This is a genomic window from Chitinophaga varians, assembly GCF_012641275.1.
Lineage (GTDB): Bacteria > Bacteroidota > Bacteroidia > Chitinophagales > Chitinophagaceae > Chitinophaga > Chitinophaga varians_A.
The window spans coordinates 1,843,680-1,959,022 of sequence record NZ_JABAIA010000002.1 but is presented as its reverse complement, the minus strand read 5'-3'; the positions used below and the strand labels follow the sequence as shown (position 1 = coordinate 1,959,022).

Genomic DNA, 115,343 nt, shown 5'->3' with positions numbered 1-115,343 from the left:
CAGCAGGTTTTCATAAGCTTGTTCAAAGGGAGTGTTCATCTGCCGGAAGTTCCACATCAGTACGCCACAGGCATTTTCTTTTGCGATACGCCGGAACTCTTCGCCGGCGGCTTCCTGATTGAACCAGTGAAAAGCCTGCCCGGCAACGATCAGGTCTGCTGAGCGAGAAGGCAGGGTGGTACGTTCTGCCGTTCCCGTTATACTCCGGAAGTTAGGATACCGCTGCAGCAGTTTTTCAGCAGCCTCCCGCATTTCCTTATTAGGCTCCACGGCATAAACGACATTGCCGTTGTCCAGAAAAGGTTCTGCAGAAATACCGGTACCGGAGCCTATATCGACTACTACTGACTGTTGTGTAAGCCCTGCTTCGGCAGCCAGGTATGGTATGATTGCTACCGGGTAATGCGGCCGGTATTTTACATAGTTGTCCACCCTGTTGCTGAAGCGTTCTGTACTTTTCATGGTAAAACTATGTTATTCACCCAGACCTTTGGGTTTCTTTTCTTCATTGCCGTGCGCTTCCAGCTCTGCCAGTTTCTTTTTACCGTAAGCCAGTTTGGTGATGAGCACATACAATACCGGAACGGTGAACACACCGAGGATGGTGGCGGCCAGCATCCCGCCAATAACGGTGAAGCCTATATTAACACGGGAAGCGGCGCCTGCGCCTTTCGCCAGACACAGCGGCACCACGCCAAGGATAAAAGCAAAGGATGTCATCAGGATAGGCCTGAAACGCAGCTTCACGGCTTCCAGCGTGGCATCCAGCAATGGCATCCCCCTGTCTACACGCTCTTTGCAGAACTCCACGATCAGGATGGCGTTTTTAGCGGCCAGACCGATCAACGTGATCAGACCAATCTGGGAATATACGCTGTTGGCCTGTTTGGTGAGCGCCAGCGCGGCGATGGAACCAAACAACGCCACCGGTACGGCCAGCAGTACGGAGAATGGCACTGACCAGCTCTCGTACAAGGCGGTGAGCAGCAGGAACACAAACAGGATAGACAACATGAATATCAACACACTGCTGTTACCGGCTTTGATTTCCTGCAACGACACGTTGGTCCACTCGTAACCGAAATTTTCCGGCAACACCTTGGCAGCCACTTCCTGTAAGGCTTTGATGGCGTCACCGCTACTGTAGCCTACTTTACTGTCCCCGTCTATTTCCACGGAGCGGTAGAGGTTAAAGTGGTTGATTACCGGAGCGCCTGCGCCTTTTTTGGAGGTGATGAGCGCGCTGAGCGGCACCATCTGCCCCAGGTTATTACGGACGTAATAAGTAGCGAGATTATCAATGCTGGTGCGATATAGCGAGTCTGCCTGCATCACCACGCGGAAACTGCGACTGAAACGCGTGAAGTCGTTGACATAAAGTCCGCCGAGGAAAGTCTGCAAGGCATTGAACACGTCGCTGACGGCCACGCCCAATTGTTTACACTTGTCCCTGTCCACTTCCACATTGAACTGCGGCGTATTGGCGCTGAAGAAAGCGTAGGCCCGCGCAATTTCCGGCCGCTGGTTGGCGGCCATGAGGAACTGTCCCATTACCTGGGTGAACTGCTTAATATCCGGATTGCTTTTCTGTTCCAGCACAAACGAGAAACCGCCCGAAGTACCCATACCACGCAGTGTGGGCGCCGGAATAGCAATGATAGTGGCGCCTATGATACGGGAAGCGGCTCCCTGTATGCGGCCCAATACCTTACCGATATCGTCTCCATGCGCATAGCGCTCGTCCCATGGTTTGAGGCTCACGAAGAAGGTGCCGGAGTTGGGTTTCACCGCATTGGCCACAAAGTTCATCCCGGTGATGCCGAAGAAGTGGTTAACGGCGCTGTCGGCGCTGAGGATATTTCCGATTTCATCCACCACTTCTTTCGTTCGTTCGGTGGAAGAAGCTTCCGGCAGTTCCAATGCGATAAAGAGGGCCCCCATGTCTTCCTGGGGTACAAAGGTGGTGGGCGTCTTCTTAAAAAGATAAAAAGCGGCGACAAACAACACGGCCAGCAAAATGAGCACTACCGGCGTAAAACGGATGGAACGCATCACCATGTTGCCATAACGGTTGGTAACACGGGTAAACCATTCGTTGAACTTATAAAAGAACTTATTGAGCCCATGGGATTTTTTAGTGAGATGTGCCGGCCGCAGCAAAATGGCTGTGAGCGCCGGCGTGAGCGTCAACGCCAGGAAAGCCGAGAGCAACACAGAGAACGCGATAGTGAGCGCAAACTGCTGGTACAAGCGTCCGCTTACCCCCGGAATAAATGCCACCGGCACAAACACCGCTGCGAGGATCAGCGCGATAGCGATTACCGGCGCCTGCACCTCAGACATGGCCTTGAAAGTAGCTTCCCGTGGCGACATCAGGTCGGCATCTATATGGTGCTGGACCGCCTCCACCACCACGATGGCGTCGTCCACCACGATACCGATGGCCAGTACGAAACCGAAGAGGGTAAGGGTGTTGATGGAAAACCCAAGTAGCTGGAAGAAAATAAAGGTACCGATCAGTGAGATGGGAATTACCAATATCGGGATGATGGTGGCACGCCAGTTTTGCAGGAACACAAACACCACGATCACCACCAGTGCGAGCGCTTCGAGGAAGGTGTGGATCACCTCATTGATGGATATTTTTACGAATGAAGTCGTTTCAAAAGGAATGAGCCAGTTCACGTCTTCCGGAAAAGACTTGCTTAGTTCTTCCATTTTAGCGATCACGCGGTCGTTCACATTGAGCGCGTTGGCGCCGGGCGCCAGGTAGATGGCCAGACCGCTACCGGTTTTACCGTCCGCTTTGGCGTCGATGGCGTAACTGAAAGAGCCGAGGTTGATGCGGGCCACGTCACGCAGCCGAACGAGGCCGCCGTTCGGGTTTTTCGCTACCACTACGTTGCCAAATTCTTCTGAAGTGGCCAGGCGGCCTTTTACGCTTACCGTATATTCAAAAGCCTGTGTGCGTGACATAGGCGGCGCCCCGATACTACCAGCGGGCACCTGCTGGTTCTGTTCGGTGATGGCCCGGGCAACATCGGCAGCGGTCAGGTTGAGCGCCGCCATCTTGTCGGGGTTGAGCCATATACGCATACTATAGTCCTGCGAGAACACGTTCACGTCGCCGACCCCTTCGATACGGGCCAGTTCCGGTTTGAGATAGATATTGATGTAGTTGTCGAGGAATTCACGGGTATGTTTGCCTTTGGGTGAGTTAAGCCCGATCACCATCAACATGTCATTGGAACGTTTTTTAACGGTCACCCCTACACGCCTTACTTCGTCCGGCGTACTGGGGAGTGCGAGGCTTACCCTGTTTTGTACGTCGAGCGTAGCGATATCGGGATCGGTGCCGAGGTTGAACGTTACGGTGATGCTCATGGAGCCGTCGTTGGCGCTTACGGACTGTATGTACATGGCGCCGGGCGTACCGTTCACCTGGTTTTCGATGGGCGTGGTCACCGTTTCTTCCACTGTGGTGGAGTTGGCGCCCACATATACAGCCCGCACGTCTGTCACGGGTGGCGCAATATCGGGCAACTGGGCAATAGGCAGGTTAAACATACAGATCAACCCTACAATCACCAGGATGATGGATATAACTATCGTAGTATTCTTGCGCTCTATAAAAGTTTTTGAAATCATACTGTGATGGCGATTTTAGGAATTAATGTTTACCTGCCGGCGGTGCTGCCGGTGTGCCCGGACCGGCCACATTCACCGTATCTCCGGGCCTTACTTTCTGAAGGCCTTCCACGATGATCCTGTCGCCCGCCTTGAGGCCGCTTTCCACGATCAGCATGGTGTCGGCGACGGGGCCGGGCGTGATATGCACCGGCTGTACGACGTTGTCTTTCGTGAGCGTCATCACGGAAGTTTCGGAGAGGGTCTCTACAATTGCTTTAGCAGGAATGGCCACCTGTGTGGCGGGGGTGGCGTACTGCATGACCACTACGCCGCTCATGCCCGACTTCAGCTGGTTGTCTTTATTTTCAAATACCAGGCGCACCCGGATAGTACCGGTCTGCGGGTCCACGATATTATTGATGGCTTGTATTTTTCCCTGTTCCCCGTAGGTTTCGCCGTTGGTGAATTTCAGGAAGAATTTTTCATCGCCCTGTCCTTTCTGGATGCGCAGGAACTGCGGGATGCTGGCCTGTGGCACGTCGAAGTCGGCGAAGATGGGATGTTCATTGACGAGGGTGTTGATCAGTGTCTGGCCGGCGTTGACGATATCGCCAACTTTGATCTGTACGATACCGATGCTGCCGCTGACAGGGGCACGGATAACAGCGTGGTTGACGTCCGTGCCGGCGCGGGCCACCGCTGCCTTGGCGGCCGCCAGGTTAGCTTTGGAAGTCATCACGGCGGTGTACGCCTGGTCTACTGTCTGCCGGGAGATAGCGTCATGCTCCAGCAGGGTCTTATACCGCTCATAATCCTTTTCTTTCTGGGCGAGGTCAGCTTCGGCCTGTTGCTGGGTGGCAGCCACCTGGCCGTAAGCGGCCACATAACGGCTTTTATCGATCTCGTATAGTGGCTGTCCTTTTTTCACCATACTTCCGTCTTTTACTTTGATACCGGAGAGATAGCCGGTCACGTCCGAGCGGATAGCCACTTCATCATGCGCCGTCAGCGTGGCCGGGAATTGTGAGTGCACGGTATAGGAAGCCGGCACTACTTCCTGCGCTACAACGGTTGCCTTCATCATGCCCATCATGGCCGCCTGTTGCTGTTGTTTTTTTCCACCGCCACAGGCAGTGCCCAGCAGTGCAACCACGATTATGATCCAATTTGATTTCAGGTGCATATGGAGAAAAAATTAATAATTGTTGTATGAGTTGCTGTATTATTTAATTCTGCCTGTGGCCTTGTCCAGGTCTGTTTTGCTGATCAGGGTATTGAGCATGGCATTGACGTAGTCTGTCCGGGCCTGTGTAAGCTGACTTTCCGCAGAGATCACGTCCAGGCTGGTGGCCACGCCCTGTTCAAACTTCAGCACGATGCGGTCGTATATGCCCTGCGTTAGGGCCATATTCGTCTTCTGTGTAACGAACGTGGCTTTATTGCTTTCGTAGGCAGTATTAGCGCTCTTTACCTCCAGCTTGATCTGTTGTGACAGGAAGTCGAGATCATTTTGTGATTTTTTCAGGGTGATCCGTTCTTCCTGGATCTGATGGAGCCTTTCCGTGCCGGTAAAAATGGACCATGATAAATTGAGCCCCAGCGCAGAAGCCCCGAAACCTTCTTTATACAGGTCGCCGAAACGGGTGGAGAACCAGTTGACCCCATAATTGACGAAAAAATTCAGTTTAGGCAGATAGGCCATCTTCTTGCTTTTCAGGCTCAGTTCATTCAGGGCTATCTGGGTGTTCTGAATGCTGTATTCGATACGGTCTTCCACTTTATAGTTGAGCGTATCGGCAGAAAAGGACTCCACATTGAGGTCCTGTACGGTTTCCCGGAGTTCGAGGTTGCTTTCCTGCGGCATGCCCATCTGGAACTTCAATAACTGCATCGTATATACGAGTTCCCGGATCTGGTTTTCTATCTGGGTGACGCCGTTATTATAGGACACCTGTATCCGGTCCACATCTACCCTTTCGGACACGCCGGCATCGTAGCGGGCTTTGGTGTCGGTGAGGGTTTTACGCAGCTGGTCGAGGTTGGATTTCGACAGGCGGATATTTTCCTGGTTGGTGAGCACCGCGTAGTAGGCCTTGATGATGGCCACTTTGGTATCTATTTCCGTACGTGTCAGCGTTTTGGTGGCCAGTCCGCGATACACGCGGGAAGCTTTCAGTCCGAGGAAATAATCGCTTTGAAAGACGGTCTGGTTCACCTGGCCGGTGGCATTGGAACTGAAGCGGGTGCCAAACTGCACGGGGATCTTCCTGTCATAGTTGCCGCTGGCGATATCGGGTATCAGAGAGGTGGCCAGTTTCAGATTGTCGGTGAAGTTAGCATTGATGTCCGCATGGGGAAACAGCTTTGCGGTGGCTTCCTTTACCTGTTCCTTCGAAAAATCCACGTCCAGGTTGGCATTGACCATATCATGATGATGCGCGGTCCCGTATTGTATGCAGTCGGCCAGGTTAAAGGCGTAGTTCCCCCTGGTTGTATCCATCTGCCCGTAAGTGGTATTTATTCCTGACAACAAAAAAGTAGAAATCAATATAAGGGTACAACGCATACTTATAACATTGAAAGTATATGATGATTGATAGATACCTAACAAACGAAAAAAGAAAAGGTTGTAAAGCAGCGATCGGCGGTTGACAGGGCCGCAACGCAAAAAAAGAATCTGACCGGAGGCGGTCGCACAGGAAATGCTGCTCCCCGAATATACGAAACTGTTAGATTAAAAAACCGTGGCAGGATGCTTTATTCAGCTTTTCGTATATTGCCGAAAAGCCATACGTTTTTATTATGTCTATGTCAGTTATAAAGGAAGCAAAACCTGCACACCGTGAGTTTGAGCTGGACCGGACGGTGTTGTTCAGCGATGCTGTGTTTGCCATTGCCATTACGCTGTTAATCATCGAAATCAAATTACCGGCCATGCCGGCGCACCTGCCTGCGGGCGGTTACCGGGAAGTATTGAATCCCTTTCTGATGGAGTTTTTCACCTTCGCGATGAGTTTTCTGTTCATCGGGACTTTCTGGAAATGGCACCTGCACCTGTGCCGTTTTTTACAGCATTATGACGATGGGCTGATCCACCGCAATCTTTTTTTCCTGTTTTTTATTGTCACCTTTCCTTTTTCCACGGGCGCCATGATGCATATGGGAAACCATTTCATGCTACCGTTATATATTTATCTGTTTAACCTGGCCGGCTGTCTGGCGGGGCTGTTCTGGATAAGCTATTACATTTTCCAGCGTAAGCCGGGATTGGCGGTGGCAGGCCTTCACACCGAAAAAGAATTGCTGTACCAGCGGCTGAAATACAGTTTTCTGACGATGGCCTTCGGGTTTACAGCCCTTGCACTTGCCTATTTTATTTATCCGGACAATACAACCATCCAAAATCTCAGTTTTTGCCTGATCCCGCTGTTGATCTTTTTCAACCATTTCCGGCTGAAGATCAAAAAGCGTAATACCCTTCGCCTGGTACATGTAGGCGATAAACCCAGTTAACCATGATTGAAGTAGATAAAAGAGACGGTCAGTTTTTGCACCGGGTCATCCGGCAGTGGCAGCAGGAAGGGCGTCTCAGCGACGCGCAGGCGGAAGACCTGCAGAAAAGCTACAGTGTACGCACCAATGACTGGCAGACAATCACGCTGTATATTTTTATTGCCGCCATTTCCTGTGCCCTGATGGCATTTGGATCGCTGGTGCTGGACGAGAAGTGGATCGAGGTGTTGCGGAAGAAATTTTCGCTGACCGACGGGGTGATCGCTTTTTTGTTTGCCGGGCTGACCGTGTTCCTTTGTTACCAGGGATGGCGCCGCAACAAACACCAGCCTGCCTTCTCTTTTAACCGTGAATTATTCTGGCTGTTACCGATTCTGAGTACAGGCGTTACCGTAGTGTACCTTGGCAAAAGCATGGACTACCTGGGCGGCAATTATGGCATTTTCTGGCTGCTGGCCACGGTGGTGTACGCGGCTGTAGCGCTGACGCTGCATTCGCGGCTGTTGTGGATTGCCACGCTGCTGTGCCTGATACCCGCCTATGTGAAGCTGACTTATTATGTTACCGGTGATGCGCCTTATTTCCTGGGGATGAACCTCCCCTGCCGTATGGCCTTGCTGGGCGCCGTAATGACAGGCGCCGGCTGGCTGATGAAACGCACCGCCATATTCCTGCCGGCAAAAGAAATCACCTGGGGCGGCGGCTGGCTGCTGTTCCTGCTTTCCGGCTGGCTCATCTCCATTTTCGGCAATTGCGGCACCTGGCAGGAATGGCAGGCACTGCGACAGGTACATCTGTTATGGTGGGTGGCAGTGTTCAGTGCGCAGTGTATCCTTACCCTCTTATTGGGCATCCGCTTCAAAGATGATCTGTTGCGCGACCTCGGCGTTGTCTTTCTTTTGCTCGACCTGTACACCCGTTATTTCGAATATCTCTGGGACCGCACCAATAAGGGCCTGTTTTTCTCCATCCTGGCTGTTTCCTTCTGGTGGCTGGGCAAGCGGCTGGAGAAATATATGAACAAGCGTAAGGGAACCCCGGGCTAAAGCCCGGGGCTATGGCTGAATATTTTTCTCTCAACTGTTGACATACTCTTTCATCATCGCGCTATAGCGTCCGGTATCGTGCAGGCTCCATTCGAAGTTGCCTGTAATCCAGGAACGCAGTACCGCCACGTAGCGCAGCAGTTCGTAATCTTTCTCACTGCCGCTGAGTGGCAGCAACTTTTCCAGCACCACAAATATGGCCACTTCCTCGTTGTGCATGCGGGCCGCTTCATCTACCGCCTCCTGCAGGGAGCATTGGCGTTCATGCTGTAGTACCAGTACCAGGTTATGTACGTCGCCGGCCTTATGTTCTTTCGGGAAAGAAAAGAGGTCGTTGGCCCAGCATACGATGTTATTGCAGGCTTGCACCATGCGTTTGAGCAGGGCATGCTGCAGCATATCTGCAGGCAAATATATTTTCTCAATGATATCTATCGCTTCCACGTCGGCGAGAAGTGCGCCGGTGTAGGGGCGCATCCGTACATAGTCGGCCACGGTGGGGACTATACGATTTTCGCGGTTCTGTGCTTCCCAGAGGCAGGAGTTGAAATAATCTTCCATGCTGCGGATAAAGCGCTGCTGCCATTCCGGTGAACTGATGGCCTTCATCCGTTCCCAGATGCTGATGAGCGCGGACGGCAGCGGCGCGTTGTTGGCCGGTGTGCGGGGATCGGGATGACGGAAGATGTCCATGAAACCGGTCATGACACTGCGCAGAAAGCCTGATTTTTTACCGGCTTCCGCCTCATCACACTGATCATCAAGGATAAACAACCAGGTGTTAAAATCTGCGATGATACAGAGCTCGTGCAGCCCTGCGTCCGGGAAAGCACGGGCCGCCAGCCAGGCAAAACGGGCTTTGGCGAAGCGGGCCTTCGCTTTGTCGGTAGACAATAAACCATGATGATGCACCCAGTCTTCTACATGTTGCTGGGCGGCTGCCACATGGGAATTCAAACGGGAAGGAAACGGATACTGGACCCGGGGAAACTGGATCGTTGTCATGTGTCTGAGGATTTAGCAGTTAACTATTAAGGGTTATGAAATGGCATAGGCGAATCAGGGAAAACGGCGGCAGGCAGGCATATCAATAGCCCACCATACCTGTTGGCACAGTAAAAAGTTGGCTAATTTCGGTTAACAGCAAATGAGATGTAACGATAAAGTACAGGGTGATCACATACCAGTCGTGGTGACGGATACATTTAAATGTTTCAGCACCCTGGGCAATGCGAGATGGAACCAGCTGGTGAAGCGGTCTGGTTCCTGCTCCATCAACGCCAGGACCTGAGTGGCAGACATATACCTGTAATCATTTACTTCCGTGCTGTCGGGGTGAATCGCACCATTGTAAGTACCTATAAGCACATGATCAAATTCATGCTCTATAAGGCCGTTGGCAAAAGCTGTTCTGTAAGTAAAAGCAAAAATTTCCTCCAGCGGGCAGTCAAAACCCATTTCTTCCATCAGCCTGCGGTGAGCGGCATCCGATGTAGATTCGCCGGGAAACTGATGGCTACAGCAGGCGTTGGTCCACTGACCGGGAGAATGGTATTTGCCCAGTGCCCGTTGTTGTAACAAAATATCTCCGGCATCATTTAAAATAAATACGGAAAACGCACGGTGCAACAGGCCCCTGCGATGCGCCTCCATTTTTTCCATGGTACCTATAGCTTCATCGGATTCAGTCACTAGTATTACTTCAGGTTGATTCATAGTGTAGCAAAGATAATTTAATAAGCTGTTAGCTGTCTGAAATGATCGCGAATTACTAAAAATGAGCCCTGTTCTCTATAATGGTTACTTCAAATAAATATACAATAATAACGGGAAAAGTGAAAAAAAATTACACTTCAACAGGCGCAAAGCGGCGACACGTCAGCAGTGCGCCCGGCAGGCGGCAGACACGGAATGGAAAAGGAAAACGGCATGGAAAAGAAGGTCCGGTGACCACCTTTTCGTCCGGCACCTTTAAGTGCCGGATTACCGTATCTTTGCAGCAAAAAAGAAATGGCAGAAGACTTACAGATCATTCAGGGAGATAAAACCGCACAATATCAATCGCTCATTCCGCAGATAAAGGGACTGCTGGACGGAGAGCCTGATCTGGTGGCCAATCTGGCCAATGTGGCGGCAGCATTGAAAGAACAATTCGGCTGGTTCTGGGTAGGATTTTACCTGGTGAAAGGGGAAGAACTGGTACTGGGGCCTTTTCAGGGGCCGGTAGCCTGCACCCGTATCCGTAAAGGACGCGGTGTTTGCGGCACCAGCTGGGCACAGGCAGCCACACTTATTGTACCGGATGTGGAAGCCTTCCCGGGGCATATTGCATGCAGCAGTCTTTCCAGGTCTGAAATTGTAGTTCCCCTGATGAAAGCAGGTGAAGTGGCAGGTGTGCTGGATGTGGATAGCGACAGGCTTTCCTCTTTTGATGAAACAGACCGGCAATTCCTGGAAGAAATTGTGGCATTGATTATGATATAGTTCTGTGATTTTTTTTGCCATATTCTTTAGAGGAAACCTATTATGTTTTTATTCCGCAATAAAACCAGGGAAAGCGAACAGCTGGCACAGCTGCTGTCATTCATGGAAACGGATATCCATTCACATCTGTTGCCCGGTATTGACGATGGTGTACCCGACACCGATACTTCCGTGCATTTTATAGAGCAGCTCCATAACATGGGCATCAAAAAAATAATTACCACTCCACATGTGATGATGGACCGGTACCCCAACTCCGTACAAACGATGGCAGGCCCTTACCGAGAGGTATCTGCCGCACTGGCGGCGAAGGGAATATCGATTCCGTTTCATCACGCCGCGGAGTATTTTATGGATGAACAGTTCGAAGAGCTGATGCAGCGGCCTTTATTGACACTGACGGGTAAACTTGTGCTGGTGGAAATATCGTTCATGTCTGCACCGCCGCAGATGCACCGTTGGATCTTCGAGCTGGAAGCACAAGGCTACCTGCCGCTGCTGGCGCATCCGGAGCGTTATAACTATTGCCACGGCGATTTCGAGAGCTATCACCGGTTCAAACAATGGGGCTGTCTTTTTCAGGTCAACCTGCTTTCCCTTGCAGGGTACTACGGCAAACATATTCAACAGGCGGCAGAAAAACTGATGGAGCTTGACATGATCGACTATATAGGCACGGACCTGCATCATGAAAGGCATCTTCATGCCATTACACAGATCAGCAGGAACAAAAAGCTGCGGGCCATGCTGGATAAATATCCGTTTAAGAACCGTACCCTATAGGCGCAGGCGTTATCTTATCAATACCAGTGGCCCAGTTTGTTTCCGCGCCTGCTTTTTACTGTCGGTGTAGACAAGTACCCACACATAAGTCCCGTTGGGCTCCTGTGCTCCGTTCCAGCCGGCTTCGGGGTTAGTGCTGTCAAATACAACAGCTCCCCACCGGTTATAAACGGTCATCCTGAATGCAGATACGTCATCGTTCACTCTGGCACGGAACAGGTCATTGACACCGTCGCCATTAGGGCTAAAAGCGGTAGGGACATATACCGCACAGGTGCGGTCATTTCTTGGCACCTCCGTATTTCCGTTGGTATGGCATCCATTCTTATCCTTTATTTCGAAATAATAACGACCGGCATCCAGCTGGCTCCATTGATTATTATCCTGCCAGCTGCCAGGCTGCAGGCTGAATGAATAAGGAACAACGCCTCCCGATACTTCCAGGGTGATACGCCCATCTCTCGTGTCACTGCAGCTCAGCGCCTTTACATTTACCGCTGTTACCAACAATGGTTCAGGTTCCCTTAATTGTACCGGCGATAATTTATCCTCACAGCCATGGTCATCTTTTACGATGACGGTGTAGCTTCCGGGACGCAGTTCTTTAAATGTCCCGACATAGGCGGGGTGCTGGGAACCATTGAAATAATAGCGATAAGGCGGGACACCGCCGGTGGTATTTAAGGTGATCTCGTTTTGATTGTCCCCGTTGCAGGGAGATGGCCGGATGACCAGTTCATTTTTCAGGTCAGTTTCTTCGATCATGACCTGCGCTTTGGTGCTGGTTCCATTAGGAGCCGTAACAGTGACCTCATAACGGCCGGCAGCAAGGCCTTCAATATGGCTGCTGGTTTGCCCGCCAGGCTCCCATTTGTAGGAACACTTCCCCACGGAACTGCTCAGCAGCTTTAGGGTAGCCTCCCCCGTAGCAGCGCCTTTACAGGTGCGGACAGTGGAAATAACCACCTGCGGCACCTCCCGGATGAAGGCAGACAGATTGTCTATCAATACAACAGAGCCATAGGCACTTTTATCGCAGGGAATACCGGCATCGGCCCAGAACGAAATGTATTTGTAATCCTTTGACGGATTAAACACAGCCGTATATCGTTTCCAGTCGGTATGAGAAAACGGGCCCGAACGCCAGAGCAATTCCGCAGAATCACCCGGAGCATCCCCAGCGTAAATGGCCATGTTTCCATAACAGGCCCGGTATGCATAAAGGGCGGTAAATGCCAGGTCCATGGAAACCGTATAGCTGCGGCCTCCTTTGAGGGATAGTTCCTGTGCAATAGCTTCAGGCCACAATGACCCGCTGTGTAAGCCGATGTAGGTGTTTCCGTCAGATGCTGGTACAGTAATGTCAAAAATTCCCGGCTGAATATCAGGTGTATTCATGGCAACAATCCAGGACGCAGGAACCTTTCCCTGTCCAGGTACCCCTTCCAGTGAAGGATTTTTCAGGGTGATATCCTGAGCCTGCCCTGTTTTGCCCCATAGGAAGAGTAAAACAATTAACAAGGTTTTCCGGGAGAGATACCGGCGAATTGATAAACTGCTGCAAAAGGCATCCCTATAAACATTCCAGCTATGACAACATAGCAATTTTTTCATAAGATAATAGTAACCACGTCACTTAAAAACGTCCTGTTTTCGTAAGTTGTTTTGTTAGTTAAAAACCAAACAAACATATATTTATTACAAATAAATAAAACATTTGAATACCAAACAGATAAAAATGTTATTCTTATAAACTTAACATTGCAGGTTTCGTTGAAGCAGCGTATTCAGGTAAGGGAATGATAAAAATAAACCTCTGCCTTTTAAGTCAAGGCAGAGGAAACACAATTGAATTTAGTCCTGTATGCTCATTTTACTTTCACTGGAGATCGTTTTCTTCATCAGCATAAATTTCTCTGCATCCGGTTTGTCCCGGCCATCTCTGTCGGTTTTCAAAACAGAAACTTTGGTGAATTTCACAGTAGGTGCGTAACCGTTGGGTTTATAGCTTCGAAAAGCCCTCTCCTGGTTATTCTTCCACACCGGGTCAATGATCTCTATAGTGCCCTGTATAGGCGGCACATCGTAATGCGGTTTTAATCCACCCATCGCAAAGGCAACGGCGGAGCCGTCGTCCTGGTGATTGCGGATCGTTACATTAACATCTTTCGGACTGGAACCGATGAGCCTGAACAATGATATATTGATACCATGTTTTGCATTATTTAACGTCACCGGGCTATCCATCATTACATTATTGACAACATCGGTATTATTGTTTGGCTCAATATCAATACCGCACATCGGCGCCTGGCCATAGGTGTTGGCTATAACCGGCTTTATCAGCTTCAGGCCGTCCACCGAAGAAATGGACATCCCGTTACGCCTGTTGAAATTGAGCCACGCATTGTAAATGTTGACACCTGAACTGGTAACGCCTTTAAGGCCGCCAACATAAATACCATCACCCCAGCAATTGGACACCTGCGGAGCATAGACATTTACATTTTTTGAAGCCCGGATGGCAATACCCATTCCCCATTGTCCGGTACTTCCCTGATGGCCTTTACGGTCGCCTTCGAGCACAGGACAGTATATGTTTACATTTTGCACATTATGCACCCTTAACATTTCATAGGTGTCTTTTGAAGTAGGCTGCAACAACAGCCTTGAACCGGGCTTAAAAATGATATTGGCCCCGCTCCCGACAGTCAGCCCCTTGTCGTTGATCAACACTGGGAAATCAGGGAATACCACCGTTTTATGCTGGTCCATTCCCGTTTGCAGATAGCTGGTATAATCTACGGTGCCATCCTTTACATATCCCGCCGGCAACACGCCGGTGAGATCAAATGCACCGGAGGACAAAGCTGCGGCTTTGCTTCTGAAAGCAGCCGCATCCTGTTTATTCGCATATTTGGCTGCTATGCCCTCGTTGTATTTAAAAGGCGGAAACTGCGCACTGGACGAGAGACAGCCTAAACCAGATAACAGCATCAATGCTGCCAGTGTAAAACTTCGCCGTTTCGTACGGAGAAGGGCGGTATTAATTTTCAGTCCCATAACTTTTTAATATTTATAACAATACTTTCCAATTGCTGTATTGTAAGATTAGAGCCGCTGGGTAAACAAAGACCGTCATCAAAAAGTTTTTCCGAAACGCCATTCACATAAGCCGGAGCACCGGAGAAGACAGGTTGTATATGCATGGGCTTCCAAAGCGGCCTTGATTCAATATTCTCTTTTTCCAGCGCCTGCCTGATCGTTTCCCGGCTTATCCCGCCGGTTGCTTCTTTGTTGACCAGGACCGTCGTGAGCCACCGGTTGCTGAAACTGCCTTCCGGTTCCTGCAGAAAAGTAATTCCCGGCAAACCTGCCAGTTCTTTTACATAATAGTCGAAATTCCTGCGGCGTTGCTCCACACGGTCATTCAACACGAGCATCTGTCCCCGTCCTATACCCGCACAAATGTTACTCATCCGGTAGTTGTAGCCAATGTGCGTATGTTCATAATGCGGTGCGTTGTCCCTCGCCTGTGTAGCCAGGAACCTGGCCTTTTTTATCTGGTCCCCGTTCCTGCCGATCAACGCCCCTCCACCACTGGTAGTAATTATCTTATTACCGTTGAAACTAAGGATACCTGTTTCTCCCAGTGTGCCGCAGGCTTTTCCCTGATAAAGAGATCCCAGCGCTTCCGCCGCATCTTCTATAACGGGAATTTCATATTTGGCAGCTATAGCCAGTATTTCAGTCATTTTCGCGGGCATACCATACAGATGCACCGGTATAATGGCTTTTGGCTTCTTCCCTTTGGCCATGCGGTCTTTAATGGCTTCTTCCAGTAACACCGGGTCCATGTTCCAGGTTTCTTTTTCGCTGTCTACAAAAACCGGGGTAGCGCCCTGATATGCGATCGGGTTAGCAGATGCAGAAAATGTCATGCTCTGGCATAATACTTCATCCCCTTGTTTTACATCCAACAAAATTAGCGCCAGATGAAGCGCTGCCGTACCTGCAGACAATGCCGCCACAAACGGAGAACCGGTATATTTTGCCAAATCTTCTTCAAATCCGTCAACATTAGGCCCCAGGGGAGCGATCCAGTTACTCTGAAAGGCATCTTTCACATATTCTAATTCCTGTCCGCCCATATGCGGGGATGACAACCATATCTTTTCGTTCATATTCTTTGGTTTTTCAATAATTCAATGGTCTTTTGCCGGTTATTCAGCAGTACGAAGATGCCGATCGCCTGTTCCGGTAAACCGTTCCGCGGTAACGTGCCCATTCTGGCTGATACCTTCCGATTTAAATACTTTTGCGACGGTCATCCACATGATTTTTATATCCAATAGCAGAGAGAGGCGGTCTGCATACCATACGTCATATTCAAATTTCTTTTCCCAACTGATCGCATTCCGGCCATTCACCTGGGCCCATCCGGTAATGCCCGGTTTAACCTCATGCCTTCTCAGCTGTTCCTTATTATACAGGCTCAGGTAATCCACCAGCAATGGTCTTGGTCCTACCAGGCTCATATCTCCTTTAATAACATTCAGCAGTTGCGGGATCTCGTCGAGCGAAGTCCTTCTTATGAGTCCGCCGATTTTTGTCATCCTTTGTTCATCCGGCAGCAGGGTCCCATCCGCTGCTTTTTTATCATTCATCGTCTTAAACTTGATCAACCGGAAAATGCGGCCATTCAGTCCGGGGCGGAGCTGGGTAAAAAAGGGCGTTCCTCCGTTTGAAATCCAGAGTATAAGCATTACCGTAAAAAAAACGGGCAACAGTATGATAAAGGCTGACAAGGCCAGCAAAAAATCGATCAGTGGCTTAAACAGTTTACGATACAACATCATTTAATATTTTCAGGTAGTGAGCCGCGGCAATATCCAGTGAATAGGACTTCTTCGCCAGCGACACCGCGTTTTCCCGCTGCTGTTCCAGCAACCGGTCATCGTTGATATAAGTACAAAAACGTTGCGCTTCCCCGGCGATATCCTTTATATCGTAGTTCAATACAAAGCCGACATTCTCCTGTTCTATCACAGCAGCCTGCCAGCCGCGATGATTGATCACCACCGGGCGGCCGGCAGCAAGGCAGTCAAAAAATTTATTCGCCGAATTGGCCCACAACTGGGGGACCGGTATCACAAAAGACGAAGCCACCGTACATTCGTAGTACAACTGTGACAGCTGTGATTTGGGCACCGGGTCGAAAAAATAGATATTTTCATTCAACACCCCTTTCTCACTGGCATATTGCATCAATTTTTCCTTCTCCATCCCGTCCCCGAAAATGATGAACTTAATGGAGGGGTCTATCTTATAGCTATGAATGGCCAGGTCCGTCATGTATTTCAGTCCATTCACCATCCCCAGAGTACCGGCGTACAGCACCACTTTACGCGGGGTATATCCCAGCAGTCCCGCCAGCATTCCTTCTGACCGGGTATATCGTGAAAAACGTTCTGTTTCTGAAATATTGGTAATGACAGACAATTTTTTGTCCGCGATGTTTACGCGTTGTTGTACCGAGGCCTTCATATCATCAGACAAAGCGACAATATGTGCAGACTTGCGGTAGATATATTTTTCAAATCCTTCCAGGAAGCGTATCACCATTTTATTTTTGATGATCCCCATCGCTACCGGCACCTCCGGCCATACATCCCTTACTTCGAAAATAAAAGGCCTCCGTTTAAAGATACGGGCCGTAATGGCAGGAACCGCCACGGTAATGGGGGTAGATGTGGCAAGCACTACATCTGCCTTGACTTTGAATGTGCGCAGGGAAGCAAATACAAGAAATTTCAAAAAGGCGGATATCCGTTTTGAAAAGCTCATTTTATTACTGTATTCCACATGCAGCACATGCAGTTCTATCCCTTCATGCTCCACTACGGTCCAGCCTTTCGGGAATTCGCGCATGCTTTTCAGAAAAGAACTGCTGGTAATGACCACTACCTTATGGCCTGCCTGCGTAAAACGCTTTGACAGGTCATATGAGCGGGTACCGCCGGCAGCGGCAGGTAACGTAAAATATTGATGTATATACAGAATCCTCATTGTAATTTCTTTATAAGCACTGCCGGCGCACCTGCATACAGGCCCCGTATTTCCGTAAATGGTTTATTAAGCACAGAACCTGCTCCCAATACAGACATGGGAGGCAGTACGCCGCCGCCCACCACTGAACAGTTACCGGCAATCCAGGAGCCGCTGCCTATTTTTGCGGCCCGGGGCGCTGATTTGCCAAACCGGTACGCCCCATCCTGGAAAGTATGGTTAGCAGACGAAATAATACAGTTGGGGCCTACCAGTACCTTGTCTCCAATTTCGATGTCCAGTCCAATCAGCACACAGTTATGCGCTATATACACATCGTTTCCCACTGCAAGGCCAGACAAAGAATTCAGGATAGCCGTTGAGGTTACCTGAAAATTACGGCCGCAACGTTTCATCATGAGGGAATACAAAAAACCTCTGAAACGCATAAACACGGGTATGTTGGGCAACAATAAAGTGACTGTACGCACCAGCCAGGCATATAATATAGACAGCTTAACTTTCATAGGAAAAAATGTTTTTGATAAAATGCTGGATAGTAAATCCTCTTACTTTTTCCTGCGCCCTGTTCCTGACAGCATTTGCTTCTTCAGGGTTTTCCACCAGATAACAGATCTTCCTGAAAAAGCCCTGGTCATCGTTGAATCCGGCATAGGTGATGTCCACCCCGTCTTTAAACACGGACGGCAATGAGCCTACCGGTGTACTAAGCACATTAATTCCATTGGCCATTGCTTCCAGCACGACCCTGGGAGAGCCTTCAGACAAACTGGCGAAACAGAAAATATGATGGGTACGGAAAAGCGTGTTAAGCGTGTCCCGGTTATCCACGTGGCCCAGGAAGGTTATTTTACCGTTCATTCCTGCTGCTGCCGCCATTGCCTTCAATTCTTTTTCAAACTCACCCGAGCCTGCTATGGTAAGGGTGGCGTCGGGATAACGGCGCAGCACTTGTTCAAATGCACGGATAACCACTTCTACGCCTTTTGCCTTGCGCAGATATCCCACATACAGCAACTTCAGGCCTTCAGCGGGGATCCGTCTGGCTTCATCTACATAAAAATCTTTATTATTCAGCGTTGTTGAAATAACGGCCTTTGCATTGATCCGCCATTTACTCAGCTTCTGTTGCAGATGATAACCGTTGGTAAATACCTTTGCGCCTTTACAGGCCCACATATAGGCCATATGCTCGGGCAGGAAGAAAGATATCAGCGTGAGTTTTTTAAGTAACCTGAAGTTGGGATTCACCCAGGCAGCATCAATCGGGTCTCCGACAAAATGCACGATCCGTTTTTTGTGCTTCAGGTAGCGTTTGCTCAGCCACCCCAACGGGGTGGGGTAACGCAGGTACACCACATCGTAGCCTGTAAGTTCCCTGTAAGCCTTTTTGTAAGCGCCGTAGTGTTTTACGGCCGACTTATAGCTATCGGAGTAGGGCAGCTCGTGAATGGTCACGTTGGTGAAATCGGCAATAGAGACCAGCCCCGAATCTGTTCCGTCAGCATACTGTTTTACCGGCGAAAGCAGACCCACCTGATCATAGTACTGTACAATCTCCTTCAGGTATACCCAATGCGTATACGGAAGGAAATATTCATTTCCCTTTTTTGATACCACCCAAGCTTGTAATAAAATGTTCGCCATAAAGAGTTGATAGAATAGTTAATTAATTCAATTGTGCTTCAAGTGGCATCAGTTTGGTTTTACCTGTATTTCCGGCAGTTTCGGCGGCGGTCTCATTTGCTCTGATTAACTTTTCGCAGATCAGCATAAACAATAAATATAGCTGCATGCATATAGTATTCTGAAAGTCTTCGATACTCATTCCCACAAACAACATGAATATCAATGCCAGCGGAAAATAATGTCCAAAAATATCTGACAGGATTTCTTGTTTATGCCGGATCAGTTTACTGCTGTATTTGATGGACCTTATCACTATCACGAAAAACATACACACACCCCATATGCCATTATAGATAACCGCACCGAGGTAGGTGTTGTGCGCGGTAGCATGATAGATGTATTTGGACATAACAGCTCCTATCCCATTGAAGAGGAGCACCGGATCAAATTTTTCCATGAACATGCTCCATACTTCCGAGCGTTTGTCCAGCCCGCTGTCTGCCGTAGCGCCTGTGGCGCCGGTAAACCTGGCTGTTACCAGTTCCCGCACGGGGTTGTCTGTTACCATCAGCAACAGTCCCACCACCAGCGCACCTACCAGTATGCCTTTGTTTTCAGACCGGAAAAGAATGATAGCGCCAGTCAGTGCAAAGGCCAGCATGGGGCCGCGGCTTTGGGTATATGCCAATCCGAGCAGTATAATGATGAAAACCGGGACCAGGAACTTTTTGCTTTGGAAAGCATAGTATTTCATCGCCAGCAGGTGCAGTGACAGCACCGACAGAAAAAGGCAGATAGCCGAAGTGGCCATTGTGCCAACGGAACCTCTGGCCCTCCTCGCCAACTCCATGGCGCCTTCCATATTGTCCAGCATTTCACCCGCAGAGAGGTCCTGATTAGGAATCAGGAACAGGCCAAACGCGCGGGGCGCCACTACGGTGCCAGCTCCCAGCAACGCGGCAGCAGCACCGGCTATCAGCAACCATTTGATAAACAACTTTACATCCGCAAAGCTGTTTAATAAAGAAGCCGCAATAGCAACAGTCATCGGCACATAGGCCGCTTTCAGCAGGAATTTCACCACTTCCTGAACAGCACCCCATCCACCATACAGCATCCCGTTGATATTTCCGAGCAGATGCAGCAGCCACCACACCAATGCCAGCCGGAAAGTGCTTAAACCCCATACCCTGACACCGGCAGGCTTCTTATAGACACATACTACAAACGTAAAGAACACGAATATGTCATCGAACCGTATATTCAACGGCAATGTTCCGTACAACAATGAATTAGGGTAAAGCCATATTGCAAACCACATAAAGATGAACCCTGTCATTGGATTCAATGCAGTTCTGTACATCATGAACAAAAAAAACAATATCACTACAATAGCCATCCCAATATATAGTTGATGTTAATATTTAAACCAGGCGTTCATATAGCTGTTCCATTTTTCTGCTGGTACCTTTTATGTCAAAATTTTCAGCAATATGCTGCCGGGCAGCTGTTGCTATATTTTTCCTTTTGGGTTCATCCGCCAACAGCTCCATGATAGCAGAAGCCAACGCGTCAGCATCTTTCGGTTCAGTTAACAGGCCATTTTTCCCATGCTCAATGATTTCCGGGAAAGAACCCAGCTTAGTAGCCACCACGGCCACTCCTGCTGCCATACATTCGGCAGCGGCCAGGCCAAAGCCTTCTCCCAGAAAATTCATATACGGAATAGTTGGCGTGCAGATGATTTTACAGTCCCGGAGGTACTTATAAGGATCGGCAACATACCCCAGGAACAGGATTTCCTGTTCCCTGTTCATTTCTTTTACTTCCTTTCTCAGTTGCGCTTCAAAGCCTACTTTTATTTTTTGCGTAGCAGACTCTCGGCCGATGATCACAAAGCGGACATCCGGATATTGCCGCAGCACAATATCAGCTGCTTTAATAAAATAAGTATGTCCCTTGAACGGAGACACCGTTCCGAGTATGCCCACCAGCGTAGTATTTTCGTCTACACCTGCTAATTTCATTAAGTGGCCATTGACAACAGAACTGGAAATTTTCGTTGTGTCCACCCCGTTATAGACCAGCTCGGATTTTTTCCTGGCCACTTCCGGCAGACTGTTATGTACAAAGTGGGTAATGGAGGCGATCTTATCGCAGAAGAACCGGGCGCCAAAGGCGGTCATGTTAGCCCGCATTCCTGTTGGCCTGCCTGCACCATGCCAGTGCCACAGGCAGGGAACACCTGTCATGCGGCTGGCTATTCCCGCCAGTATATGCAGCGGGAAATAATTCACGTCCATAATATCGATACGGTACTTTTTCATGGCACGGGCCAGCAGGCGGGTCCCTTTAACGGCGGTGAGCAGTTTGGAGGTATTCATTTTCAGCCGCTGCATCCGGGTTTTACCACTGCCTACATTTACCAGGCGTTTATCAGTTAATATGGCCGTTTCGTCGAAGATATGTTTCAGCGCCTCATGACTGGGGCCATTTCCCAGGTAAATACCGATAGCCGTAAACCTGCTCCTGTCGATATTCGTCAACAGCAAACGTACGTATTCCACTACGCCGCCGCCTTCTCCTCCATCGAAAAAGAAACCTAATCTAATCTTTCCCTGACCATTAGTTTTACTCATACCTGTTAGTATTTGTTTTTCCAACAGAAAAACATCATTTAAGTTTTAAGGATTTCATCATGGTTTTTACATCGGAGGGCCTTATCACCACACATTTGGCGAAGTTGAGCCCATAGTGCCTGTTGCATACGACCAGGTTGGCAACAGCGGAAAAAATATTCCCACACAGCACTCCCAGGGCAGCTCCTTCTATGCCCAGCCTTCCTACTGTGAGCCAGGTTACCCCGGCCACTATGGTAAAAGTGATTGCCAGGATATACATAGTTATAATTGCTTTGCCATCGCCAGCCAGCAGGTTATTGCAGATACTAGTGATGGTGATAAACACCAGTGAAGGCGCAAGAATGCGTAATGCAACATTAGCGCCATAAAATGCAGGACCATATAACAAATGGATGATCTGCCGGCTAAAAATGAACACTATCGCGGAAATGGTGAAACTGATCGAAGAGCTGACCCTCATGGCAAACTGAGCCTGGTTAGCCAGTAATTCACCTTTCAGACCAGCCCATTTTGCATACAGCAAGGGGCCTACCGTAGAGGGTATGATGGTGATCATACCACTGATGGCCACCGCTCTTGTATATAACCCCACCTGGTTGAAATTTTCCAGCTGGGAATAACGTAGTAACATGACCGTGACATTGGCCGTGAGCACGTACAGGAAGCTGGACGCGGACAGTTTAATACTGTACTTCAGCAGAGCTCCCAGCGTTTTCCAGTCAAACGGCGCACGCAGATTGATGTGTTCGCGGAGAAAATAAAAAAGCGCACAACATGCCGCAGCGTTGCCTACTCCCAGCGCCGTGATCGCAAATCCGGGGCTTTTCTGATGGATACAAAGCATCAGCACCCCGCTCAGCAAGATGATGATACGGGGCAGCATATCTACCAGCACCATCCTTTTGGAAGCCAGTTGAGCTACCAGTACCGGCCTTAGCGTCGTAATATTTACAAGGGCGGCAGATCCCATCGCAAAAAGTAGTGCTACTATAAAAGAGATCTTCCCGAAGTAAGCGGGATTAAAAAAAATGGCCGCAGTGAACCCTACTATCAACAGTAAGCCAAACAGCAGGGACACCTTTGTTGTGTTGGATACAATATGGCTTGGCGCGTATTTAAGATTATTCAGAAAATAAATGCTGGCATTACCCATCCCCAGAGAAAGAAAGGTAACTACCACCATTTGGGAAGAGCGAAATAGTTCATACTGCCCCATACCACCGGGGCCCAAAGCCCTGGAGTATATTACTCCGCCCAGCATGTTCAGGAGGATGCCTGCCATCTGGCCGCCGGTAACAAATATACTTTTCCGTAAAAAACTCATAAACTATTTAGCATATTTCTTATAAATCTGAACGATCTTTTTAGCCCAGGTTTCGGAAGAATAATCTCCTTCTACTTTCTCCGTAGCGTTTTTTATCAGCTGGCTACGCAGCCCGTCGTCTTTGAGAAGCAGGTCCATCGCATTGGCCAGGTCTTGTGCATTGGCAGGCTTCACCAGCAGGCCGGTATCATTGTGTGCAATCAGCTCCGCCAGTCCGCCAATACCCGATGCCACCGGCACAGTGCCCGCAGCCATGGCTTCTGTTACAGCCAGCGAAGTGGCCTCGATAACACCACTTGCCGGTACAGAAGGTACTATCACGCCCTGTGCTTTAGCAAACAGCGGTAATAACCTGTTTCTCGGTACCGGTCCCAGAAAAACCACGCGGGAACCAATATTGAGGCTGCCTACCAGGTCTTCCAGCTCCTTTCTTAAAGGCCCCTGCCCTGCTATGGCAAGCTGGCAATGCGGATCTTTCACCTGTGCCAGTGCTTCAATAGCATAACGCACCCCTGTTTTTTCCACCAGGCGCCGGGGAACCAGGAAATAGGGCTGCTTCACCGGCAGGTCTATCTGTGCTTCCGCCAATCTCCTCACCTCGCCTACATGCACACAGTTGAACATCACATCAATTTTGGCAGGTGATACGCCGTAGTCTTTTTTCAGGATATCTGCCTGGCCGCTGTCTACCGCAATAAAGTGCTGCGCTTTTTTAAACGCGAGCGCTTCGCAGTCCATGATCAATTGTTTATATGCCGGCAGTTTATCTGCCCCGCCCATCTGTGCTTCGTACAGCGCCGGGCCATGAACAGTCTGAATAACGGGCAGGCCGTTGAGGTTCCTGCATTGCAGCACAGCATAGGATGCATATACATCATGCGTATGAATAACATCGGGCCTGAACCGGTCAATCTCCTGTTCTGCCAGCTGGCGGAGACGAAGAAGCGCCGCCCGGAAGTTTCCGCTCACAAACTTATTCTGATTACCGAGCGTCAGCAGCATACGGATGCCTTTTTTCCATTTGGGCGGCTGTATCATGCCGCCCTGAATCATTCTGACTTCATGCCCGTTTGATCTCAGTTCCTGTATCAGGATTTCGACATGGGTACTTAGTCCGCCAGAATGAGGTATCCGCTGTTGTGTCGTTATTAACACCTTCATGATTTCCTATTTTGTTATTTTTCTTAAAACGAATCTGAAAGGCCTTTGCAACTGCACGCCGAAACCTTTCATCAACAGTTTCCCGATCCATCCCAGAGCGGCCAGTTTATCCTTCCGGGAGTAGTTTGCTTTATTATCCAGCACTTCCTTCACCACCGTAAAATTGTTACGGGAAAGCTGTTGCTGTATATCAAATGCGCCGGCCCATGTTCTACCAGTGTCTTTTACTTTCAGCTCTTCCAGTATTTTATCAGCAAATTCCACAGAAAGTGCGTCCATGGGAATCATTCTGTCTTCGAGGGACAGTCTGCGCATAAACTCAGTAACTTTATGATCGTAGGGCACTGCATAAAAACCGGTACCTATCGCTGCGGCAAAAACACATCCGTGCAAACGCATGGAGAACAGGAAGTCTGCATTCTTCACTTCCTGCATGGCGTCTTTCAGGTCGGCAGGAAGGTGTATGCTGATTTTTCCCTGATGCCGGGGTTCAAATTTCAGGATCAGCTGTTCATAAAATTTCTTGTCCTGGGAAGATTCATATCCCAGCATCCTGATGTGCACGCCGCTTTCAATCAGCCTGCTGCATATAGCTACCAGCCCGTCTTCATCAAGATCAGGCCATTTTCTGAACGCCAGCGCCACCACGGGAGCCTGAGCCGGCACCTGCCGGGCAGACACGTGCTGCTTCACATCCAGTGAGGGCACCACATCTGCCGTTACAGTTATTTTATCGGCCTGTACGCCGCATTCGATCAGTACTTTTTTACTTTTTTCGTCTCTTACCTGGACCTTTGCCATCCTGTTACAGGTAAAGCAGATCAGTTCCTTCAACCACCTGTTTTTAACAGGACCTACACCGATTCCCACAGTGATGATGTTACGGTTGTACAGTATCCCGATACAGGCGGGAATGAGGAAAGCCGGAATGGTTGTCCAGCTGTGTACATCCTGTAGTATTCCCCCGCCTCCGATCACGATCAGGTCACTTTTTTTTACGCTGCGGATATGGCTTGACATCCGTAGCCAAAAATCCTGCGACGGGTAAAACCCTTTTACAGCTTTCGCTGCTGTAATACCTGTAAAGTTTCTGGTATAGGCCGGGCTACGTGTGACGATGCTGAATTTTGCACCCGGTAATTGTTCTTTTACGCCTTCGTAAACTGCCAGGGAAACAGCTTCATCCCCTACGTTTCCGGCGCCGAAAAAGCCAGTCAGCAGTATGTTATCCGTGCTTTGTTTCATTGTTATCTAAGTTCGTTTCAGGTCCTGTGGAAGATTCAACAGGATCACCCCTCTGTTTCGAAATATTTTATTTGCCCCCGTTGTTTCAGGTGCATATAAACTTGCTGCTGTTGTTTTAATTGTTGATATGTTTCCTCATCCCTCATCTTAATCACCTTAGCCGGGTTTCCGCCAACGACTGCCATGGGCGGGACATCCCTTGTAACGACCGCGCCGCCGCCCACGATAGCGCCTTCCCCAATTGTTACGCCGGGCACAATCATCACACTGCCTCCTATCCATACGTTTTCCTTAATATGGACAGGTTTCAGAATAGTGGCGCCATCATAGGGTATCGCCGTCGCACCTTCATAACGGTGATTAGCGGTATAAATGCTGACATTAGGACCTATTATTACGCCGGAACCTATATACAGGCCGCCCTGACTGGACAGGAGGGCGCCGGGACCTATGTATATGTGATCACCGAAATGCACCCTTTCCGGGAAAGTAGCTTTGATCCCCTGCGCAATGACCACATTCACCCCCGGTTTAAATGAAGAGAGCGGAGTATCATTGGCCCAGCTATAGATCTTTTTTATAAGGGTTTTCAGTTTTCTGCTTAGGATACTCACTGTTATGAAAATTATATGAATTGTTCAATGACCGCCTCTTTATTCAGCATCCTGACTATACGCTGACATGCCTTGCCATCGCCATAAGGATTTACGGCCTGCGCCATCTGGCTGTAAGCATCTTTGTTGTCCAGCAGCATGCTCACTTCATGATATATTTTGTCTTCATCCACCCCTACCAGTTTTACGGTGCCGGCTGTTACCGCTTCCGGTCTTTCGGTGGTATTACGCATCACCAGTACAGGTTTGCCAAGACCGGGCGCTTCTTCCTGTACGCCGCCACTATCAGTCAGAATAAGGGTGCTTTTGTTCATCAGGTAAACAAAGGGAAGATAGTCGAGCGGTGCAATGATATGCACGTTGGGCAATGCCGCCTCTCCCAGGATTTCATTCACTGGTTTACGGACATTGGGATTAAGATGCACCGGGTAAACAAAATCCACTTCCGGATATTTTTCCGCCAGTTTTTTGATGGCCTGGCAGATGCTTCTGAAGCCGTCGCCGAAGTTTTCGCGGCGATGCCCGGTGATGAGCACCAGCCTTCTTCCGTTGCTGTCATTGCCGTTCCAGGCAGACAATAAAGACGGGGCAAGGCCATGCTGCACCAGTACATCTTCTATACCTGTCTGTACTTCCTGGTCATTTTTGACCCTTTCCAGCACGAGGTGTAAAGCATCCAGTACGGTATTGCCGGTAACAAATACCTGTTCGCTGCTGATGTTTTCATCCAGCAGGTTTTGGCGGGAAATTTTCGTCGGTGCGAAATGATAGGTGGCAATACGTCCGGTGATGCTACGGTTCATTTCTTCCGGCCATGGACTGTACATATTATGCGTTCTCAGGCCGGCCTCCACATGGGCAACCGGGACCTGTTTATAAAATGCGGCCAGGGCGGCTGCCGTAGAAGTAGTAGTGTCCCCGTGTACCAGTACGATGTCTGGCTTAGCATTATCCAGTACGTCCCGCATGCCGGAGAGTACGCCCACCGTTACATCGAAGAGGTCCTGTCCCTGTTTCATGATCTTGAGATCATAATCAGGTTGTACATTAAAGATATTCAGTACCTGGTCAAGCATTTCACGATGCTGACCGGTTACGCACACTTTCACTTCAAAGATCTCCGGATATTTTTCCAGCTCTTTAATCAACGGGCACATTTTGATAGCCTCCGGGCGTGTACCAAATACCAATAGTACTTTATTCATTTCTGTTTTCATGATAATAGCTTTAGTCAGATACTGTTACGTTCCAGCCAGCTGTAGGTAAGCTGCAATCCTGCAGCAACGCTTACTTCCGGATCATAGTTGATGAGCTGCCGTGCTTTGGAGATATCAGCGAGGCTGTGTTTCACATCTCCTTTTCTTTCCATGCCGTAGTCGGGTGCAATGTTGATTTTTGCACACTCGCTCACCATCTGCCATAACTGGTTGAGGGTAGTCCTTTCACCAAAGGCGATATTGATGATCTCAGCGGTATGGATGTTTTCAGCCAGTAATGCTTTTATGTTTGCCTGCACCGCATTTTCAACAAAAGTGAAGTCCCTGCTGGTTTCGCCGTCACCATTGATTACCGGCGCCTTTTTCTGCAAAGCGGCATCGATAAACAGCGGAATAACGGCTGCATAGGCGCCTTTAGGGTTCTGCCGGGGGCCAAATACATTAAAGTACCTCAGTCCTACCGGATGAAAATCATATACCCTGGAAAATACGGATGCATACAGTTCATTGACATATTTGGTCACGGCATATGGCGAAAGCGGATTTCCAATGAGGTCTTCCACTTTGGGCAGGCCCGGATGGTCGCCATAAGTGCTGGAGCTGGCTGCATATACCATGCGTTTCACTTTGGCATCGCGGGCGGCCACCAGCACGTTCAGGAATCCGGAAATATTTACTTCGTTGGTTGTAACAGGATCATTGATAGAGCGCGGCACAGATCCCAGTGCTGCCTGATGGGTCACATAATCCATGCCTTCCAGTGCCCTGCGGCATACGTCGGCATCGCGGATATCCCCCTCCAGCAACTCAAAGGCCGGGTTATCGAGAAATGGTTTTATGTTCTCACGGGAACCTGTGGAGAAATTGTCCAGTACACGCACTTTTGCAGCTCCATATTTAAGCAGGTATTCAACTATATTGGAACCAATAAATCCTGCGCCCCCGGTTACAAGAAAGGAGGACGCAGAAAGATCATGCGTATGGAATGGTTTTTCGTACATATTCGGCAGATATAGTATTTCCTTTGTTTAAGGTATCGGGATTAGAGCCTTGCGTCTACCAGTTCTTTCGGCAAAATGCCTTTAACATCATAGATCACCGCATTGTCTTTACACATGGATTTAATGTTCAGCGCACTGAACTCATTGTGTGCCACAGCCAGTAATACTGCGTCAAATTTATCTTCTGTGCTGACAGACTTCACGCAATCCCAGTTGTACTCATGTTTCACATCTGCAGGATCAGCCCAAGGATCATAAATAGAAATATTAACATCGTACCCTTTCAGTGTATTGAGGATATCCACCACTTTGGTATTACGTACGTCCGGGCAGTTTTCCTTAAATGTAACACCAAGTACGAGGATATTGGAGCCTTTTACCCGCACTTCTTTTTTGATCATCAGCCTCACCAGTTCGTGCGCCACATAGGCACCGATACCGTCATTTACACGGCGACCTGCCAGGATGATTTCGGGATGATAACCCGCCTCCTGGGCTTTTTGTGCCAGGTAATAGGGGTCAACACCAATACAGTGTCCTCCCACCAATCCTGGTCTGAACTTCAGGAAGTTCCACTTCGTACCGGCAGCAGCCAATACATCTGCAGTATCGATTTCGAGCAGGTTAAATATTTTTGCGAGTTCATTTACGAAGGCAATATTGATATCACGCTGTGCATTCTCAATTACTTTCGCCGCTTCTGCTACCTTAATAGAGGTGGCTTTAAAGGTACCGGCAACAATGATTGACTTATACAGCTGATCGATTTTTTCCGCCACTTCAGGAGTAGAACCGGAAGTTACTTTCAGTATTTTAGTAACGGTGTGTTCTTTATCGCCCGGGTTAATACGTTCGGGAGAGTAGCCTGCAAAAAAATCCGTATTAAACCGCAATCCGGATATTTTCTCCAGCACCGGCACACATTCATCTTCCGTCACACCAGGATATACGGTGGATTCATAAATCACAGTATCTCCTTTCTTCAGTACTTTACCAACTGTTTCACTGGCTTTGTATAGTGGCGTAAGGTCCGGACGATTGTGTTTATCCACCGGTGTAGGTACGGTAACAATAAAGTAGTTTGCTGATTTAATGGCATCCAGTTCATTGGTACAAAACAGTCCTGTAGCGGCTTCCGGATCAGCGGTAATTACTTTTTTCAGATCTTCTTCCGCTACTTCCAGGGTATGGTCTGACCCGCTCATTAATTCCGCGATCCTGGCTTTATTGATATCAAAGCCGAAAGTTTTATATTTTTTCGCAAATTCCACTGCTAAAGGCAATCCCACGTAACCTAATCCAATGATTGCAATCCTAGTTTCCTGATTCATAGTTTGACTATTATTTTCCAGATTTTTCCAGATTTTTTTCAGATAAAAATATTATGATTTTCCGATCAACTTTTTAAAGCGTCCGGCCACGCCTCTACGTTGCGTTTCACTGTAGCCGTAGCCGTAACCATAACCGTAGCCGTAACCATAGCTGCGGCCAGCCTTCACATCGTTTACGATCAGGTTTATTCTGGGCATTTTTCGCTGTGCTGCCAGATCGCCCGGAATTTGCAGCTGTTGTTTAAAGGTAATGCCCTGACGGACAAGGTAAAGTGTGGCATCTGCAAAACGCGCTAACAGTTGTGCGTCCGTCACCAACCCTACCGGCGCAGTATCTACTACGATATAGTCAAATTTTGCCCTGAGTTTGGTAAACAATATTTCTGTTTGTTCCAGCAATAAGAGCTCTGCAGGATTGGGCGGTATCGGCCCGGAGGAAATAATACTGCAATTTTCGTGTATGCCGGAAGGTTTGATAACTTCCTCCAGCATACTTTTGCCGATGGCGTAGGTGCTAAACCCTGTCATGTTGTCTATACCCAGTTTATCGGAGAGCTTTGGCTTGCGAAGGTCCATTTCCAGCAGTACCACCTTTTTGCCTGAAAGCGCCAGCACAGCTGCCAGGTTTGCGGCCACGAAGGACTTCCCTTCACCGCTCATGCTGGACGTCAGCAGGATCACCTTTTGCTGTGGCCCCGACAGTATGAACTGCAGGTTAGTACGCAGCGCCCTGAACTGTTCTGCAACAGGGGTCACATTATCCCTTTTGGCCACCACCAGTTCTTTATTCTGTGTATGTCCGATTTCACCAATGATGGGCACTTTGGTGCCGCCAGTGATGTCTTTTTTATTGGTTACCCTGATATTCAGGAGTTCTTTTACATAAAGGCCCAGTGAAGGTAATGCCAGTCCTGCCACCATGGCCAGCAGGTATATTAACAGGCGTTTGGGTTTAAAAGGAAGGGCGTCGCTTTTTGCCGGATCGATGATTCTTGCTACTGCCAGATTAGACGATTTCGACAGCGCAGATTCCTCCCTCTTTTTCAACAGGAACAGATAGAGCTCCTGTTTAATAGCCTGTTGCCGCGAAAAATCCAGGAAGAGACGTTCCTTGGCGGGTACCTGTGCTATCTTTTTGTTCAGGCTTCCGGAGCTGCGTTGCAGTTCGTCGATACTAATCTGGATACCATTCTTTAATGAGCCGAGACTGGTGTTCAGGTCTCCGCGTAGCCCCTGCAATTGCTGATCAATGTTTTTAATCAGCGGGTTATTTTCCGTGGTGGACAGCAATTGCCTTTCCCTTTCCAGCTGTAATGTGTTATAACGCTCTACCAGCCCGAGGAAGGAAGGGTCCTGTACAACAAGGGAGGAAGGTACCACGCGTTTGTTGTTGGCTTCGTCCTGCATGTACTTTTGCATAGACTCAACAATGTTTAACCTTACCTGCTGGTCCAGCAACTGTTTGGAAAAATCCCCGGTACTGGAAACCAATAATTTTGCCTGTTCTTCCAGGTCGGCCACCTGATTTGACTGTTTAAACTGTTGTATGTCTTTTTCAACACCGGAAAGCTCTTTGGTCACGATCACCAGCCGGTTATCGATAAAGGCGATGGTGCTGTCCGCGATCCTGTTTTTATCTTCCACGCTGGCCTTCATATACGCTTCAATCAGTTTGTTAAGCACCGCTTCGCCTCTTTCAGGTATACCATCCGTGATGGTGAGGTCTACCGTGCTTACCTGCTTGTTGGGGACAGCCATGGTCACCAGCGACCGGTATTTTCCCACGGCCTGGTCCACAGAAACCACTTTCACATAATATTCCGGATGGACGAACGCGTACAATGGGTTCCGTTGTATGAACACGACACCTTCAGGCAAATGCAGCGTATCGTTCCAGGTCCCCTCTCTGGTAAGACCGGTACGGCTCAGCGAAAATTTCTTTTCATTGATCGGATGGATGGTATAATTCATCGCAGCCAGGCTATCACTCAGGCTGAGCCACTTAAATGAAAAAGGCATGTTACGGTATTGCTCTGTTTTCTTCACGCGGCCATCAGCGACATAGCTCACATTCAGCTGGAGGTCTTTCACTACGCTTTCCATAATAGAACGCGAGCTAAGTATTTCCACTTCATTATCCACGCTGCTTTTGGTATTGAACAATTCCAGCTGACTGAGGATCTCTTCACCGGGCAGGTTCCCGCCTTTTTTATCATCCTGCACCAGTATTTTGGCACTGATCTTATAGCTCGGCGTTGCGTAACGGAGATACAGCCAGGCGGCGGCGCCTGTCAGGATGAGGCTCAACAGGAAAATATACCAGTATGATCCCAATATATCCAGTATTTTTCTTAAGTCAAGTACATTATCCGGCTGCGGTGCAACAGGAGTGTTACCGTTTAAAGAAAATGGATTATTTGAATTGTTATTCTCGTACATGTAAGTGCTTTAAAAAATTAAAACTTGACCCTCGTTAGTATTACCACCAGCAACGTGATCGCAGATGTGATAATAGTAATGTTCTTCAATCGCGATGCGTCCGTTGCTACAACCTTCGACTTATTCGGTTCAACATATACCACGTCTCCCTGTTGTAAATAATAATAGGGAGATGTAAACAGGTTTGTATTGTTCAGGTTAAATCTGACAAATTCTTTTTTACCATCTTTATCCCTGATCAGTAATACGTTTTCGCGTTTTCCATAAATAGTAAGATCACCCGCCATGCCGATAGCATCCAATAAGGTTACTTTTTCATTGGGCATCACATAGGTTGATGGCCTTGTTACTTCACCAAGCACTGTAATTTTAAAGTTAACGAATCTTACATTAACAACAGGGTCTTTGTAAAACTGGGCGGCCTTTTCGGCTACCGCTGCTCTTACTTCTTCTGTTGATTTACCTTTCACCTGCATCTTGCCAATCAATGGCAACATGATATTGCCATCCTTGTCAACCAGATACCCGCTGATATTAGAGCCCCCTCCGGGAACGGTTCCTGCGGAAGGCCATGATGGGGCGTTCTGTTGATTTAACAAGGCGGTGGTGCCCGGGTCCAGGGTTTGAATATTCACTTGCAGAATATCATCCACCTGGATGAGCGGCGTTTTATACAACGCCTGTTCCACTTCCTTTGATCCCAGCGAATCCGGGATATCCCTGAAATAGGTCACATTTTTAGGCGCCGAACATGAGAACAGGAAAAGGCAAATTATTCCTGCTAAATGATAATACGTGACCCTGCACCTTTTGACAATGGTGTTTAAACGGGAGCCGAACTCCCTGTTGATAAGACTCATATCTAATTGACAGTTTTGCAAATAGGAAGCCGCAGCTGGGCAAATTTTATGCCCATCAGTAACAAAAGCTGCGCTTTCGCCTATTACATTTTAATTTTATCTTTATCCAGTTCTTCGTACGCAGAATTCTTACTGATAAACTCTGGTACCAGCTTTTTCATCAAAGCAACCGTAGGTGTTAAATAGTGCTTTTCGGCAGATGCGATCAACTGCGTCACCTTTTCGTCTACTTCCGTAAAACTATAGCTCCGCACCTTTGCAATCAGTATTTTTTCATGATAGGTGGGCAATGTATTTTCGGCATTATTCAATAACTCTTCATATAGTTTTTCTCCTGGTCTCAAACCGGAGTATACGATCTGAATATCCTTTCCCGGTTCCTTTCCGGCCATCCGGATCATCTTCCTGGCCAGATCAGCAACTTTCATCGGTTTACCCATATCAAATACAAAGATCTCCCCGCCCTGTCCCATGGCGCCTGCTTCCAGTACGAGCTGGCAGGCTTCCGGGATGGTCATAAAATACCGGGTAATTTCAGGATGGGTAACTGTGAGCGGGCCACCGTTTTCCAGTTGTTTTTTAAAGCGGGGTATCACCGAACCGTTAGACCCAAGCACATTCCCGAAGCGGGTAGTGATAAAGCGGGTAGGCGGCAAGCCAAATACCGGACCTGTTTTTTTAAACTGTTCGTTTATCCTGTTGTTGTAAGATTGTGTGAAGATTTCTGCGATGCGTTTGGAAGCGCCCATCACATTGGTAGGGTTCACCGCTTTGTCTGTAGATACCATTACAAATTTTTCCACGCCGAAATCCACCGATAATTCCGCCATGACCTTAGTGCCCAATACATTATTCATTACTGCGATAGAAGGGTTTTTCTCCATCATGGGCACATGCTTGTAAGCCGCGGCATGATACACGATAGCGGGCGCGTATATTTCAAACAGCTGCTGCATACGGGACCGGTCGCATACATTCCCGATAAATGGAATGATGGGAATGTTGGTTCCCATTTCCGCCATTTCCAGTTCCAGTTCATGCAACGGTGATTCCGCTTTATCGCAGAGCACAATAACTGCCGGCTGATAACGGATCACCTGACGGACGATTTCACTGCCAATAGAGCCGGCAGCACCGGTTACCAGGATACTCTTATCACGGATCTCTGCTTCCAGTTTTTCATTTTTGATATCGATGACAGATCTTTCCAGCAGATCTTCAATATGGATGTCTTTCAACTGTATACCTTTATTTTGTGTACCGTCTATCCATTGATTCACGGAGATGATCTTCTGTACTCTTATATTCAATGTGATACATTCTTCTACCAGTTCATTGAGATGTTGTGCGTCCAGGTGATCATCCGGTATCAGCAGCAGGGACACTTTCCCTTCTCTCAACATTTTAAATAATTGCCCTTTACGCGAGGCATATACCGGCAATCCTTCGATGGATTTACCTGCATGCGCATTGGTATCGGCCAGGAAGGCCACAATACGTATATCCGCTTCCGGGTTGTCGTTGATAGCCTTACGCAACATAATACTGGTGAGACCTGTATGATAGATGGCAGCCCTGGTTCTGTTGACAGCCCGAAAGTTCTTATAATACTTAAATACCCATTTCACCATCAGGCGATAGGATAACAGCAGGAAAGAAGATATAAAAAAACCGATCAGGATTACTGACAATGGGAACAGATTAACTTCCGCATCCAGCACATGACTATAGTTGATGGTCACAAAAATGGCGCTGGCAATAACATTCATGCAGGCGATGTTCCCAATATCCGCCATACTGGTATGCCGTACGATGCCACGATACGTTCGTAACAGTAAAGACAACATCAGGGTCACACCTAATACAATAAAGGAGATTTCTTCAAGCGGATACGGAGTGAGGGCCTCCATATCAAAATTGAGCCTGAGCAGAAAGGCAAGATTGATGGCGATAACGGAACACCCAAGGTCAAGCAGCAGAATAAGCCACGACGGGGTAATCCATGATGATTTGTTCACCATAGGTTTCAATAATAGATACGGTTAAGAAATATATGCTCGTCCAATCAGGTAAGTAGCGCGAGGGTGGTTTTCATAGAAGCGCTTTACTCTCCGGTCAGATAGCGTAAGGTTTGGTTCGCATTTTTCGGTTTTTCAAGTTATGCAAAGTAAACACTAAATTTTGATATCTTACTATTATGAAAAAGTAAACTATTAAAATTTTTTTACTGTGCGTAAATGATAGCTTCCACCAATCCAATATTGATCTGATACTGACAAGAAGATAAAGGCAAGTATGAACCCGCCGGCTGCAAGGAAGTACGTCTCCTGTGTTCGCATACAGGTAATCCGGACGACTAACTTTACAGGCTATATTAAAATGCTACTTCAACAGTACTTGTTGATATCGGGACAGGACAAGCGTAAAAGCTTCACACATGATTGATTGTGCAGTAGACAGTCATTCTCGTTTCTAATACCTTCATGCGCTGGCACACAAAATAATTGATACATGGTCTTTCAATTTTTCCGGTTAACTAAGTTCGTTCGCTATATGGTTAAAGTAATATTCGCTATATGGTTAAATAGAACTACTAAAGTTGTTTGTGATGGCCAGTGGAAACAAACACCATACCAACTTTATAAAAAAAGATGATTTTTGGCGGTCGGATCATCTTTTCATTTATAAAAGTAAGTGATTTTTTGAATAAATATACAGTTAAAATGAATTTAACCTAAAACAAACACGACCAGGCTTTTTGCACCATGGGCGCCTAATACGAGGGATTGCTCTATGTCAGCGGTTTTGGATGGGCCTGCAATAAATACACCGAAACCGGTTTGAGGCGCACCGATTTTTTCATACGCATCATGCATGGTTGCCAATATGCGTTCCCGTGGTAATATGATAGCAAGATGCTGGCAGATAAAAGGTAAAACCCTTACGGCTATATCATTTTCCGTTAGCCAGATGGCGCCGTTTTCAGCCACGCCCCATTGTCCGGTCACCACGGCCATGTCTACGTTTTCCAGCTGGTGCGGGTCTTCGTGTGCCCATCCCCGTTTATCATCAGCAAACACTACCCTTTCAAGATGCGGGTAATGTTGCGTCAGCAACGCAGGCACCTGCGCCGTATCAGCAATCTCAAACAGGCTGCCACCAAGGCTTTCCAGCACTTTGCGATAGGCCTCCAGGGTGGCAGGCATCTCTCCTGCCAGGCCCTGTAATGATGGCAACGCAGTTGCTTCCGGTTGATTTTTTTTCACGGCGGCCAGTATCTGTTCCCTGCTACTCATATCAATATATTATTTACGGCTGTTTATTTTTTTGTTGATGACTGTTGTGCATACCATTCAGAGAATGACTGTGCAGGCGGCGCGGGCATCTCCCGTTGTTTATACCACGGGTTAAAACGGTTGTTGACCATCCCCGGGAAAGCACGTAACACCCAACGGCCCATCTTACCTGCTTTTTTGTAGTTCCCGGGTTTGGAAAGTACGGCATTCATCATTTTCATACCGGCGGTTTTTGCAGCGCTGGTATGACCTTCCTTCACCAGCACCTGTCTCCATTTATATAACTGCTGATGGATATCTATTTTCACCGGGCATACGTTGGAGCATGAGCCGCAGAGCGTAGACGCGAAAGGCAGATCGGCATAATCCTTCATATCAAGGTTGGGCGCCAGGATACTGCCAATAGGCCCGGCCACGGCGGTATGATAACTGTGGCCGCCGCTGCGGCGGTACACCGGGCAGGTGTTCATACAGGCGCCACAACGGATACATTTCAGGGAGTTGCGGAAGTCTTCCCTGCCCAGTTGCCGTGAACGGCCGTTGTCCACAATTACGATATGCAATTCCTTACCAGGGGCCGGTTTTCTGAAGTGGCTGGAATAGGTGGTGATAGGTTGACCGGTAGCGCTGCGTGCCAGCAGCCGCAGGAACACGCCCAGGTGTTTCCGCTCGGGGATGATTTTTTCAATGCCCATGCAGGCAATATGCACATCGGCGAGGTGAGCGCCCATATCTGCATTGCCTTCATTGGTACATACCACCATCTCACCGGTTTCCGCCACCGCGAAATTAACGCCGGTGATGGCGGCTTTGGATTGCAGGAATTCTTTGCGCAGATGCAGCCTTGCCGCCGCCGTCAGAAACTGCGGGTCAGCATTGCCGGCCGGTGTGCCCAGGTGCTCATGGAACAGCTCTCCTATCTCTTCTTTCTTTTTATGGATACAGGGCAACACGATATGGCTGGGCGGTTCTTTCGCCAGCTGTACGATCCGTTCACCGAGGTCGGTATCAATCACGTCGATGCCATGGGCTTCCAGGTGTGGGTTCAGGTGACATTCTTCCGTTAACATGGACTTGCTCTTCACCATTCGTTTTACGCCATGCCTTTGCAGGATTTCCGTCACAATGCGGTTATGTTCCGCAGCGTCAGCGGCCCAGTGGACAATGGCGCCATTCTGTAGCGCCTGCTGCTCAAACTGTGTCAGATAGTCATGCAGGTTACCCAGCACGTTTAATTTTATCTGTGAAGCGGTTTCCCGCAGTAGTTCCCATTCAGGAATGCTCCATGCCTGGCGGTCACGTTTGGCACGTACCCACCAGAGGGTTTCATCGTGCCAGTTCACCCTGGGCTCATTTTCGTTGAACTTGTCCGCCAGCGTGGCGTGATCAGTGGTTGGCCTGTTCATGGATCTGTTGATTAAGGATTTCAGCAATATGCATCACTTTCACCTGCTGGTGCTGGCGGCGGAGGATACCTTCCAGGTGCATCAGGCAACTGACATCCGTACCAGTGATGATTTCCACGCCGTGTTTAACGTGATCGGCTACACGGTCTTTGCCCATTTTCACGGAAACGGCCTCTTCTGTTACACAGAAGGTGCCGCCAAACCCGCAGCACTCGTCTTTGCGGTCGAGGTCTACCAGCTCAAGGCCTGCCACCATCCGAAGCAGTTGCTCCGGTTTGGAGAAAGGCGCCGCCACCAGCTCGCTCATCTGCGCCAGCCCGAGGCCGCGCTGACCGTGGCAGCTCTGGTGCAGCCCTACTTTATACGGAAAGCGTGCAGGCAATGCCGTTACCTTTAATATATCGGTGAGAAAGGCCGTGAGTTCATATATACGTTCCCGTATGCCGGCGGCTGCCGGTTCATGGGCGGGGTCGTGCAGGTGTTCTTTGATATGCAGCACACAGCTGCCGGAAGGGCCCACAATATAATCGTAAGCCGCAAAATTACGGACAAAGAGGCTGTTGCACTGATGTGTCAGATGCTCATAGCCGGAGTTGGCCATCGGCTGGCCACAACAGGTTTGTCCCTGCGGGTATTCCACCTCACATCCCAGTTTCTGTAACAGCTGCAGTGTGGCAATGCCTACCTGCGGGTAGAACTGGTCGATATAACACGGTATAAATAATCCTACTTTCACAGTGGTAGCGATTTTAATGGTCATTCCTAACGTGCAAATTTAGCGGCAGCCACCGTAGTAATCCTACCTCTTTTTTACCGGTTACTGGCTTATTTTTCACTGATACAAAATAATAAGGCCGGGCAGCTTTAGCAACCCGGCCTGTTATGGATGGAACGTATGCGTTTTATGGTTGTACTTTGATGGTGACTTTCAGCCGTTGTCCTTCGGAACGGGACACTTTGATGACCCCTATTTTGCCTGCGGCATTTTTGAACAACACTACGCCATCGTAGGTGGTAGAGAAAAAATTGTCGTCCTCCTTTACCGGCAGGTTATTCAATGCAGAGCCGTGCGACAGGGTATCGAATTTCAACGGATCAAAAACCTGTACGGACGGAGCGTTCATGATTTCTGTAAGGGTGGCGTTATCAAATGTAAGGCTGTGAGACGCCGTGGCCGTAGGACTGCTAAAGAACAGCCTTCCCGGGTCTACGCCGGCAAACACCAGGTCTATGTTTTTACCGTCTTTAGGCAGATTGCCCCGGTAGTACATCTTGCCGTCTTTTGTGGAGAAAGCGATGCCCACGGTAGTACTGGTGCCACTGATATCAAACTCCAGGTCTTTGTATATCGTCAGGGAATCTTTGGGCGTTACCGCTGGTTGTTCCGGTTTTGGTGCGTTGTCATCGTTGCTATTCTTGTCTTTTTTGGAACAGGCGGTCAGCATGGCGGTAAGAATAACCGCGCCTAAAATGAGTTTTTTCATAGGGATGATGGTTTTAAGCTGGCATTTTCAGGTTTTCACTGTATGTGATCGGTCATAAAAAAAACGGCTATATGCATAGCCGTTACAAATATAAAAATAATTAAATGATAAATATCGATAATTTATCTATTTAACTGGAAGACCTCTGCCAGCAGTTCGTATGACCGGAGCCTGTCGGCATGGTCCTGCGTAATAGTGGCGATCACCAGTTCGTCCACCTCATAGTCGGCTGCCAGCTGTTCCAGGCGGGCCTTTACCTGTGGCGGGGTACCGAAAACACGCCGGCCGCTGTTGGCGCGTATGCGTGCCAGTTCTTCTGCGGTGTATTCAATGTCTTTGATTTCTTCGTAGGTAGGAAACACATCGTACCTCCCTTTTTCAAAGCTGAGCAGGCGATAGTCCATCACCGCTGCCAGTTCAGCCGCTTTTTCTTCCGTATCGGTACAGAAGACAAAAATGCCTACGCTGGCCTGTGGGGCGGCGAGATGTTCCGAAGGTCGGAACTGTTTGCGGTAATTGGCCACCGCCTGCGGGCCGCCTACCGGATAGATAAAATGGGCAAAAGAGAGCGCCATCCCGAAATGGGCCGCCAGCAGGCCGCTTTCGCCGCTGGAGGTGAGCATCCACAGGTCAGGCGAGGACGGTATGACCGGAATGGCCTTTACTTTTTCCTGCATACTGCCGGGGGTGACTTTATCGGTAAGCCATGCCTGCAGGTCTACCACCTGCTGCACAAACTCTTTAGGGTCAAAGGTATTGGAGGGATTGAGGATATGCGCCGTGATACGGTCGCCACCCGGCGCGCGGCCGATGCCCAGGTCTATACGGCCGGGATACAGCGCTTCGAGCAACCGGAAATTTTCTGCCACTTTAAGGGTACTGTGATTAGGCAGCATCACCCCGCCGGAGCCGATTCGGATACGTTCCGTTTCAGCGGCCAGCCGGGCTATCAGGATCTCCGGAGAGGCGCCTGCCAGGCTGTTGGTGTTATGATGCTCTGATAACCAATAACGGGTATAACCCAGTTTGTCTGCCAGCCGTGCCAGCTCAACGCTTTCCTGCAAGGCTTCCATGGCATTGCTGCCTTTTCTGATCGGAGATTGGTCTAATACGCTTAGTTTCATCGTCTGTCGGTTTAATCTTTCATAATCTCGTCTTCCTGCTGTTTTTTAAGATACCATTGTACTGCCCGTATTTCTGCGAAGGTCACGGCAGGGCCTACACGTTCTTTGATAGGACCGGCTGCTGTAGCGCCCAGTTCGCGGATATGGGACATGATCAGTTTCACCGTCGGCTCAGACACGAAGCGGAACAGGTCCAGCTCTCCGGCTTCCACGCACTGGGCCAGATGGCTTTCTACCGTACTTACCGCCAGTTGCCGCGCTACGGCTATGTCGGGGATATTCTTACCGCCTAAATACAATTCCAATGTACCCCTGCGGCTACTACCCTTTTCTACTTTGCCTTTGGCTTCCGGTTTGCCGCCTTTTTTACCGGCCACACCTTCCGCTTCCGCATTTCTTAGTTTCGTATAGTCTTTCAGCCCTTTGGTAAAATCCAGGTCGGCATAAGACACTTCCCATACCTGCTGCAGCTTCTGCCAGCAATCCGCTTCCAGCGACATGAGCTGTAACAGGTATTTTTTTGATTTTTGTTTTTTGACCGCTGCAATATGTTCCTGCAATGGCACTATCAGATCTTCGTATATGCTTTTGGTGAAGTAACCGACAGCCTTGGTGACACGCTCTTCCAGCTGGTCGGTTTCACCGGTTTGCACCGTCGTGTCCAGCAGCTGATGGAGCTGTACCACAAAGCGGTTGGCCACTTCCTGTTGTTGTTCCGTTTTGGCCGTCAGCTGACGGCTTACCTGCAACGCCGCATCGATGTCCGGCACTTTTTTGTCCTGTATCCATACCGCATGGCTGCGGATATTGGCCTGCATCCGGTACCAGTCGAATAACTGCAGCAGCGAGGTGGCCTGAAACTTTTTCCGTTCCATTTCCAGCAACACCACCAGCTCGTTGGCCTCCACTTCTTTTTCTGCAAACGCTATCACCTGGCGGTCCGTTTTGATGGCGCCATAATTAATACGGGAATGCAGCACCAGTCCTTCCAGTGAGGTACAGCGGCTCAGCGCCACATATACCTGTCCGGGAGCAAAAGCGTACCCCGCATCGATAATAGCCCTTTCAAAGGTCAGCCCCTGGCTCTTATGGATAGTGATGGCCCACGCCAGCCTGATAGGAAACTGTGTGAAACTGCCGATCTCCTCTTCGTCGATACTATTTTCTTCCTGGTTATAGTGGTAACGGATATTGCGCCATGTCTCCTTGCCGAGTTTCAGCTCTTCATGCGAGCCGGCCAGCAGCAAGGTGATCTCTTCGTCATCGATATCTGTCACCGTGGCCAGTTTACCGTTGTAATAACGACGGGGCTGCGCCAGATCGTTTTTCAGGAACATCACCTGCGCGCCGATTTTCAGTTGCAGCACCAGTTCCGTAGGCAGGGCCTTATCACTGAAATCCCCCTCTATCTTGCCTTCAAAGCGGAAGATCTTTCCCGGCATTTCGGCCAGCCGGCGGGCGTTGATATCATCCGCCTTACGGTTATGGGTAGACAGCACAATATATTCACCGTCTTCCCCCTTGAAATAAGGATCATAACGGTCATTGAGCAACATCAGGTCATCTTCCTCCACTTCACTGTTACGGATACGGTTGAGCACATCGATGAACAGCTGTTCGTTCTGCCGGTATATCTTTTTTAATTCGATATACAACGGAGGCGCCTGTTCGATCACCCGAGCATCAAAGAAAAAAGAGCTGTTGTAATACTCTGAAAGCAGCTGCCATTCAGAATCCGGCACTACCGGCGGCAACTGGTACAGATCACCGATGAATAGCACCTGTACACCACCAAAAGGCAACAGCGGTTTATTCCGGAAATGCCGCAGGATGGTGTCGATGGCATCGAGCATATCACAACGTACCATACTCACCTCATCAATAATGAGCAGTTCCAGTTCCTGTAACAGCACCTTTTTATCGTTAGTAAAACGGATGTTACGGAACAGGCTGTGTTTATCCGTGCTGCTGATTCCATCCATGCCAAAACCGCGCTTGCTGCCCGGCACAAAAGGTCCGAAGGGCAACTGAAAAAAGGAATGCATCGTCACCCCGCCGGCATTGATGGCTGCCACGCCGGTAGGTGCTACCACCACCGTATTTTTCTTCGTATGTTCTTTGATATATTTCAGGAACGTAGTCTTCCCCGTTCCGGCTTTACCGGTCAGGAACACATGGCGGTTTGTCTGGTTAATGAAATCTGCCGCCAGGTGGAAGATGATATTTGTACTATCAGGTTGGGGCATGATATTTAAATTGAAACCGCAAATATAATTTATTTTAAGCAATCCCAGGGCTGAAGCCCTGGGCTACGTTTAGCGCCAGGGTCCATAATGTGGTGTAAGCTGTAAATGGGCTGATTAGTCTTTAAGTATGAACGGCCAGGAGGCATGATGTTCATCGGGCTATAAAAAGGAGTAGTGATCAGAGCGTAATAATTCATGAATGGAGATAAGCTCCACTACAAAACGGGCTTCAGGATATGAGAGGATTATCAAGTCGATAGCGCACTTGTGCATTAAAGAAACCTGGACCTCAATTTAACCCAGGGATTCAGCCCTGGGCAAAAAAAAACTGCCCCGGCTCATCGCCGGGGCAGTCCTCAACAAAACTATTATTCAATAAGTTATGCCAATCTTACGTTAACAGCATTCGGGCCTTTTCTGCCTTCTTCCACGTCGAATACTACGCGGTCATTTTCGCCGATGCTTTCTTTGATACCAGAAACGTGAACAAAAATTTCTTGTCCTGTTCCTTCGATTTTAATGAATCCAAAACCTTTAGCTTCATTAAAAAATTTAACTACACCTGTTTGCATTTTTTATTAATATTTAATTGTGAACGTGTTCTCGCCATTTTTTTAACAGGCGGCTACCTGGGGGCAACTAGAAGAAAAAATGTAAGAAAAAAGCTGAATGTACCCGGAGATCACCAACAAAATGAAATACAATATTCTTAAGAAGCGGGACGAAGATAACTGTTTAGGCTTTACCATCCAAACTTTTTTGTATAACACAGAAAGCAATTTTATTTATATATTTTTGATACCTATATGAAAAACACGGACGCATGGCGTATTAAGGCTATCTTAACCGGCTCTGCCGGTAATCTCGTGGAATGGTACGACTGGTACATTTACACTACTTTTTCGCTCTATTTTGCGCCTGTATTCTTCCCGAAAGGCAGCTATACGGCGCAGCTGCTCAATACCGCCGCCATTTTCGCGGTAGGTTTCCTGATGCGTCCCATTGGCGGCTGGATGTTTGGCCGCATTGCAGACCAGAAAGGACGGAAAACCGCCATGACGCTGTCTGTGCTTCTGATGTCGCTGGGTTCTGTGCTGATAGCCTGCACCCCGTCGTACGACAGTATCGGGGCGGCAGCGCCGGCCCTGCTGCTGATAGCCCGGCTGTTACAGGGACTGAGTGTGGGCGGGGAATACGGCACTTCCGCCACTTATCTGAGCGAGATGGCCACTGCCGGGCGTCGTGGCTTTTTCTCCAGCTTCCAGTACGTTACGCTGATAGGTGGCCAGCTGACAGCCCTGGGCGTGCAGATGCTGCTGCAACGCGTGTTTCTCACACCAGAACAGCTGCATAACTGGGGATGGCGCATTCCCTTCGTGATCGGTGCCCTGCTGGCTTTTGTAGCGCTATACCTGCGCACCCATATGCAGGAGTCCGGTTCCTTTGAGCAACATAAGTCTTCCAAAAACAAAGGCTCGGTAAAAACCCTCTTCCGGCAATATCCCCGGGCGGCCTTCACCGTGGTGGGACTCACCATGGGCGGCACCCTGGCTTTTTACACCTATACCACCTACATGCAGAAGTTCCTTGTCAATACGGTCCACCTGACCATTGAAAGGGCCACTACCATTACATTTTTTGTGATGCTCATATATGCTTTTTTACAGCCTCTGTTCGGCTGGCTGTCAGACATCTTTGGCCGCAAGCCGCTGCTGATAGGGTTTGGCGTGCTGGGCACCGTCCTTACGGTGCCTATTCTCACGGCTATCAGTCATACTACCTCCGAATGGGCCGCTTTCTGGCTGATCCTGGGAGCGCTGGTGGTGGTGAGCGGATATACCTCTATTAATGCGGTGGTAAAAGCGGAGATGTTTCCGGCGGAGATACGGGCGCTGGGCGTGGGCTTCCCCTATGCTATTACGGTAGCGCTTTTTGGCGGAACGGCAGAATCTATTGCCCTGTATTTCAAAAAAATCGGCCACGAACCATGGTTTTACTGGTACGTGACCGTTTGTATCTTTATCTCCCTGCTGGTGTATATCATGGCACGTGATACCAAAGACACTTCCTACCTGGACAAGGATTTCACGGAACCATCGGCATAACCGATAATAACGCGGCTGGCATAGTGGAGGAACAGGCCGTTTTCCACTACGCCGGGAATATCATTCAATTGCTGGTGTAATGCCACCGGGTCTTTGATTTTCTCGTAATGACAATCGAGTATATAATTGCCGTTGTCGGTCACGACGGTGCGGCCGTTGCTGGTCCGCAATACCGGTGCGGCATCCAGCGCCAGCAATCTTCTGAAGGTAAGTTCCCAGGCAAACGGGATGATCTCCACTGGCAGTGGAAAGCGGCCCAGGCATTTTACCACTTTGGACTCATCTGTTACCACGATCATTTCTGCTGAAGCAGCTGCCACGATCTTCTCGCGCAACAATGCTGCGCCGCCGCCTTTGATGAGCCGCAGGTGCTCGTCCACCTCATCGGCGCCGTCGATGTCCAGGTCTATCTTCTCCACTTCACTGAAAGGGATGATGGTAATACCCTGCTTCCGGGCCAGCTGTTCGGACTGCTCAGAGGTAGCTACCGCTTTGAGCGGCATCCCTCCTCTCACCATCTCGCCTATACGCATAATGGCATAATAAGCGGTGCTGCCCGTTCCCAGCCCGATGGTCATATTCGGTTTGATGTATTCGGTGGCTTTTTCGCCGGCGGCTTTTTTGGCCAGGTCCTGTTGTTGCATGCAACAAATATAAGGAATCAGAGGGAAGACAATACCTCGTCCAGATGAGCCAGCAAAGCGTCTGTATTCGCCTTGTTGAACGTCATGGGAGGTTTAATCTTCAGTACGTTGTGCAGCGGTCCGTCGGTGCTTAGCAGGAAACCGCGTTGCTTCATTGCTTCCACGATCACGTCTATCTCGGGAACAGCCGGTTCCAGCGTGTTCCGGTCACGCACCAGCTCCGCCCCGATGAAGAACCCATGTCCGCGCACGTCGCCGATGATGGCATGTTTATCTTTCAGCTTACGCAGCCCTTCCATAAAATAGTTGCCGGTAACTCTTGCGTGCTCCTGCAGGCCTTCTTCTTTAATCACGTTCAGCACAGCAAGCCCTGTGGCCATGGACACGGGGTTGCCTCCGAAGGTGTTAAAGTATTCCATGCCGTTGTTGAAAGCATCCGCAATAGCGCGGGTAGTCACTACCGCAGCCAGCGGATGGCCGTTGCCAATGGGTTTGCCCAGTACTACGATATCCGGCGTCACCTCTTGTAATTCAAAGCCCCAGAAGGCGTCGCCCACGCGGCCGAATCCTACCTGTACTTCATCGGCGATACATACGCCGCCGGCTGCTTTCACCGCGGCATATACCGCTTTCAGGTAACCTGGCGGCAGCGGTATTTGTCCGCCTACGCCCAGCAGCGTTTCGCAGATATAAGCGGCTACGCCCCTGCCCTGCTCTTTCAGGCCGGCAATGATATCGGAAACATCTGCTGCATATTTTTCTCCTGCCTGCGGATCGTCCGCACGGTAAGGCCCGCGGTACATATCAGGATTGAGCGCTTTATGCGTATGTTCCGGTTTACCGAATCCACCTTTGCCGTCAAACTTATACGGGCTCAGTTCCATGGCTACCGTGGAAGTGCCGTGGTAGGCATGGTCCAGCACGATCACATCTTTCTGCTTCGTATAATGACGGCTCATACGGATAGCCAGGTCATTGGCTTCGGACCCGGAATTGGTAAAGTAACAAACCTCGAGGGATGGCGGCAGCGTAGCGATCAGCTGATTGGCGTAATCCACCAGGTTATCGTGCAGGTAGCGGGTATTGGTATTGAGCCGCGCCGCCTGCTGCTGCAGGGCTTTCACCACTACCGGGTGGCAGTGCCCTACGTGGCAGGGGTTGTTCACACAGTCGATATAGGTACGGCCTTTATCATCGTAGAGATATTGTAATGCGCCACGGATGATCTTCAGCGGCTCTTTATAGCTGATGCTCAGGTTACGGCCGATGTGCGCCTTACGCTCCGCCAGCAATGGCGCGTAGTCGGCGGTGTCGTTGATCACCGACGCAAAGCCGCAGGCAGTACGGAAAGCCTGTTGCATCGCCAACGGATTGACCGTGATCAGATGGAAGAGCAGTCTCCACGCGCCATTTTCCGTGATGAAATGAAATTCATTGTCGCTGCCTGTTGCTGCTTTTTCTGCGGAGGTAGTCACGCTGATGCATAAACGTACAGCGATCAGGTAATACAACAGGTCTGTTTCTTCCGGCGTAAGCGGATATGCTTCATGGTACCCTTTCACCACGGCCACGGCGGCTTCCAGCGGGTCTGTCGCTTCCAGCATGGCATAGGTGCAGGCGATGGCCACATTGTTGATCAGCTGTGTATATACCATATCGCCGAAATCAATCAGGCCGCTGACCAGGTCATTTTGTACGAGGATATTGTAGTCGTTGGCGTCATTGTGGATATAAGCCTTGCGCAGACGATGTTTCACCGGCTGCACTTCTGTTTCAAACTGCAACAGGAAATAGGCGGCCAGCCGTTTCTTTTCCGGGTCTTTGATGCAATGCAGCAGATCGCGGGCATCGAGCGCGTGCGCCAGGTCCCAGCGGATATCGCGGTGCATGGCCGGATGTGAGAAGTTCTCCAGTGTTTTGTCCATTTTCCCAAGGAGGCTTCCCCAGGACCCGTACAGATCGCGTGTGCCCTTCACCGTTACAACCGGCTGTCCTTCCAGCCAGGTGTATAAACGGATATAGTACAGTTCTTCCGGCGTGGCAATACGGGTAACCGGTTCATCTTTCACATTGCGCACCACCTGTTGAAAGCGGCCTTTGGTATCACCATTGGCCAGATGTTCCAGTATACGCACCTGCGCATCGAGGAAAGCGGGATGCTGGGACTCGCCGGCTATCTTGCATATCCAGGCGTTACCCTGTTCATCTGTCACATAAAAATTGGCTTCATCATAGCCTTCCAGTTCTCTGGCGGTAACGGTAAGACCGTAGTGCTCCTTCAGCAGGTTAACCACCCCGGTGGTAGAAAATGTATAAAACATAGCGTTTGTATTAAAATTTGTCGGCCAGCAGCATCAGCACATGCGCTGCTGTCCAGCTGAAATTCTCCGCATTGAGGCCTTTGCCTGTACGCGGGTGATAGTTCTCGTGCAACGGCTGGTCATCTTTCATGCCGCCGGCGTGTTGCCACAGTTTGTTGACCAGCGTTTGTGCGGCGGCCTGTTGCTTATATTGCTGCAAACCTTTTACACCAAAGTAAAACTGGTCTATCCATACCGGTCCGCGCCAGTACCCGCGTTGCGGGTCAAAAGCTTTTTCGCTGGCGTCCAGCACGGGCAGGGGCACTAAAGTATTAAAAACAGTGGTATCCAGCATGTATTGTGTCATCTTTTTTACGCGGGATGCCGGAGCGATGCCCGCCCACAGTGCTACCCAGGCTTCCGGCCCTTTTACGCGCACCAGCGCTCCGTTCAGACGGCGGTCATAATAATATCCACTGGCAGTATCGAAGAAAAGTTGGTTGATCTGTTGGTTTAAGATGGTAACCTGTTTGCGGAAGGCAGCCGCCGCAGCTGGTTTGCCTAACACGGTCGCCAATTGTGCGAGTACCGTTTTTTCTTTAGACAGATAGACATTGAGATCGACCGACTCCTGGTCGAGCGACCAGGCGCCGGGGCTGTTTTGCAGCATCTTTGCTTTATCGAAGCGCACGGCGTTGTCCATGCCGCTTTCCCAGGCTGCCGCTATGCGGGTGCCGTCCGTAGAGCCAAACTCACAGAGGCCGTTGCGGTCGTGGTCACGCTCCGCGTACCACCAGTGGTGATAACGTTCCAGCGCGGGGAACATCTCACGGAGGAAAGCGGTGTCGCGGGTGGCTGCAAACACTTCCCACACGGCCCAGGCGGCCAGTGGCGGCTTGGTATCGCGGAAGTTGTTCTCTGTGCTGTCTGCATACACGCAATCTGGCACCATACCGTTGACGGTTTGATAATCGAACAGTGAGCGGATATTGTCCTTCGCCAGCGCAGGCGCAAAGTAAGCCAGTCCTACGGCCTGCTTCCAGCTGTCCCACGACCAGAAGCCATAGAAACCCTGGTACGACGCCGAAGGGAATACGCCATCGTGCCGTAAATGCCCGGAAGCACTACGCCAGTTGGTGAGCAGTGTGATCATACTTTTTACGGCCAGCCTGCTGCGGAAGGTGTCTTTTTCGTTGAAAGGCATGCGGCGGAACAGTTGTTGCAGATAGCCGTTCCAGCGTTGTTCATTCTGTTGCAGCACGATGTCAAACTCCCGCTCCGGAACTGTCACCATATTCCCTTCCGGCCAGAAGCCCTGTGTTTGCAGGTCTTCCAGTTGACCGCCCGCCGGTATGGACACATTTCTTGCGGCCGTGTATCCATCGGCGGTAGTCCGTATGTCCCATGGAGCCAGAGCACACCAGTGCAGCCGGAAAACATGTTTAGTACCGGCCACGCCTACACGTATAGCATTACCTTCGCGGGAAAACTGCGCTCTTTTCAGCAGCGCAGCGCCCTGCCATTGCAATCGCAGCTGCAGCGGTTGTGCACCGTTATTACGAATAATGGTTTGTACTACGGCTTCGCGGTTACTGCTAAACACCAGCTGCATCTGTACCTGCACCTGTCCTGAGCGAAAGCCCAGTTTTAACATGCCCGGATAATAATGCGTGGCCGTTGTGTCCTGCTCCAGCGGCAGTTCCCGGCCATCGGCGTACAGGTGAAGCTGTGCGATGGATGCAGACAACCACTCCCCTTTCATGTCCATCAGCAGGGGACCGGTGAAGCCGGTAGCTGTGCCGGGCACCGGCAATGCATAGGCATGCCAGGCGCCGTTATCTGAAAAGAAAGAAGCAGCGATGCGGTTGGTATCTTTAACTGTATAGTGGATGTCCAGCACATCCGCAAAATGGTCCCGTTGTGCGCTGGCCGTTTGTTGCATCAGCAGTAACGCCAGCAGCCATTTGATTTTATTCATATCTCTCTTTCGCCTTTTCTGTTGGTTCTTCGCCAGCCCCTAAAGGCCTTAACGTAAATTGATACTGATAAGGTTTGTACACCAGCGTATAAGGCGCATGAGGCTTTGCCCCCCAGCTGTTATCACCGCCCAGGCCTGCCTGCTGGAAGTCGATGTTCCACCAGATCAGCGGGTCGTTGTTCATAGAGCCGCCATGTACGTTATGTTTACGGTTGAAGTTAAGCCGGTCCATATCGAAGTGCAACACACCCATGTTCAGCAGGGAGTCGGTGCGGGCCATCCATCCGTTGCCGGAAGCGGAACGCAGCGCCATCCAGTGTACATCAGAGCGGTAGCCGCTTTCCTGTGCGCGGGGATAAGGATGGAACAGCGAGTCTGCCGGCAGCGTGTATACGTCTACGTCAGCGGCGTACTTGCGGTCCTGGTAGTTATCAAACGGGCCCCGGCCCAGCCAGGTCACTCTGTCCAGCGCAGGATTGAGCACCATGCGCATGCCCATGCGGGGAAGCTCAGGCATGGTAGTATCACCTGGCTGGAAGTTGACTTTTACGTTCACGTCTCCATTGGCGAAAATCGTATAGTCGACCTCGTAAATGGCGGCCACCAGCGGCAATGCGTGTTTGGCACGTATCTGCACCTGCTGCTTGTCCTGCCGTACAATGCTGGCAGACAACAAGCGGGTACTGTCGCCTGCATGTTGCCATACTGCGCAGCGCATCTGTTGACTGTTACCGATGTCGTTATCAGTGGCGGCACGCCAGAAATGTGGCTTCAATGCTTTTTGCATATAGGCGGTGCCGTTAGCAGCAAACTGCTCCAGCCAGCCGTTTTTAATGGTAGCAGTAAAAGCGGGGTTACCTATCTCCCAGCCACCATCCAATTGTTTTACCTGTAAGGCAGTCCCGATAACCGCCTGTTTTTTTACCGGCGCATACCACGGCAGCTCAAACTGATCGGTGGCCAGCGTGAAGCCGGCAGGCAACATACCGTCCGCTTTTTTCAGCGTGGCTTTCAGGTGCAGGAAATAACGCACCCCTGGCTGTGGCTTTACTACCGGCAGGGCTATACGCAGGGTGTCCTGTTGGTGAGGCAACAATGGCCGGTGCGGCAAATCAGCTGAAGCGAGCACTTTCCCATCTCCCTTCAGTACCCAGGTCAGGTGGATATTTTCGAGCTGGTTAAAGTCATACCGGTTGGTGATCTGCACGAGATCGGCAGACAAACCAACGGTGGCAAACTGCACCGGCTGATATACTTTCTTTACTTCAAATGCCTGCGGATGCGGCGTACGGTCGGCGGCCAGCATACCGTCTGCGCAGAAACTGGTATCGCTGGTAGCGCCCACGGTGCCCATATCAGCGCCGTAAGCCCAGATAGCCCTTCCCAGCGAGTCGCGCTGCAGGAAAGTCTGGTCAGAGAAATCCCAGATAAAACCGCCCTGCAACTGGTCATATTTATTGATCAGGTCCCAGTCATCGCGGAGGTTACCGCCGCTGTTGCCCATCATGTGTGCGTATTCGCACTGGACCAGGGGCCGGTCGCGGTACTCTTTCACATACTCCTGCATCCAGGCGATGGATTTGTACATGGGCGCCACGATATCGGTCCATGGTGTATTACGGGCCGGCTCATATTGTACCGGACGGGTATTATCGCGTTGTTTGGTCCATTTGTAAGTGTTGATGAAATTATCGCCGAATTCACTTTCATTACCGAGAGACCAGGTGATGATGCTGCAATGGTTCTTGTCACGTTCCACCATTCGGCGTGTACGATCGAGGTAGGCGGCCTGCCATTCGGGTTTATCGGAAAGGGTTTTCAACGGGTGCATGCTCATGCCGTCGCACTCGATGTTGGCTTCGTCCACTACATAAAGACCGTACTGGTCGCAGAGCGCGTACCATTCTTCCCGATTGGGATAGTGGCTGGCCCGCACCGCGTTGATGTTGTATTGCTTCATGGTGAGGATGTCTTTCAGCATTCCTTCACGGTTTACCACCTTAGCGGTGTGCATATCATGCTCATGGCGGTTCACGCCTTTGATGGTGATAGGCTGACCGTTGATCATCAACAGGCCTCTTTTAATTTCCACGGTACGGAAACCGATAGCGTGCGTAATGCTTTCCACCGGGCGGCCTTGTTTGTCTTCCAGCGTGATGACCAGCTGGTATAGGTTGGGCTGTTCAGCTGTCCAGGACTTAACGCCTGGCAGCAGCTGTTGCATATGCAACATGCTGTCACGACCTATGGGCAATACTTTGGTAAAAACGGTCGTACCGTTGTCCTGCAGGGTTACGCGGATACGTTTAACCTTGTCCGTTACAGCGGGTATTTTATTAAGTGCCATGTCCAGTTGCAGGGAACCGTCTTTGTAATTGTTGACCAGCAATGGTTTGGCGAAGAAATCATAGATAGATAGAGGGGCACGGGCTACCAGGTACACGCTGCGTTCTATGCCGCTCAGCTTCCACATGTCCTGCCCTTCGAGGTAGGAGCCGTCACTGAAGCGGAACACCTGCAGCGACACGGAATTATTGCCGGGCTGCAACAGCGGCGTCACGTCAAATTCGGCTGGCGTTTTACTGTCTTTGCTGAAGCCGGCGTATTTACCATTTACCCATACGTACACAAATGCGTTGGCAGCACCGATGTGCAAAATGGTCTGTTTGCCTTTCCAGGTGGCGGGCAGCTGGAAACTGCGGCGGTAAGAACCGACGGGATTTTCTTCTTTAGGAACAAACGGCGGATTGGGCGTGAAAGGGTATTCCACGTCCGTAAAAATATAAGGGGCATAACCTTCCGTTTGCCAGTTGGCAGGCACACGGACCGTTTTCCAGTTTGTTACATCATAAGCAGGTTGTTCGAATCCCTGTGGCCGGGCAGCAGGATTGGCTGCGAGGTGGAATTTCCAGATGCCGTCCAGCGAGAGGGTGAAAGGCGAGCTGTCGCCTTTTATGGCGGAAGCGGCGTCCGGGAAAGGAATAAAATGTGCGTGCGGGAACAGCGTGTGCTCGGAAGGTTTCTGCGGGTTTTCCCAATCGTTGGACTGGGCCAGCAAAGTAGCGGGCAAACACATCAAAGCAAGTAATACAGTTTTCATCATGGTACCGTTGTATAAAACCACCGGCGGCTGCGAGGCCGCCAGTGGGATCATTTAACCGTTATGTATTCTAAAAATTACTATTGTGCCAGAGGGTTGTTCAGCGTTTCCTTCAGTGGCAGCGGGTAATAGCTTTTATCCAGCGTGAAGGTCCTGCCGGCTTCCTGCATCTGTTGCGTCAGCAGGCCCCAGCGGCGAAGATCGTAGAAACGGCTGCCTTCCAGGGTGAACTCCATCACGCGCTCATGTACCAGCTGCTTGAACACATCGGCGGTGTTAGTCAGGTTCAGTGGCGGCATAGCAGAACGGGCACGCACATCGTTGATCTCCGCCATCGCTGTAGCGGTAACGCCGATGGCGTTCTGCGCTTCGGCGTACAACAACTTCACATCTGCGTAGCGGATGATCGGGATATTGATAGCGTTGGCGTTTCCCAGTTTATCGAGGCTGGCAGGTATCCATTTACGGAAAGCGATGGTGTTGTTTTCAAACACTTTACCATACGTATAGCCATACACGCGCGGATTGGCGGCATCGTTAAAATAATCGTCGTTAAAAAATACGGTATTGTATACACGATGGTCATACAGGCCGTCGGTGGCCACTTTTCCTTCTTTCAGCATTTCTGTCAGCAGCCGCGGAGCGCCATAGATCTCACCATAACCACCCAGTTCTGAAGCGGCCATCCAGTCGCTGAGATAGGATTTGTAGTAAGCGCCGTTGGACTCGTCCATGGTTTGTTGCAGTTCAAATACTGACTCCGTGGTATTGGCCGTGGTACCGTTGAACATAGACAGGTAGTTGGGCACGAGGCTATATTGTTTGGAGTCGATCACTTTCTTCAGCCACGCAGAGGCCTCTGTGAAGTAGGTGTTAGCGTTGGCTTTGTCTTCACCGGCACGATAGATGAGCGCTTTACCAAGGTAAGCCTGGGCAGCGCCTTTGGTGGCACGGCCCAGTTCCGTAGCAGCTCTTTCGCTTCGCAGTGGCAGGTCTGGTTCTGCGGCTTTCAGGTCAGCGATGATCATGTCCCATACTTCAGGACGGGTAGAGGGGGCTTTCGGCAGATCTGCTTCACCATTAGGTACTTTATCACGGATGATCACTTTCTCGAAGTTGGTGATCAGCTTAAAATAATAATATGCGCGCAGGAAGCGGGCTTCCGCCAGGATCATTTTTTTGCTGGCATCATCGATCTGTTTATCGGTCATCATGCTGACATTCTCCAATACCTGGTTGGTGAAGTTGATGCCGCGGTAGTTGTCCCGCCACAGCAGGTCGATAGCATAGTTGCCGGAGTTATAGCTATAGTTATAGATCTCCATCCACCAGCTGTAGTTGTAGGCGTCGGCACCTGGCTCTACATAATCTTCGCGGTAGTATTCGCGGCAGGAACGAGCCTCCACGAAGTTATCCCAGCCGGCAAAGCTTTCTATCCTGGAATAGGCCGCGGCCAGGCCGGTGAGGGCGCGGTCGCGGGAGGTCCAGAAGTTATCCGATGTAAGCTTGTCGGGCGATGCCTGTTCAAGCAGCTCTTTTTTACAGCCGGTGTTGAATACCATGGCTGCGGATAATAAGGATATATATAACAAAGATTTTTTCATAACCATTTTTTTAGAATTCCAGCTGTGCGCCAGCCATCAATACTTTGTTTTGCGGATACATCAGGCGGTCCAGGCCACTGTTGAGAATGTCTGTACGGCCAATCTCAGGATCTGGTCCGGAGTATTTGGTGAACGTGAGGATATTCTGTGCACTTACGTACAGGCGTAACCGTGTGACTTTTATCTGTTGCAGGAGCTGTGGCGAGAAAGCATAACCGAGGGTTACGTTTTTCAGGCGCAGGTAGCTGCCGCTTTCGAGGAAGCGGGTGGATTCGCGGTTATTGTAGTTGGGGTCGCCCAATACGGCGCGAGGCACGTCAGTGTTGGTATTCTGCGGTGTCCATGCGTTGAGGGTGCTTACGTCGAAGTTACGGCCGGCGTCCATGCCTTGCAGTTCGTATTTATTGCCGTTGTAGATTTTGTTACCGCCTACGCCCTGCCAGAAGAGCTGGAGGTCGAAACCTTTCCAGGCCACGCTCATATTCAGGCCATATTCAATTTTCGGGAAAGAGCTGCCTTTGTAGGTTTTATCGGCGTCGTTGATCACGCCGTCGCCGTTGCTGTCTTTAAAGCGAACGTCGCCCGGTTTGGCATCCGGCTGCAGCAGTTCACCTTTGCTGTTTTTGTAGGCAGCTACTTCTGCGTCTGACTGGAAGAGGCCATCCGCTTCGTACAGGTAGAAGGCGCCCACTTCGGTGCCTACCTGCGTGGTGTTAGGAACGGGACCGGTGCCGTATTTGAGGCCGGTGCCATACAGTTTCTGTCCGTCGTTGGCGAGTGCCAGTACTTTGTTTTTCACCTGGCTAACGGTACCGGTTACACTGTAGCTCCAGTCGCCTTTTTTATCAGCCCAGGTCATTTCCAGTTCCCAACCGCTGTTTTTGAAGCGGCCTACGTTCAGGATAGGGTTGTTCAGACCATTGCTGGGGGCCAGTTCCCTTCTGATCAACACGTCGGAGGTGATGTTATTGAAGTAGTTGAACGCACCGGTAAGTTTGTTTAAAATAGCGAAGTCGAAACCTGCGTTGCGGCTGGTATTGGTTTCCCAGCGCAGGTCTTTGTTACGCAGCTCCCAGGCGGCGCCGCCGGGCCATGCTGTGCTGCCGGAGCCCTGTACGGAGCCACCGCCCCACAGGTTGTTGATTAAGATCAGCTGCTGGTGGTCATAGGCGTTCAGCACTTCTTCATTGCCCAGTTGGCCGTAGCTGGCACGCAGCTTCAGCATATTAAGCCAGGTAAGGCTTTGCATGAATGATTCGCTCTGGATATTCCAGCCCACGGACACGGAAGGGAAAGTACCATAACGGCGGTTGACACCGAACTTGGAAGATCCGTCGCGACGAACAGCCAGCTGCAACAGGTATTTACCATCATAGGCGTAATTGACACGGCCCAGCCAGGAGAGGCGGTCAGTCTGCCAGCGGGTGCCGGTAGCGCTGAAGGTACCGCCTTTGGCGCCGTCCATAGTATTAAACAGCGGATCGAGGAAACCACCCGGTACGATGTCGGAAGAGATCTGACCATCTTTCACGGAATAGATGGTGGTTTTACCGTCAGCAGTAGTGAGTACGTTATTGTAGGTTTTTTCGAGCGCGGTGTAACCGGCCAGCAGGTTCAGGCTGTGTTTACCGAAGCTGCGATCGTAGTACAACAGGTTTTCCATCAGACGCTGACGTTCATTCCCACGGTTGTCCTGCAACTGTGCGAACGGAATCAGCGGATCATTGGCGCTGGCACGGTACGGCGGATGGTAAGCATAGGTGAAATAGTTGCTGTTGGCCAGGCTCAGGTTGGTGACGAACTTCATGCCTCTCAGCAGTTCGAGCGACAGGCGTGCGTTACCATTGAAATATTGTGTTCTGTTGCTGTTATCATTGTAGAAGTTCACCCCTACCGCGTTCTCAAACTTAGGCAGCTGGTTGATCTGCAAAGCATAACCATATTTTTCCTTCTCGTCGTATACTGGTAACAGCGGTGACTGGAAATAGGCGTCTTTTACGCTGTAAGGCACGTCGCGGCGGTCTGTTTCTGCGTATACCAGGTTGGCTTCCACGGTGAGGCGGCCTTTTTTATATTCGTTACGGGAGCGGATGGATTTCTTCTTGAAGTTGGAACCCAGGAAAGTGCCTTTCTCATTGGTGATATTACCACTGAGGCCATAAGTGAAATATTCGCTGCCGCCGGTGAGGTTAAGGCTGTAGTTTTCGCTGTTGCCCTGTTGCAGGATTTCATCCTGCCAGTTGGTATTGGCGGTGATGCCGCTTTTCAGGTAAGCAGGTCTTTTGGTGCTGGGCGGTGCAGCGTCGTACATCATAGTATGTACTTTCAGGTAACCGTCGGCATCGAGCAGGTGTTGTTTACCGGTAGGGTTTACCATGCTGTACCAGGTGTTGAATTCAATTTTCGGCGCGCCTTTTTTGCCTTTTTTGGTGGTGATGAGGATCACGCCGTTGGCAGCCACGGAACCGTAGATAGAGGCCGCGGCGCCGTCTTTCAATACTTCGATGGAAGCAATATCGTTGTTGTTGAGGTAATAGGGATCTGCGGGGCTGCCGTCTACGATAAACAGCGGCTGGTGTGAGCCGAAGGTGCTGATGCCACGCAGGCGGATATCGGCCATAGCGCCGGGGGCGCCGCCGGTGTTGGTAACGGTGAGGCCTGCCACTTTACCTTGCAGGGCGTTGACAGGGTTGTTGCTGGCCACATTGGAAATTTCGCTTCCTTTTACGGAGGTGATGGCGCTGCTTACATTGCGTTTGCTTTGTGTGCCGTAACCTACTACCACCACTTGGTCCAGTACTTTGGTAGAAGCAGCAAGGGTAACGGCCAGCGGACCGTTTCCGTTGACTGTTACCTCTTGTGTTTCATAGCCGATGAAAGATACTTCCAGTACCGCTCCTGGCTGCAGGTCGGTAAACCGGAAGGAGCCTTTCACGTCTGTGAGCATACCACGGGGCGTGCCTTTTACCCGAACGCTGACGCCGGGCAGGGCTTCGCCGGTATTGGACTTCACCACGCCTTCCACCACTTTTTCCTGTGCCGGTTGTGCGGCTGTCAGGGAAGAAGTGGCCGGTGCCGCTTTCACCAGGATGATGTCTTCTGTCATCCTGAACTGCAGCGACGTGGCATGGCCTATTTCCTGGAGTAAACCTTCTACTGTCCTTTCTTTTTTATCGATGGTTACAGGCTTCAATTTTTCCAGATCATCAAGATTGTACGAGAATTTCAGGCGGGTGTTTTTCTCGAGGTACTGAATAACACTGAGTACCTTTGTCTGCCTGAATCCCACGTCAATCTTATCTTTCAAGCCCTCTGCTATTTGCGCCCAACTTAGCAAAAGGGATGATAGGAGCATGGCACAGCATGCCCTCAGAAGGGATGTCTTCTTCATAACGCATTTTGGTTGTTTAGATGTACCTGTGTGGACTATTTACTGATTGGTTGCACAAATAAAGTGTCGTTTTTTGTCACAGACTGCAGTCCGTTGACAAAGCAAACTGCTGCCAGCACTTCATTCAGCGGTTTGTTGTTGAATACGCCGTTAAAGCGGATAGGTTTATTTTTACGTGTGATTACTTTTACATTGATACCATACCAATATCCCAGCGTGGCCGCTATCTCGTCAGGAGATGCGTTGTGGAAAACCAGGCGTCCGCTGCGCCAGGCTTTTTCTTTTTCAGGATCGAATTTGTTTTTTACGAAGCGGGCATGTGCTTTTCCTGTAGTCAGTTGTTCACCGGGTATTAATTCAGCGACGGCTGTTTCCTGTGCCACGCGCACTTTCCCTTCCACGAGGGTGACGGCAGCCTGTTCATCATAATGATAAGCGCGCAGCTTAAAAGCTGTTCCCAGCGCCTGTACCTGCAGATTGCCGGTATATACCGTAAAGGGCTTGCCTTCCGCTTTGGCCACTTCAAACAATGCTTCTCCTTCCAGTATAAGGTCGCGTTGCTGCCCGTTATAGTTGGCCGGCACTTTCAGCGTGCTGTGTGCATTCAGGACCACGAGACTTCCATCTGCTAACATGACATGGCGCCGGAGACTGTCGCCTGCCTTAAAAAGCGTATAGGACTTAGCATCTTCCTTAGAAGCAGCAGTACGGTGTGTGGCCAGCCACCAGGTAGCGGCGGCCAGTGGCAATGCCACAGCGGCAGCGATACGGGTGATCCTTTTCCAGGAAATCCTTTTTACCGGCGTGTCTGCAACGGCAATAGCAGCTTTCAGTTTACCGAATTCGGCTTCCTTTTCATCCGGCGTGATACGCAGGCCTAAGCGGAACAGCCATTCGCGGGCTTTGGCCGCTTCCTCCTGCTTGTGCGGGTAGCGTTCCAGCCAGTCTTCCCAAAACAGCACGTCCTTTTCGTTGCTGCGCAGGCAGTAACGAACGAACGAATCGTTCAAAATAAAGTCTTCCGCCTTATACTGCTGTAAGTCCATGCCAGGCATTTAACTATAAAGAGGGGGGTATGTTTGTTTTTTTACCAAAGAAATCAGGAAAAATTTTCCAGATCGATCAAAAGCAGCAGCAGTGCGACAAACGTGGCATCAGTGTATACCTCCCTGATGCGTACGAGGGCATTGTGAATGGTATTATAAATGGTGCGGGGAGTGGCGGCCGTTTTAACGGCTATTTCTTCTATGCTCAGGTCTTCGTAAAAACGCATCCTGATAAATTCTTTCTGGCGGCTGGTGAGCAGCGCCAGCATTTTTTCCAGCTTTTCCTTTACCAGGCTGTCTGTTTCCTGGCGTATGAGCACTGTTTCGTAAGGTTGCTCTTCAGGCTCGGGGAACAGCTGACTATCGGTCAGCACCGTGCCTTTCTGGTTTTTGGTTAACAGTTTATATAGTTTTCTTTTAAAGCAGATAAAAAGGTAGGCCTGAATGTTTTCAGGCATGCCGAGCTGATGGCGCTTACGCCAGATGTCTACAAAAACATCGTTGATGGCTTCTTTCACCATGCCTTTGTCCAGCACAACGGAGATACCGTAGTGATAGAAATTGTCATAGAGGTCGTGGTAGATTTTATACAGTCCCTGTTCATTGTCCTGCTGCATTTCGTACCAGAAGCCGGCATAATCCTTTTCACCGTACCGGCCAGCGCTGGATTCGGTTGAGCGATGTGCATTGAGCATACAGCTGAGCATTTTGGTTGGCCCGTGGGAGCAATTGTTGTTCTGATTCCGGCGGCAAATTAATGGTTTAGATTGAAACAACCACCTCTTTTCTTGCAGGCGGCTGACAAAACCGCATCCGGCTTTTCGTATTTTTAATTTTGTTATTTTTATCAAGAATGGTTTTTGTTTATTATCAATCCTCTTAATTTGAAAACACCCATCATCTTTAGCATGGCCGCCTCCCTGTTGTGGCAGGGCGTAAAGGCCCAGGATTCGTCCGCCATCCGGGCGATCAATGCCAACAGCTTCGCGAGACACATACAGGTATTGGCGTCTGACGCCTTCGAAGGCCGTAAGCCCTTCACCCGCGGGGAAGACAGCGCCATCCACTACCTGGCGGCCCAATTCAAAGCGCTGGGACTGAAACCCGGCAATGGCAACAGCTACTTCCAGGAAGTGCCCATGGTGGCCATCGGCTCCAAACCTGCCGGTAATATGGTGATCAAAGGCGCCAGCGGCGAGGTGTCCCTGCAATATCTTGACGATTATGTGGCCGCCACCCGCCGCGTACAGGAACAGGTCAACATCCGTAATTCAGAACTGGTATTTGCCGGGTATGGCATCGTGGCACCGGAATACGGGCATAACGATTACGCCGGCCTCGATGTGAAAGGCAAGACCGTCATTGTGATGATCAATGATCCCGGCTTCGCAGATAAAAGTCTTTTTAAAGGCCGCACTATGACCTACTACGGACGATGGACGTACAAGTTCGAAGAAGCATCGCGGCAGGGCGCTGCAGGCGTGATCATCATCCACGAAACAGCCGCCGCCAGCTATCCCTGGAAAGTGGTGCGCAGCGGATGGTCCAACTCCAAACTGCACCTCCAGACGGCCGACAATAACATGTCCAGGACCACCATGGAAGGCTGGATCACCCAGGACGCCGCCAGAAAAATTTTCCAGCTGGCCGGCATCTCCCCCGACATCATGGAAAAAGCAAAACAAAAGGATTTCAAACCGGTAGACCTGCACCTGCAAACATCGCTGGTGATCAACAATACCATCAAAAAATCCACTTCGCATAATGTGCTGGCCATACTGCCAGGCGCTAAAAGACCGGATGAATGCGTAGTGTATTCAGCGCACTGGGACCACTTCGGTATCGGTGAACCGGTAAAAGGCGATTCCATTTACAATGGCGCCGTAGATAATGCCACCGGCACCGCAGGGCTGCTGGAACTGGCCACTGCCTTCACCCAACTGAAACAAAAACCGGCGCGCTCCGTGCTGTTCCTCTCTGTTACCGGAGAAGAACAGGGCCTGCTGGGCTCCGAGTACTATGCCGCACACCCGGCGTTCAAGGCTGAGAAAACAGTGGCCGATATCAACCTGGACGTGCTCAATACTTTTGGCCGCACCAAAGACGTGACCGTCATCGGCATGGGCCAGTCGGAACTGGACGAGTATGCGCAACGGGCCGCCGCCAAACAGGGCCGCATTACCGTACCGGAAGCCAATCCCGAAGGAGGTTGGTTTTTCCGCTCAGATCACTTTAACTTTGCTAAAAAGGGTGTCCCCGGTTTATACCTGGGCCCAGGCAACGATATAGTGGGCAAAGCTCCCGGCTCCGGAAAAGAAAAAACGGCAGAGTATAACCGTTTACGTTACCACTCCCCCGCTGATGAGTTTAACCCCGATACCTGGGTGATGGACGGCATGGTAGAAGATGTACGCCTCATGTTCGACGTTGGTTATACCCTCAGCAACGAAAGCACTTTCCCGCAATGGAAAAAAGGCTCTGAGTTCAAGGCGTACCGGAAATAAGGTAAAATGATCATGGTACTATTCGGATTAATTATGATAGGGCTGATCCTGTTCTTGTACTTCAAGAACCTGGTCAACCGCCACCAACTTAAGAAAACAGCAGTTCCCGACACCTATCGGGAACTGCTGCAAACACATGTACGCTATTACCAGCAACTCACCGACACGGATAAAAACCGCTTTGAGCAACAGGTACAACGCTTTCTCAAAAGAACGCATATTGAAGGCGTAGGCACGGAAGTAGAACCGCTCGACCGCGTGCTGGTAGCTGCCAGTGCCATCATCCCCATCTTCGGCTTTAAAAACTGGGAATATTTTAACCTCACCAATGTGATCCTCTACCCCGACACGTTCGATGAATCGTACCAGTATGAAGGCAACCGCCGCAATATCCTGGGCATGGTGGGCAGCGGCGCGCTCAACGGGCAGATGATCCTCTCCCGCTCCGCGCTACGGGAAGGCTTCTCCAACACCACCGACAAAAGCAATACCGCCATTCATGAGTTTGTACATCTGCTCGACAAAGCAGATGGCACAGTGGACGGACTGCCCACTAAACTGCTGGAACACAGTTATAGTATTCCCTGGCTCAAACTGGTACACCAGACCATCCAGGAAATGGCAGAAGGCCGTACAGATATTAATCCGTACGGCGCTACCAATGAAGCCGAATTTTTTGCAGTGATTTCAGAATACTTCTTTGAACGGCCGGACCTGCTTTCAGAGAAACATCCCGAGCTATATAAAATGCTGTCACATATTTTCCAGCAGGACCCAGCTAAAAGCGCTGTCTGATCAGGGTTTGCCAACTTTATCCGCGAGCGCTTTCACGGTGGCTTTCAGTGCTTCTATTTCTTTTTGTTGCTGAAGGATGTACAGCGTAAGCTCTTCGATTTTCTGCATTTGTTTGCGCTGCATGTCACCAAGGTCCAGTCCGTCCTGTTCTATGGCGGCGGCGGAAGGAATGTCAGGAAGGTGTTTGTGCGTGTTGATGTGCTGCTGCACTTCCGCGAGTGATGGCAATTTGTAACCGGGATCGAAAACATAGTCCGCCCAACCGTTTAAGGTCACTTTCATTTTTTTTGCGGTGACAGTTCCCACTACTGCCAACTCAGATTGCGGCCTGGCTGTGCCGATACCAACACGGCCATCATCTGTGATTGTGAAGCGGCCTGCGCACATTCCGCCTCCCGTACATCCGGCGTTGTCATAAGCCCAGAACTGCAGGCTGTTTCCATAACCACTGCCGGTCATGTTGTAGATGATCCAATCTTTTGCCTGACCGGGTTGATTTTTTGCAGGATTAGAGATGAAAACGCGTCCTCCGATGTTGGCGTCACTAATAGTGCTCATCAGCGCGCCTCTGGCAAGAATATTTCCATTTACATCCAGTCTTTGCGTAGGTGCTGTAATGCCGCCGATACCAACGTTGCCGTTAGCATCTGTTTGGACTTGCGCAAACAGGCACACAGGAAATAACATTCCTAGTAAGGTAAGGGAATACTTCATAGTTGAATACGGGTTAAATTGTGATTAATCAAACTTCCTGTAAGATCTATTATTTCCTCCGGAAATCCAAACGGTAAGATACGCCCAGCTGCACGCCTATCCACGCTTTCCGGCTCTTTGGCTCACCGGCGCTAAAGTTATCACTGATGGTGTATAATGGCTTAAAATAACGCACGTCTTTCAGGGCTGTTTCTTCCGGTCTCCCCAGTGGCACAAGGTCTTTAAAAGTGTAATATTCCGCATTCAGTATGTTCAGGGATACGCCGCCCTGTACAGCAAAATGATCGTTCAGCCGCCTTTCCCCGAGGAGGGCCAGCTTATGCCATTGCATACGGACCTGTTTTTGAACAAACGTCGAAGAATCATAGTCAAACTCCATTCTCCCGGTGGTGGCCTGGAAATGCAGGCGCCAATCCTCGTTCATTCGTACCGAAGTGCCGGCGCCATAACGCAGTCCGGATGCGCCGCGCCCTGTTCCCCAGGAGGCGATGGCATACAGGAAGGGCATGCCTGCCTGCAATTGGCCATTTATATAAAAGGATTCTTCCAACGTCACACCTGCGCTTACAAAGGGGATGAGGCCTGGCCGGGGGCCGTCGCCGGCATTGCGGATGCCGGTAAAGGAACCGTTGGAATGGCGGAACCAGTTGGTGAGAAAAAACGAATGTTCACGTTTATTCTTAGCTGTTATACGTTGGGGAGCTGAAACGTCAGTCGTTTTTTGTGGCGGATTATTGGCAGCCGGCTGTTTCCGTATAGCCTCAGCAGTTAGAGGCGGATTGGCTTCTGCTTTCACACTGGTATCGGGCCCGGGGAGGATGCCGGTGTACCCTTTCTTTTCTCCGCGGGAGAAACTGATATTGACTATCCCGTTCCTGCTTTTTTCTTTTTGCCCTTCGGGCAATTTCATTAGCGATAGGTTTAAGAGGCCGGAATCCGGCCGGTAAAGCACAGTATCTTTCTTGTTGACAGCCATCGCGGCTTTCAGGGTATCTGGCCTGATGATGGCAGCATCGGGAGATTGTGGAGGACGGGCGGTGACGGAGTTTTTAGTCAGCATCGGCATTTGTGGCGTAGCAACGTTGTTCACCGCCTGTGCATTATTTCGAACAGCTTCCGGCATTTTCCGGGCAACGGCCTGTTTTTTCAAAATAGCCGTAGTGGGTTTTGGCGTCACCCCAGCGAGTGCCTGTTTTACCGGTGGCGCATCTACGAAAATAACGTGCCCGCCCAATAAGCGGTAACTGATGCCGGTTTGCCGTTGGATGTCCTGCAGCAAAGCGCCCAGCGGCTGTATTTTTTTATCGAGATGAATTAAGCGGGAAGGCGGGAATTTGCGGGTATTCAGCGAGAAGCGGGCCCCGGTCTGTTGCCCTACTGCCTGTAACAATTTATCCAGTGGCATTTCCTTTGCCTGGATGGTAATATTTTTTTGAAGGTCAACGGCAGATGACTGACTATAGCCCTGTACAGCTCCTGTCAACAAAAAAACGGTCAGCAGCCATCTACCCACCACAGCCGACGCCGCTGATAAAAACCTGGTCCTTTTCAATTCTGCATGTGACATTCAGCGTAACAGATATAACCTCAAAAACGTATTCGATAGGTTTGTTTTCAAATGTGCTGCTCATGGTACAACCTTCCAGTGCCTTATTTTCAAATACCACACGAACGCCGTACGCCTTTTCCAATTGCGCGGCAATCTCTTTCAGTGTCATATCTTCGAAATTAAATACCCGGGTGGCATACCCCAACTGATTGGTATTAAACGCACCGGCAGTGAGCCCCAGCTCCTTCCGGGCGATGTGATAAACACCTTCCTGCCCGGCTTTCACCTGTATGCTGCTATCGCCCCGCGACATACGCACAGCACCGGTCTTCACCATGACAGCGATAGTGGTGTCGGACTGCCGTACGTTGAAGGAGGTGCCCAATACCTCTACCTTGACATCTCCTACTGACACAATAAACGGTTTATCCGGCCGCGAAGTTACATCAAACCATGCTTCACCCAATAATTTAACGGCACGAACTGTATCTTGAAAACCTGATGCGTATTGCAATGAAGAATGACTGTTAAGCACCACTGTTGACCGGTCTGGCAATGTGTCCCTGCGTATAGCCTCATCCGTGCGTTCCGACACCTGGGCCAACGTGTTACGCGTATGGTGAGACCGAAGAATGAAAAACAAAACAGCGGCAACGCCTGTCAGCAAAGCCACAGCCGCTGCGATACGGCCTATTCCTGTCATACGGCGGACGGCCGGCCGGGGCCTCAGCCGCTCCTGCAGTTCCTGTAATGCCGTGGCCCTGTCGGGCAACTGGTAGCGTTGCTGCAACGCCGCATCATCCCATATCGCCGCCACCTGGTCATACACCTTCCGGTGGTCGCGGTGTTCCCTGATCCAGTCATCCACAGCCATCGCCTCTTCCGGGGTAGCTTCCCCGGAAAAATATCTCCCTAACAACTCATATGGCAGGTTTTGGTTTTCAGCAGTGCTCATTTTCTGTAAAATTGTAACTTATAAAAACAAACAGGCAAACAGTATCATTACCATTATATCAAACAGCTTGGCTCTCAGTATCTTCAAAGCTTTGCCCATCTGTACTTCCACGGTCTTGACCGACAAGCCCAGATCTGCCGCTATCTCAGCATACTTCCGCCCTTCAAAACGGCTTTTGCTGAAAATGAGCCGGCATTGCGGGGAGAGATTATCTATATGTTCCATGATCCGCCGGTGGGTTTCTTTGCTCACCAACTCATTACGGTGCTCAAAGACCGGTGGACGTTGCGCCAGGTAATTGTCTTTCACTTTCTCATGCCGCCTGACATTGAGACAATAATGATATACCGCCGTGTAGAGGTACGACTTGATGGACTGTTGTTCATCAATATCCGCCCGTTTTTCCCATAACTTCAGAAAAACGGCCTGTACGGCGTCTTTTGCCTCGTCATTGTCTTTCAGTATCGTGAAGGCATAACGGTGCAACCCCTCAAAGTAGGTATGAAAACATTCCTCCACCAGTTTATCCTGGTCATTTGCCTTGCCAAAATGTATATCCACCTTAATTGTTTCAATAACTACCGCTAATACACCTTCACTTTAAAATACCCTTATCCGGCGGCAAAAATAAATTAATTTCTTTCCCGTAAGGGGAAATCCAGGGCAACGTGTATTATGGGAAACCCAAGCACACCATGCGTTATTTAACATTATCATCGCTGTTTTTGCTGTTCCTATTATTTGCCTGTAAAAAAAATGATCCGGCACAACTGCCGGGCCATGATGGAAACGGTCAGAGTCAGGAGCCACCAGCCAACACGCCCGGCGTCCCTCACCTGCCGGCTGCCCTGTATGATTATGTGGGCACCATCAATAACATGCCCCCCTATATGAAGGCGTTCCTTGCCAGCCGCACTGACCTTGACAATACGCCCGGCGCCAATCCTATCAACAATGCCGGCGCCACGCTGGGCCGCGTATTGTTTTATGATAAAAACATGTCGGTCAACAATACCCGCTCTTGTGCTTCGTGCCATCACCAGGACAAAGCATTTACGGACGGCGTGGCCCACTCCTCCGGGTTCGACAACCAGGTCACCCGCCGCAATGCCATGCCGGTGGTAAACCAACGTTTCTTCGGCGCCAAAACCATGTTCTGGGACATGCGGGCCGCCGACCTGGAAACACAAACGCTGATGCCTGTACTGGACCATATCGAAATGGGCATGCCCTCGCTCACCGCACTGGAAACAAAGCTCAATGGTATTTCCTACTATCGCCCGTTGTTTAAAGCGGCGTTCGGAGATGAAAATGTGACTTCGCCCCGTATTGCCAATGCGCTGTCCCAGTTTATCCGCAGCATCGTGTCTTTTCAGTCCAAATACGATCAGGGGCTCGCCAGTAATCTCAGTAACCTCAGCGCCGATGAAAAGAACGGGCTACGGCTGCTGCAGGTCAACTTCTGTACCGAATGCCACAGCGATTTTGCTACTGCGCAATATGGCAAGCTCCCCTCTTTTCTCGTTTCCGACAATACCGGCATCAATACCGGCTTCGGTTCCAACAACGGACTGGAAGCCGATTATACGGACAAAGGCATCGGTGAAATCACGCACAAGCCCGCTGACCAGGGCACTTTTAAAATACCTAGCCTTCGTAATGTGGTGCTTACCGCGCCGTATATGCATGACGGCCGCTTTGCTACGCTGGAAGACGTATTGGAACATTACAATCATGGCATCAAAGGTAATCCCAACCTGGGCATACAGCTCAGTGCTGTGGCCGGGTCTGGCGTCCCTTTGACCACAAAAGACAAAAGCGATATCATCGCCTTCCTGAAAACATTAACGGACGAGCAGCTGATCAAAGACCCGAAATATGCCGATCCGTTTAAATAAATGTGTGTGTATGAATTTTAAAAAAAGGGCCACCCTCTTCAGGTTGGCCCACTGACAACAGTAGTTTCCATTCTTATTTTACACCGGTATACCAGTCAGGTCTTTCCGTTTCCTTCAGCCAGAAAAGCGCCGCCTGCCCCAGCGGTGTTCCGTCTTCCTGCGTTAACCGCCATACCACACCGTCATAAATAGTAAAAGTATTACCGTACTTGTCAACGCGCGGACCAGTATAATGATAGGCAATACCATTGAGCGTCACATCGTGCAACAGGCGTTCCCGTTCACTTCTGTCCTGCGGCGCCGCGCTTAGGCGGGAAGGCAGTTGTAGCAGCTCTTCCGGGGTGTACTTAAAACAGGACAACGCATATTGATTGGCATAAATAAAATGCGGATCAGCACCGGTGCCATGTGCCAGGATACTATAGGGCGCCTTTTCGTGCAACCACTGCGCCCTGGCTGAAACATCCGGCGGCGACGGAAGCGCCTTGCCGTTCCTGGTGAAAAAATTATGATCTATCTGTGTAATTAAAGACAAAAAAGAAGGCATGATATAATAGTTATAGATTTTTGAGACGGGGATTCTGGCCCAGCTCCTGCTGGTGGTCTACGGGCACTTCTATGAGCAGGGAACGTTGCCCTTGTGTTTCCATCCGGTGTAACAGCTCTTCCAGGTTGCCCAGGTCAGGTTGCAGTCGTGCTGCGTCCCAGCTACATGCCCTGGCGATCGCACAATAATCGATGGCGGCAACGCGCGCATGATAATGCGGCGCTGCGATATCAGGCAGTACTTTTTCCAATCCCTGTTCCACGATAGACAAGGATTCATTGTTCAGCAGAAAAATGACGATGCCCAGTTGGCTTACCTCTCCTAAAGAGCCGGAAAAAAGGCGGAAACAACCATCTCCCGTAAACAAAAAAACAGGACGGTCCACATCCGCCAGCTTCGCGCCCACCGCTACGCCAAAAGCGCCGCCCATAGCAGAGCCGCGGTAAAGAGAATAGAAATTGATATTATCATTGGGGCGTTGTGTTACGTACTGACGGTCTTTATAAGCCAGGCAAACATCATCCACTCCCAGTGAATGTGCAGGCCACCATTTGTTGAGCCGCTGGTATAGCGTAGCCATATTTACATAACCTTCCCTTGGCATGGCAAACGGCGTGTCGTTCAGATCTGCCGGCGCTTTTGCAACGGGCCTGTTCGCAAAGGGGTAACGCTGCCCTGCGCTGATCAATGCGCTTAATAAAACATCCAAAGGACCGTGAACATGATCATAGCCGCCGGTGGCCACATGGCGCAGACTGTTGTCCACCAGTCCGTACGCTTCGAAAATGTTACCCAAAAAATAAGTATGGGCCGCCTTAAAACCGCTGAAGTTAATAGTGTATTCATCCGGGCAGGCGCCCAGTACTACCAGCACATCCTGTTCACCAAGCGAATTGAACAGGGCCATTGCCTTGTCATTTCCACCGAAGGAAATATAGCCGTACCCGTAAGGGTTGTCCTGACTTACGGCGTTCGCACCGTTGATGCTCCAGATGGCCGCAGCCTGTAGTTGTTCGCACAACTGCGTAGTGAGCTGCTTCGCCTGGGGATAACGCGCCATTTCTTCTCCCACTAATACCACCACCCGTTTATCGGCGGCTGTTTTGCGGAAAGAAGCCACAAAAGCATCCAGGTAGTCATCTTCTGCAACGGTCTCCTCTTCAGGCAGGGGCATGGAATATTCCATCAGCGGGGCGCCTACTGCTTCGTTGTCCAATGCCAACACCACTGGCCGGGATCGGTCCAGCATCGCTTTGGCAGCGGCCAGCTGTGCGGTCAGTGAAAACGGATCGTTCAATACAAAAACAGCATCTCCCAATTCCGCGCGTAACTGCGCTACGGCATTACTTCCATATACGGAAGTATCCTGTAAGGGAGAAAAACCCTCGGTATGACTACCAGAAACAGGCACAATAAAAACCGCTGGTATGTCGTGCAGCTTGGCATCACTTAATCCACAAGTGATCAACTTGGTAGCAGCACCGGTAGTGGCCACCGCAGCGGCAATCCGGCCACTGGCAAGGTAATAGCCCAACGGAACAAAGCCCGCGCTGTATTCCCCCAACGTTAAAAATGAAGGATCATGAGAGGGCAGGTCTTCCAGGGGCTTAAGATGTTTTAACAAGTGAATAACGCCGCCGCCTGTAACGCCGGTGTACAAATGAATACCCCATTCGGTAAGGGTGTCAATAATAAGCTGATAATTATCAGCCACGCATGGAGGATTTCCATAAAGGTTACTGAAGGTCATAGAATACGGATTAAAATTGATGTATCGCGGTTTTCCTAAAAGGTCTGCATGAGGATATAAAAGAGGGATTTTTAAGAAGAATGATAGATAAGGTTTTCAAAAAAAGATATACGGTGCATTGCTCACACTCACTGATAATACAAGATAAATTAGTATTTCTAACAAAGCAAATTTTTCATGATCAGCATCATGATCATTAACGCGCATATGCCTGATTTTCTGCGCTATGGAAGGCTATTATTTTTTTGTTACGCGAAAATTAAGTAGTTATCCTTACTTTATATATTAGTAACACAGCCACGCACTGTAGTACAAATACTACAACTTTTCTCATCAAACTGTCCGGGATGAATCCCAATTCTTAAAATCATGGTATGTTGCAGATTACTCCGACTCGTTTCCTTCGAGCTTCCTGACTATTTTTATCTGCCTCAGGGTCATTAGACCATAAGTAATAGCGGTGACCACGACTAGTGCTTTCACTATCCAAAGTATTATACCTTTGCTCCCCTCTGCAGATCCGCTGCTTATTGCCACTCCAGCCGCCACATATAGTATTAACAGTTTCAGCACTAAGGTGAACTCACTTTGCTGCAGCTTCATGTTGAAACTTGTCATTTGCCTGGCTTCAAAACCCAGATACAATGCCAGTATAATATCCATTATCAGAAAACCAGAGAATTCATCAAAAAAAAGGTGTCGACGTTTTAGATCACTTACTATTGCGAGCATCATAACAGTAATACCCATGACGACAGCGGATCTTCTATCTTTCATTGCTGGGTTTATTTATCGTCTAATTTACGCTATTTACCATAGTTCAGTTGCTCACATCTTCATGTGAGCAATAAAAAGCGCCGGCTGAAATTCAGCCGGCGCTTCACAAATCGTGTAGTATAAATACTACAGTTCTTTCACCCTGATATTACGGAAACGGACAATAGATCCATGTCCCAGGAAACCGATATGGCCGGTTTCATTTTTCAGGCCGGGATGGTTTTTATGGTCCAGTGTGCCTTTTTCACGGGCTTCAGCGATATCGCCATCAAGGATAACGGTACCGTTGAGGATGACTTTGATATGAGTACCGTCTACGATAGCCTCTTCATAGTTCCACTCTCCCACTGGTTTGAGGAAACCTCTTTTAGCGGGGATCACTCCATACACGGAGCCATGGTATTGGTAGATATTCAGGTCTTTGTAGATATCTGCTTCGTTGTCCAGGATTTGTAATTCCATGCCCTGGTAAGCGGCGTCGCCGGTCAGCGGGGCACGAACGCCCAGACCGTTGTTGGCGCCGGGAGTAAGCTGGAATTCAAAACGGAAAGAGAAGTTCTTGTATTCTTTCTTCGTGTAGAGGTTACCGTGACCACCATTGGTAGGATAGATCACCAGGTCACCTTCATCGATCACATAGTCTTTGGTATTGCCGGTCCATTCATGCATGTTGGTGCCATCGAACAATACCTTGTAGCCTGCTTTCTTTTCCTCGTCGCTCAGCACGAAAGGTTTCACGCGGGGCAGTTCTTTGATGTACAGGTTACGGTAAGCCACGTAAGTACCATGTGCCTGCAGTTCGATCTGGTCTTCCGCGGAGATGGGCAGATTGCGGTCCCAGTAGTTTTCCAGGATGGTATTGTCTGTCACCAGCTGACCGTTGAGATAAACGGTCACGCGGTCACCTTTCATAATGATGCGGAAGTGGTTCCACTCGCCGATGGCGTTATCGGCCAGTTTCAGCGGTTTGCTTTCGTTCTGCTGGTTGTTGTACAGGCCACCGGAGCCTACCTGTGCGCCCACGTCAGTACGGGAAGTGTCCCATATCTGTACCTGCGGCGTACCTCTGAGATAGATACCAGCGTCGCCGTTGGGTGTAATTTTCCAGTCCACCAGCATTTCAAAGTCGCCGTATTTTTTATCAGTGCAGAGGTTGTCACCCTGACCGTTGAAAATAAGCAGGCCGTCTTTTACGGACCAGCCTTTGCGCATGGTCTCGTTGGCTTTCTCCTGTGCTTTACTCAGTGTTTTAGCGTCCATTTTAGCGCGGGCGACAGGATTTTCCACCAGTCCTTTCCAGCCGCTGAGGTCTTTGCCATTGAACATAGATACGAAGCCGTCGCCTGCAGGCATTTCCGCGAGGTATTTGCGGATGGACTGGCGCTGGTAGTCGGCGTCGCCGCCTTTCAGCGCAGCAGCAGCTTTGTCGAGCAGCTGACGTACCGTATTGCCGTTATAGGTTTTGTTGGCCAGCGCGATGTTCATCACCGCCATGGCAGCTTCCTGTTGAACGGCTGCGTTATCGAGGTATTCACCTGCCAACAGTAAGGCCGGGAAAGTTTTGCATTGTTCCAGTGCCGTCAGCGCCTGTTTTTGCACTGCGTCAGAAGGATTCAGCTCCAGCGCGTTGCGCAGCATTAATACTTTCTGGTCAGCGGTGTATCCCGATTTTTTAGTCAGGCCGATATAGCCATTCAGTGCTTTTTCGCGATAGGCGCTGTTGGCGGCGTCACGGGCTATTTTCAGCAGTGCCGGTGCGGCAGAAGCGTCTTTCCAGTCGGAGAGCGCAGCCACGGCTGCATTTTTCGTAGCATCGTCGCCGTTAGCAAAGGCAGTCATCACCGGCTCCAGGGCCGCAGGCTGACCGATGCCTGCCAGCACGCCAAGATAGCGCGACTGATTGGCAGCAGACGCTTGTTTCATCTGCGCCATTACATCACTGCTGGTGGCACCGGCGTTGATGAGGGCAGTCTGGATATTGCTGATCTCCTGTGGAGCGCTGGCGTTATTGAGCAGGGAGAAGAGCGCAGGCAGGTTGTTTTTACCGGCAACGTCTTTCAGTGCTGCGAAGGCGGCAGCTTTCACGTCAGCATTGCTGCTGGCGGCCAGCGGCAACACATCGTTTACGCGGTTGTCTGCCTTGCGGGCGGCGAGCACTTCGAGCAGCGCTGTTTGTGCGGGAGCAGGCATGGTGGCCAGCGCGGCGCCGGCCTGTTGGGTGACTTCTTCTCCAGGTATCAGGCGCAGGGCTTTTTTCACCGCGTTGATATCTGCAGCTGAACCGGTCTTCATGATGCCCAGCAGCGTTGGCAGCGTCGAAGCCCCACCAATGCGGGCGGCGGCAGCGATAGCAGCCAGTCTCACTGCATCGTTGCTGTTTTTGGTGAGGGCGGTAATGGCGGGCAATGCGGAAGTCACTTTATTTTCGCCCAGCATGTTGATGATGGCCGCCTTGGTATTGTCAGTCGCTTTTTTCAGTTGCGCCTGCCAGGTGAGTGACGAAGCACTGGCAAACGGAGCGGCGAACTTCAGGGCAGCATCGCGGTATTCATCGTTTTTATCAGCGACAGCCTGATTGATCCAGGGCTGGCTTTTTTCACCGAGAATATCGACCAGCAGTTTGAGGCCGGCAGTACGGGTATGTACCTGTCCGTCGGCGGTGCATTGTTTCACCAGGGCTTCCGCGATTTTTTGTGCGGCGGCTTTATTGCCGTTGGCTGCCAGTTGATTGGCATAGTAGAGGTAAGAGGAAGTAGCGTCTGTAACATCGTAGGAATAACCGGCTTTGGCGGCAGCGTTGCCCAATGCAGCAGCAGATGCCGGGTCGGCGATCTGGGCGAGGGCGTACTGTGCCACTTTCACCAGTTTTTTGTCGCTGCTGTTCAGTTCAGCGTTGATAGCCGGTACCGCTGCGGTATAACGGGCATCGCCCAACGCTTCTGTGAGGGTGATGCGGTTAGCAGCATTGGCAGTAGCAAGGGCGCCGAGTAATGTCTTCTGAGCAGCTGTTGTGTTGATCTTCACCAGCACGCGGGCGGCAGGGTCGCAGAAGCGGTCTGTTGCCAGCAGGGGCAGCAGTGTGCTTACCGCGTCGTTGTCACCGGTGGTTTGCAGTTGTGTGATCAGGAACACTTTGTTTTCCGGGTCTGTAGCTTTGGCGATAGCCTTACAGAAAGCAGCTGCTGCTTCTTTCCGTTTGGCTTCCTTACCAGGTTGTGTAACGTAATAGGCGTAACCGGCGAGGGCGTATTGCAGCTGGGTATTATCACCTTTTCCTTCAGGCACCAGCATACCGGCGATGGTCACTACGCCTTCTTCGCCGAGGGCGCTGATGGCTTCCATATTGGTATTGAACTGTCCTTTATTGGGAGCAGGCATAAGGGCCAGCACATCGGCGATTTTGGTATTGAACGCGCGCTGGTCTGACGGCCCCTGTGCGATGGCCAGGCTGTTCCAGCCAACCACCAGTGCAGTAAGTATGTATGCGATCTTTTTCATGTGTTCATTTTCTTGTTGGAGACAATTACTATTTAGTCATTCTAATATTTAAATATTGAAATGACTAAATGGTCCAGGGGCCGCGCATGGGCTGGAATATCAGGGCATTGGCGCCGGCGTCATCGATAAACTCCTGTTTCACCGGATCAAATTTGAGGGAGCGGTTCAGGCGAAGCGCTATTTTGCCCATGTTCACCAGGGTGCAGGAACGGTGGCCATTCTCTTCGTTGAGCGCAAATTTTTTCCTGTTCTTCACAGCGTCCACAAAGTCGGTCTGTTGCGGCAGCGGGTCAGGGAATGCGGCCAGTTTTTTCTCCAGGTCTGGTATATCGGATTTGAAGCCGGGGTACAGCTTACCTTTTGGTCCTTCGATGTAGGCGGCTTTTTCGTCTTTGCCTTCGCCATCCAGGATGATCTGGCATCCGTCGGCGTAGGTGTAGGTGATCCTTCTCCAGGTGCCTACCGCGTCGGGATGCTGTTGTGGCGCGTCTATTTCCACGCTGACCGGGCTGGTATCGTCTTTACCGAGGAAATATTGTACCGGGTCGAGGTAGTGCTGGCCCATATCGCCGAGGCCACCACCATCATAGTCCCAGTAGCCGCGGAAGGTCTGGTGTACGCGGTGGGGGTTATAGGGGCGGAACGGTGCGGGCCCGAGCCACATATCATAGTCCAGTTCTTTGGGAACGGCTACTGTTTCCAGATTGGTTTTACCCACCCAGAAAAATTTCCAGTCGAAGCCGGTATGTTTGCTGACGGTGACTTTCAGCGGCCAGCCAAGCAGTCCGCTTTCCACCAGTTTTTTGATTGGTTTGACCGTTGTTCCCATGCCATAGAAGCGGTCTTCAAAGCGGAACCAGGTATTGAGACGGAAGATGCGGCCATGTTGCTGTACCGCTTCCACGAGGCGTTTACCTTCGCCGATGGTGGCCGTCATGGGTTTTTCGCACCAGATATCTTTGCCTGCACGGGCGGCGTCGGCAGCGATAATTCCGTGCCAGTGCGGCGGAGTGGCAACGTGGACGATGTCCACTTCAGGGAGGGTAATGACTTCACGGTAGTCGGAGAAAGTTTTGACGCCTTTGTCGCCGAGCTGGTCCATGGCCAGTTTGAGGTGATTGCGGTCCACGTCGCAGATCGCTACCACGCGGGTGCCGGCATAGCCGAAGTGGCCGCGGCCCATGCCGCCGGTGCCGATCACGGCTTTGGTCAGCTGATCGCTGGGTGCCAGATAGCCACGTCCCAGCACATGCCTTGGAACAATCGTGAATGCAGCAAGCGCTCCCAGGGAATTTTTAAGGAACGCCCGCCTTGAATCGCTGTTTTGTTTTGCCATATATATGTTTGATTGAATACGTGTACGTGTATTGATCTCCGTTAGTTCACTGGATAATTATTCACTGTAAAAAACAAGTTCCTGGTTGATGTTTGGGTAAGATAGAAAGTCGGTAGGGCAATTGCAAGCGGAGCGGCTGAAAATAGTGATAAACGGCAAAAGGAGGACGTTAGCCATGGAGGATGGCCTGCGCAGCTATATATAAAGCAAAATGAAGCCCGGCGCGGACATGGTTGTCTGAATACCGGCTTTTTATATTGGATTTAGGGAGATGAAAAAGCCCGCCATTTTTTTTATGGTCTTTAGGGAGAAATTTATGCAGATGCCCTGCCACAAAGCGTATCAGATACGCTTATTGCTCCCGGAAAGGGCTTTTTCATCTACCGCGGGGGCTACTGACAGCAGGAGGCATAACTCACCTCACCATAAGCAAACCCATCAATCATCATTAAATATATTATTCGTACCAGATGCTGGCAGCGCCGAGGATAGCGGCTTGTTCGCCGAGAGAGGCAACCAGCAATGGCAAATGGTAGTTGTGTTTCGCCAGTTCACGTGTGACAGCAGGAAAGAACAGGTCTGCAGCCTGTGCAATATTACCTCCGATAACGATGGCTTCCGGTGATTCATCACGGATAAAACCGGTCAGGAAGGTCGCCAGATTAAAGGCGAATTCGTCGAATATCTGCTGAACAGTAGCGTCTGTATGAATATAGGTGGTCAGTTCTTTTACGTCTTTCACTGTTTTACCAGTCAGTTCCTGGTATCTTTTCACAAACCAGCGGGTTGACAGGTAGTCTTCTGCGATGCCATCGCGGTAGGGTGTGCACCAGCGGTCAGCATCCTGTGCCAGGCCGCCGTGGAAAGTTGCGGAGCCGAGGCCGGTGCCGAGGGTGAGGCCAATCACATGCTGATAATTGCGTCCCGCGCCACTAAACACTTCTCCCTGCAGGAAACAACCTGCGTCATTGATAAAACGTATCCTGGATGGGTCCAGCTCCAATTTGGCCGCCAGCATATTCTTTACGTTGAGATCATAGAGCGCGTCATACTTATGCTGGTCTTTCATCCGGCTGATACCCAGCTCATAGTCAAAAGGACCGGGCATACCAATACCAATGTACCGGTCGCCGGCAGGTGTATCCTTAAAAGCGTCATTGATCACGACCGCCCATGCGTCAATTATTTCGGCTGCGCTGCCCTGTGAGTCGACGCGCGTACGGTGCCAGGAATCCGTATCAATTGTTCTTTTTTCCAGGTTCACCAATGCTGCTGTGATATGAGACCCGCCGATATCAATTCCTAATGCCATGGAACTTTTCATAAACAGTTTTAAAAGTATAAAAGGCTAAATCGTTTTAGCTTCGACAAATATAAGATTGTTTGGTTGACAATGTCAAATAAATCGTTTTAGCAAAGAGAAAATATGAGTCTCAATATAGTCTCTTTTTTGAAAATGCAAAAAGAAAAATATCAATCCTGCGGCCGGCCCGGGCAGAATTACCTGTCAAATTATCCCGGACTGCGCCAACAGTACTGCAAACGATTGCTTAAATGTCATTTGCCACTCCTGCTCAAGCGCTGCGAAAACATTCTAAATATCGGTTTATACCTTCGGGTCCAACATGTGAGAGAACATTCCAAACATCGATTTATACCTTCGGGCTCAACGTGTGAGAGAACATTCCAAACATCGATTTATACCTTCGGGCTCAACGTGTGAGAAAACATTCCAAATGTTGGTTTGCTTCCCGGCCTCAACAGCAGTCCCCTTCTGATATACCTCAAAGCCGCTACCGTACATCACTGGCCTGAAACACCAGACCATTGCACGCAAAACCCGCATTTTTATTCCGATAATGACACCCGGGTATTAAAGCCCAACACGACAAAAGTTTCTCGTCCGCTATACCAATAATATGTCATAACGCTGAAACAGTAACGGCCGGAGCACACACTCTCTGAGGGCTCCGGCCGTCGACGGTTGACGCAGCCTGATTACTCCGCCTTGAGACTCTTCACCGGGTTCACTACCGCCGCTTTCACCGCTTGGTAGCCGACAGTCAGCCACGCAATCACCTCCGCACTGAGAATAGTCAGTAAAAATATACCGACACCAATATTTATCCGGTAGGCAAAATGCTGCAACCATTGATGCATGAAATAATAAGCCAGCGGCGCAGCAATTAAAAACGCGATGCCTATCAGCAACGTGAACTCTTTGGAGAACAGGTAAACGATGTTGATGACAGATGCGCCCAATACTTTCCTGATGCCCACTTCTTTGGTACGCTGTACTGCCATAAATGACACAAAGCCATACAAGCCAAGACAGGAAATAAAAATGGCAATGCCTGCAAATATCTTGTACAACTGCGAGAGCTGGCTTTCCCGCTTGTAAAAGCTGGCAATCTTATCATCGAGGAACTGGTATTCGTATATAAAATCAGGACTGGCCCCGGTCCAAATCCGCTCAATGGCGGCCAGGGTTTGCCCCATATGCCCGGCTTCCATCTTGATATTGATTAGGCGGTATGTTGTTTTGTATGAGGCAAGCACCATCGGCATCATTTCATCCTTCAGCGACTGCCCGTTAAAATTTTTCACGACCCCTACCACCGGCGCCTTTATAGCGCCATCCCAAAAGTCAATTTTTTTCCCAAGAACATCTTCAGGATTCTTAAAGCCTAATTTCTTCACCATCATCTCGTTGATCACAAACCCGCCGACAGTGTCGGCCTGGTTATAAGGCGCTCCTGCGATGAAACGGATATTATACGTTTTAAAATAGTCAGCATCCGCCCATTTCAGGTCCGTCATGAAGCCCGATTTTTTTAAAGCGTTATCAAACCTGAAATCACTTTGCCAACTGGCCAGGTCCATTGGACTGAAAGCACTTAAACTCACGCTTTTAACACCGGCCTGTTGTTGCAGCCGGGCCTTTAATGTCTCCATTTTTGCCTGACGGGCCGTGTCGTTGGGGATAGGTACCATTACAATGGCGTCTTTATCAAAACCCATGTCTGTATGCTGGAAAAAATCCATTTGACTGACAACAATGAATGTCCCAATGATCAAAGCCTGTGCAATGGCAAACTGGAAAACCACCAGTCCCCTTCTCAGGGAAAGTCCCCCGGTAGCCCTGTTGGTAAACTTACTTTTCAGCGCGGTGACAGGATTAAATCCGGACAAGACAATCGCAGGATAAATACCCGACAAAAGCGTAACAGCAATGGTGATGCTAAAAAGAAACGCCACCAAAGAAAGATCAGGCTGTATTTTTAGCGGTGTTTGCAGAAGATTGTTAAGCAATGGTATTACGAGCAACGCTATTAAAACAGCTATCGCTACCGAAATAAGCGTGATCAGAAATGTTTCACTCAGAAACTGTATGATCAGTTGCGCCCTGCTGCCTCCCAAAACCTTCCTGACACCAATTTCCTTGGACCGGCCTACGATCTGGGCTGTAGACAGATTGATAAAGTTTATGCATGCAATCAACAACAGGAACAAACCTATTGAACTGAGCGCGGTAATCAGTTCCCTGCTGAAAGTGGCTCCGCTGTAGGTCCCAAACGCACTCTCATAGTGGATATTACTTAACGGCTGCAATAAATACCCCTGATTGCTATATTCAGGAGGCGTGTGTTTTTTTACAAATTCTTTCAGGTTATCATCAAAATGTGGCACTGTCATATTCCGGGGAAGTACGACAAAAGTATTTAACGATCCATCCTGGCTGACCCAGTCATTAGCGATATCCTCCTGCCCGGCGTTTTTAAAGGAAAAAACCACTTGCACGGGAAAATCTGTGTTAGCCGGGATATTTTTCAGAATGCCTGTTACTTTGCAAACCTGGCTGTTATCATACCTGATGAATTGCCCAAGGGCCGCATGCCAGTCTCCAAAGTATTTTTCCGCAATAGCCTGCGTAAGCACCACTGTGTTGGGTTCTGACAGGGCGGTCTTTGCGTCTCCGGACAGGAAAGGAAAATTAAAAATGTCAAACAGCTGCGGTTCGGCGAAGAATATATTTTCCTTGAACTTTTTCGTAGTGCCGTGGGAGTTATCGTTTACCACTGCTACCTGTTTCCCCTTTCTTTCATAGATGCGTGCCACCTGTTCCAGCTGAGGATAATCAAGCCGCAATGCTTCCGCCACCGGAAAAGCGCTGCCCATGGAATAGTTTATACCAGCCGGCGTTTGGGTTGCCGACACTACCCTGTAAATGCGGTCCCTGTTGTGATGAAAATTGTCAAAGCTGGTTTCATATCGAATCAATATAAAAATAAGCAGACAAGCAGCAATGCCCACTGCTAACCCGATCGTGTTAATTACAGCATATGACCTATGGCTGCGTAATTTTTGCCAGGCTGTTTTCAGGTAATTTTTAAACATAACAGGTGCAATGTTAAGTGTTAAGCTAAAGAACGTTCCCCAAAAGCCAATAAAAATGCCACTTACTTATTATACTAAAAATCAATATAATAGAAATATAAAAAATAGTAACCTGTGCGTTTTTGGTACACCGGACGTTCATTTACAAATAACTCTTATTCCCTATCACCGGAAAGTCAGTCAACCAACATCAATTCCGGCCGCAACGTTTTTCGATTACAAAGGCCAGGAGCATAGCCGCTTTACAAGAAGCGCCCGGACATCGCCAACAAAAGACCGACACCTAAAACATCCGGCGTGACCTTATATATCCGGAAGCCTCATCCGCTGTAACCCGCAGTAAATAAGGGAAAAATATATTTCACCGCTCTTTTTTGAAAATTTCATCAATAAAATCACCCTTTTTTGCAACCGTGAAAAAAACAAGGCCACTGCGTCCATCATTTTATCAATCCGTTTAATCGCCTGTCAGCAGGGCATTTTGACGGATGAAAAATTATATCCATTTTTACATCCTCAATCAACATCACGATGGCACTCCGTCAATTCCTGTTCAGCATTAACCTGACAGACTACATAGCGACCAACTTCAACACTTCTCCCCCAACCTGCTAAACTATTTTTCGGGCAACTGACCGGCTGTTTAACGGCGTTTTATATCGCCGAATGACTATTGCTGTACCACTGTATTTTCTGTGCCGTTATGGCATCGCCGTGCCTTGTCTGTAATCTTCATACGCACATACCTAAACATCTAATACCAACAACATGGAAAACACCCCTGTATTAAAATGGGCATTGCTCATTGGCCTGCCTATTCTATGCCTGATTATGTACAAAGTCATTCTTCGTATATTCTTCGGCGTTGTCATTGTCCCTGAAGACCGTATTGGTCTCGTAACGAAAAAATTTGTGCTGTTTGGTAAACAGGAACTGCCTGAAGGGCGCATCCTGGCCACTCAGGGCGAAGCCGGCTTTCAGGCGCAAACACTGGCCCCCGGCGTATATTTCTGGAAATGGATGTGGCAATACGCCATCACCTTTCAGCCTTTTACCATTATTCCCACCGGTAAAATAGGACTGGTGCTGGCAAAAGACGGCGCAGAACTACCTACCGGCTCGATCCTCGCCCGCAAAGTCAGCTGTGACATGTTCCAGGACACCGTGGCCTTCCTCGAAAACGGCGGCTGCAAAGGCCGGCAGACAGGTATTATGACACCCGGCTCTTACCGTATCAACACATTCATCTTTGAGGTGGAAATCACTGATATGGTGTCCATCCCGGAAAATGCCGTCGGTATTGTGACCACGCTGGAAGGGAAAGCCCTCGAGGTCGGCGCGATCGCCGGTAAAACCATCCCGCAGCACAACAACTTCCAGGATGTGGACGCTTTCCTCGAAAAAGGCGGCTATAAAGGATTACAAGAGCAAGTCATCCTCGCAGGTTCCTATTTTATCAACCCCTGGTTCGCTAAAATGGAGATCGTTCGCATGACGGAAATAGCCATCGGCCACGTAGGCGTCGTGATCTCTTTCGTGGGCAGCGACGGTGTAGACATCAGCGGCGTTGAATTCAAACACGGCAACATCGTGGCGAAAGGCACCAAAGGCGTATGGGCTGAACCGTTAGGTCCTGGTAAATATCCGATCAACCCGTACATCATGAAAGTGGAACTGGTGCCTACCACCAACCTGGTGCTCAACTGGGCCTCCGCCAGAAGCGAAGCGCACCAGCTCGACAAAAACCTCTCCACCATCACTGTACGGAGCAAGGACGGTTTTACTTTCAACCTTGATGTATCACAAATCATTCACATCCCTACTACGGAAGCACCGAAAGTGATTGCCCGCTTTGGTAATATGAGCAACCTCGTCACACAGGTACTGGAACCCACCATCGGCAACTACTTCCGCAACTCCGCCCAGGGCGCTGACGTGATCAGTTTCCTGACCAGCCGTAAGGAAAGGCAGAACGCAGCTAAAGAACACATTGGTCAGGTGCTGGACCAGTACAACGTCTTCGGTGTAGACACCCTTATCGGCGACATCGTGCCACCAGAAAGCCTGATGAAAACACTGACCGACCGTAAAATTGCGGAAGAACAAAAAGTAACCTACGAAACACAGCGCCAGGCACAGGAAACACGGCAGTCGCTCGAAAAGGAAACAGCGGTGGCAGAAATGCAGAAAGAGATCGTGAAGGCAGACCAGGGCGTGCTCATCGCGGAAAGAATCGCAGACGCCTCTGTGAAAAAAGCCACCGGTGACGCCAACAGCGTACGCCTGCAGGCCACCGCGGAAAGCGACAGGATGAAACTGCTGGCCAGTGGTGAAGCCGAGAAAGTAAGGCTCCTTGCCAAAGCCGATGCAGACCGCACCGAATGGACAGCCAAAGCGGAAGCGGAAAAAATATCCCTTACCGGTAAAGCGGAAGCGGAAAAAATCCTCGCTATCGGCCAGTCCAGCGCCGAATCCTATAAACTCGCGGTGGAAGCCATGGGCGGAGAAAACTTCACCCGGTTAAAAGTGATGGAAGCTATTGGCAACCAACATATCCGCATCATGCCGGATGTGCTGATTGGTGGCGGTGAAGGCGCTAACGGCCCTATCAGCGGACTGCTGGGACTGAAATTACTGGAAGAGATATCCAACAAACAAACGACGATAGCCAATGCTTCTCCTTCCGCCGATTCAGAAACCAAATAAAGCTATCGTCCCTATACCCACTTTCACCATTCATGTTACCCTGAATTTCAAAAAAAGGCTGTCTCGCAGGAGACAGCCTTTCATTTTGATATAAATAATTATGATTTATTGTCTATACTCAGTGGCCCGGCGCCGAAGTAAGCGATCAGCAGTGCACTGCCTATAAGTGCCACATTTTTCATAAACATGGCCATCTGCATCTGTGCTGCCATTGGATCAGGTATACCCCAGAATTTGTGCATGGCAAATGTGACCGGCACCAGGAATATCACGACCAGCCATGCCCCGATTTTGGCCTTATAGCCCAGCAATACGCTCAGGCCGCCTACCAGCGAAAGTAACCCCGCCAACCGGACCATAATGTTAGCTGCCGGTACGCCGGAAGCTGCTGCATAGTCGGCGCCGGCGCCGCCAACGTGATTGATACCTGACATTACAAAGATGAGCGCAAACAGGATACGCCCCAACAGTGGAACAATTTTCATAGTGAACAGTTTTATGATATACAAACGTATAGATATTCAATAATGTTTTATAGTAGAGTTACCGGAAGGAAAGCACTATCCTGTGGGATAGCGTTCCGTGAAATCGTATATTTATGATCAGAAACAAACCAGTATCTATGCGGAAAGAAAACTCAACGAATGCGATCAATGAACGGATACTCAATGGCTTATGCCAGACAGCCCATACCCTTTCCGTGATTGGCGGAAGATGGAAACCGACCATCCTCTGGCGATTGCTGGAAGGCAAAATGCGTTACCATGAACTGAAAAAATCTATATCTGGTATATCTGAGAGAGTGCTGGTGCTGCAGTTAAGAGAGCTGGAAAATGATCAGCTGATAAAACGGATTATTTATCCGGAAGTGCCGCCCCGCGTGGAATATGAATTAACCCCACTGGGACGGTCACTCGAAAGTTTGTTGGAGCATATGTGCACCTGGGGCGAAATGCACCGGAACACCACCCGTCAGGCAGGGGAACTGGCAGTCAGCAAAAACTAGCTCTTCAGGCCGGCATCTTCCAGCGCACCCATTGCCAGGGCGGTCCAGTCAGCATCTTTTACGTCCCGCGCTACCACGGTCATGAGCCGGGACTGTACCAGCTGGGCCAGTGGCATCGGGGTATGAGAACGGGTAGCAGTCTGCAATACCAGGTTCATGTCTTTTAATCCCAGCGGAGCGCTGAAAGCCGGATTACCTACATACGTACGGTCTATCACCATGCTGCCATAACCACGGAAAATGGGCGTCGCAAACAAGGTGGTGGTCAGCATTTCATAAGCCACTTTCGGGTCTACGCCGTTTTTCTCTCCCAAAGCAAAAGCTTCCGCCATCATTTCGATAGCCCCGGCAATCATAAAGTTGCCCATCAGCTTCAGCACATTGGCACTTCCCACATCTTCCCCCAAATCAAAAATATTTTTGGCAAAGCCGGCTTCCAGTAAAGGTCTTATCCTTTCTTTAGCGGCCGCAGGACCGGATATCACCGAATTGCCCACCTTCGCCGCCGCCGCTTCCGGACGGGCAAACACCGGCGCCGCCACATAGGTAACACCCTGCTTCTGGTGATGTGCTGCCAGTACACGGGAAGTATCCGGCGAAATAGTGCTCATCGATACGTGAATACCGCCATGACCGAGGGCCTGTAATAACTCATCCCCCGCCACGCTCTCTACCGCCTTGTCGTCGGCCACCAGGCTGATCACAATACCTCCCGGCACCGCCGCCGCCGCCGGGCTGCTCACCAGCTCCGCCCCCAGCGCTTCCAGTGGCAGCGCCTTCTCACGGGTACGGTTGTATACTTTTACTTTATAGCCTGCTTTTAACAGGTTGGTCACGATCGGCGTTCCCAGATTACCGGCACCGATAAATCCAATGGTTTCCATGCTTTTGTAAGATTTGTAGGGGAAAGTTATCGATAATTGTTAACTTAAACGATAACCCGTTAAATGCCCTTTGCCTTGAAACATATATTGCTGTTACTACTATGCTGCTTTTGCGTGCTCACGCACGGATTTTGTCAATCAGCCAGTGGTCTGCCCACGTCGATGACTAACCGAAATCCCGATCAGACCGCCATCCGGAAAACAATAACGGACGAGGTAAAATCAGAACGGCCTCCCACCCCTGTAGTGACAGGGCTCCCTCGTAACCCGGGAGACACCACCAGGAAATGGACCGGTTGCAGATGCCTCAGCAGCTACGCTGCAACACTGCCACTCATTATTCTGGATGGCAAAGTATATGAAGGCACACTGGAATCCATCGACGCCGCAACCATTGCCCAGATCCTCATCCTAAAAGAGGTCACCGCCAAGGCACTTTACGGCACAAAGGCCGCCGCCGGAGCCATCGTAATTCAATCATCCACTAAAAAAACACCTGCGCAACGGCAATAACCTGCTGCCGCTTTTTAGTAATACCATAACGTCAACGATTAAACGACTCCCTGCGATCACGCTACAGTCTACCGAAACGGTCCGCTTTTTTCTGTTGCACCGGAGTGAAGCAGGTAATAATCACCGGCAAATAAATTATATTAGTAACAGCGTAAAACAGCTTCCACCATGAAAACGATCCAACAATGGCTGGATGACTACGGCACCAGTCATCGCAACGAGACCAACAAACTCATTCACTGGATTTGTGTACCGGCTATATTCTTCAGTATTGTGGGCTTTTTATATGCTATCCGCATTCCGCTGCCCGGTACAAGGACAGTGCTGACAGTAGCGCAGATAGCGCTGGTATTGCTCATCATTTATTATGTACGGCTGTCGGCCTCGCTGGCAGTGGGCATGACTATCATAGGCATCCTTTGTTTGTGGCTGTGGCGGCTGATTGCAGCCACCGGCTCGCCCGTCTGGCTGGTAGCCCTTATCATTTTTGTGCTGGCATGGATCGGGCAGTTCATCGGCCATAAGATAGAAGGCGCCAAACCCAGCTTTTTTAAAGACCTGCAGTTTCTGCTCATCGGTCCGGCATGGCTGCTGAGTTTTATCTACCGGAAAGCGGGCATCAAACTATAATTATAATAAAAAAGGACTATATGGGATTTTTTCCTTAAATTAAAGGAAAGTCCCCTCTTATGCACCTCAAACTCCTGTTTTTTTTAACCAGCATCCTGCTATGCTCCCCTGCATTCAGCCAAAATCAACATGTTACCGGTAAGGTAACAAATGCTTCCACCGGCACTCCCCTGGAAGGCATCACCGTCAGAATCAAGTCTGTTGCCAAAGGCACGCAAACCAACAAGGATGGTATCTATCAACTGGATGTGCCCGCGGGCGCAAGCCTTGAATTCAGCGCCATCGGATTTAACACGGTGGAAACCAACGTAAACGGCCGTACGGAGATTAACATCCAGCTTGTTTCCACTGCCACCGAGCTGACACAGATCGTACTCGTCGGCACCCGCGGCGGTGGCCGCGCTAAAACGGAAACGCCTGTACCGGTAGACGTGATCAGCGTTAACCAGGCAGGACTGCCCAGCGCCAAAATGGAACTGACGTCACTGCTCAATGCAGCGGCGCCTTCTTTTAATTACAACAAACAAAGCGGCAGTGACGGCGCCGACCAGATAGACCTCGCCACTTTGCGCGGGCTGGGCCCGGACCAGACCCTGGTGCTCATCAACGGAAAACGACGGCACCAAACCGCTTTCGTGTCCGTATTCGGTACCCGCGGCCGCGGTAACTCCGGCACCGACCTCAATGCCATCCCGGAAGCGGCCATCGACCGCGTGGAGATACTCCGCGACGGGGCTTCCGCCCAATACGGCTCTGACGCCATCGCCGGCGTTATCAACATCATCCTGAAAAAAGACGTCAACCACCTGACTTTCAACGCCGGTTATGCCGGTTACTACGACCATAAATACAACACCTATTTCAAACGTGAATTACAACAATATGAATACAATAACGCGATAGATGGTAACACCGTTACCCTCGGCGCCAATTACGGCGTGCCTATCGGTAAACACAACGGTTTTATCAATTTCTCCGGTAATTTCCTGAGACAGGGTAAAACCTTCCGCCAGGTGCTGGACACTAACCTTAATAACACAAACGGCCTGCCCATCAATACCGGCCGCCGCGCCCATGGCGACGGCTCCGTTACTTCCGGAGGAGGCATGGTCAACATGGAAGTGCCAGTAGGCAGCAGCAACACTACCGTGTATGCCTTCGGCGGCTACAATTACAAATCGTCTGACGCGTACGCCTATACGAGAACATTCCACGGTTTCAATCCGCTTTCCAGCGGGCATGCCGACAGGTTTCCCACCAGCCCCAACGGCAGCCTGATATTTTACCCGGGCATTATGGAAAGCATTCCTACCCCCGGCGATGTGCCCGACACCGTTTATAATCCACACATACAAACGCATATACAGGACGTCTCCCTGGCAGCAGGCGTAAAAGGCAGCACCGGTAACAACTGGAAATGGGACCTTAGCAATACTTTCGGCAGGAATGACTTCCGTTTCTTCGGCGACAAAACCTTTAACGCCTCCCTGGGCAGCAGTACCCCTACCCATTTTAAAGATGGTGGTTTCTCTTTCACCCAAAACACGGCCAACCTCACTTTTTCCAAAGATATTCCACACATCGGCGAAGCATTCAACCTGGCCATCGGTGCAGAATACCGCTATGAACAATACAAAATATACGCCGGCGAAGAAGCCTCCTACACCAACTACGATCCCACCTTCAACAAGGCCACCGGCGCACAGGGCTTTCCCGGCTATCGCCCCACGGACGTGGTAAAAGCAGACCGCTCCAATTTCGCGGGATTTGTAGATGCCGAATGGGATATTACCCGCAGATTCCTGCTGGGCGGCGCCGTAAGAGTGGAAAACTACAGCGACTTCGGCTTTACCAGCAACTACAAACTGGCGGCCCGCTTTAAAGCAGCACCGGGATTTAATATCCGCGGCTCCGTCAGCACCGGCTACCGCGCCCCTTCCCTGCAACAGATCAACTACAGTTCACAATTCACTAACGTACAGGGTGGCCGCATCACCGAAGTAAAAATAGCGCCCAACAATAATCCAATTACCAAAGCCGCCGGCATCCCGGACCTGAAACAGGAAAAATCCGTTAACGCCAGCCTCGGCTTCTCCCTTAAACCCATTTCTGATCTTACCATCACCGTGGACGGTTACCTGGTAAAAGTAAAAGACCGCATCGTACTGTCCGGACAGTTCAACGCCGGCGACTCCACGCTGGACAAAGACTTTCAGAACGCGCTGAAAGCCCTCCACATCGACAATGCACAGTTTTTTGCCAACGCCGTCAACACCACCAACTACGGCCTCGACATGGTGGTAGACTACAACAAAAAATGGAACAACCAGCACTTCCGCATACTGTTTACCGGTAACATTCAACACATGAACATCGATAAAATCAATGTGCCCGATAAACTGAACGACAGCTATCTTCACCGGGGCGAATTTTTCAGCGAAAGAGAACAACACTTTGTGCTGGCCTCCGCCCCACCGGCCAAGCTGGGCCTTAATGTGGAATACGGCATCAAAAAAGTCAGTGTAGGCGCCCGCGTTACCTACTTCGGTAAAATCGTACTGCTGGGTTACGGCTTCGCCGGCGACCCCGCCAAAGAAGGCACCGGCCTGCCCGGCGATCCTAACCTGGAAGGCACCGGCATCAGCCCCCTCGTCGCACTGGACAAAGACGGTACTCTGGTTCCCGAACAGTTCAACTATAAAGGCAAAGCCGTTACCGACCTGTACGCCAGCTATCGTTTCTCTTCCCATGTCAGCTGGTTCCTCGGAGCAGACAACATCTTCAATGTACACCCCGACCTTGGCTATGTCCCCGGCGCTAAACTGTCAGCCTATGACGGCGAAACAGGCGGACCCTGGGATGCCGTGCAGATGGGCTTTAACGGCATACGGCTGTTTACGAAAATTGCATTGAGCTTTTGATCGCGCAGGCGTGATGAGCATAACATTTCCGTTGTCCCAGGGCTGAAGCCCTGGGCTACGTTTTGTATTACGGTTTTTTTTCGGCATAATGCCTGCTTTAATGAGGACTTTCAATAGTCAGGCAACTCATTCCTGTTTACTTCTTTTCCGGAAAACAGCATCCCGGCAAGGCTGGCCGGAAAGATGATGTTTAATAGAAAAATATCTTTTCTATAGCCTTTCTATGAGCGTGTTAATAGAAATATATCTTTTCTACAAGCATTCAACTGCAAAAACAGCCCTAACACAAAACGTAGCCCAGGGCTTCAGCCCTGGGACACCGGATTTTTTGTATTTTTCCCCCATGAAGGCAAAGGAGCAGTTTCCGGTATTGGATATCAGGGCATTTCAGGGCGACCAACAGGATGCCTGTCATTTCCTGTACCATGAAATACGCGGGGAGCGGCTGATCGAAAAACCGCATAAACATGATTTCTTTGTTTTTCTGTTGATAGAAAAAGGAAGTGGTACCCACTCGATTGACTTCATTGATTACGATGTGGCGCCTTACCAGATACACCTGTTGTTTCCTGATCAGGTACACAAATGGGAGTTTAGCAAAAAGATGGTGGCCTATCAGCTGATGATCACCCGCCCTTTTTTTGAAACGTTTTCCAATACGCTGCAATTTCCTTTTGCCGTGTACCAGCATCATCCGGTGATAGACCTGACGGCAGAGAGCTTCCATAAACTATTTTACGAGTTCCGTGCTATACAACAGGAACTGGGCCAGTCAACGGTGTCATGGGAGATCATCCATCTCCGCAGCCGGCTCATAGCCCAGCTGGTAACCCTGGAGGCGGAGCGTAAGTTCGATGACCTGCTGGTGTACAGGGCTAAACCAGCCCTTCAACAGTATCATGCACTGATTGACCAGCATTATAAAACACAAAAGTCGGTAGCCTTCTACGCCAGTCAGCTCAACATCTCCCCTAATTACCTTAATATTCTTTGTAAAAGACATCTTCAGCTGTCGGCCATGTTCCTCATACAGCACCGTGTGATCCTCGAAGCCAAGCGCCAGATACAGGCTTCAGGAAAATCGATCAAAGAGGTCGCTTTTAATCTGGGGTTTAATGATCTCTCCTATTTCTCCAATTTCTTTAAAAGCCAAACCGGCATTTCACCCCGGCAATTCAGGGACCAGTTATAAAAATTACAAGTTCTGGCATAATTCATCCATCATTGCATTCCGCCTGCGTTTTATTTTTGCATAAAACGATCGTATGGCTTCTTCTATTTCACGCAAAGACTTTCTCAAAAGCTCTTCCATATTACTGGCCGCAGGCGGCAGCCTGTTGACAGGTAACGCTGCCGGCGCCACTTCTGGCGCAACCAATACCGCCACTGGCGCCGGCAAAAGCTTCACCCTTAAAAATGTACGGCTGGAAACAGGCTTCCAGTATGAAGAAGGCGAAGTGACCGGCACTACTACCGATCTTTTCACCATAGAAGTCAGCAATGGAAAAATAAAATCCGTATTGCCCAATCAGCCCGGCGTCAAAGCCATTGATGCCAAAGGATGGCTGCTGCTGCCCGCCTTCCGGGACATGCATATCCATCTCGACAAAACATTTTACGGCCTTCCCTGGAAAGCACACCTGAAAAAGAACAAGTCAGTAAAAGACATGATCGCCTTTGAACAACAGGTGATACCCGAGCTGTTGAAAACGTCCGCTGCCCGCACCGGACAACTGATTGAGCTGCTGCAGTCCAAAGGCACCAGCTTCGCCAGAAGTCATGTCAACATAGAACCCACCTCCGGGTTAAACTCGCTTAAACATCTTGAGAAAGCGCTGAAAAATAAAAAGGACGGTTTCTCTGCGGAACTGGTGGCCTTTCCGCAGCACGGCATTTTTTATACGCCCTCGGCCGAACTGATGAAAGAAGCCGCCAAAATGGACATCGACTATATCGGCGGCCTGGACCCGTACAGCATTGACGGCAGCATCGAAAAACATATGGACTTCGTGGTGCAACTGGCGCTGGACCACAACAAGGGCATCGATATCCACCTGCATGAAGCAGGCGAATCCGGCATAAAAACCATCGAATACCTGATTGGTAAAGTCAACGAGAACCCTGTGCTGAAAGGAAAAACCTATATCAGCCACAGCTTTGCGCTGGCCAAAATGGACAATAACAAACTACAGGAAGTGGCCGAAAAACTGGGCAATGCACGTATCGGGATTATGACAACTATTCCTTTCGGCAGCACTATTATGCCAATTCCCACGCTGTATAAATATGGGGTGGACGTACAGGCCGGCAACGATTGTATCATTGACCACTGGAGCACCTTCGGTTCCGGCAGCATCCTGCAGAAAGCCAACCTGATGGCGCAATTATATGGTTACCGCACTGAATTTGATTTATCCAGATGCCTGAAGATAGCCACCCACAATATTCTCCCGCTGGATGACAAAGGCGGCCGTCAGTGGCCGAAGGCCGATGATGCCGCGGACATGGTACTGGTAGATGCCAGCTGTTCAGCCGAAGCAGTATCCCGCATTTCCCCCGTGAAGTCGCTCATTCATCAGGGTAACATCGTTTTTTGATTTTCCTTCTCCTGATAAATGTTGTAGAAAAAATAAAGCCCCGATGAATATCGGGGCTTATTTACCTAAACCTACAACTGTTACACTGTTATTGCAACAATAATTTATGTCGAAAAACGAGACCGTTAGTGCATAGCTGACGGGTCCAGTTTTGCAGCTTTCTTAGCTCTTACCATCAGTACAAACGGGATGCAGATGAGGAACATCAGTCCCAGGTACAGGAACACGTCCATGTAAGACATCACAGCCGCCTGTTTGGTGATGCTGTAGTCCAGTACCTTGTATCCGCTTCTGACAGCAGTGCCGGCGTCCATACCTTTTGCGGCGAAGCCATGTGCCAGGCCGTTCACGCGGTTCATGACATCGGGGTTGTTGGTGTCCAGTTTAGACACCAGGTCGCTTCTGTGTACCATGTTCTGACGGGCCATAAAAGTGGTGATCAGTGCCACCCCGAAGGAACCGCCGAGCTGACGCATCATACCGGTGAAGGCTGCGCCCTGGCCGATCTGCTGCCCTTTGAGGGAAGACAGCGCCAGTGTGGTGATTGGGATAAAGAGCAGCCCCATACCTACCCCGCGCACGATCAGCATCCAGAAGAACGCGTCCGCGCCGGTATCAGAAGGTGTAATGATCAGGTATCCCCAGAAACTATAGACAAAGAACAATAACATTCCCAGTGCCACCAGGTACTGTTGCGGTACGCCTTTCTCCAGCAGTTTACCGATGATCGGCATCATAAAGGCCGTCGTAAGCGCTGCCGGTATCATCAGCATACCGGACTGGGTGGCGGTCCATCCCAGGGTGCTTTGGGTGTATAGCGGAATAATGAATGTAGATCCATACAAACCGAAACCCAATATAAACGAGAGGATGGTACCGACCCTCAGGTTTCCGTTCTTCAATACCCTTAGTTCCACGATCGGGTTCTTATAGGTCAGCTCCCGCCAGATGAAGAAGAACAGGCCCAGGGCGCTCATCACAGATAAGAGGGTGATCGTTGGATCACTGAACCAGTCATCTTCCTGGCCACGTTCCAGTACAAACTGGAGACAGCCTACCGTGATGGCGAGTAATATGATACCCAGAAAGTCGATTTCATTGATGGCTTTCTTCTCTGCATATTTCGGGCTGCGTACAAACTGCAATGTGAGCAGGGTAGCGATGACACCGATAGGGATGTTGATATAGAAGATGTAAGGCCAGGAATAGTTATCGGTAATATAACCGCCCAACGGAGGGCCCAGTGTAGGGCCGATGATCACGCCGAGGCCGTAGATGGCCTGGGCAACACCGCGTTTTTCGGGAGGATAACTTTCTGTAATAATTGTTTGTGATGTTACCAGTAGCGCACCACCTCCGAGACCTTGTATGAAGCGGAAAAGTATCAGCTCCCACATGGCCGTTGCGTTACCGCAGAGGAAAGAGGAAACGGTGAATATGATGACAGAAGCAGCGAAGTAGTTACGGCGGCCGAACTGTTGGGACAACCAGCTGGTCATCGGTACAATGATTACGTTACCGATCGCATAAGCGGTGATCACCCAACTGATCTCACTGAGTGTGGCTCCCATGTTGCCGCGCATGTCGTTCAATGCCACGTTCACGATGGTGGTGTCCACGATTTCCAGCAGCGCGCAGAAGATAGCGGTGATCGTAATGATCACCCTGCGTGAGCCGTATTCTACCAATGATTCTTGTTGCATGCAGCGATTTATTTTGAATGAATGCAGGTTGACCAGGAATTAATAATCAAGCCGGTGGTTCCTGTCTTTGAGGTCTTTTGTTGAAGCTGATGGTTTCCGCCGAAAATAACTTGGACCGGTTCAACTATTAACCCCTGGTCATGATGCATTCATATATGATTAGTTGAGATGCACGTCTACCAGCACGTTCATGCCCGGGCGCAACTTTTTAATCAGTTCGTTGTTCGGGTCATCGAATTCGATTTTCACCGGGAGGCGTTGTACTACTTTTACGAAGTTACCGGAAGCGTTGTCCGGAGGCAGCAGTGCAAACTTAGCGCCGGTGGCTGGTGAGAAGGAAGTCAGTTTGGCTTCCAGCGGAGTACCCGGGAAAGCGTCGATATGTACGGTCACTTTCTGGCCGAGCTTCATTTTTTCCAGCTGTGTTTCCTTGAAATTGGCCACTACCCATGGAGCGGTGTCCATTACCACGCTGAAGAGAGACTGGCCGGCAGTGATATATTGACCAGGCTGTACAAATATTTTTGACAGCACGCCATCTTCCGGAGCGGTGATCACGGTGTAGGACTGGTTCAGTTTAGCATCGTCCACATCGGTTTCACGTTGTTTGATCGCTGCGTTGGCGAGATTGATCTGTTTACCGGTAGCGCTGCTCTGGGAGCTTACTACGGAAGTCTGGCGAACAGCGGCCGCTTTTTGTCTTACCAGTACATCGAGCTGGCGTTCAGCTGTTTGTTTGGCAGCCAGGGCCTGTTCGTATTGTTGCTGGGTGATGGAGTGGTCTTTGATCAGGTTGGCGTAACGTTCGTAATCCTGATTGGCTCTCCAGATGTTCACCTTGGCGGCTTCGATCTGGGCGTCGATAGTACCGACATTGGCCTGAGCCGTGCTGATGCCTGTTTCCGCTGCGCTGGTGGTTGCCTCTGCAGCACCCAGGTTAGCTTTGGCGGTAGCGAGGGCGTTTTCAGCCTGTTGTACTCTGATAGCCAGGTCACGGTCATCGAGGACCACGAGGGTGTCCCCTTTTTTCACATGCTGGTTATCTTTTACTCTTACTTCTTTTACAAAACCTGACACTCTTGGAATAACGGGGCTTACATTCGCATCGATCTGCGCGTTGTCTGTTTCTTCGTGATGCAGACTATGGATGTATTTTGAGATACCGAACGCGCCGCCACCCAGTACCAGAGCGGCCAGTACGATCACGAACCCTTTGCTGCGCTTTTTAGGCGCGGATGTTTCCTGCATGGTAGATATATTATTAGTAGCTTTTGTTTGCGTTTCCACAGCTTTGTAGTTTATTGGTTTGTTGTTATTTGTTGTTGTCGAGTATTCCCGATGCCTGTAACAATTTGTTGTAGGCCACCAGTGCATCTGCTCTTGCGAAGGTGTAGTTCAGATGAGCCTGGAGGTTGGCCACGTCCGCATCCAGCAGGTCGGTGGTGGTAGCCAGATTGTTATCGTGCTTGTTCTTCGTGATACGGTAGTTCTCTTCTGATTGTTCTATCGCCTTGATATAAGTGTCCATTTTTTTCCTGCTCAGGAGGTAGTTTTCGTAAGACCTCACCACATCGAGGTGGATAGCGTCTGTCAGGCTGGCCTCATTGGCCTGGAGCTGCGCGAGCTGTGCTTTTGCGCTGGCCACCTTGCTACCTGTTTTCCAGAGGGAGGAAAGGTTGTATTTCAAGCCTACACCGCCCATTACAGCGTTGGTGATGGTCACTACGTTTGGAATGTAAGCGGCCACATAACCACCGGTTACCGCGAGAGAAGGATAGTATTCACCTTTCACGCCTTTTATGTTGGCGAAAGCAGCTTTCTCTTTGGCACCGAGGGAAGCAGCGTCTTTACGGTTCTGGTAAGCCAGTTGTTCAAATTCCGCTACGCCTCTGCCGTCGGTTTTATCGTCTACTTTAAACACCGTAGTGTCCAGTTGCAGCGTTGTGTTGTCTGGCAGGCCCAGCATGATGTTCATGTTGAGGTTGGCTACTTTCAGGCTGTTCTGGGCGTCCATGAGGGACAGTTCATAGTTGGACTGTTGCAGTTCTGCCTTTAAGAGGTCATTGCGTGCCAGCAGGCCGTTCTTTTCCAGGTTGGAGAAGTCTTTGACGCGTTGGGTGGACTGCCTCAGGTTTTCCTCCATCAGTTTCACCGCCTGAGTGGCTTTATAGAGGTTGCTGTAAGCGCCGATGGTGTTTTCGATCACATCATCGCGGTCTTTGTCGGCGTCCAGTTTGGCTGCCTGTGCGAGGTAGCGGGCTGCTTCTTTGCCGCTTTGTATCATCATGCCGGCAAACACAGGGATGGACACATTGGCCATACCATAGGCTGCCTGGTCTACTTTTGGCGCTTCCATGCCTGAACCGCCGCCGGGGTTACTACCTCCTTTACCGAGTTTCAGGTCAAGATTAGGCTGTGTCAGTCGCAGGTAAGAGCCGGAAATGCTTACGTCTGGCAGCTGTCTTTCGTTGGCTGTTTTAACGTTGGCGTTGGCCTCTTCAATGCGGGCCTGGCTGGCCTTCAGTTGTTTACTGTTTTGGAGACTCAGCGATATGGCTTCATTTAACGAAAGCGGTTTTACGCTTTGTTGTGCGGATGCTGCCTGAAAAACCAGCGTCAGCACGATTCCGGATGTAAGCGCATATAATCGTTTGTATATGCTTCTAGAATTCATGTGTAAGGATTGCTTTAAACAATTTTTTCAAATGGTTGCTCAGTCTGAGCCTTAAATATTCTTTAAACTCCTCGTCGTTCATGTGTGCGTTTTCCGGGTAGGTCCGTAACACATGCTGAGCAGGTATGGTCTGGTGAATGGTGCCAAACAGGGTTGTCAACAGCATTTCCACGTCCACATCGGTGGTAAAGATCCCCGCGTCCTGGGCGTTGGTCACGATGGGGCGCATCAGACCAAGCATTTCCCCTTTCAGCTGCCAGATCAGGTCTCTTACCGGGCTTTGTTCTTTATTGAGCTGTTCCCGGCTCATAATGCACTGAAAGTTTTGTTCATTCAGCATTTTATTGATAAACCTGTCGATCAGGGAGTATATTTTTTCCAGGGGGGCCATGGTATCATTCTGTACCAGTTCATTGATGAATATGCGGGACGCATTCATCCGTAACCTGAAAACCGCCTCCAGCAACTTGTCCTTCGACCCGAAGTAGTAGGATATCATGGCAATGTTCACGTCTGCTTCCTGTGCGATATCCCTTACAGAAGTGCCATGAAAACCTTTTTCTGCAAACAAACGTTCCGCCACCGAAATGATCGAAAGTTGCTTATCGTTATAGTCTTCCATGTTCCCTTTGTTGATTTGACGAAGCAAAGTTAAACAAACGTTTAATTAAAACAATCGTTTACTTAAACGTTCATTTAAATTTTTATTTTTATAAGTTTTAATAAATTGATTAATAATATTTTATAAAATTATTTTAAGGAGATTTTAAGGTAGATGATCAACCGGGAGATAAATTGGGTGAATATTGTATGATAGACACAAATTGGCGAGGGGATGAAAATGGGGCCAGGCGGACGGTCAGTCAGAGGCCGAGGACTGAGGGTTGAGGGTTGAGGGTTGAGGGTTGAGGGTTGAGTGCCGAGGGTTGAGGACTGAGGGTTGAGGACTGAGAGTTGAGGACTGAGAGTTGAGGACTGAGAGTTGAGGACTGAGCTGAGAGTTAACAGCTGAGGTGCGCAGCACTGACATAGAACAGCCTCTCAAAATTTCCTTTGGTTTTTTATGAAGAAATTTTTTAATTTAAAGGATACCATTTCTTTAACACTATGGCTAACACTCGCGCTTTTCCTGTCGGCATTATCTTCCTCACCTGGCTGATAGTCGGTACGCTTGATTTATTCTCCGCCTGCCTGCAGTTTGTATTAGTAACGGGCAAAAGTTTTGTCAACGTGCTGTTGTTTGTTGCCAGCGGCGTTTACGGCACGGCGGCATTCAGTGGCAACCCCGTCATGCCCTGGCTGGGAGTATTGTTTCATTACATCATCGCACTGGGATTTACGTTGCTGTTCTTCTTCCTGTATCCGCGCATACCGGAGATGCGGAAGATACCATCGGTATCCGGACTGATATACGGCATCTTTGTCTGGCTCGTGATGAACCTGCTGATATTACCATTGACCAATATCCCCAAAGGACCGTTCCACCTGGTAAACGTACTGGTGGGCATGACCATCCTGATGGTGGCTATCGGCCTACCGATGGGATTGATGGCGGGAAGATTCTATCAATATAAAAGCGCATCATAAGAAAAAAAGGGCGGGCGCTGTCAACATATAAGCCCGCCCCAGCACATCTCAACAAATTGCAAGATGTTGTACCTGTTTATCAACCGTTAACTTTAAATGATTTTACAGTACAGTATTCCTGCCGGCATTCCAATGTATGCCGGTAACAGTATTTTCATGAAAGCCGGGGAATGGCAGGGCTACTGCGGTGATCATGTACGCCCTGATCCGGATTTTCACAGGTAACCTAATTAACAGAACATACGATTAAAATGTTCGGGAGATGATCAAATCATGCATCCGATATCCGTAAATTAGCACCCTGTTATGCAGGCAATCGAATTCATTAACCAGGAATATTTCAACGGCCAGTACCGGTATATCAGCCCGTCACCTGACCTGGAGCGGCATGTGGTCTACTACTGGCTACTGGACCTCCGCAGGCCGTTACCGGAAGATGAAGAGTTCCGCGAATTGTTGCTGGCCAACATGAACGCTTCGCTGGTATTGAACCTGGGCGCTCCTTTCGATATCTGCAACGCTAAAGGGCAACTGTTGCATTCCTGTCACCACAGCGAGTTGATAGGTTACCAAACCACACCTGTCACCTATCGTCATTACCCGAATAATTTCCTCGTCGGCATTAAATTCAAACCTGCCAGCCTGAACTACCTTTTTCATGTAAAAGGCGCCGACATGCAACGACAGACACTTTCCGCCCATGATGTAATGACACGGCTGCCGGAACTGGAATCCGCAGTGTATGATGCACCGGACATGCAGGTCATCAAAACCCTGCTGGAAAAGTTCCTGCGCCGGCACACCAGCACCACCACCGACAACCACCGTTTTGATTATGTGCTGCAATCCCTTAACGGTCCTGCCTTACAGCAATCAGGCTTCCAGCTGAAAAAACTGGCCGGCCTCCTCTACGTGTCGCCCCGTACCCTCGAAAGATATTTCTCCGATTCCCTGAGCATCAGCCCCAAAAAGTGCCTGGCTATACTGCGCTTCCGGCACGCCGCCGCGCAGTATGTGCTGCATGGCTACAAAGCCGATTGGGAAGAACTGGGCTATCATGACTTTTCCCATTTCAGAAAAGAATGGAACAAATGGTCAGCATAAAACTGTCGCCTTTTTACACCACTTATTCCCTACCCTCCCGCTAAGTTTGTGACTTCACCAAACTACGTCACCCTTATGTTTTCAGACCACCGTCAACGCCTTATCCGGCAACTGCCTGCCGGTGCCGCGGCTCTCCTGACCGCCAATGACGTCATGCCGACCAACGCCGACGGGACCATGCCCTACTATCCCAACGTGAACGTGTATTACCTGACAGGCCTCTCCGAAGAAGACGCGATGCTCGCCCTCTTCCCCGGTCACCCTGATACTTCCCTGCGGGAAATACTGTTCATCAAACGGGTAGACCAGATGTTTGTCAAATGGATGGGCAGAAGAGTGGACAAAGCCACTGCCTCCAACATCTCCGGTATCCGTACCGTTTTTTATACCGACGAGTTCTGGGCCGTCATGAAGAAAGTACTGCCGCTGTGCAATAGTATCTATCTGCACACCAATGAACACGCGCGTTCAGAAAACGAAACACAGACACGGGAAGACCGGCTGCTGCTCGCCTGCAAACAGTACTATCCCCTGCATCGGTATGAACGCCTCTACCCTATTCTGGCCCGGCAACGTAATGCTAAAACACCGGCAGAAATAGCACTGATACGCAAAGCCAGCGAGATCACAGAGAAAGGCTTCCGCCGCGTATTGCAGAGCATCCGGCCCGGACAGACCGGTATGCAGGTGGCAGCGGAAATGATACACGAATACATGCAGCATGGCGCCACCTGGGCCTATGAACCGATTGTGGCCTTCGGCGCAGACAGCACTATACTGCATCTCCGCGCCAACGAAAGCATCGGCAAAAACGGAGACATCGTACTGATAGATGCTGCGGCCCAATACCGGTACTACAACACAGACCTCACCCGCACTTTTCCGGTGAACGGCCGCTTTACGCCGCGCCAGAAAGCATACTACAATGCTGTATTACGGGTACACAAAAAGGTAGCGCAGGAAGTCAAAGCGGGCATCCTCATAAAAGACCTCTGGAAAATTTCCAACAACCTGCTGCTCGAAGAACTCGTAGGACTGGGCCTCTGCTCCATTGCCGATATTCAGACACACGGTGCGCAGTATTACCTGAACAAACACTGCTATCATAACGTGTCCCACTTCCTCGGACTGGACGTGCACGACACAGGTTACTATGATGAGCCCATGCCGGAAGGCGCCGTTATCACCAATGAGCCAGGTATTTACAATGAAGAGGAAGGTATCGGGGTGAGAATAGAAAACGACCTGCTGGTCACCGAAAACGGATTTGAAGACCTGATGAAAACAATACCCAAAGAGGCAGAAGAGATTGAGGAGATAATGAACAGCTAGTCATTTGATTATTTTGATATTTAGTTATTTACGGGCACCTGTTGTATCAGCAACCCATAAATAACTAAATATCAAAATGACCAAATATCAAAAATTACTTGAGTGAGTTGATCCACAGGGCAATCTTGGTGGCATCAGCCTGGGGCACCTGCGGGAACGGAGGCATCGGTGTAGCGTAACCCGGCCAGTTTTCCGGCTTCGGATTTTTAATCAGCGACAAAATTTTGGCGACAGAGTAATTTCTTTTCGCTACTTCCTTAAAGCCTGGTCCTACCTGTTTCTTTTCTGCATTATGGCAGGAAGAGCAGGTATATTTATTTAACAGCGGCTGTATCTGCGCTAAAGTAGGCGCTTTGGCCGGTTCAGCTTTTCCTGTGGCAGTTTTAGCCGGTGCTTTAGGTTCCGCTACGGGCGCTTTCGCACTGCTTTTGGTGCTTACTTCAGACATGGCCAGTGCCGCGCCTTCAGGAATATTGTTCAGCGTATAATACGCGTCCGGATGTACCAGTGAGTAAGATCCTTCCTGGGAACGGATACCTGTCAGCGATAATTTATGAATGTAGTACCGGCGTAGCCCGTTGACAATAATACGTGCGCTCATGCCGTCAGCAGCCACTTTCACGCCTTTAACAGTCAGGTTTTCCGTGTTCACGGTCGGACTGCCGTACACCGGATGATACTTGTAGATAAAGCTTTCCACATGATAAGACGCCAGGTCTTCCGCATACTTTTTGTCTACCGGTTGTGTGAAGGTAATTTCGAAACCATCCGGTCTGGCGCTCACGGTCCTCATTTCGAAAGGCACGCGGTTGTTCCATACCAGGCGTTGCAGGCCCTGGTTGGCATCACCGGCGGAACCCCATCCACGGTTGGTTTCACCCACAAAGAGCGAACCGTCTTTCGCCCATGCCAGGCGCAGCACGCCTGACTGGAAACCGCTTCTGAAGTCCCAGGCAGCACCCTGATATTCACCGTTTACTTTTTCAAGATAAACACGCATGATTTTACTTTGTCCCTGATCGCCTACCAGTACCTGTTTGGCGAATGGGCCAAACGCACCTTCGGGGATGGTCACCACCTGTGAGTTGGAAATGCCCAGCACGCCGTGTGGCAGCCATACTGCCGGCAGTTGCACTTCAGGGAAATATTGTTTCATGTCGAACAGCGTCACGAATTTTTCGTTTTCCACGTTTTCCGGTTTGATAGCGCGGTTGTTTTCATCTCTGCGGAAGCGGGGATCTACTTTGCTGTACAGTTGTTCAGTGGTGAGTTTTACCGGTGAATTAGGCAGGTTGGTCCAGCGCAGGCCTGCAGGATGTCCCACGAAGCTGCCTTTTTTCACGTGTACCAGTCCGCCGGAGCCCATCCAGTCGCCCTGGTTTTCGGTATAGAACAATTCTCCGTCGATGATGCCGAGGCCGCAGGGAGAGCGGAAGCCGGTTGCCCAGGGTTCCATTTTCCCGTCTGCGCTGATATGCATCATCCATCCGCGCCAGGGAACGCGGCTTTCACCGCGCCACCATTCTTCGTTACCGAAGGCCACGTTGCCGGATACGAAGAAAGAGCCGTCCGGCGCCACCACGGGGCCGAAGCTGTACTCATGATAGTGACCGGACAACGGCCAGGAATATACGGTTTCGAAGCGGTCGATCTTACCGTCCATATTGGTATCGGTGAGTTTCGTCAGTTCACCGCGTTGCGCGCAGTAAAGGGAGCCGTCTTTCCAGACGAGGCCCAGTACTTCGTGAAGGCCGGAGGCCACTTTACGGAAATAAGGCTGGCGGCTGGTCGGGTTTTCCACGATGAAGATATCACCGCGGCGGGTAGCGATGCCCAGGTCGCCATTGGGCAGCGTACACAAACCACCTACTTCCAGTAGGGTTCCTTCCGGTGAACTGATACGGGCGATGCGGAAGAAGTCCTCTTCTTTGGGCGACTCCTGTGCCAGTACCGGTTGAATAGCAGTCGTCATCATCAACATACCGGCTGCTATCCCGGTAGTTAATCTTTTATAGTTCAGTTTCATAATGTCTTGTGCATGTTTCTGCTTAGAAGATAATGGCGTAACCGATGGCGGTTTTTACCGGTACGATCAGTTCCATTTTTCCCTGTTGACGGCGGATAACGGGTTTCGCGCTGCTGTTGTCCATTTTCACATACCAGGCTTTGTCCCCTATCATATAAGTACCGTCCGCCAGTTGGGAGATACTATCGGCTACGGCTATACGGGCGTACAGGTTGTCCTGTGTGCCGGCCACCTGCAGGCTGCGGTGCAGTCCTGTATTGCCGGGCAATACGCGGAAGCTGTCGCTCGCTGCGGCGCCATAGATATCGAACCGGAAGGAGGGCACTCCTTCAGGATCGAGGTCGTATCCTTTAGGGCGGTAAGCGGTGCCGGTGGTGTCCGCAGGCCATTCCGCCTCAGCGGAGGCGAGGCTGGCCAGTGACATTGCCGGTTTGTTGTCCAGTATACGCACCATGCCCATCGGGCGGGAAGAGCCGTCGCCACGGTCGTGCCACATAGGCGTGGTGTTGAGGAATTCGCCGCGCCATGCCTGTACCGGTGCTGCATGGTCCATATCGTAGGTGTAGTGCACCTTTGCCGGGCTGCCGACAGAAACGGCATGTACCACGCGGGGACCGCCTTTCAGGTCCATGAAGCTGCGCAGCACGGTATTTTCCGTAGCGGTGACGAGGATAGGATCAGTAGGATCATCTGCCGGCACATTGAGATCACTGAGGGCAAACTCGCGGACAGCGGCGGAGCGGACACTCAGTGTCAGCGATGGTTTGGCCCAGTCCACGTTTTTGCCATACAGCACTTCCACCGGGTAGCTGCCGGGTTGCAGGGTAATACCGCCTTTAGCGTCCCGGCTGCGGGAGCCGTTAAGCACCTGGTCGTTGATTTTGAGCTGACCACCGCCACCGGAGGTGTGCAGGTTGAAATCGTAAGTTCCCGCAGCTTTTACATCCAGCGTAGTGGTGTACCGTACCAGGAACTCGTTGTCCGGCAGGCCGGTAAGATTGGAGGTGAGTTGGGCGGCTTCACCGGTAGCGATAGGCTTGATGGTTTTAAAATCAGGCGGTTGCTGGAAAGAGCCTTTATAGATAGCATAGCGCACCGCTTTCAGTTCCGGTTTAGGTGCGTTATAGGATTGCATTTTAATATTGCGGAAGGCCACGGTGCCGTGGTCTCCCTGGATACGCAGCGGGCCTTCCGCCACTTCGTTGTTTTCCATGCCGCCGCGGGTGGGGCCGGAAAGGACTACGTTTTCCTGGATAGTGACGCCGTTGAGCTCTATTTTCAGGATGACGGCATTGGCAATTTTATTGCCGGCAGCATCGAAGCGGGGAGCCTGAAAAGCGATTTTCATGTGTTGCCACAGGCCGGGCGCAAGGCTGGCGTTCTGGCGGGGTGCATGGCCGTCGTAGCCCTGCTGCCCTTCCGGACGGCTGTTGTCCCAGCGTTCATAGATACCGCCGTTGTCTGACGGCCGTGGTGAGAGGACGCCCCAGCTGTCGAGCAGCTGAATTTCGTACCTGCCCTGCAGATAGATGCCCGAATTGGATTTGGCAGATACCAGGTAGTCCAGTTCGAGGTCCAGGTCCCCATGTTGCCAGTTGGTATACAGGTCCTGGCCGTGTTTTCCTTTCTCCGGCAGGTTCACCAGGATACCCGTGCCACTGGTGGTGGTCAGGGTGTTTTCTCTTTGCAGGTCGGCATTTACGTCGCCGGCTATACGCCAGTTGGCAGCCGGCTGCTTAAATCCTGACAGGTCGGTCAGGGGAATAGTCTGCTGGGCTATCAGCTGCTGGCTGCAGCCAACGCCCATCATGAAGACCAAAGCTTTACCGGGACTGATACCCAGTTGTTTCAACTTTGGACGGAACTCATACCATTTGAGCATAGATCTGTTTTGTTTTTTGTTTTGCTAAATCCTTTTAGCAATATGCATCCAATGAAAATAATAGCCTGACGATAAATGTTTAAAAAGATAGGAAGGGGCCTACAACAGACTGACCAAAGTGTATATACCTAACGTGGAAAATATATACAACACGCGCGCAAGCCGGGTTCCTGCACATTGACAGGAATGGCATTAAATAGCATCCTTCTGATATCCGGTTTCCAAAATACAACAAAAAGGAAATCTTTCTTTGCAAAATCGATATAGCAGATTAAAAATTACACCAGCGGTAAATGCGGGGAGGTATGTGGCGGGCAAACGGAAAGAATCGGCATCAAACTAAAAACAATAACCGGAAGGCTAAGAGAAACAAAAACAAGCAAGGATCAAACTAAAAACAACAACCGGAAGGCCGGGAGAAACAAAAACAAGCAGGCATCAAACTAAAACAACAACCGGAAGGCCAGGAGAAACAAAAACAAGCAGGCATCAACAGGAATGATGCGAACAACAACGCCAAGTAACTTTTACGCCTGCACGTTGATAGATAACAGTTGAACAACCCCATAACAGTCGTTTTGAGCCGGCGGACATTTCAATGCGATGGTTATGCAGTCTTCGTATTTCCTGTTGATTATTAATGGACCAGAACAACAACGCAGCCCCGGGAAACTCAACACAGGAAAGTCTGTACATTTATTGTATATTGTATGAAGACACACCCAAACATATCCAAAATGAATTGTAACATCCTTCCGAGATTAATATTTATCATCGCCGGCATCCTCTCTGTTTCTCTGGCATATGGCCGACAGCTTAGTTCCTCCGACACTACAACATTAATACATACCGGAGACCAGGCCCCGGCAGTTTCGTTTGAAACGGCCCCTGGTAAAACGAATAGTTTTGCGGATTACAAGGGAAAAATAGTCTTCATTAATTTCTTTGCCACCTGGTGTGGCCCTTGCAGGGCTGAGATGCCATACCTGAATGAAAAAGTATGGAAGGCACACAAGGACAATCCGCGGTTTGTGTTCCTGGCGTTTGGCAGAGAGCATAACTGGAAGGAAGTAAATGAATTCCAGGGCAAAATGAAAGTGGACTATCCCCTGTTACCGGACATAAACAGAAACGTTTTCGGAAAATTTGCTACAGCATACATTCCCCGCAATATGATTCTTGATGAAACCGGAAAAGTAATCTGGGAGTCTTCGGGGTATAATCAGGAAGAATTTGAAAGGATGCTCCTGGTGCTCGATGAAAAGCTGAAGTGAAAAGCGTCTTAGCCGTTTTACATAAAAATTAATCTTCCCCTGACTACCACTAAAGGAGCCGCAACGAAGATAATTGCGGCTCCTTTAGTGGTAGCGCTTCTCAAAAAACACGCTGTCATAAACAGCCTACAGCCGCAATCCGAATTTCTCCAGCGCCGCCACGGTGGTATCGTATGCATGGTGGCAGATGCCATTGATGCCAAGGCCGTTGGCCACGTCCACAAACATGGAGCGGTCTTCCAGGTACACCACTTCTTCCGGTGCCACCTGCGCAATATCCAGCGCTATGCGGTAAATGTCCGCGTCCGGTTTACGGAAATGCACAAAACAGGAGGAAATATAAAAGTCCACAAATTTCGAGATCCCGAAATAATGAATGCGGTGCGCATTGAGCTCCCGCCCTTCGTTGTTGACGATGGCTATCTTCAGTCTATACTTTTCTTTGAGCCGCGTTACCAGTTCAATCATCTCCGGATAGGGAGCTGACTGGGCAAACATAAAATCGCGGAACTGCTGCCGGGTGAAAGAGCGGTCTTCATAAAACACCACCCTGCTAAGATATTCATCGAGCGTCAGTTTACCCACCTCGTAGGTGTCAAAGGTAAGGTGGTGCCGCTCTTCTGTTTCCGCTGCGTCCAGCTGAAAAGTTTCCACCGCCAGCTTGCGCGCTTTGCGGTCCCACCCGTTGGTCAGCAGTACGCCGCCAATATCCAGGAATAATGTGGTGATTGGTGTTTGGTTCTCCATCGGAATCGAGTAAATTTGTACGGCTAATATAAGCTATCTCCTGTTTAAACCCGCTCCGCATGATGAATATACGAAAAGCTGATGTCAGCGATATGCTGGCCCTGCGTGACCTCTACCAGGGCACTATCCGTGCGGTGAACAGCAAAGATTACAATCCTGAACAGGTAGCAGCGTGGGCCGGCCGGGGCAACCGTCTTTCTTCGCTGGAGAGGCGCATCAACACCCAGCATTTTTATGTGGCGGAAACGCCGGAGAAAGTGATTGCCGGTTTCGCCTCGCTGGAAGATGACGGGGAGTTTGACATGATGTTTGTGCACAAGGATTTTCAACGGCAGGGAGTAGCCACTTTACTGGCAGAACAGATTATTCACAAAGCGCAGGAATTGAAGCTGCCGGCACTGACCGCCTATGTGAGCATTACAGCGAAACCTTTTTTTGAAAAAATGGGATTTGAGGTAGTAAAGGCACAAACAGTAGATATTGATGGGGTCATGCTCAACAATTACGAAATGACAAAAAAATTGGTTATTTAAAATAGAGGGAAGATGATACTTCCATCGTTTTTAAATAACCAAATCGTTGCCTGGCAAATTATTTTTTGTCCTTCACTTCCTGTATATATCCGTTAAAAGTTATCGGCTGGCGGTTATTGCTGGTCACCTGTACGGTAGCATAACCACTGCTGGTGATGGTCACATTTATATTCTGTATGTCCTTGTCAGCAGGTTTGATGTTGACGTCCCAACCATCCTTTTTGCGGGGATTGGAAGAATACTGGAAGTCTTTGGTTTTAAAATCCAGTGGTGATTTAGTAGAGCCATACGGTGCGGAATAGGCCCGGCCGAAATAAGGCAGGTAACTGACGATCGAGTCCGGGGTGACGATCAGGTTAAAATCCGGCGTGATCTGTCTTACGCGGCCACTCATGGGAGACACGCTCTGTGGGATGAACACGTAGGTTTTACTGTCTACCATCGCCTTTACAGCGGCTTCTTTGGCGGCTTCTCTGGCAGCTTTTTGCTGGGCTTTTGTCTGAGCGTAGCTACCGGTGAAAAGGAAAGAAAAAAGGGAGAGGAAGAACAATGCTTTTGCTGCAAATGAACTTTTCATAATATAAAGATTTACATCACTATAAAGTACGAATATCGTACCAGATCTAAACTATAAACCCGGACCATGCCCAACCCTTACATTTCGTTGTTAAAGACCGCCTGGAAATATGCGCGAAAAGAACGTAAAAAATACGTTTTGGTGTACCTCCTGTTCATACTGGCCAATGTTTGTTTTTCGCTGAACCCCTTGTTATTCGGGTGGTTTATTGGCCGGGTGCAACAGGATACCGCCAACCTGCCCCGATACACCCTGTTGTTTGCCGGCGGTTACCTCGGGCTGAAGCTGCTGGAATGGGCCTTCCACGGGCCTGCCAGGGTGATGGAACAGGGACTCTCCTTCCGCCTGAGCCGCAATTTCCTGCAGGAACGTTACCACCAGGCGCTGCATCTGCCTGTAAAATGGCACCAGGACAATCACAGCGGCAGTGTCATTAACCGTATCCGTAAAGGATATGAGGCCCTGAAGGAATTTTTCTCCCGCGGGTTTATGTACCTCCATGCCCTGTCCAAGCTGTTTTTTTCACTGGGGGCCATGTTGTACTTCTCCCCGCTGTACGGCGCCATCGGTGTGGTGCTGGGCATTGGCTGCGTGTATTTTCTCGTCCTGTTTGACAAGCCATATATCCGCACACTGGAGGAAATCAATGAAGGAGAACACGTGGTGTCAGCAACGCTGTTCGACAGTCTGTCCAATATCATGACCGTGATCACGCTCCGGCTGGAGAAAAGCATGGAGAGCGGCCTGCTGGGAAAGATCGCCCGTATATGGCCTTCCTTCCGGAAAAATGTAGTCATCAACGAATGGAAATGGTTTGTGGCAGAGATGATGATCACCGTGATATATTGTGTGATCACTATCGGTTATGTGTTCCAGCATTGGGTGCCGGGAGAGCTGTTTTATGTGGCCGGACTGGTGACGCTGCTCGGATACGTAAACCAGTTCACCAGCGTGTTCCAGGACGTAGCCTGGCAATATACGGATATTGTGCAGTACAATACTTCCGTGGAAACGGCCACCAATATCAGCGATGCCTATAAAGAGCATCACCGGGCCGATGCTGCGCCCGAACTGCCGGTCAACTGGCAAACCATTGATATCAGTCAGCTTAATTTCTCCCACCTGCCTTCCTATGACGAAGGGCATGCCCCGCAAAGCCTGCACCAGTTGCAGGTACAGATAGGCAGAGGGAAAAAGATAGCGCTCATCGGGGAAAGCGGCAGCGGCAAAAGCACGCTGCTGGCCATACTGAGGGGGCTGTACGAACCCGAAGAAGGCACGCAGGTGACGGTCAACGGAGAGGCGTACCCGTTAGCCACCATCCATGAAAGCGTGACGCTGTTCCCCCAGGAACCGGAAATTTTTGAAAACACCATTGCGTATAATGTTACCCTGGGACTGCCGTTTAGCAACGAAGAGATCATGGAGGTATGCGAAGCGGCCCACTTTTCAGAGGTGGTGGCCCTGCTGCCCGGCGGGCTGGAATCCGATATCCGGGAAAAAGGCGTGAACCTTTCCGGCGGACAGAAACAGCGGCTGGCGCTGGCGCGCGGTATCCTCGCTGCACGCGACAGCGACGTTATCCTGCTGGATGAACCGACCAGCAGCGTAGACCCGAAGACAGAAGCGATGATCTACAGCAAGATGTTCCAGACCTTCGCCGATAAAGCGATCGTGTCAGCGATGCACCGCCTGCACCTGTTGCCGCAGTTCGATTATATCTACGTACTGCAACAGGGCCGTGTGGTGGCGGCAGGTAACTTCCGGGAACTGCGCGACCATAGCGCTGTTTTTCAGGAATTATGGAAGCACCAGGAAAACAAATAATTTTTTTAACTAATATTTATTATCATTGCAGCCGTTTTTTCATCCTATGGAGGTTCTCTCCCAGCCTATCTATCACCCTATGAGAACATATGCAGGAAATTTCGCTGTACGACTTAAAACGCAAACTGAGGACAAGCGAGAACCCGGACGAAGTGATCACCTTATTGAGACGGCATTTGCAGTCCTTCAACCGGCGGGAATTGTCAGAACTGTTATGCGAGCTGCTGGAGTACCAGGAAATTTTTTTTGAAGCGGCCGAACTATTGATTGAAGAAGGCGGCGCAGACATCCATTATAAAAAGGAAGGCATGATCCCGATCATCTTCTGTGCCGTGGGGGCCAACAAACCCATGGCGGTGGAGTATGCGCTGAAGAAAGGCGCCACGCTACGCATAGACAGCCCGGATTACCTTTACGCCATTGCGTATATCTTTCAGCAGCACCGGCTTACGGCCATCACCGACATGCTGCTGGTCCTGATACGGCATAATATCCATTTCGATTTTGTGCTGGACAGCCTGGACACGCCGCTGTCACTGGCCACGCGGCATAACAGCAACCGGGAGGTGATCGAATTTCTGCTGGCTGAAAATGTACGCAAATATGTATATGATGAAAACGGGCTGACAGCTATTCATTATGTACCATTCGCCAAGGCGCCCAACCTGTATAAAATCATGATCACCGGCATGGCCGACATACAGGTAAAAACCAAATTTGCCACCAGCCTGGAACCTGTGTCGGAAGTGGTGATTAAAGTCAGCGAGCACAGTACGTTTGAAGAATATATTTATGAATCGCTCAACGCTTTTTTAGTGAACCGCCATCGGATGTACGATGATATTTTTGAGAAGTATTATTACCGGCTGCATATGATCGCCGAACACATTTCACAGATACGGACAAAATACGGGGAAGCAGGGTGAAGCTTTTTTACATTCAATTATTATTGTATATTGTTGGTATTGACCATTTCCCAAAAAATCCAAAAAAAGACCAAAAATGCTCTCTACGCTGACTTTCCTTGCCGCCGCGTTTTTCGTGGCCCACGTTGGACTTCTCTTTACCTCCTTTGGCAAAAAAGGTTTCCAGAAAACAAAATACCTGTGGTCACATATCACCCTGTGGATCACCGGTGTGTTGGCGTGTATCATTACGCTGCTCTTTGCAGGCAAATCTGTTTCCGGTGTGATCGATGTATTTGACACACCGATGAAGTCATCTTTGTTGATCGTATTGTCACTGGTATTGTCGCTGGTGGCACATACCATTGTAAAAACGATGGTATTGCCTAAATACCAGTAATTAATTACGAATTACAAATTACGAATTACGAATTGAGGACTTCCTGTTGGAAGGTTATTTAAGTAACCTTGCTGTATAGAAGCCCTAAATTCGTAATTCGTAATTCGTAATTCGTAATTCGTAATTCGTAATTCGTAATTCGTAATTCGTAATTATTTTTTGACTACCAGTCCCTGGTTGGGCACGTACTTATCATATTCCATCACACGGGCTACGCGAAGCGCTTCTTCCTCTCCTTTCAGTTTGGCTACAATGTGCAGTGCGCCGTCTATTCCGGCGGAGATGCCGGCAGTAGTGATGATGCGGCCATTGTCCACATAGCGGACGTTGTCCAGCACCTTGGTACGGGGCAGTTTTTTCCGTAAGTTATCAATCTGGCCGTGATAGGTGGTAGCCGTTTGATTGTCCAGCAGGCCTGCATTACCGAGAATGAAAGCGCCGGTGCATACGGTGAAATAGCGGTCCGTGTTTTTGTCGCGGGATTTTATCCATGCGATCACTTCAGGATCTTCCGCGGTGGGGCCGGCATTACCGCCAAAGACCGCGAGCATATCGGCCGGCGGCGCATCTGCGAGGCTGTAGTCCGGCAGTACTTTGAGTACTCCCTGGGCGATGACCGGTTTCTTTTCCTTTGCTACGGTAAAAACCTGGAAGCCTGCATCTGTAAATACTTCCAGCGGACCGGCAAAGTCGAGGATCTCGATGTCGTCGTACAGGAGGAAACAAACGCTCATGCGTTTCTCCGCGGTGTCTTTTTTCATAAGTTTCATACCACAATGCGGACATTTTCCGGGCTTATGAAAGATGATGGTGTCGCAGGGACCGCAGGGAGGACAGACATATTTTGCCTGGTCCTGCGCAAAAAGCAGGCATGGCGCCAGCAGGAGCATTAACAGCAGCTGTTTCATGAAATCAAGAATTTATATCGCAAAGCTAGGAAGCAGGCAGTATCAAATCGGGACAACGAGGCAACAGATCAGGCCAGTTCGACGGATTTTTCAGGCCGGACCAGTCGCCGGAGTTGGTTGGGACTTTTGAAACCGCACTCTTTGGCCACCCAGGCCATCTTTTGGCCGGATTTTAACAAAAGTATGGCTTTTTCCTTCCGCAGTTTCTGGATATAGTCGCCGATAGTAGTGCCAGTGGCGGATTTGAACAGACGGGTCAGGTTACGGGGACTGATAAACACCTGCTCTGCCAGTTCCCCGATCGTCAGTTTTTGGTGGAGATGGGAGATAATATAGTCCTGTACCGCATGTACCTGGTGATTTATATGCTGTCTGTTTTGCAGAAAGATACTATCTTGCGGGGAGGAACCATCACGACGCATGGGCACAACCAGTACTTTTGCCAACAGACTGGCAAATGCTATTCCATGACGTTCTTCAATGAGAGCCAGCGCCATATCAATACCGGTAGCGATACCGGCACTAGTGTAGATACGGCCGCTTTTAACAAACAATCTGTTTTCCACCACCTTCAGGCGCGGAAATTGCTGTTGTAAGGAAGTTGTTTGAGCCCAGTGGGTAGTACATTGCTGCCCGTCAAGCAAACCGGCAGCGGCCAATGCGAAGGCCGCAGTACAAACAGAGCAGATGGTAGCCCCGCTGGCGGCAGCAGCCTGTAACCAGGGAACCCACAAGGCGTCGTCCGCACGGTCCCACCGCCGCAGGTCCATTCCGGCAACGATCAGGATATCTTCCTTTGTCACTGTCACGGAAGTGGGCGGATCAACTGAAGCGAAGCCTAAACCGGAAGAAGTACCAGGTTGTGGATAAGGAGAAACATATCGCAGTTCATAGGACTGGCCGCAGCAGATGGCCTCCACAAATACGGTCACCGCGCCCGCCAGGTCCAGCAGATGCACCCCGTCGAAAAGAAAAAATATGACACGATTGGGTATCATCTGACGAAATTAGTATATTATTGACAAAAAGTTACGAGAGGTAATATGAACAGGAAAGATGTCTGGAGATACAAATCTCTGGAACAATTAGAAAACAAACGTTGGGAACCCGCCACAGAAGATTCCGTACTCACGAAAAGGTGCATCGCCCTCAGCAAAGTGCCCGTCATTAAGTTAACAGCCAGCGACCTAAGGGTATTGATAGGTCAAGCCTTTAATCCAAATTATCTGGTACCCCTGGCCATCGAAAAACTGAAGGACGATCTGTTGGTGGAAGCAGACCTGTACCCGGGCGATCTGTTAAAAAATGTGCTGGACGTTCCCCCGCCGTTCTGGGAAGAACATCAGGAGCTGCATCATGACATGAAACAGATGATCCAGTCACGCGCAGTAGAAGTAGCATCTGAGATTGATTTACCCGGTTATTGGCAAGCGTAAGCCGGTAGTTCTACAGGACAAGATCATCCCTCAAAATCGAAAAGTGATAACTGTGGATTAACAGGCTTATCCGAAACAGGACCCGCTTCTCCGAAATTAGACAACGTTATACCCAACAAACGTATCTGCTTATCTTCCGGCCCGGTAGCTGCCAACAATTGTTTGGCCGTGTGCAATATTGTGTCCAGGTCTCCTACCGGATAAGGGAAGGACTGATTGCGGGTGATCTGCCTAAAATCGCTGTACTTGATTTTCAGTGTAACGGTACGCCCTTTCAGACTGTAGCGCTCCAACCTGCAGTAAACGGTGCGGGCTATTTTTTCCAGCTCTGCATGCATGTCTTCCACGACCGTCAGGTCGTGGGGAAAGGTATCTTCTGCGCCCAATGATTTGGTTTCGCGGTGCGGTTGCACCGCCCGGTGGTCTATTCCCCGCACTATCTGATAGTAAAAAGTGCCCACCTTGCCGAAATACTGCTTTAGCTCCTGTTCCGACAACTTCTTCAGATCACCACCGGTAAAAAGCCCCATCCGCTTCATTTTATCGGCAGTCACCTTGCCCACGCCATGGAACTTTTCTACGGGCAACTGCTCCATAAATGCTTCAATTGCCGACGGGCCGATGAACGTGAAGCCGTCCGGCTTATTGAGGTCAGAAGCGATCTTCGCCACAAATTTATTCACCGAAATACCGGCGGAAGCCGTCAGCTGCAGCTCTTCCCGGATAGCCATTTTGATCTGCCGCGCAATGTCAATGGCGGAACCTATGTTCAATTTATCTTCCGTCACGTCCAGGTAAGCTTCATCCAATGACAACGGTTCTATCAGATCGGTATAACGTGCAAAAATTTCCCGTATCCTGCGGGACACTTCCTTGTAAGCATCAAAACGGGGACGAACAAAAATAAGCTGCGGATATAACTGCAACGCCCTTCTGGACGACATGGCCGACCGGATGCCATATTTCCGCGCCTCATAACTGGCGGTGGCCACCACGCCCCTCCCCTCCGGAGACCCGCCCACCGCGATCGCTTTGCCACGGTATTGCGGGTTGTCACGCTGCTCCACCGACGCATAAAATGCGTCCATATCGATGTGAATAATCTTACGTTGTATGTTATTTTCGGTCTGTTCCATTTGTTCTTCCGCAGGCACCGTAAAGATACGACAAAACAGGCTGCTGAACCGTTTCAGCAGCCTGTTATTCAGCCGTGTTTTCCGTATCATTAAAACATAGGAGGGGCCGCGTTCAGATCGCTGTCCAGGAAGTCTTTCACCATCGGTATCCACCAGTCTGCATGGATCATCATACCGATATGCGTAGTGCCCGGCAGGATGGCCAACCTGGACTGTGGCAGCCCGTGAATATCTCCCATTTTCCCGCCGCCTTTGGCTTTGATCAGGTCCAGCGCATGCTCATACCGCACGCCGTCTGCGTCACCAATGGCCATAAATATGGGCGCTTTGATATTTTTCACTTCTTTGGTCCAGTCGTACTTTACCGCGTCTATACTCAACACCTTTTTGATGTACGCTGGAAACTGCGCCGAATCATTGCCGTAGCTGAGATAGGCTTTTTCTATCGGAGAGCCTTTGAACATATCTGCGTTCATAGTAGCGAAGCTGGCCTCCACATCGGGCCACCAGCCATCATGCGCATAGGTGCCCGACAAAATCACCAGCCTGCGCAACTGCTCCGGATGGCGTATGGCAAACTGAAAAGCAATACCGCCGCCCATACTGTACCCGGCCGCGTCCGCGCTGTCTACCTTCAGGTGCTTCAGCAGACCGGACACATCATCCGCCATTGCCTCATAGCTGAATTTGCGCGGGATATCCTTTGTACGGCCGTGCCCCTGCATTTCAGCCACAATTATTTTCCGGTCTTTAGCCAGCACAGGAATAATGTGCGCCCAGTTCATGGGAATATTCATAAAGGAACCGTGCAACAGCACCAGTGGTTTGCCGCTGCCGTAAACTTCATAATACATCTTCAGTCCGTTTACATCCGCATAACCGCTCTCTGTCGGTTTGATGCTGTCTTTGGCAACAGTGTCTTTGGGCATGTTGCTGGTGGTGGTTTGCTTGTCTTTCGGTGATTGCCGGCAGGCCACGAACATTATAGTTACAAACGAGAAAAAGATGATCAGGTGCTTCATACGATGTTGTTTTGTGATGGTACAAATGTCTGCAACATCCGGTTGCAATGTGCTGTATGTATGCGACTTTCTACCGGGTCAAATGCGACCTGTGTCATTTGAAATGTGTAATTTTAAGGGATGGTCAAAATAGAAACACTGGAAATTTTTTACAGGGATAAAATCGGACGGACGCCTGAAAACCTCCGCCGCGGGGCAGGACATTTTGATATATTCAAGACCGATTACACCACCGGCCAACCTCTGCCCCAGCCCGCTGCCTACCGGCGACGGGACTTCTATAAGATCAGCCTTTCCCGCGGTAAAAGTGAAGTACAGTTTGCCGACAAAACAATTCAGATCAAAAAACAGGCGCTCCTTTTCCTGAATCCGCAGATACCCTGCAGCGGGGACCAGTCACAGGTGAACAACAGTTTTTGTATCGTCTTCAACCAGCATTTTTTTCACCGTTATGGTAACCTGTATGAATACCCTGTTTACCAGCCGGGCGGCACACCCGTCTTCGAGCTGACAGATGAGCAGGTGCATCAGGTGGAAAACATTTTTCAGCGCATGCTGGAAGAGAAAGCCTCTGACTATGTGTACAAATACGATGTATTGAGAAACCTTACGCTGGAATTAATTCACTTTGCGCTGAAAACGCAGCTCAGTGCAGCCACACAGGCCAAACCGCCACACAATGCGGCAGAAAGGATTGCCACGCTTTTTACCACGCTGCTGGAACAACATTACGCGATTGACGATACCACACAACAGGTATCTCTTCGCTCTGCTGCCGATTTTGCCCGGCATATGAATATCCATGTCAACCACCTCAACCGGGCGCTGAAAGCAGTGACCGGTCATACCACTTCCCACCTTATCGCCGCCCGTTGCCTCAGCGAAGCTAAATCGCTGCTGCAACAAAGCAACTGGAGCGTGGCTGAAATAGCCTATGCACTGGGTTTCCTGGAACCCGCGCATTTTAACGCCTTCTTCAAAAAACAAACGGGTATCTCCCCTCAGAAATTCAGGAATGTTTGAATTTTAAAACAGATGGTTTGAATTTCGCTTTTCCCCGGCCCGCCGGCAAATGACCTTTGCTTATCGATCAGCCATTGTGCCATTAAAAAATCGAACAAGCATGAAAACAAGAAAATTAAGGGACCTCGAAGTATCGGCCATCGGTTACGGATGCATGGGGCTAAGCATGGGGTATGGCGCCGCACCGGACAAAGCAGAAGCCTTGCGTCTGCTCCGTTATGCCTACGACCTCGGCTATACGCTTTTTGACACCGCAGAAAGATACGCCATGGGCGCCAATGAAGCCCTGGTCGGCGAAGCATTGCAGGACGTGCGGAACAACGTTGCGCTGGCCACCAAATTTATGATAGAGAAAAGCGATATCGGCCATTATTCAAAAGAAAATCTGTTCCGCCATATTAAAGGAAAACTGGAGCAGTCGCTTGGCAGGCTGCGCACCGATCATGTGGAGCTGTATTACCAGCACCGTGTCAACAAAGACATACCGGTAGAAGATATCGCCTGGGTAATGGGAGAACTGATACAGGAAGGTAAAATACGCGGCTGGGGCCAGTCTC

90 protein-coding genes and 1 pseudogene (2 of these 91 cut by a window edge) are annotated in these 115,343 nt (G+C 49.9%); 26 read left to right on the top strand and 65 right to left on the bottom strand.

Going from position 1 to position 115,343, the window contains the following annotated elements; genetic code table 11:
* The 4 genes from HGH92_RS22715 to HGH92_RS22700 form a co-directional block, all read right to left on the bottom strand.
* Window positions 1-462 carry the 5' portion of a class I SAM-dependent methyltransferase gene (locus HGH92_RS22715; protein ID WP_168873026.1) on the bottom strand. The gene continues 303 nt to the left of window position 1, outside the view, so 462 of the gene's 765 nt are visible here — the first part of the coding sequence; the start codon lies at window positions 460-462; the stop codon falls past the left edge of the window.
* 12 nt (window positions 463-474) lie between these two features.
* Window positions 475-3,648, bottom strand: a complete 3,174-nt coding sequence (locus HGH92_RS22710) for an efflux RND transporter permease subunit (RefSeq protein ID WP_168873025.1) — start codon at window positions 3,646-3,648, stop codon at window positions 475-477.
* A 22-nt stretch (window positions 3,649-3,670) separates the two neighbouring features.
* A complete protein-coding gene (locus HGH92_RS22705; protein ID WP_168873024.1) occupies window positions 3,671-4,783 on the bottom strand; it encodes an efflux RND transporter periplasmic adaptor subunit in 1,113 nt (370 codons plus the stop codon).
* 69 nt (window positions 4,784-4,852) lie between these two features.
* Window positions 4,853-6,130, bottom strand: a complete 1,278-nt coding sequence (locus tag HGH92_RS22700; RefSeq protein ID WP_168873023.1) for a TolC family protein — start codon at window positions 6,128-6,130, stop codon at window positions 4,853-4,855.
* Window positions 6,131-6,432: 302 nt separating this feature from the next.
* Between HGH92_RS22700 and HGH92_RS22695 the strand changes: the two genes are divergently transcribed.
* A complete protein-coding gene (locus HGH92_RS22695) occupies window positions 6,433-7,143 on the top strand; it encodes a TMEM175 family protein (RefSeq protein WP_168873022.1) in 711 nt (236 codons plus the stop codon).
* A gap of 2 nt (window positions 7,144-7,145) precedes the next feature.
* Window positions 7,146-8,189 carry a hypothetical protein gene (locus HGH92_RS22690; protein ID WP_168873021.1) on the top strand — a complete coding sequence of 348 codons (1,044 nt, stop codon included), beginning with the start codon at window positions 7,146-7,148 and terminating at the stop codon, window positions 8,187-8,189.
* 30 nt (window positions 8,190-8,219) lie between these two features.
* Here the strand turns inward: HGH92_RS22690 and HGH92_RS22685 are convergent, their stop codons facing one another.
* Window positions 8,220-9,194 carry a terpene synthase family protein gene (locus HGH92_RS22685; RefSeq protein WP_168873020.1) on the bottom strand — a complete coding sequence of 325 codons (975 nt, stop codon included), beginning with the start codon at window positions 9,192-9,194 and terminating at the stop codon, window positions 8,220-8,222.
* Between the two features lie 171 nt (window positions 9,195-9,365).
* Entirely contained in the window at window positions 9,366-9,905 is a 540-nt protein-coding gene (gene idi, locus HGH92_RS22680; protein ID WP_168873019.1) for an isopentenyl-diphosphate Delta-isomerase, read from the bottom strand.
* A 294-nt stretch (window positions 9,906-10,199) separates the two neighbouring features.
* Between idi and HGH92_RS22675 the strand changes: the two genes are divergently transcribed.
* Together HGH92_RS22675 and HGH92_RS22670 are read left to right on the top strand one after the other, a co-directional pair.
* A complete protein-coding gene (locus HGH92_RS22675) occupies window positions 10,200-10,673 on the top strand; it encodes a GAF domain-containing protein (RefSeq protein ID WP_168873018.1) in 474 nt (157 codons plus the stop codon).
* Between the two features lie 42 nt (window positions 10,674-10,715).
* A complete protein-coding gene (locus tag HGH92_RS22670) occupies window positions 10,716-11,456 on the top strand; it encodes a tyrosine-protein phosphatase (protein WP_168873017.1) in 741 nt (246 codons plus the stop codon).
* Window positions 11,457-11,465: 9 nt separating this feature from the next.
* On the opposite strand, the gene HGH92_RS22665 is transcribed toward HGH92_RS22670, so the two are convergent.
* From HGH92_RS22665 to HGH92_RS22540, 26 genes and pseudogenes are all read right to left on the bottom strand, one after another.
* The gene (locus HGH92_RS22665) at window positions 11,466-12,977 is read right to left on the bottom strand and encodes a gliding motility-associated C-terminal domain-containing protein (protein ID WP_168873016.1); all 1,512 of its coding nucleotides are present in this window, start codon (window positions 12,975-12,977) and stop codon (window positions 11,466-11,468) included.
* A 333-nt stretch (window positions 12,978-13,310) separates the two neighbouring features.
* A complete protein-coding gene (locus HGH92_RS22660) occupies window positions 13,311-14,519 on the bottom strand; it encodes a right-handed parallel beta-helix repeat-containing protein (protein WP_168873015.1) in 1,209 nt (402 codons plus the stop codon).
* Window positions 14,510-15,640: a DegT/DnrJ/EryC1/StrS family aminotransferase gene (locus HGH92_RS22655; protein ID WP_168873014.1), complete on the bottom strand. Its 1,131-nt coding sequence runs from the start codon at window positions 15,638-15,640 to the stop codon at window positions 14,510-14,512. The genes HGH92_RS22660 and HGH92_RS22655 overlap by 10 nt, the downstream gene beginning before the upstream one ends.
* A gap of 39 nt (window positions 15,641-15,679) precedes the next feature.
* A complete protein-coding gene (locus tag HGH92_RS22650) occupies window positions 15,680-16,315 on the bottom strand; it encodes a sugar transferase (protein WP_317166438.1) in 636 nt (211 codons plus the stop codon).
* Window positions 16,299-17,525 (bottom strand): glycosyltransferase family 4 protein, encoded by a 1,227-nt coding sequence (locus tag HGH92_RS22645; RefSeq protein ID WP_168873013.1) that lies wholly within the window; start codon window positions 17,523-17,525, stop codon window positions 16,299-16,301. The genes HGH92_RS22650 and HGH92_RS22645 overlap by 17 nt, the downstream gene beginning before the upstream one ends.
* Complete coding sequence (locus HGH92_RS22640) at window positions 17,522-18,031, bottom strand: acyltransferase (protein WP_168873012.1); 510 nt, start codon at window positions 18,029-18,031, stop codon at window positions 17,522-17,524. The genes HGH92_RS22645 and HGH92_RS22640 overlap by 4 nt, the downstream gene beginning before the upstream one ends.
* A complete protein-coding gene (locus HGH92_RS22635) occupies window positions 18,021-19,172 on the bottom strand; it encodes a glycosyltransferase family 4 protein (protein ID WP_168873011.1) in 1,152 nt (383 codons plus the stop codon). Before HGH92_RS22635 ends, HGH92_RS22640 begins: the two co-directional genes overlap by 11 nt.
* A gap of 22 nt (window positions 19,173-19,194) precedes the next feature.
* Window positions 19,195-20,520 (bottom strand): O-antigen ligase family protein, encoded by a 1,326-nt coding sequence (locus HGH92_RS22630; protein WP_168873010.1) that lies wholly within the window; start codon window positions 20,518-20,520, stop codon window positions 19,195-19,197.
* A gap of 58 nt (window positions 20,521-20,578) precedes the next feature.
* Window positions 20,579-21,793 (bottom strand): glycosyltransferase, encoded by a 1,215-nt coding sequence (locus tag HGH92_RS22625; protein WP_168873009.1) that lies wholly within the window; start codon window positions 21,791-21,793, stop codon window positions 20,579-20,581.
* A gap of 34 nt (window positions 21,794-21,827) precedes the next feature.
* Window positions 21,828-23,120 (bottom strand): polysaccharide biosynthesis C-terminal domain-containing protein, encoded by a 1,293-nt coding sequence (locus HGH92_RS22620; RefSeq protein WP_168873008.1) that lies wholly within the window; start codon window positions 23,118-23,120, stop codon window positions 21,828-21,830.
* A gap of 3 nt (window positions 23,121-23,123) precedes the next feature.
* Complete coding sequence (locus HGH92_RS22615; protein WP_168873007.1) at window positions 23,124-24,281, bottom strand: glycosyltransferase family 4 protein; 1,158 nt, start codon at window positions 24,279-24,281, stop codon at window positions 23,124-23,126.
* 6 nt (window positions 24,282-24,287) lie between these two features.
* Window positions 24,288-25,526: a polysaccharide pyruvyl transferase family protein gene (locus tag HGH92_RS22610; RefSeq protein ID WP_168873006.1), complete on the bottom strand. Its 1,239-nt coding sequence runs from the start codon at window positions 25,524-25,526 to the stop codon at window positions 24,288-24,290.
* Between the two features lie 140 nt (window positions 25,527-25,666).
* Window positions 25,667-25,861: pseudogene (locus tag HGH92_RS34365) on the bottom strand (DapH/DapD/GlmU-related protein); the annotation flags it as partial.
* A 290-nt stretch (window positions 25,862-26,151) separates the two neighbouring features.
* The gene (gene wecB, locus HGH92_RS22600) at window positions 26,152-27,357 is read right to left on the bottom strand and encodes a non-hydrolyzing UDP-N-acetylglucosamine 2-epimerase (RefSeq protein ID WP_317166436.1); all 1,206 of its coding nucleotides are present in this window, start codon (window positions 27,355-27,357) and stop codon (window positions 26,152-26,154) included.
* A 14-nt stretch (window positions 27,358-27,371) separates the two neighbouring features.
* A complete protein-coding gene (locus HGH92_RS22595) occupies window positions 27,372-28,358 on the bottom strand; it encodes an SDR family oxidoreductase (protein WP_168873005.1) in 987 nt (328 codons plus the stop codon).
* A 41-nt stretch (window positions 28,359-28,399) separates the two neighbouring features.
* Window positions 28,400-29,689 (bottom strand): nucleotide sugar dehydrogenase, encoded by a 1,290-nt coding sequence (locus HGH92_RS22590; protein WP_168873004.1) that lies wholly within the window; start codon window positions 29,687-29,689, stop codon window positions 28,400-28,402.
* Window positions 29,690-29,740: 51 nt separating this feature from the next.
* Window positions 29,741-32,128, bottom strand: coding sequence for a GumC family protein (locus HGH92_RS22585; protein WP_262888795.1), 2,388 nt, complete (start codon window positions 32,126-32,128; stop codon window positions 29,741-29,743).
* A gap of 17 nt (window positions 32,129-32,145) precedes the next feature.
* Window positions 32,146-32,862, bottom strand: a complete 717-nt coding sequence (locus HGH92_RS22580; protein ID WP_317166435.1) for a polysaccharide biosynthesis/export family protein — start codon at window positions 32,860-32,862, stop codon at window positions 32,146-32,148.
* A 209-nt stretch (window positions 32,863-33,071) separates the two neighbouring features.
* Window positions 33,072-35,009, bottom strand: coding sequence for a polysaccharide biosynthesis protein (locus HGH92_RS22575; RefSeq protein ID WP_211092691.1), 1,938 nt, complete (start codon window positions 35,007-35,009; stop codon window positions 33,072-33,074).
* A 708-nt stretch (window positions 35,010-35,717) separates the two neighbouring features.
* Complete coding sequence (locus HGH92_RS22570; RefSeq protein WP_168873001.1) at window positions 35,718-36,284, bottom strand: lactate utilization protein C; 567 nt, start codon at window positions 36,282-36,284, stop codon at window positions 35,718-35,720.
* A gap of 23 nt (window positions 36,285-36,307) precedes the next feature.
* Window positions 36,308-37,690 (bottom strand): lactate utilization protein B, encoded by a 1,383-nt coding sequence (locus HGH92_RS22565; RefSeq protein WP_168873000.1) that lies wholly within the window; start codon window positions 37,688-37,690, stop codon window positions 36,308-36,310.
* Complete coding sequence (locus HGH92_RS22560) at window positions 37,671-38,450, bottom strand: (Fe-S)-binding protein (protein WP_211092690.1); 780 nt, start codon at window positions 38,448-38,450, stop codon at window positions 37,671-37,673. The genes HGH92_RS22565 and HGH92_RS22560 overlap by 20 nt, the downstream gene beginning before the upstream one ends.
* A gap of 142 nt (window positions 38,451-38,592) precedes the next feature.
* Window positions 38,593-39,174, bottom strand: a complete 582-nt coding sequence (locus HGH92_RS22555) for a hypothetical protein (protein ID WP_168872999.1) — start codon at window positions 39,172-39,174, stop codon at window positions 38,593-38,595.
* 122 nt (window positions 39,175-39,296) lie between these two features.
* Complete coding sequence (locus tag HGH92_RS22550; RefSeq protein ID WP_168872998.1) at window positions 39,297-40,298, bottom strand: LLM class flavin-dependent oxidoreductase; 1,002 nt, start codon at window positions 40,296-40,298, stop codon at window positions 39,297-39,299.
* 11 nt (window positions 40,299-40,309) lie between these two features.
* Window positions 40,310-42,544 (bottom strand): helix-turn-helix domain-containing protein, encoded by a 2,235-nt coding sequence (locus HGH92_RS34215; protein WP_168872997.1) that lies wholly within the window; start codon window positions 42,542-42,544, stop codon window positions 40,310-40,312.
* A 380-nt stretch (window positions 42,545-42,924) separates the two neighbouring features.
* Window positions 42,925-43,116 carry a cold-shock protein gene (locus HGH92_RS22540; protein ID WP_078668260.1) on the bottom strand — a complete coding sequence of 64 codons (192 nt, stop codon included), beginning with the start codon at window positions 43,114-43,116 and terminating at the stop codon, window positions 42,925-42,927.
* Between the two features lie 234 nt (window positions 43,117-43,350).
* Between HGH92_RS22540 and HGH92_RS22535 the strand changes: the two genes are divergently transcribed.
* On the top strand, window positions 43,351-44,649 hold the full coding sequence (locus tag HGH92_RS22535; protein ID WP_168872996.1) for an MFS transporter: 1,299 nt from the start codon (window positions 43,351-43,353) through the stop codon (window positions 44,647-44,649).
* On the opposite strand, the gene rpiA is transcribed toward HGH92_RS22535, so the two are convergent.
* The 8 genes from rpiA to HGH92_RS22495 form a co-directional block, all read right to left on the bottom strand.
* Window positions 44,613-45,293, bottom strand: coding sequence for a ribose-5-phosphate isomerase RpiA (gene rpiA / locus HGH92_RS22530; protein WP_168872995.1), 681 nt, complete (start codon window positions 45,291-45,293; stop codon window positions 44,613-44,615). The genes HGH92_RS22535 and rpiA overlap by 37 nt on opposite strands.
* A gap of 17 nt (window positions 45,294-45,310) precedes the next feature.
* A complete protein-coding gene (locus HGH92_RS22525; RefSeq protein ID WP_168872994.1) occupies window positions 45,311-47,614 on the bottom strand; it encodes an aminotransferase class III-fold pyridoxal phosphate-dependent enzyme in 2,304 nt (767 codons plus the stop codon).
* A gap of 10 nt (window positions 47,615-47,624) precedes the next feature.
* Window positions 47,625-49,571 (bottom strand): MGH1-like glycoside hydrolase domain-containing protein, encoded by a 1,947-nt coding sequence (locus HGH92_RS22520; protein WP_168872993.1) that lies wholly within the window; start codon window positions 49,569-49,571, stop codon window positions 47,625-47,627.
* Complete coding sequence (locus HGH92_RS22515) at window positions 49,564-52,674, bottom strand: glycoside hydrolase family 2 TIM barrel-domain containing protein (protein WP_168872992.1); 3,111 nt, start codon at window positions 52,672-52,674, stop codon at window positions 49,564-49,566. The genes HGH92_RS22520 and HGH92_RS22515 overlap by 8 nt, the downstream gene beginning before the upstream one ends.
* A gap of 77 nt (window positions 52,675-52,751) precedes the next feature.
* Window positions 52,752-54,275: a RagB/SusD family nutrient uptake outer membrane protein gene (locus HGH92_RS22510; RefSeq protein ID WP_168872991.1), complete on the bottom strand. Its 1,524-nt coding sequence runs from the start codon at window positions 54,273-54,275 to the stop codon at window positions 52,752-52,754.
* 10 nt (window positions 54,276-54,285) lie between these two features.
* Entirely contained in the window at window positions 54,286-57,582 is a 3,297-nt protein-coding gene (locus HGH92_RS22505; RefSeq protein ID WP_168872990.1) for a TonB-dependent receptor, read from the bottom strand.
* Between the two features lie 119 nt (window positions 57,583-57,701).
* The gene (locus HGH92_RS22500; RefSeq protein WP_168872989.1) at window positions 57,702-58,712 is read right to left on the bottom strand and encodes a FecR family protein; all 1,011 of its coding nucleotides are present in this window, start codon (window positions 58,710-58,712) and stop codon (window positions 57,702-57,704) included.
* A 53-nt stretch (window positions 58,713-58,765) separates the two neighbouring features.
* A complete protein-coding gene (locus HGH92_RS22495; RefSeq protein ID WP_168872988.1) occupies window positions 58,766-59,407 on the bottom strand; it encodes an RNA polymerase sigma factor in 642 nt (213 codons plus the stop codon).
* 189 nt (window positions 59,408-59,596) lie between these two features.
* On the opposite strand from HGH92_RS22495, the gene HGH92_RS22490 reads away from it, so the two are divergent.
* Both HGH92_RS22490 and HGH92_RS22485 read left to right on the top strand, forming a co-directional pair.
* Window positions 59,597-61,216: a M28 family metallopeptidase gene (locus HGH92_RS22490; protein WP_247654998.1), complete on the top strand. Its 1,620-nt coding sequence runs from the start codon at window positions 59,597-59,599 to the stop codon at window positions 61,214-61,216.
* Window positions 61,217-61,222: 6 nt separating this feature from the next.
* Window positions 61,223-62,011 (top strand): zinc-dependent peptidase, encoded by a 789-nt coding sequence (locus HGH92_RS22485; RefSeq protein WP_168872987.1) that lies wholly within the window; start codon window positions 61,223-61,225, stop codon window positions 62,009-62,011.
* Here HGH92_RS22485 and HGH92_RS22480 read toward each other — a convergent pair whose 3' ends face one another.
* The 4 genes from HGH92_RS22480 to HGH92_RS22465 all read right to left on the bottom strand — a co-directional run bounded on the left by HGH92_RS22480 (window position 62,012) and on the right by HGH92_RS22465 (window position 65,790).
* Window positions 62,012-62,698 carry a SlyX family protein gene (locus HGH92_RS22480; protein WP_168872986.1) on the bottom strand — a complete coding sequence of 229 codons (687 nt, stop codon included), beginning with the start codon at window positions 62,696-62,698 and terminating at the stop codon, window positions 62,012-62,014. It abuts the gene before it with no gap.
* 76 nt (window positions 62,699-62,774) lie between these two features.
* Window positions 62,775-64,292 carry a hypothetical protein gene (locus HGH92_RS22475; RefSeq protein ID WP_168872985.1) on the bottom strand — a complete coding sequence of 506 codons (1,518 nt, stop codon included), beginning with the start codon at window positions 64,290-64,292 and terminating at the stop codon, window positions 62,775-62,777.
* Window positions 64,231-65,229 (bottom strand): FecR family protein, encoded by a 999-nt coding sequence (locus HGH92_RS22470; protein ID WP_168872984.1) that lies wholly within the window; start codon window positions 65,227-65,229, stop codon window positions 64,231-64,233. Before HGH92_RS22470 ends, HGH92_RS22475 begins: the two co-directional genes overlap by 62 nt.
* 18 nt (window positions 65,230-65,247) lie before the next feature.
* Window positions 65,248-65,790: an RNA polymerase sigma-70 factor gene (locus tag HGH92_RS22465; RefSeq protein WP_168872983.1), complete on the bottom strand. Its 543-nt coding sequence runs from the start codon at window positions 65,788-65,790 to the stop codon at window positions 65,248-65,250.
* Between the two features lie 134 nt (window positions 65,791-65,924).
* On the opposite strand from HGH92_RS22465, the gene HGH92_RS22460 reads away from it, so the two are divergent.
* Window positions 65,925-67,127 (top strand): cytochrome-c peroxidase, encoded by a 1,203-nt coding sequence (locus HGH92_RS22460; RefSeq protein WP_168872982.1) that lies wholly within the window; start codon window positions 65,925-65,927, stop codon window positions 67,125-67,127.
* A 73-nt stretch (window positions 67,128-67,200) separates the two neighbouring features.
* Here HGH92_RS22460 and HGH92_RS22455 read toward each other — a convergent pair whose 3' ends face one another.
* From HGH92_RS22455 to HGH92_RS22425, 7 genes are all read right to left on the bottom strand, one after another.
* Window positions 67,201-67,674: an MEKHLA domain-containing protein gene (locus tag HGH92_RS22455; protein WP_168872981.1), complete on the bottom strand. Its 474-nt coding sequence runs from the start codon at window positions 67,672-67,674 to the stop codon at window positions 67,201-67,203.
* Window positions 67,675-67,684: 10 nt separating this feature from the next.
* On the bottom strand, window positions 67,685-69,424 hold the full coding sequence (locus HGH92_RS22450) for a thiamine pyrophosphate-dependent enzyme (protein ID WP_168872980.1): 1,740 nt from the start codon (window positions 69,422-69,424) through the stop codon (window positions 67,685-67,687).
* A 384-nt stretch (window positions 69,425-69,808) separates the two neighbouring features.
* Window positions 69,809-70,201, bottom strand: a complete 393-nt coding sequence (locus HGH92_RS22445) for a hypothetical protein (protein ID WP_168872979.1) — start codon at window positions 70,199-70,201, stop codon at window positions 69,809-69,811.
* 126 nt (window positions 70,202-70,327) lie between these two features.
* A complete protein-coding gene (locus HGH92_RS22440) occupies window positions 70,328-73,699 on the bottom strand; it encodes a DUF1080 domain-containing protein (RefSeq protein ID WP_168872978.1) in 3,372 nt (1,123 codons plus the stop codon).
* A gap of 64 nt (window positions 73,700-73,763) precedes the next feature.
* The gene (locus HGH92_RS22435; RefSeq protein ID WP_168872977.1) at window positions 73,764-75,035 is read right to left on the bottom strand and encodes a Gfo/Idh/MocA family oxidoreductase; all 1,272 of its coding nucleotides are present in this window, start codon (window positions 75,033-75,035) and stop codon (window positions 73,764-73,766) included.
* Window positions 75,036-75,492: 457 nt separating this feature from the next.
* Window positions 75,493-76,359, bottom strand: coding sequence for an ROK family protein (locus HGH92_RS22430; RefSeq protein WP_168872976.1), 867 nt, complete (start codon window positions 76,357-76,359; stop codon window positions 75,493-75,495).
* 674 nt (window positions 76,360-77,033) lie between these two features.
* A complete protein-coding gene (locus HGH92_RS22425; RefSeq protein WP_168872975.1) occupies window positions 77,034-79,433 on the bottom strand; it encodes an ABC transporter permease in 2,400 nt (799 codons plus the stop codon).
* Between the two features lie 768 nt (window positions 79,434-80,201).
* Here HGH92_RS22425 and HGH92_RS22420 point away from each other — a divergent pair.
* A complete protein-coding gene (locus tag HGH92_RS22420; RefSeq protein ID WP_168872974.1) occupies window positions 80,202-82,139 on the top strand; it encodes an SPFH domain-containing protein in 1,938 nt (645 codons plus the stop codon).
* Window positions 82,140-82,237: 98 nt separating this feature from the next.
* Here the strand turns inward: HGH92_RS22420 and HGH92_RS22415 are convergent, their stop codons facing one another.
* A complete protein-coding gene (locus HGH92_RS22415; protein WP_168872973.1) occupies window positions 82,238-82,624 on the bottom strand; it encodes a DoxX family protein in 387 nt (128 codons plus the stop codon).
* 137 nt (window positions 82,625-82,761) lie between these two features.
* Between HGH92_RS22415 and HGH92_RS22410 the strand changes: the two genes are divergently transcribed.
* Window positions 82,762-83,145 carry a winged helix-turn-helix transcriptional regulator gene (locus HGH92_RS22410; RefSeq protein WP_168872972.1) on the top strand — a complete coding sequence of 128 codons (384 nt, stop codon included), beginning with the start codon at window positions 82,762-82,764 and terminating at the stop codon, window positions 83,143-83,145.
* Here the strand turns inward: HGH92_RS22410 and HGH92_RS22405 are convergent.
* Complete coding sequence (locus HGH92_RS22405; protein WP_168872971.1) at window positions 83,142-84,029, bottom strand: NAD(P)-dependent oxidoreductase; 888 nt, start codon at window positions 84,027-84,029, stop codon at window positions 83,142-83,144. The two genes, HGH92_RS22410 and HGH92_RS22405, sit on opposite strands and share 4 nt — an antisense overlap.
* Window positions 84,030-84,191: 162 nt before the next feature.
* Here HGH92_RS22405 and HGH92_RS22400 point away from each other — a divergent pair, with 162 nt between their 5' ends.
* The 5 genes from HGH92_RS22400 (at window position 84,192) to HGH92_RS22380 (ending at window position 90,690) form a co-directional block, all read left to right on the top strand.
* Window positions 84,192-84,542: a hypothetical protein gene (locus HGH92_RS22400; protein ID WP_168872970.1), complete on the top strand. Its 351-nt coding sequence runs from the start codon at window positions 84,192-84,194 to the stop codon at window positions 84,540-84,542.
* Window positions 84,543-84,710: 168 nt separating this feature from the next.
* Window positions 84,711-85,172 carry a DUF962 domain-containing protein gene (locus HGH92_RS22395; protein ID WP_168872969.1) on the top strand — a complete coding sequence of 154 codons (462 nt, stop codon included), beginning with the start codon at window positions 84,711-84,713 and terminating at the stop codon, window positions 85,170-85,172.
* A gap of 59 nt (window positions 85,173-85,231) precedes the next feature.
* A complete protein-coding gene (locus HGH92_RS22390) occupies window positions 85,232-88,093 on the top strand; it encodes a TonB-dependent receptor (protein ID WP_168872968.1) in 2,862 nt (953 codons plus the stop codon).
* 343 nt (window positions 88,094-88,436) lie between these two features.
* Window positions 88,437-89,285 carry a helix-turn-helix domain-containing protein gene (locus tag HGH92_RS22385; RefSeq protein WP_168872967.1) on the top strand — a complete coding sequence of 283 codons (849 nt, stop codon included), beginning with the start codon at window positions 88,437-88,439 and terminating at the stop codon, window positions 89,283-89,285.
* A 73-nt stretch (window positions 89,286-89,358) separates the two neighbouring features.
* Entirely contained in the window at window positions 89,359-90,690 is a 1,332-nt protein-coding gene (locus tag HGH92_RS22380) for an amidohydrolase (RefSeq protein WP_168872966.1), read from the top strand.
* Between the two features lie 125 nt (window positions 90,691-90,815).
* Here HGH92_RS22380 and HGH92_RS22375 read toward each other — a convergent pair whose 3' ends face one another.
* The 4 genes from HGH92_RS22375 to HGH92_RS34070 all read right to left on the bottom strand — a co-directional run bounded on the left by HGH92_RS22375 (window position 90,816) and on the right by HGH92_RS34070 (window position 95,689).
* The gene (locus tag HGH92_RS22375) at window positions 90,816-92,393 is read right to left on the bottom strand and encodes a DHA2 family efflux MFS transporter permease subunit (protein WP_168872965.1); all 1,578 of its coding nucleotides are present in this window, start codon (window positions 92,391-92,393) and stop codon (window positions 90,816-90,818) included.
* Window positions 92,394-92,552: 159 nt separating this feature from the next.
* The gene (locus tag HGH92_RS22370; RefSeq protein ID WP_317166432.1) at window positions 92,553-93,680 is read right to left on the bottom strand and encodes an HlyD family secretion protein; all 1,128 of its coding nucleotides are present in this window, start codon (window positions 93,678-93,680) and stop codon (window positions 92,553-92,555) included.
* A gap of 25 nt (window positions 93,681-93,705) precedes the next feature.
* Entirely contained in the window at window positions 93,706-95,067 is a 1,362-nt protein-coding gene (locus tag HGH92_RS22365) for a TolC family protein (RefSeq protein WP_168872964.1), read from the bottom strand.
* Window positions 95,057-95,689, bottom strand: coding sequence for a TetR/AcrR family transcriptional regulator (locus tag HGH92_RS34070; RefSeq protein WP_168872963.1), 633 nt, complete (start codon window positions 95,687-95,689; stop codon window positions 95,057-95,059). The genes HGH92_RS22365 and HGH92_RS34070 overlap by 11 nt, the downstream gene beginning before the upstream one ends.
* Before the next feature lie 485 nt (window positions 95,690-96,174).
* Here HGH92_RS34070 and HGH92_RS22355 point away from each other — a divergent pair, with 485 nt between their 5' ends.
* The 3 genes from HGH92_RS22355 (at window position 96,175) to HGH92_RS22345 (ending at window position 99,090) form a co-directional block, all read left to right on the top strand.
* Window positions 96,175-96,654, top strand: a complete 480-nt coding sequence (locus HGH92_RS22355; protein ID WP_168872962.1) for a hypothetical protein — start codon at window positions 96,175-96,177, stop codon at window positions 96,652-96,654.
* A gap of 306 nt (window positions 96,655-96,960) precedes the next feature.
* On the top strand, window positions 96,961-97,758 hold the full coding sequence (locus HGH92_RS22350) for a helix-turn-helix domain-containing protein (RefSeq protein ID WP_168872961.1): 798 nt from the start codon (window positions 96,961-96,963) through the stop codon (window positions 97,756-97,758).
* Window positions 97,759-97,833: 75 nt separating this feature from the next.
* Window positions 97,834-99,090, top strand: coding sequence for an aminopeptidase P family protein (locus HGH92_RS22345; protein WP_168872960.1), 1,257 nt, complete (start codon window positions 97,834-97,836; stop codon window positions 99,088-99,090).
* A gap of 94 nt (window positions 99,091-99,184) precedes the next feature.
* Here HGH92_RS22345 and HGH92_RS22340 read toward each other — a convergent pair whose 3' ends face one another.
* Both HGH92_RS22340 and HGH92_RS22335 read right to left on the bottom strand, forming a co-directional pair.
* Complete coding sequence (locus HGH92_RS22340) at window positions 99,185-101,116, bottom strand: hypothetical protein (RefSeq protein WP_211092689.1); 1,932 nt, start codon at window positions 101,114-101,116, stop codon at window positions 99,185-99,187.
* A 22-nt stretch (window positions 101,117-101,138) separates the two neighbouring features.
* Entirely contained in the window at window positions 101,139-102,998 is a 1,860-nt protein-coding gene (locus HGH92_RS22335) for a family 16 glycoside hydrolase (RefSeq protein ID WP_168872959.1), read from the bottom strand.
* A gap of 737 nt (window positions 102,999-103,735) precedes the next feature.
* Between HGH92_RS22335 and HGH92_RS22330 the strand changes: the two genes are divergently transcribed.
* Window positions 103,736-104,272 carry a TlpA family protein disulfide reductase gene (locus tag HGH92_RS22330; protein ID WP_168872958.1) on the top strand — a complete coding sequence of 179 codons (537 nt, stop codon included), beginning with the start codon at window positions 103,736-103,738 and terminating at the stop codon, window positions 104,270-104,272.
* Between the two features lie 126 nt (window positions 104,273-104,398).
* Here the strand turns inward: HGH92_RS22330 and HGH92_RS22325 are convergent, their stop codons facing one another.
* Window positions 104,399-105,019: an HAD family hydrolase gene (locus tag HGH92_RS22325; RefSeq protein WP_168872957.1), complete on the bottom strand. Its 621-nt coding sequence runs from the start codon at window positions 105,017-105,019 to the stop codon at window positions 104,399-104,401.
* A 59-nt stretch (window positions 105,020-105,078) separates the two neighbouring features.
* Between HGH92_RS22325 and HGH92_RS22320 the strand changes: the two genes are divergently transcribed.
* Window positions 105,079-105,552 carry a GNAT family N-acetyltransferase gene (locus HGH92_RS22320; RefSeq protein ID WP_168872956.1) on the top strand — a complete coding sequence of 158 codons (474 nt, stop codon included), beginning with the start codon at window positions 105,079-105,081 and terminating at the stop codon, window positions 105,550-105,552.
* A gap of 58 nt (window positions 105,553-105,610) precedes the next feature.
* Here the strand turns inward: HGH92_RS22320 and HGH92_RS22315 are convergent, their stop codons facing one another.
* Window positions 105,611-106,129, bottom strand: coding sequence for a DUF4251 domain-containing protein (locus tag HGH92_RS22315; protein ID WP_168872955.1), 519 nt, complete (start codon window positions 106,127-106,129; stop codon window positions 105,611-105,613).
* A gap of 66 nt (window positions 106,130-106,195) precedes the next feature.
* Here HGH92_RS22315 and HGH92_RS22310 point away from each other — a divergent pair, with 66 nt between their 5' ends.
* The 3 genes from HGH92_RS22310 (at window position 106,196) to HGH92_RS22300 (ending at window position 109,261) form a co-directional block, all read left to right on the top strand.
* Window positions 106,196-107,956 (top strand): ABC transporter ATP-binding protein, encoded by a 1,761-nt coding sequence (locus HGH92_RS22310; protein ID WP_168872954.1) that lies wholly within the window; start codon window positions 106,196-106,198, stop codon window positions 107,954-107,956.
* An 89-nt stretch (window positions 107,957-108,045) separates the two neighbouring features.
* Window positions 108,046-108,882: an ankyrin repeat domain-containing protein gene (locus HGH92_RS22305; RefSeq protein WP_168872953.1), complete on the top strand. Its 837-nt coding sequence runs from the start codon at window positions 108,046-108,048 to the stop codon at window positions 108,880-108,882.
* A gap of 76 nt (window positions 108,883-108,958) precedes the next feature.
* On the top strand, window positions 108,959-109,261 hold the full coding sequence (locus HGH92_RS22300; RefSeq protein ID WP_168872952.1) for a hypothetical protein: 303 nt from the start codon (window positions 108,959-108,961) through the stop codon (window positions 109,259-109,261).
* A 152-nt stretch (window positions 109,262-109,413) separates the two neighbouring features.
* Here HGH92_RS22300 and HGH92_RS22295 read toward each other — a convergent pair whose 3' ends face one another.
* Both HGH92_RS22295 and HGH92_RS22290 read right to left on the bottom strand, forming a co-directional pair.
* The gene (locus HGH92_RS22295) at window positions 109,414-110,169 is read right to left on the bottom strand and encodes a DJ-1/PfpI family protein (protein WP_168872951.1); all 756 of its coding nucleotides are present in this window, start codon (window positions 110,167-110,169) and stop codon (window positions 109,414-109,416) included.
* A 68-nt stretch (window positions 110,170-110,237) separates the two neighbouring features.
* Window positions 110,238-111,167, bottom strand: a complete 930-nt coding sequence (locus HGH92_RS22290; protein ID WP_168872950.1) for a GlxA family transcriptional regulator — start codon at window positions 111,165-111,167, stop codon at window positions 110,238-110,240.
* Window positions 111,168-111,212: 45 nt separating this feature from the next.
* Between HGH92_RS22290 and HGH92_RS22285 the strand changes: the two genes are divergently transcribed.
* Window positions 111,213-111,605 carry a contact-dependent growth inhibition system immunity protein gene (locus HGH92_RS22285; protein WP_168872949.1) on the top strand — a complete coding sequence of 131 codons (393 nt, stop codon included), beginning with the start codon at window positions 111,213-111,215 and terminating at the stop codon, window positions 111,603-111,605.
* 23 nt (window positions 111,606-111,628) lie between these two features.
* Here the strand turns inward: HGH92_RS22285 and dinB are convergent, their stop codons facing one another.
* Together dinB and HGH92_RS22275 are read right to left on the bottom strand one after the other, a co-directional pair.
* Window positions 111,629-112,831: a DNA polymerase IV gene (dinB, locus tag HGH92_RS22280; protein ID WP_247654997.1), complete on the bottom strand. Its 1,203-nt coding sequence runs from the start codon at window positions 112,829-112,831 to the stop codon at window positions 111,629-111,631.
* Window positions 112,831-113,763 carry an alpha/beta fold hydrolase gene (locus tag HGH92_RS22275; protein WP_211092688.1) on the bottom strand — a complete coding sequence of 311 codons (933 nt, stop codon included), beginning with the start codon at window positions 113,761-113,763 and terminating at the stop codon, window positions 112,831-112,833. The genes dinB and HGH92_RS22275 overlap by 1 nt, the downstream gene beginning before the upstream one ends.
* 120 nt (window positions 113,764-113,883) lie before the next feature.
* Between HGH92_RS22275 and HGH92_RS22270 the strand changes: the two genes are divergently transcribed.
* Together HGH92_RS22270 and HGH92_RS22265 are read left to right on the top strand one after the other, a co-directional pair.
* The gene (locus HGH92_RS22270) at window positions 113,884-114,786 is read left to right on the top strand and encodes a helix-turn-helix domain-containing protein (protein ID WP_168872948.1); all 903 of its coding nucleotides are present in this window, start codon (window positions 113,884-113,886) and stop codon (window positions 114,784-114,786) included.
* A gap of 100 nt (window positions 114,787-114,886) precedes the next feature.
* Window positions 114,887-115,343, top strand: partial view of an aldo/keto reductase gene (locus tag HGH92_RS22265; RefSeq protein ID WP_168872947.1) — the beginning only. 533 nt of this gene lie beyond the right edge of the window; 457 of the gene's 990 nt are visible here — the first part of the coding sequence; the start codon lies at window positions 114,887-114,889; its stop codon lies off the right edge, out of view.

Coding starts and splice junctions, on each gene's coding strand:
- HGH92_RS22400 (WP_168872970.1), top strand. CDS start 84,192: ATGACTAACCGAAATCCCGATCAGACCGCCATCCGGAAAACAATAACG.
- HGH92_RS22335 (WP_168872959.1), bottom strand. CDS start 102,998: ATGCTCAAATGGTATGAGTTCCGTCCAAAGTTGAAACAACTGGGTATC.
- HGH92_RS22395 (WP_168872969.1), top strand. CDS start 84,711: ATGAAAACGATCCAACAATGGCTGGATGACTACGGCACCAGTCATCGC.
- HGH92_RS22495 (WP_168872988.1), bottom strand. CDS start 59,407: ATGCTCAATGCACATCGCTCAACCGAATCCAGCGCTGGCCGGTACGGT.
- HGH92_RS22570 (WP_168873001.1), bottom strand. CDS start 36,284: ATGAGTAGCAGGGAACAGATACTGGCCGCCGTGAAAAAAAATCAACCG.
- HGH92_RS22660 (WP_168873015.1), bottom strand. CDS start 14,519: ATGGGACTGAAAATTAATACCGCCCTTCTCCGTACGAAACGGCGAAGT.
- HGH92_RS22300 (WP_168872952.1), top strand. CDS start 108,959: ATGCTCTCTACGCTGACTTTCCTTGCCGCCGCGTTTTTCGTGGCCCAC.
- HGH92_RS22525 (WP_168872994.1), bottom strand. CDS start 47,614: ATGTTTTATACATTTTCTACCACCGGGGTGGTTAACCTGCTGAAGGAG.
- HGH92_RS22515 (WP_168872992.1), bottom strand. CDS start 52,674: ATGATGAAAACTGTATTACTTGCTTTGATGTGTTTGCCCGCTACTTTG.
- HGH92_RS22695 (WP_168873022.1), top strand. CDS start 6,433: ATGTCTATGTCAGTTATAAAGGAAGCAAAACCTGCACACCGTGAGTTT.
- HGH92_RS22375 (WP_168872965.1), bottom strand. CDS start 92,393: ATGCAACAAGAATCATTGGTAGAATACGGCTCACGCAGGGTGATCATT.
- HGH92_RS22275 (WP_211092688.1), bottom strand. CDS start 113,763: ATGAAGCACCTGATCATCTTTTTCTCGTTTGTAACTATAATGTTCGTG.
- HGH92_RS22575 (WP_211092691.1), bottom strand. CDS start 35,009: ATGGTGAACAAATCATCATGGATTACCCCGTCGTGGCTTATTCTGCTG.
- HGH92_RS22640 (WP_168873012.1), bottom strand. CDS start 18,031: ATGAAAGTTAAGCTGTCTATATTATATGCCTGGCTGGTGCGTACAGTC.
- HGH92_RS22295 (WP_168872951.1), bottom strand. CDS start 110,169: ATGAAACAGCTGCTGTTAATGCTCCTGCTGGCGCCATGCCTGCTTTTT.
- rpiA (WP_168872995.1), bottom strand. CDS start 45,293: ATGCAACAACAGGACCTGGCCAAAAAAGCCGCCGGCGAAAAAGCCACC.
- HGH92_RS22500 (WP_168872989.1), bottom strand. CDS start 58,712: ATGGACTTACAGCAGTATAAGGCGGAAGACTTTATTTTGAACGATTCG.
- HGH92_RS22590 (WP_168873004.1), bottom strand. CDS start 29,689: ATGAATCAGGAAACTAGGATTGCAATCATTGGATTAGGTTACGTGGGA.
- HGH92_RS22310 (WP_168872954.1), top strand. CDS start 106,196: ATGCCCAACCCTTACATTTCGTTGTTAAAGACCGCCTGGAAATATGCG.
- dinB (WP_247654997.1), bottom strand. CDS start 112,831: ATGATACGGAAAACACGGCTGAATAACAGGCTGCTGAAACGGTTCAGC.
- HGH92_RS22355 (WP_168872962.1), top strand. CDS start 96,175: ATGGCTAACACTCGCGCTTTTCCTGTCGGCATTATCTTCCTCACCTGG.
- HGH92_RS22535 (WP_168872996.1), top strand. CDS start 43,351: ATGAAAAACACGGACGCATGGCGTATTAAGGCTATCTTAACCGGCTCT.
- HGH92_RS22460 (WP_168872982.1), top strand. CDS start 65,925: ATGCGTTATTTAACATTATCATCGCTGTTTTTGCTGTTCCTATTATTT.
- HGH92_RS22485 (WP_168872987.1), top strand. CDS start 61,223: ATGATCATGGTACTATTCGGATTAATTATGATAGGGCTGATCCTGTTC.
- HGH92_RS22610 (WP_168873006.1), bottom strand. CDS start 25,526: ATGAAACAAAGCACGGATAACATACTGCTGACTGGCTTTTTCGGCGCC.
- HGH92_RS22430 (WP_168872976.1), bottom strand. CDS start 76,359: ATGAAAAGTTCCATGGCATTAGGAATTGATATCGGCGGGTCTCATATC.
- HGH92_RS22480 (WP_168872986.1), bottom strand. CDS start 62,698: ATGTTATTTCCTGTGTGCCTGTTTGCGCAAGTCCAAACAGATGCTAAC.
- HGH92_RS22520 (WP_168872993.1), bottom strand. CDS start 49,571: ATGAATAAAATCAAATGGCTGCTGGCGTTACTGCTGATGCAACAAACG.
- HGH92_RS34215 (WP_168872997.1), bottom strand. CDS start 42,544: ATGCCCCAACCTGATAGTACAAATATCATCTTCCACCTGGCGGCAGAT.
- HGH92_RS22565 (WP_168873000.1), bottom strand. CDS start 37,690: ATGAACAGGCCAACCACTGATCACGCCACGCTGGCGGACAAGTTCAAC.
- HGH92_RS22440 (WP_168872978.1), bottom strand. CDS start 73,699: ATGAAAAAGATCGCATACATACTTACTGCACTGGTGGTTGGCTGGAAC.
- HGH92_RS22630 (WP_168873010.1), bottom strand. CDS start 20,520: ATGATGTACAGAACTGCATTGAATCCAATGACAGGGTTCATCTTTATG.
- HGH92_RS22380 (WP_168872966.1), top strand. CDS start 89,359: ATGGCTTCTTCTATTTCACGCAAAGACTTTCTCAAAAGCTCTTCCATA.
- HGH92_RS22710 (WP_168873025.1), bottom strand. CDS start 3,648: ATGATTTCAAAAACTTTTATAGAGCGCAAGAATACTACGATAGTTATA.
- HGH92_RS22670 (WP_168873017.1), top strand. CDS start 10,716: ATGTTTTTATTCCGCAATAAAACCAGGGAAAGCGAACAGCTGGCACAG.
- HGH92_RS22655 (WP_168873014.1), bottom strand. CDS start 15,640: ATGAACGAAAAGATATGGTTGTCATCCCCGCATATGGGCGGACAGGAA.
- HGH92_RS22645 (WP_168873013.1), bottom strand. CDS start 17,525: ATGAGGATTCTGTATATACATCAATATTTTACGTTACCTGCCGCTGCC.
- HGH92_RS22290 (WP_168872950.1), bottom strand. CDS start 111,167: ATGATACCCAATCGTGTCATATTTTTTCTTTTCGACGGGGTGCATCTG.
- HGH92_RS22675 (WP_168873018.1), top strand. CDS start 10,200: ATGGCAGAAGACTTACAGATCATTCAGGGAGATAAAACCGCACAATAT.
- HGH92_RS22585 (WP_262888795.1), bottom strand. CDS start 32,128: ATGTACGAGAATAACAATTCAAATAATCCATTTTCTTTAAACGGTAAC.
- HGH92_RS22405 (WP_168872971.1), bottom strand. CDS start 84,029: ATGGAAACCATTGGATTTATCGGTGCCGGTAATCTGGGAACGCCGATC.
- idi (WP_168873019.1), bottom strand. CDS start 9,905: ATGAATCAACCTGAAGTAATACTAGTGACTGAATCCGATGAAGCTATA.
- HGH92_RS22305 (WP_168872953.1), top strand. CDS start 108,046: ATGCAGGAAATTTCGCTGTACGACTTAAAACGCAAACTGAGGACAAGC.
- HGH92_RS22475 (WP_168872985.1), bottom strand. CDS start 64,292: ATGTCACATGCAGAATTGAAAAGGACCAGGTTTTTATCAGCGGCGTCG.
- HGH92_RS22550 (WP_168872998.1), bottom strand. CDS start 40,298: ATGAAACTAAGCGTATTAGACCAATCTCCGATCAGAAAAGGCAGCAAT.
- HGH92_RS22595 (WP_168873005.1), bottom strand. CDS start 28,358: ATGTACGAAAAACCATTCCATACGCATGATCTTTCTGCGTCCTCCTTT.
- HGH92_RS22325 (WP_168872957.1), bottom strand. CDS start 105,019: ATGGAGAACCAAACACCAATCACCACATTATTCCTGGATATTGGCGGC.
- HGH92_RS22470 (WP_168872984.1), bottom strand. CDS start 65,229: ATGAGCACTGCTGAAAACCAAAACCTGCCATATGAGTTGTTAGGGAGA.
- HGH92_RS22685 (WP_168873020.1), bottom strand. CDS start 9,194: ATGACAACGATCCAGTTTCCCCGGGTCCAGTATCCGTTTCCTTCCCGT.
- HGH92_RS22560 (WP_211092690.1), bottom strand. CDS start 38,450: ATGACCATTAAAATCGCTACCACTGTGAAAGTAGGATTATTTATACCG.
- HGH92_RS22615 (WP_168873007.1), bottom strand. CDS start 24,281: ATGAAGGTGTTAATAACGACACAACAGCGGATACCTCATTCTGGCGGA.
- HGH92_RS22555 (WP_168872999.1), bottom strand. CDS start 39,174: ATGAAAAAACTCATTTTAGGCGCGGTTATTCTTACCGCCATGCTGACC.
- HGH92_RS22435 (WP_168872977.1), bottom strand. CDS start 75,035: ATGGCAAAACAAAACAGCGATTCAAGGCGGGCGTTCCTTAAAAATTCC.
- HGH92_RS22650 (WP_317166438.1), bottom strand. CDS start 16,315: ATGATGTTGTATCGTAAACTGTTTAAGCCACTGATCGATTTTTTGCTG.
- HGH92_RS22635 (WP_168873011.1), bottom strand. CDS start 19,172: ATGGCGAACATTTTATTACAAGCTTGGGTGGTATCAAAAAAGGGAAAT.
- HGH92_RS22270 (WP_168872948.1), top strand. CDS start 113,884: ATGGTCAAAATAGAAACACTGGAAATTTTTTACAGGGATAAAATCGGA.
- HGH92_RS22315 (WP_168872955.1), bottom strand. CDS start 106,129: ATGAAAAGTTCATTTGCAGCAAAAGCATTGTTCTTCCTCTCCCTTTTT.
- HGH92_RS22420 (WP_168872974.1), top strand. CDS start 80,202: ATGGAAAACACCCCTGTATTAAAATGGGCATTGCTCATTGGCCTGCCT.
- HGH92_RS22340 (WP_211092689.1), bottom strand. CDS start 101,116: ATGAAACTGAACTATAAAAGATTAACTACCGGGATAGCAGCCGGTATG.
- HGH92_RS22390 (WP_168872968.1), top strand. CDS start 85,232: ATGCACCTCAAACTCCTGTTTTTTTTAACCAGCATCCTGCTATGCTCC.
- wecB (WP_317166436.1), bottom strand. CDS start 27,357: ATGAAAACAGAAATGAATAAAGTACTATTGGTATTTGGTACACGCCCG.
- HGH92_RS22690 (WP_168873021.1), top strand. CDS start 7,146: ATGATTGAAGTAGATAAAAGAGACGGTCAGTTTTTGCACCGGGTCATC.
- HGH92_RS22445 (WP_168872979.1), bottom strand. CDS start 70,201: ATGAAAGATAGAAGATCCGCTGTCGTCATGGGTATTACTGTTATGATG.
- HGH92_RS22510 (WP_168872991.1), bottom strand. CDS start 54,275: ATGAAAAAATCTTTGTTATATATATCCTTATTATCCGCAGCCATGGTA.
- HGH92_RS22625 (WP_168873009.1), bottom strand. CDS start 21,793: ATGAGTAAAACTAATGGTCAGGGAAAGATTAGATTAGGTTTCTTTTTC.
- HGH92_RS22365 (WP_168872964.1), bottom strand. CDS start 95,067: ATGAATTCTAGAAGCATATACAAACGATTATATGCGCTTACATCCGGA.
- HGH92_RS22700 (WP_168873023.1), bottom strand. CDS start 6,130: ATGGATACAACCAGGGGGAACTACGCCTTTAACCTGGCCGACTGCATA.
- HGH92_RS22450 (WP_168872980.1), bottom strand. CDS start 69,424: ATGACCTTCAGTAACCTTTATGGAAATCCTCCATGCGTGGCTGATAAT.
- HGH92_RS34070 (WP_168872963.1), bottom strand. CDS start 95,689: ATGGAAGACTATAACGATAAGCAACTTTCGATCATTTCGGTGGCGGAA.
- HGH92_RS22330 (WP_168872958.1), top strand. CDS start 103,736: ATGAATTGTAACATCCTTCCGAGATTAATATTTATCATCGCCGGCATC.
- HGH92_RS22385 (WP_168872967.1), top strand. CDS start 88,437: ATGAAGGCAAAGGAGCAGTTTCCGGTATTGGATATCAGGGCATTTCAG.
- HGH92_RS22540 (WP_078668260.1), bottom strand. CDS start 43,116: ATGCAAACAGGTGTAGTTAAATTTTTTAATGAAGCTAAAGGTTTTGGA.
- HGH92_RS22350 (WP_168872961.1), top strand. CDS start 96,961: ATGCAGGCAATCGAATTCATTAACCAGGAATATTTCAACGGCCAGTAC.
- HGH92_RS22415 (WP_168872973.1), bottom strand. CDS start 82,624: ATGAAAATTGTTCCACTGTTGGGGCGTATCCTGTTTGCGCTCATCTTT.
- HGH92_RS22320 (WP_168872956.1), top strand. CDS start 105,079: ATGATGAATATACGAAAAGCTGATGTCAGCGATATGCTGGCCCTGCGT.
- HGH92_RS22620 (WP_168873008.1), bottom strand. CDS start 23,120: ATGAGTTTTTTACGGAAAAGTATATTTGTTACCGGCGGCCAGATGGCA.
- HGH92_RS22345 (WP_168872960.1), top strand. CDS start 97,834: ATGTTTTCAGACCACCGTCAACGCCTTATCCGGCAACTGCCTGCCGGT.
- HGH92_RS22410 (WP_168872972.1), top strand. CDS start 82,762: ATGCGGAAAGAAAACTCAACGAATGCGATCAATGAACGGATACTCAAT.
- HGH92_RS22455 (WP_168872981.1), bottom strand. CDS start 67,674: ATGCCTTCTTTTTTGTCTTTAATTACACAGATAGATCATAATTTTTTC.
- HGH92_RS22425 (WP_168872975.1), bottom strand. CDS start 79,433: ATGTTTAAAAATTACCTGAAAACAGCCTGGCAAAAATTACGCAGCCAT.
- HGH92_RS22285 (WP_168872949.1), top strand. CDS start 111,213: ATGAACAGGAAAGATGTCTGGAGATACAAATCTCTGGAACAATTAGAA.